110 protein-coding genes, 1 tRNA gene, 1 pseudogene and 1 riboswitch (2 of these 113 only partly in view) are annotated in these 112,892 nt (G+C 65.7%); of the genes and pseudogenes, 68 read left to right on the forward strand and 44 right to left on the reverse strand.

Annotated features, from left to right (window positions below; genetic code table 11):
* On the forward strand, positions 1-265 hold the 3' end of the coding sequence (locus J2X09_RS01885; protein ID WP_204731653.1) for an SDR family oxidoreductase. 509 nt of this gene lie to the left of the window's left edge; the window shows 265 of its 774 coding nt (coding positions 510-774); its start codon lies beyond the left edge, outside the window; the stop codon is at positions 263-265.
* 153 nt (positions 266-418) lie between these two features.
* The gene (locus tag J2X09_RS01890; protein WP_204731654.1) at positions 419-1,324 is read left to right on the forward strand and encodes a LysR family transcriptional regulator; all 906 of its coding nucleotides are present in this window, start codon (positions 419-421) and stop codon (positions 1,322-1,324) included.
* A 132-nt stretch (positions 1,325-1,456) separates the two neighbouring features.
* On the opposite strand, the gene tam is transcribed toward J2X09_RS01890, so the two are convergent.
* Both tam and J2X09_RS01900 read right to left on the reverse strand, forming a co-directional pair.
* On the reverse strand, positions 1,457-2,221 hold the full coding sequence (gene tam, locus J2X09_RS01895) for a trans-aconitate 2-methyltransferase (RefSeq protein ID WP_204731655.1): 765 nt from the start codon (positions 2,219-2,221) through the stop codon (positions 1,457-1,459).
* Positions 2,222-2,304: 83 nt separating this feature from the next.
* Complete coding sequence (locus J2X09_RS01900) at positions 2,305-2,874, reverse strand: cupin domain-containing protein (RefSeq protein WP_204731656.1); 570 nt, start codon at positions 2,872-2,874, stop codon at positions 2,305-2,307.
* A gap of 190 nt (positions 2,875-3,064) precedes the next feature.
* On the opposite strand from J2X09_RS01900, the gene J2X09_RS01905 reads away from it, so the two are divergent.
* Positions 3,065-3,706: a peroxiredoxin gene (locus J2X09_RS01905; protein WP_204731657.1), complete on the forward strand. Its 642-nt coding sequence runs from the start codon at positions 3,065-3,067 to the stop codon at positions 3,704-3,706.
* Between the two features lie 11 nt (positions 3,707-3,717).
* Positions 3,718-4,284, forward strand: coding sequence for an RBBP9/YdeN family alpha/beta hydrolase (locus J2X09_RS01910; RefSeq protein ID WP_204731658.1), 567 nt, complete (start codon positions 3,718-3,720; stop codon positions 4,282-4,284).
* A gap of 44 nt (positions 4,285-4,328) precedes the next feature.
* Here J2X09_RS01910 and J2X09_RS01915 read toward each other — a convergent pair whose 3' ends face one another.
* The 3 genes from J2X09_RS01915 to J2X09_RS01925 are packed head-to-tail and all read right to left on the reverse strand — an operon-like array spanning position 4,329 to position 5,594.
* Positions 4,329-4,865 carry a hypothetical protein gene (locus J2X09_RS01915; protein WP_204731659.1) on the reverse strand — a complete coding sequence of 179 codons (537 nt, stop codon included), beginning with the start codon at positions 4,863-4,865 and terminating at the stop codon, positions 4,329-4,331.
* Positions 4,862-5,320, reverse strand: a complete 459-nt coding sequence (locus J2X09_RS01920; RefSeq protein WP_204731660.1) for a hypothetical protein — start codon at positions 5,318-5,320, stop codon at positions 4,862-4,864. The genes J2X09_RS01915 and J2X09_RS01920 overlap by 4 nt, the downstream gene beginning before the upstream one ends.
* A 46-nt stretch (positions 5,321-5,366) precedes the next feature.
* On the reverse strand, positions 5,367-5,594 hold the full coding sequence (locus tag J2X09_RS01925) for a hypothetical protein (RefSeq protein ID WP_204731661.1): 228 nt from the start codon (positions 5,592-5,594) through the stop codon (positions 5,367-5,369).
* Positions 5,595-5,722: 128 nt separating this feature from the next.
* On the opposite strand from J2X09_RS01925, the gene J2X09_RS01930 reads away from it, so the two are divergent.
* The 5 genes from J2X09_RS01930 to J2X09_RS01950 all read left to right on the forward strand — a co-directional run bounded on the left by J2X09_RS01930 (position 5,723) and on the right by J2X09_RS01950 (position 11,920).
* Positions 5,723-7,792 carry an ATP-binding response regulator gene (locus tag J2X09_RS01930; protein WP_204731662.1) on the forward strand — a complete coding sequence of 690 codons (2,070 nt, stop codon included), beginning with the start codon at positions 5,723-5,725 and terminating at the stop codon, positions 7,790-7,792.
* Positions 7,793-7,914: 122 nt separating this feature from the next.
* Entirely contained in the window at positions 7,915-8,910 is a 996-nt protein-coding gene (locus J2X09_RS01935; RefSeq protein WP_204731663.1) for a sulfate ABC transporter substrate-binding protein, read from the forward strand.
* A 129-nt stretch (positions 8,911-9,039) separates the two neighbouring features.
* The gene (gene cysT, locus J2X09_RS01940) at positions 9,040-9,921 is read left to right on the forward strand and encodes a sulfate ABC transporter permease subunit CysT (RefSeq protein WP_204731664.1); all 882 of its coding nucleotides are present in this window, start codon (positions 9,040-9,042) and stop codon (positions 9,919-9,921) included.
* Positions 9,918-10,835 (forward strand): sulfate ABC transporter permease subunit CysW, encoded by a 918-nt coding sequence (gene cysW, locus J2X09_RS01945; protein WP_204731665.1) that lies wholly within the window; start codon positions 9,918-9,920, stop codon positions 10,833-10,835. Before cysT ends, cysW begins: the two co-directional genes overlap by 4 nt.
* A complete protein-coding gene (locus J2X09_RS01950; protein ID WP_204731666.1) occupies positions 10,832-11,920 on the forward strand; it encodes a sulfate/molybdate ABC transporter ATP-binding protein in 1,089 nt (362 codons plus the stop codon). The genes cysW and J2X09_RS01950 overlap by 4 nt, the downstream gene beginning before the upstream one ends.
* A gap of 66 nt (positions 11,921-11,986) precedes the next feature.
* Here the strand turns inward: J2X09_RS01950 and J2X09_RS01955 are convergent, their stop codons facing one another.
* Entirely contained in the window at positions 11,987-12,199 is a 213-nt protein-coding gene (locus tag J2X09_RS01955; RefSeq protein WP_204731667.1) for a hypothetical protein, read from the reverse strand.
* A gap of 143 nt (positions 12,200-12,342) precedes the next feature.
* Between J2X09_RS01955 and J2X09_RS01960 the strand changes: the two genes are divergently transcribed.
* A complete protein-coding gene (locus J2X09_RS01960) occupies positions 12,343-12,570 on the forward strand; it encodes a hypothetical protein (protein WP_204731668.1) in 228 nt (75 codons plus the stop codon).
* A 59-nt stretch (positions 12,571-12,629) separates the two neighbouring features.
* Positions 12,630-13,340, forward strand: a complete 711-nt coding sequence (locus J2X09_RS01965) for a hypothetical protein (protein ID WP_310307203.1) — start codon at positions 12,630-12,632, stop codon at positions 13,338-13,340.
* Positions 13,341-13,352: 12 nt separating this feature from the next.
* Here J2X09_RS01965 and J2X09_RS01970 read toward each other — a convergent pair whose 3' ends face one another.
* Both J2X09_RS01970 and J2X09_RS01975 read right to left on the reverse strand, forming a co-directional pair.
* The gene (locus J2X09_RS01970; protein WP_204731669.1) at positions 13,353-14,132 is read right to left on the reverse strand and encodes a Crp/Fnr family transcriptional regulator; all 780 of its coding nucleotides are present in this window, start codon (positions 14,130-14,132) and stop codon (positions 13,353-13,355) included.
* A gap of 124 nt (positions 14,133-14,256) precedes the next feature.
* Positions 14,257-14,688 carry a Cd(II)/Pb(II)-responsive transcriptional regulator gene (locus J2X09_RS01975; protein WP_204731670.1) on the reverse strand — a complete coding sequence of 144 codons (432 nt, stop codon included), beginning with the start codon at positions 14,686-14,688 and terminating at the stop codon, positions 14,257-14,259.
* An 87-nt stretch (positions 14,689-14,775) separates the two neighbouring features.
* Here J2X09_RS01975 and J2X09_RS01980 point away from each other — a divergent pair, with 87 nt between their 5' ends.
* The 3 genes from J2X09_RS01980 (at position 14,776) to J2X09_RS01990 (ending at position 16,326) form a co-directional block, all read left to right on the forward strand.
* Entirely contained in the window at positions 14,776-15,108 is a 333-nt protein-coding gene (locus tag J2X09_RS01980) for a hypothetical protein (RefSeq protein WP_204731671.1), read from the forward strand.
* Positions 15,109-15,253: 145 nt separating this feature from the next.
* Positions 15,254-15,673 carry a disulfide bond formation protein B gene (locus J2X09_RS01985; protein ID WP_204731672.1) on the forward strand — a complete coding sequence of 140 codons (420 nt, stop codon included), beginning with the start codon at positions 15,254-15,256 and terminating at the stop codon, positions 15,671-15,673.
* A complete protein-coding gene (locus J2X09_RS01990; protein ID WP_204731673.1) occupies positions 15,670-16,326 on the forward strand; it encodes a DsbA family protein in 657 nt (218 codons plus the stop codon). Before J2X09_RS01985 ends, J2X09_RS01990 begins: the two co-directional genes overlap by 4 nt.
* 15 nt (positions 16,327-16,341) lie before the next feature.
* Here J2X09_RS01990 and J2X09_RS01995 read toward each other — a convergent pair whose 3' ends face one another.
* Positions 16,342-16,653: a high-potential iron-sulfur protein gene (locus tag J2X09_RS01995; RefSeq protein ID WP_204731674.1), complete on the reverse strand. Its 312-nt coding sequence runs from the start codon at positions 16,651-16,653 to the stop codon at positions 16,342-16,344.
* Between the two features lie 92 nt (positions 16,654-16,745).
* On the opposite strand from J2X09_RS01995, the gene hpnD reads away from it, so the two are divergent.
* From hpnD to J2X09_RS02010, 3 genes are all read left to right on the forward strand, one after another.
* On the forward strand, positions 16,746-17,612 hold the full coding sequence (gene hpnD, locus J2X09_RS02000) for a presqualene diphosphate synthase HpnD (RefSeq protein WP_204731675.1): 867 nt from the start codon (positions 16,746-16,748) through the stop codon (positions 17,610-17,612).
* Positions 17,609-18,976 (forward strand): hydroxysqualene dehydroxylase HpnE, encoded by a 1,368-nt coding sequence (gene hpnE / locus J2X09_RS02005; RefSeq protein WP_204731676.1) that lies wholly within the window; start codon positions 17,609-17,611, stop codon positions 18,974-18,976. The genes hpnD and hpnE overlap by 4 nt, the downstream gene beginning before the upstream one ends.
* A gap of 85 nt (positions 18,977-19,061) precedes the next feature.
* Positions 19,062-19,523 carry an SH3 domain-containing protein gene (locus tag J2X09_RS02010; protein ID WP_204731677.1) on the forward strand — a complete coding sequence of 154 codons (462 nt, stop codon included), beginning with the start codon at positions 19,062-19,064 and terminating at the stop codon, positions 19,521-19,523.
* A 111-nt stretch (positions 19,524-19,634) separates the two neighbouring features.
* Here J2X09_RS02010 and J2X09_RS02015 read toward each other — a convergent pair whose 3' ends face one another.
* A complete protein-coding gene (locus tag J2X09_RS02015) occupies positions 19,635-20,315 on the reverse strand; it encodes a Fe2+-dependent dioxygenase (protein ID WP_204731678.1) in 681 nt (226 codons plus the stop codon).
* Between the two features lie 197 nt (positions 20,316-20,512).
* Here J2X09_RS02015 and J2X09_RS02020 point away from each other — a divergent pair, with 197 nt between their 5' ends.
* The gene (locus J2X09_RS02020; protein ID WP_204731679.1) at positions 20,513-22,798 is read left to right on the forward strand and encodes a TonB-dependent receptor; all 2,286 of its coding nucleotides are present in this window, start codon (positions 20,513-20,515) and stop codon (positions 22,796-22,798) included.
* Positions 22,799-22,846: 48 nt separating this feature from the next.
* Here J2X09_RS02020 and J2X09_RS02025 read toward each other — a convergent pair whose 3' ends face one another.
* Both J2X09_RS02025 and J2X09_RS02030 read right to left on the reverse strand, forming a co-directional pair.
* Positions 22,847-23,488 (reverse strand): glutathione S-transferase family protein, encoded by a 642-nt coding sequence (locus J2X09_RS02025; protein ID WP_204731680.1) that lies wholly within the window; start codon positions 23,486-23,488, stop codon positions 22,847-22,849.
* Between the two features lie 4 nt (positions 23,489-23,492).
* On the reverse strand, positions 23,493-24,209 hold the full coding sequence (locus J2X09_RS02030; RefSeq protein ID WP_310307209.1) for an HAD family hydrolase: 717 nt from the start codon (positions 24,207-24,209) through the stop codon (positions 23,493-23,495).
* Positions 24,210-24,228: 19 nt separating this feature from the next.
* On the opposite strand from J2X09_RS02030, the gene hemH reads away from it, so the two are divergent.
* On the forward strand, positions 24,229-25,320 hold the full coding sequence (hemH, locus tag J2X09_RS02035; RefSeq protein ID WP_204731682.1) for a ferrochelatase: 1,092 nt from the start codon (positions 24,229-24,231) through the stop codon (positions 25,318-25,320).
* Between the two features lie 4 nt (positions 25,321-25,324).
* On the opposite strand, the gene J2X09_RS02040 is transcribed toward hemH, so the two are convergent.
* Positions 25,325-26,560, reverse strand: a complete 1,236-nt coding sequence (locus tag J2X09_RS02040; protein WP_204731683.1) for an MFS transporter — start codon at positions 26,558-26,560, stop codon at positions 25,325-25,327.
* A 96-nt stretch (positions 26,561-26,656) separates the two neighbouring features.
* Positions 26,657-27,535, reverse strand: coding sequence for a YihY/virulence factor BrkB family protein (locus J2X09_RS02045; protein WP_204731684.1), 879 nt, complete (start codon positions 27,533-27,535; stop codon positions 26,657-26,659).
* A 123-nt stretch (positions 27,536-27,658) separates the two neighbouring features.
* On the opposite strand from J2X09_RS02045, the gene J2X09_RS02050 reads away from it, so the two are divergent.
* The 8 genes from J2X09_RS02050 to J2X09_RS02085 all read left to right on the forward strand — a co-directional run bounded on the left by J2X09_RS02050 (position 27,659) and on the right by J2X09_RS02085 (position 33,846).
* The gene (locus J2X09_RS02050; RefSeq protein WP_204731685.1) at positions 27,659-28,048 is read left to right on the forward strand and encodes a GFA family protein; all 390 of its coding nucleotides are present in this window, start codon (positions 27,659-27,661) and stop codon (positions 28,046-28,048) included.
* 21 nt (positions 28,049-28,069) lie between these two features.
* Positions 28,070-28,867: an exodeoxyribonuclease III gene (gene xth / locus J2X09_RS02055; RefSeq protein ID WP_204731686.1), complete on the forward strand. Its 798-nt coding sequence runs from the start codon at positions 28,070-28,072 to the stop codon at positions 28,865-28,867.
* A 91-nt stretch (positions 28,868-28,958) separates the two neighbouring features.
* On the forward strand, positions 28,959-29,405 hold the full coding sequence (locus tag J2X09_RS02060; RefSeq protein ID WP_204731687.1) for a tripartite tricarboxylate transporter TctB family protein: 447 nt from the start codon (positions 28,959-28,961) through the stop codon (positions 29,403-29,405).
* 31 nt (positions 29,406-29,436) lie between these two features.
* Positions 29,437-30,972 carry a tripartite tricarboxylate transporter permease gene (locus J2X09_RS02065; protein WP_204731688.1) on the forward strand — a complete coding sequence of 512 codons (1,536 nt, stop codon included), beginning with the start codon at positions 29,437-29,439 and terminating at the stop codon, positions 30,970-30,972.
* A gap of 32 nt (positions 30,973-31,004) precedes the next feature.
* Entirely contained in the window at positions 31,005-31,694 is a 690-nt protein-coding gene (locus J2X09_RS02070; RefSeq protein WP_204731689.1) for a response regulator transcription factor, read from the forward strand.
* Positions 31,691-33,097: a sensor histidine kinase gene (locus tag J2X09_RS02075; protein WP_204731690.1), complete on the forward strand. Its 1,407-nt coding sequence runs from the start codon at positions 31,691-31,693 to the stop codon at positions 33,095-33,097. Before J2X09_RS02070 ends, J2X09_RS02075 begins: the two co-directional genes overlap by 4 nt.
* A 21-nt stretch (positions 33,098-33,118) precedes the next feature.
* Entirely contained in the window at positions 33,119-33,469 is a 351-nt protein-coding gene (locus J2X09_RS02080; protein ID WP_204731691.1) for a DUF2200 domain-containing protein, read from the forward strand.
* Positions 33,470-33,564: 95 nt separating this feature from the next.
* Positions 33,565-33,846: a hypothetical protein gene (locus tag J2X09_RS02085; RefSeq protein ID WP_310307220.1), complete on the forward strand. Its 282-nt coding sequence runs from the start codon at positions 33,565-33,567 to the stop codon at positions 33,844-33,846.
* A gap of 6 nt (positions 33,847-33,852) precedes the next feature.
* On the opposite strand, the gene J2X09_RS02090 is transcribed toward J2X09_RS02085, so the two are convergent.
* The 13 genes and pseudogenes from J2X09_RS02090 to J2X09_RS02150 form a co-directional block, all read right to left on the reverse strand.
* Positions 33,853-34,026 carry a LuxR C-terminal-related transcriptional regulator gene (locus J2X09_RS02090; protein WP_310307221.1) on the reverse strand — a complete coding sequence of 58 codons (174 nt, stop codon included), beginning with the start codon at positions 34,024-34,026 and terminating at the stop codon, positions 33,853-33,855.
* Between the two features lie 187 nt (positions 34,027-34,213).
* A pseudogene (locus J2X09_RS27030) lies at positions 34,214-34,816 on the reverse strand (response regulator); the annotation flags it as partial.
* A complete protein-coding gene (locus J2X09_RS02100) occupies positions 34,752-35,639 on the reverse strand; it encodes an alpha/beta fold hydrolase (protein ID WP_204731693.1) in 888 nt (295 codons plus the stop codon). The pseudogene J2X09_RS27030 and the gene J2X09_RS02100, both read right to left, overlap by 65 nt.
* Positions 35,636-36,736, reverse strand: a complete 1,101-nt coding sequence (locus J2X09_RS02105) for a branched-chain amino acid ABC transporter permease (protein ID WP_204731694.1) — start codon at positions 36,734-36,736, stop codon at positions 35,636-35,638. The genes J2X09_RS02100 and J2X09_RS02105 overlap by 4 nt, the downstream gene beginning before the upstream one ends.
* A 13-nt stretch (positions 36,737-36,749) precedes the next feature.
* Positions 36,750-37,739, reverse strand: coding sequence for a branched-chain amino acid ABC transporter permease (locus J2X09_RS02110; RefSeq protein WP_204731695.1), 990 nt, complete (start codon positions 37,737-37,739; stop codon positions 36,750-36,752).
* Positions 37,736-38,470 (reverse strand): ABC transporter ATP-binding protein, encoded by a 735-nt coding sequence (locus J2X09_RS02115; protein ID WP_204731696.1) that lies wholly within the window; start codon positions 38,468-38,470, stop codon positions 37,736-37,738. Before J2X09_RS02115 ends, J2X09_RS02110 begins: the two co-directional genes overlap by 4 nt.
* On the reverse strand, positions 38,467-39,234 hold the full coding sequence (locus tag J2X09_RS02120; RefSeq protein WP_204731697.1) for an ABC transporter ATP-binding protein: 768 nt from the start codon (positions 39,232-39,234) through the stop codon (positions 38,467-38,469). The genes J2X09_RS02115 and J2X09_RS02120 overlap by 4 nt, the downstream gene beginning before the upstream one ends.
* A gap of 141 nt (positions 39,235-39,375) precedes the next feature.
* Entirely contained in the window at positions 39,376-40,584 is a 1,209-nt protein-coding gene (locus J2X09_RS02125) for a substrate-binding domain-containing protein (RefSeq protein WP_204731698.1), read from the reverse strand.
* A gap of 169 nt (positions 40,585-40,753) precedes the next feature.
* Complete coding sequence (locus J2X09_RS02130; RefSeq protein ID WP_204731699.1) at positions 40,754-42,235, reverse strand: sigma-54 interaction domain-containing protein; 1,482 nt, start codon at positions 42,233-42,235, stop codon at positions 40,754-40,756.
* 338 nt (positions 42,236-42,573) lie between these two features.
* A complete protein-coding gene (locus tag J2X09_RS02135; RefSeq protein ID WP_374726476.1) occupies positions 42,574-44,067 on the reverse strand; it encodes a tripartite tricarboxylate transporter permease in 1,494 nt (497 codons plus the stop codon).
* A 16-nt stretch (positions 44,068-44,083) separates the two neighbouring features.
* A complete protein-coding gene (locus J2X09_RS02140) occupies positions 44,084-44,596 on the reverse strand; it encodes a tripartite tricarboxylate transporter TctB family protein (protein ID WP_204731700.1) in 513 nt (170 codons plus the stop codon).
* 176 nt (positions 44,597-44,772) lie between these two features.
* Positions 44,773-45,732, reverse strand: coding sequence for a Bug family tripartite tricarboxylate transporter substrate binding protein (locus J2X09_RS02145; protein ID WP_204731701.1), 960 nt, complete (start codon positions 45,730-45,732; stop codon positions 44,773-44,775).
* Positions 45,733-45,847: 115 nt separating this feature from the next.
* Positions 45,848-46,864: a porin gene (locus J2X09_RS02150; protein ID WP_204731702.1), complete on the reverse strand. Its 1,017-nt coding sequence runs from the start codon at positions 46,862-46,864 to the stop codon at positions 45,848-45,850.
* 138 nt (positions 46,865-47,002) lie between these two features.
* Between J2X09_RS02150 and J2X09_RS02155 the strand changes: the two genes are divergently transcribed.
* Genes J2X09_RS02155 through J2X09_RS02165 form a run of 3 tightly spaced genes read left to right on the forward strand, consistent with a single transcriptional unit; the run spans position 47,003 to position 49,595 of the window.
* Complete coding sequence (locus tag J2X09_RS02155) at positions 47,003-47,686, forward strand: response regulator transcription factor (RefSeq protein ID WP_204731703.1); 684 nt, start codon at positions 47,003-47,005, stop codon at positions 47,684-47,686.
* A 56-nt stretch (positions 47,687-47,742) separates the two neighbouring features.
* The gene (locus J2X09_RS02160; protein ID WP_204731942.1) at positions 47,743-49,137 is read left to right on the forward strand and encodes a sensor histidine kinase; all 1,395 of its coding nucleotides are present in this window, start codon (positions 47,743-47,745) and stop codon (positions 49,135-49,137) included.
* A complete protein-coding gene (locus J2X09_RS02165) occupies positions 49,134-49,595 on the forward strand; it encodes an Hsp15 family ribosome-associated heat shock protein (protein WP_204731704.1) in 462 nt (153 codons plus the stop codon). Before J2X09_RS02160 ends, J2X09_RS02165 begins: the two co-directional genes overlap by 4 nt.
* A 10-nt stretch (positions 49,596-49,605) precedes the next feature.
* On the opposite strand, the gene J2X09_RS02170 is transcribed toward J2X09_RS02165, so the two are convergent.
* From J2X09_RS02170 to cysS, 8 genes are all read right to left on the reverse strand, one after another.
* A complete protein-coding gene (locus J2X09_RS02170; protein WP_204731705.1) occupies positions 49,606-50,517 on the reverse strand; it encodes an EamA family transporter in 912 nt (303 codons plus the stop codon).
* Positions 50,518-50,553: 36 nt separating this feature from the next.
* Positions 50,554-52,317: a tetratricopeptide repeat protein gene (locus tag J2X09_RS02175; protein ID WP_204731706.1), complete on the reverse strand. Its 1,764-nt coding sequence runs from the start codon at positions 52,315-52,317 to the stop codon at positions 50,554-50,556.
* Between the two features lie 125 nt (positions 52,318-52,442).
* A tRNA-Ser gene (locus tag J2X09_RS02180) sits at positions 52,443-52,535 on the reverse strand.
* A 53-nt stretch (positions 52,536-52,588) separates the two neighbouring features.
* The gene (locus J2X09_RS02185) at positions 52,589-53,869 is read right to left on the reverse strand and encodes an aspartate kinase (RefSeq protein WP_204731707.1); all 1,281 of its coding nucleotides are present in this window, start codon (positions 53,867-53,869) and stop codon (positions 52,589-52,591) included.
* Positions 53,870-53,958: 89 nt separating this feature from the next.
* The gene (gene tilS, locus J2X09_RS02190; RefSeq protein WP_310307530.1) at positions 53,959-54,897 is read right to left on the reverse strand and encodes a tRNA lysidine(34) synthetase TilS; all 939 of its coding nucleotides are present in this window, start codon (positions 54,895-54,897) and stop codon (positions 53,959-53,961) included.
* 43 nt (positions 54,898-54,940) lie between these two features.
* A complete protein-coding gene (locus J2X09_RS02195) occupies positions 54,941-55,927 on the reverse strand; it encodes an acetyl-CoA carboxylase carboxyltransferase subunit alpha (protein ID WP_204731709.1) in 987 nt (328 codons plus the stop codon).
* 42 nt (positions 55,928-55,969) lie between these two features.
* Entirely contained in the window at positions 55,970-56,617 is a 648-nt protein-coding gene (locus J2X09_RS02200) for a DNA-3-methyladenine glycosylase family protein (RefSeq protein ID WP_204731710.1), read from the reverse strand.
* A complete protein-coding gene (cysS, locus tag J2X09_RS02205; protein WP_204731711.1) occupies positions 56,617-58,002 on the reverse strand; it encodes a cysteine--tRNA ligase in 1,386 nt (461 codons plus the stop codon). Before cysS ends, J2X09_RS02200 begins: the two co-directional genes overlap by 1 nt.
* Positions 58,003-58,274: 272 nt before the next feature.
* Between cysS and J2X09_RS02210 the strand changes: the two genes are divergently transcribed.
* From J2X09_RS02210 to J2X09_RS02235, 6 genes are all read left to right on the forward strand, one after another.
* A complete protein-coding gene (locus tag J2X09_RS02210) occupies positions 58,275-59,345 on the forward strand; it encodes a nuclear transport factor 2 family protein (protein ID WP_374726477.1) in 1,071 nt (356 codons plus the stop codon).
* Positions 59,346-59,455: 110 nt separating this feature from the next.
* A complete protein-coding gene (locus J2X09_RS02215; protein WP_310307235.1) occupies positions 59,456-60,829 on the forward strand; it encodes a L,D-transpeptidase family protein in 1,374 nt (457 codons plus the stop codon).
* Entirely contained in the window at positions 60,829-61,431 is a 603-nt protein-coding gene (locus tag J2X09_RS02220) for a peptidylprolyl isomerase (protein ID WP_204731713.1), read from the forward strand. The genes J2X09_RS02215 and J2X09_RS02220 overlap by 1 nt, the downstream gene beginning before the upstream one ends.
* A 2-nt stretch (positions 61,432-61,433) precedes the next feature.
* Positions 61,434-61,940: a peptidylprolyl isomerase gene (locus J2X09_RS02225; RefSeq protein ID WP_204731714.1), complete on the forward strand. Its 507-nt coding sequence runs from the start codon at positions 61,434-61,436 to the stop codon at positions 61,938-61,940.
* Positions 61,941-61,969: 29 nt separating this feature from the next.
* Complete coding sequence (locus J2X09_RS02230; RefSeq protein WP_204731715.1) at positions 61,970-62,788, forward strand: UDP-2,3-diacylglucosamine diphosphatase; 819 nt, start codon at positions 61,970-61,972, stop codon at positions 62,786-62,788.
* Positions 62,789-62,808: 20 nt separating this feature from the next.
* Positions 62,809-63,657: a M90 family metallopeptidase gene (locus J2X09_RS02235; protein ID WP_204731716.1), complete on the forward strand. Its 849-nt coding sequence runs from the start codon at positions 62,809-62,811 to the stop codon at positions 63,655-63,657.
* Between the two features lie 3 nt (positions 63,658-63,660).
* Here J2X09_RS02235 and J2X09_RS02240 read toward each other — a convergent pair whose 3' ends face one another.
* Together J2X09_RS02240 and J2X09_RS02245 are read right to left on the reverse strand one after the other, a co-directional pair.
* Positions 63,661-66,369, reverse strand: a complete 2,709-nt coding sequence (locus J2X09_RS02240) for a DUF349 domain-containing protein (protein ID WP_204731717.1) — start codon at positions 66,367-66,369, stop codon at positions 63,661-63,663.
* A gap of 112 nt (positions 66,370-66,481) precedes the next feature.
* Positions 66,482-70,264 carry a DUF748 domain-containing protein gene (locus tag J2X09_RS02245; RefSeq protein ID WP_445352000.1) on the reverse strand — a complete coding sequence of 1,261 codons (3,783 nt, stop codon included), beginning with the start codon at positions 70,262-70,264 and terminating at the stop codon, positions 66,482-66,484.
* Between the two features lie 600 nt (positions 70,265-70,864).
* Here J2X09_RS02245 and J2X09_RS02250 point away from each other — a divergent pair.
* The 25 genes from J2X09_RS02250 (at position 70,865) to tolA (ending at position 94,804) form a co-directional block, all read left to right on the forward strand.
* A complete protein-coding gene (locus tag J2X09_RS02250) occupies positions 70,865-71,758 on the forward strand; it encodes a lytic transglycosylase domain-containing protein (RefSeq protein WP_204731719.1) in 894 nt (297 codons plus the stop codon).
* A 65-nt stretch (positions 71,759-71,823) separates the two neighbouring features.
* Positions 71,824-71,993: riboswitch (ZMP/ZTP riboswitch) on the forward strand.
* Positions 71,994-72,029: 36 nt separating this feature from the next.
* Positions 72,030-73,274, forward strand: a complete 1,245-nt coding sequence (gene glyA / locus J2X09_RS02255; RefSeq protein ID WP_204731720.1) for a serine hydroxymethyltransferase — start codon at positions 72,030-72,032, stop codon at positions 73,272-73,274.
* Positions 73,275-73,308: 34 nt separating this feature from the next.
* A complete protein-coding gene (gene nrdR, locus J2X09_RS02260; protein WP_204731721.1) occupies positions 73,309-73,758 on the forward strand; it encodes a transcriptional regulator NrdR in 450 nt (149 codons plus the stop codon).
* A 109-nt stretch (positions 73,759-73,867) separates the two neighbouring features.
* Positions 73,868-74,482: a GspH/FimT family pseudopilin gene (locus J2X09_RS02265; RefSeq protein ID WP_204731722.1), complete on the forward strand. Its 615-nt coding sequence runs from the start codon at positions 73,868-73,870 to the stop codon at positions 74,480-74,482.
* A gap of 6 nt (positions 74,483-74,488) precedes the next feature.
* Complete coding sequence (gene pilV, locus J2X09_RS02270) at positions 74,489-74,971, forward strand: type IV pilus modification protein PilV (RefSeq protein WP_204731723.1); 483 nt, start codon at positions 74,489-74,491, stop codon at positions 74,969-74,971.
* Between the two features lie 8 nt (positions 74,972-74,979).
* Positions 74,980-76,065 carry a prepilin-type N-terminal cleavage/methylation domain-containing protein gene (locus tag J2X09_RS02275; protein WP_204731724.1) on the forward strand — a complete coding sequence of 362 codons (1,086 nt, stop codon included), beginning with the start codon at positions 74,980-74,982 and terminating at the stop codon, positions 76,063-76,065.
* Position 76,066: 1 nt separating this feature from the next.
* Positions 76,067-76,606 carry a pilus assembly PilX family protein gene (locus tag J2X09_RS02280; protein ID WP_310307243.1) on the forward strand — a complete coding sequence of 180 codons (540 nt, stop codon included), beginning with the start codon at positions 76,067-76,069 and terminating at the stop codon, positions 76,604-76,606.
* 39 nt (positions 76,607-76,645) lie between these two features.
* Positions 76,646-81,004, forward strand: a complete 4,359-nt coding sequence (locus J2X09_RS02285; RefSeq protein ID WP_310307245.1) for a pilus assembly protein — start codon at positions 76,646-76,648, stop codon at positions 81,002-81,004.
* Between the two features lie 4 nt (positions 81,005-81,008).
* Positions 81,009-81,437 (forward strand): type IV pilin protein, encoded by a 429-nt coding sequence (locus J2X09_RS02290; protein ID WP_204731727.1) that lies wholly within the window; start codon positions 81,009-81,011, stop codon positions 81,435-81,437.
* Between the two features lie 18 nt (positions 81,438-81,455).
* Positions 81,456-82,595 (forward strand): bifunctional diaminohydroxyphosphoribosylaminopyrimidine deaminase/5-amino-6-(5-phosphoribosylamino)uracil reductase RibD, encoded by a 1,140-nt coding sequence (gene ribD, locus J2X09_RS02295; protein WP_204731728.1) that lies wholly within the window; start codon positions 81,456-81,458, stop codon positions 82,593-82,595.
* Between the two features lie 115 nt (positions 82,596-82,710).
* Complete coding sequence (locus tag J2X09_RS02300; RefSeq protein WP_204731729.1) at positions 82,711-83,292, forward strand: GspH/FimT family pseudopilin; 582 nt, start codon at positions 82,711-82,713, stop codon at positions 83,290-83,292.
* Complete coding sequence (gene pilV, locus J2X09_RS02305) at positions 83,289-83,873, forward strand: type IV pilus modification protein PilV (RefSeq protein WP_204731730.1); 585 nt, start codon at positions 83,289-83,291, stop codon at positions 83,871-83,873. Before J2X09_RS02300 ends, pilV (J2X09_RS02305) begins: the two co-directional genes overlap by 4 nt.
* A 24-nt stretch (positions 83,874-83,897) precedes the next feature.
* A complete protein-coding gene (locus J2X09_RS02310) occupies positions 83,898-84,701 on the forward strand; it encodes a PilW family protein (RefSeq protein ID WP_204731731.1) in 804 nt (267 codons plus the stop codon).
* A complete protein-coding gene (locus J2X09_RS02315) occupies positions 84,698-85,465 on the forward strand; it encodes a pilus assembly PilX family protein (RefSeq protein WP_204731732.1) in 768 nt (255 codons plus the stop codon). The genes J2X09_RS02310 and J2X09_RS02315 overlap by 4 nt, the downstream gene beginning before the upstream one ends.
* An 18-nt stretch (positions 85,466-85,483) precedes the next feature.
* Positions 85,484-87,682 (forward strand): pilus assembly protein, encoded by a 2,199-nt coding sequence (locus J2X09_RS02320; RefSeq protein WP_204731733.1) that lies wholly within the window; start codon positions 85,484-85,486, stop codon positions 87,680-87,682.
* Positions 87,683-87,726: 44 nt separating this feature from the next.
* Entirely contained in the window at positions 87,727-88,149 is a 423-nt protein-coding gene (locus J2X09_RS02325; protein ID WP_204731734.1) for a type IV pilin protein, read from the forward strand.
* A 79-nt stretch (positions 88,150-88,228) separates the two neighbouring features.
* Positions 88,229-88,873, forward strand: a complete 645-nt coding sequence (locus J2X09_RS02330) for a riboflavin synthase (protein ID WP_204731735.1) — start codon at positions 88,229-88,231, stop codon at positions 88,871-88,873.
* Positions 88,870-90,000, forward strand: coding sequence for a bifunctional 3,4-dihydroxy-2-butanone-4-phosphate synthase/GTP cyclohydrolase II (gene ribBA, locus J2X09_RS02335; RefSeq protein ID WP_204731736.1), 1,131 nt, complete (start codon positions 88,870-88,872; stop codon positions 89,998-90,000). The genes J2X09_RS02330 and ribBA overlap by 4 nt, the downstream gene beginning before the upstream one ends.
* Before the next feature lie 40 nt (positions 90,001-90,040).
* Positions 90,041-90,505, forward strand: a complete 465-nt coding sequence (ribH, locus tag J2X09_RS02340) for a 6,7-dimethyl-8-ribityllumazine synthase (protein ID WP_204731737.1) — start codon at positions 90,041-90,043, stop codon at positions 90,503-90,505.
* A 2-nt stretch (positions 90,506-90,507) separates the two neighbouring features.
* Positions 90,508-91,038 carry a transcription antitermination factor NusB gene (nusB, locus tag J2X09_RS02345; protein ID WP_204731738.1) on the forward strand — a complete coding sequence of 177 codons (531 nt, stop codon included), beginning with the start codon at positions 90,508-90,510 and terminating at the stop codon, positions 91,036-91,038.
* Positions 91,035-92,255: a pyridoxal phosphate-dependent aminotransferase gene (locus J2X09_RS02350; RefSeq protein ID WP_204731739.1), complete on the forward strand. Its 1,221-nt coding sequence runs from the start codon at positions 91,035-91,037 to the stop codon at positions 92,253-92,255. The genes nusB and J2X09_RS02350 overlap by 4 nt, the downstream gene beginning before the upstream one ends.
* A complete protein-coding gene (ybgC, locus tag J2X09_RS02355; protein ID WP_204731740.1) occupies positions 92,252-92,689 on the forward strand; it encodes a tol-pal system-associated acyl-CoA thioesterase in 438 nt (145 codons plus the stop codon). The genes J2X09_RS02350 and ybgC overlap by 4 nt, the downstream gene beginning before the upstream one ends.
* 48 nt (positions 92,690-92,737) lie before the next feature.
* The gene (tolQ, locus tag J2X09_RS02360; RefSeq protein WP_204731741.1) at positions 92,738-93,439 is read left to right on the forward strand and encodes a protein TolQ; all 702 of its coding nucleotides are present in this window, start codon (positions 92,738-92,740) and stop codon (positions 93,437-93,439) included.
* 1 nt (position 93,440) lies between these two features.
* Positions 93,441-93,884, forward strand: coding sequence for an ExbD/TolR family protein (locus tag J2X09_RS02365; RefSeq protein ID WP_204731742.1), 444 nt, complete (start codon positions 93,441-93,443; stop codon positions 93,882-93,884).
* Between the two features lie 17 nt (positions 93,885-93,901).
* Entirely contained in the window at positions 93,902-94,804 is a 903-nt protein-coding gene (gene tolA / locus J2X09_RS02370; protein WP_204731743.1) for a cell envelope integrity protein TolA, read from the forward strand.
* Between the two features lie 89 nt (positions 94,805-94,893).
* Here the strand turns inward: tolA and dnaE are convergent, their stop codons facing one another.
* The 5 genes from dnaE to J2X09_RS02395 all read right to left on the reverse strand — a co-directional run bounded on the left by dnaE (position 94,894) and on the right by J2X09_RS02395 (position 101,095).
* On the reverse strand, positions 94,894-98,463 hold the full coding sequence (gene dnaE / locus J2X09_RS02375; RefSeq protein WP_204731744.1) for a DNA polymerase III subunit alpha: 3,570 nt from the start codon (positions 98,461-98,463) through the stop codon (positions 94,894-94,896).
* 34 nt (positions 98,464-98,497) lie between these two features.
* Entirely contained in the window at positions 98,498-99,211 is a 714-nt protein-coding gene (locus tag J2X09_RS02380) for a DUF599 domain-containing protein (protein WP_204731745.1), read from the reverse strand.
* Between the two features lie 108 nt (positions 99,212-99,319).
* A complete protein-coding gene (locus J2X09_RS02385; protein WP_204731746.1) occupies positions 99,320-99,874 on the reverse strand; it encodes a flavodoxin family protein in 555 nt (184 codons plus the stop codon).
* A 70-nt stretch (positions 99,875-99,944) separates the two neighbouring features.
* Positions 99,945-100,352, reverse strand: coding sequence for a DoxX family protein (locus J2X09_RS02390; protein ID WP_204731747.1), 408 nt, complete (start codon positions 100,350-100,352; stop codon positions 99,945-99,947).
* Positions 100,353-100,393: 41 nt separating this feature from the next.
* Positions 100,394-101,095 (reverse strand): pirin family protein, encoded by a 702-nt coding sequence (locus J2X09_RS02395; RefSeq protein ID WP_204731748.1) that lies wholly within the window; start codon positions 101,093-101,095, stop codon positions 100,394-100,396.
* 140 nt (positions 101,096-101,235) lie between these two features.
* On the opposite strand from J2X09_RS02395, the gene J2X09_RS02400 reads away from it, so the two are divergent.
* The 5 genes from J2X09_RS02400 (at position 101,236) to J2X09_RS02420 (ending at position 106,020) form a co-directional block, all read left to right on the forward strand.
* Complete coding sequence (locus tag J2X09_RS02400; protein WP_204731749.1) at positions 101,236-102,183, forward strand: LysR family transcriptional regulator; 948 nt, start codon at positions 101,236-101,238, stop codon at positions 102,181-102,183.
* Positions 102,184-102,322: 139 nt separating this feature from the next.
* Positions 102,323-103,393 (forward strand): NAD(P)/FAD-dependent oxidoreductase, encoded by a 1,071-nt coding sequence (locus tag J2X09_RS02405; RefSeq protein ID WP_310307256.1) that lies wholly within the window; start codon positions 102,323-102,325, stop codon positions 103,391-103,393.
* A 19-nt stretch (positions 103,394-103,412) separates the two neighbouring features.
* Positions 103,413-104,303: a tRNA glutamyl-Q(34) synthetase GluQRS gene (gluQRS, locus tag J2X09_RS02410; RefSeq protein ID WP_204731751.1), complete on the forward strand. Its 891-nt coding sequence runs from the start codon at positions 103,413-103,415 to the stop codon at positions 104,301-104,303.
* 44 nt (positions 104,304-104,347) lie between these two features.
* Positions 104,348-105,076 carry a tRNA (guanosine(46)-N7)-methyltransferase TrmB gene (gene trmB / locus J2X09_RS02415; protein WP_204731752.1) on the forward strand — a complete coding sequence of 243 codons (729 nt, stop codon included), beginning with the start codon at positions 104,348-104,350 and terminating at the stop codon, positions 105,074-105,076.
* Between the two features lie 14 nt (positions 105,077-105,090).
* Complete coding sequence (locus J2X09_RS02420; protein ID WP_204731753.1) at positions 105,091-106,020, forward strand: pseudouridine synthase; 930 nt, start codon at positions 105,091-105,093, stop codon at positions 106,018-106,020.
* Positions 106,021-106,031: 11 nt separating this feature from the next.
* On the opposite strand, the gene alaS is transcribed toward J2X09_RS02420, so the two are convergent.
* Entirely contained in the window at positions 106,032-108,653 is a 2,622-nt protein-coding gene (gene alaS, locus J2X09_RS02425) for an alanine--tRNA ligase (protein ID WP_204731754.1), read from the reverse strand.
* Positions 108,654-108,916: 263 nt separating this feature from the next.
* On the opposite strand from alaS, the gene J2X09_RS02430 reads away from it, so the two are divergent.
* Positions 108,917-110,407: an NAD-dependent succinate-semialdehyde dehydrogenase gene (locus tag J2X09_RS02430; protein ID WP_310307260.1), complete on the forward strand. Its 1,491-nt coding sequence runs from the start codon at positions 108,917-108,919 to the stop codon at positions 110,405-110,407.
* A 25-nt stretch (positions 110,408-110,432) separates the two neighbouring features.
* Positions 110,433-112,040 (forward strand): gamma-glutamyltransferase family protein, encoded by a 1,608-nt coding sequence (locus J2X09_RS02435; protein ID WP_204731756.1) that lies wholly within the window; start codon positions 110,433-110,435, stop codon positions 112,038-112,040.
* Here the strand turns inward: J2X09_RS02435 and J2X09_RS02440 are convergent.
* Positions 112,037-112,892, reverse strand: partial view of an AMP-binding protein gene (locus J2X09_RS02440; protein WP_204731757.1) — the 3' end only. Its footprint extends 1,571 nt past the window's final position; 856 of the gene's 2,427 nt are visible here — the last part of the coding sequence; the start codon falls outside the window, past its right edge; the stop codon is at positions 112,037-112,039. The genes J2X09_RS02435 and J2X09_RS02440 overlap by 4 nt on opposite strands.

Raw genomic sequence — 112,892 nt, forward strand, 5'->3', positions numbered from 1 at the left:
CCGCGCGGCGGCCAAGGAGTTCGGCGCGCGTGGCATCTCGGTGACCGCCGTGGGCCCGGGCCCGATGGACACCCCCTTCTTCTACGGCCAGGAAGGCGCCGACGCGGTGGCGTACCACAAGACCGCCGCGGCCCTGTCGCCCAGGTCGAAGACCGGCCTGACCGACATCGAGGACGTGGTGCCCTTCATCCGCCATCTGGTGAGCGACGGCTGGTGGATCACCGGCCAGACCATCCTCATCAACGGCGGGTACACCACGAAGTAGGGAGCTCCCCCCTGCGCCGCTTTGCGGCTTCCCCCCTCTGTGGCGCGCCTTCGGCGCTTCGAGGGAGGACGGCATCTCGGACCGGCGTAGCCGGACCCTGGATGCCTCTGGCCGGGGCACTTCATGCGGCTTACCTTCGGCTAAATTCCACCCATGGACAAGCTTGACCGGTTCCGGGTGTTCGTTCAGGTGGCCGAGATGAGCAGCTTCATCAAGGCGGCGCATGCGCTGGAGCTGCCGCGGGCTTCGGTGTCGGCGGCCATCCATCAGCTCGAAGCCGAACTCGGCACGCGGCTGTTGCACCGCACGACGCGGCAGGTGCGGCCCACGGCCGACGGCCAGCAGCTGCTGGAGCGTGTGCGCGCGTTCCTGGCCGAGGCCGAGGACATCGACCAGCTGTTCCAGGCCAGCCAGCGCAAGGTGTCGGGCGCCCTGAGGGTGGACGTGCCCAGCCGCATCGCACGCCGGCTGATCGCGCCGGCGTTGCCGGGCTTCCTGCGCCGCTACCCCCGGCTGCAGGTGGCCCTGGGCTCGACGGACCGTGCCATCGACCTCGTGCAGGAGGGCGTGGATTGCGCGGTGCGCTTCGGTGGCCTCACCGAAAGCAGCCTGGTGGTGCGCCCGCTGGGCACGGCCGCGCTCATCAACTGCGCCAGCCCTGGCTACCTGGAGGAGCACGGCACGCCCTCGCATCCTGACGAACTTGCGCAAGGACACTGGGCGGTGGGCTACGCCTCGGCGTCGAGCGGCCGCGAGCTGGCGTGGGACTACCTGGCGGCCGGGCAGCCACAGGCGGTGCGCGTGCCCAGCCGCGTGCTGGTGAACAACGCCGAGAGCTACATCGCGTGCTGCGAAGCGGGGCTGGGCCTGATCCAGGTTCCGCGCTTCGACGTGCAACACCTGCTGGAGCGAGGCCAGCTGGTCGAGGTGATGCCGGGCTTTCGTGCGGCGGGCATGCCGGTGTCGCTGGTCTACCCGCACCGGCGGCAACGCTCGCGCCGGCTCAACGCCTTCATCGAATGGTTCGAAGGGCTGATGCAGCCACACGTGGAATCCTGAGCGGCTCGAGGTGCGATATGCAGCCCTGGCGGCATAAGGCTTCATCGTTACCCACATGTCCGACGCATGAGTCGAGTGGACCCTGGAATCGATCTGCGAACCCCGGTGCCGCCAAGGCATGGGGACCCAGCTTCAGCGAGTGGCAACGATGAAGAGCCGTGGGAAAGGCAGCAGCACCGTGCCGTCTGGCAGCGGGGGATAGGCCTCGGTGACGGCTGCGAGATAACGGGCCAGAAAGGCCGCCTTGTCGCCTTCATCCAGTGGCCCCATGTAGGGACGCAGTGCCGATCCCTTGAACCATTCCACCACCGCTTGCGGCCCCCCTGCCAGCGGGTGGAAGTAGGTGGTGCGCCAGACGTCGACCACCTGGCAGTGCGGCTGGAGCAGCTGGTAGTAGAACGCCGCGTCGTGGCGGTCGGGATGGCGGACCTGCCCGATCCTCGAAGCCCAAGGTCCCTCGCTCGCGACCTGGCGCGCGAGACGGTGGGCCGGCTCCTCCAGGTTGTCGGGCGTCTGCACCGCCAGGCAACCACCGGGATTCAACTGCCTCACCAGGTGCGGATACAGCGTCGCGTGGTCAGGCAACCATTGCAGCGAGGCATTCGCGAGAATCACGTCGAACGTGCCCGTCGGCTTCCACTGGCCGATGTCGGCCAGCTCGAAGGGAATGCCGGGCAAACGTTCGCGGGCCGCGACCAGCATGTCGTCGGAGCTGTCCAGCCCGCTCACACGCGCTTGCGGAAAACGTGCGGCGAGCACCTCCGTGGAGTTGCCGGGGCCGCACCCGAGATCGATCGCGGTGCTCGCGTCCTGCGCGGGAATCGCCGCCACAAGATCCCTCACGGGACGGGTGCGCTCCTGCTCGAAGGTGGAATAGGTGCGGGCGGACCATGTCATCGTGTGCTCTCCATGAAGATCGGGTTGCGCCGGAGCGGCAGTCCGATTGTGATCATGGAGCGATGGTCAGGCGCCACGCCGGGTCAAGCGCCACTGCCTTCGATGTCTTCACCCAGTTCGTGCAGCAGATGTTCGACGAAGGCATCCTTGGCCGGCAGGCTGTGCGGCAGCGACAGCCCGGTGTGCCAGGGAAACCAGCCGCGCGTGCCAGCGGTCAGGCGGAGAAAACTCACATCGGGCGATTCGCCCGCGTCGAACACGTGCGGTACGCCGGCAGGCAGCAAAAGCCAGTCGCCGGCATCGCACAGCAGGCTGGAGAAGCCCGCCCGCGTGCGAACGCTGAGCAACGCTGTGCCCTGCAGGAACACACACGCCACGGCATCCTCGCCCACCAGTTCCTGTGGCCTGGGGTTCGCGCCGTCATAGCCCCGGCCTGCAAGGCTGAATCTTTCGGTCACGTGCGCGCCGAGTTCACGCCGCAAATGGGCCAGCGCCCTGGCGCTTTCCGCCGCGCGCGCATCGAGCGCCTCCTGCCCATCGGGCCATCGGCCCCAGCGCACCCCCAGCGCAGCAGCCAGCGGGCATGCCGCGCCTTCGCACACGGAAGTGGACAGCCAGAGACCATCGGGGTCGAACGTCGCGACAGCAGCCATGCGGTGCAGTGTGGCCCACCTGCGCACGAGGTACAACGACGCATTCGGACTTTGCTCATGCGCTTAGCGTCTAAGCGGATGGCACAGGGCTTATGCCGCAAGCCCATAAACAAACTACTTCATAGTCGTTTGGCTATTGGGAATGGCTCAACACAATGCATGCCTGACGCAACGATTCAAGGACCTTCTGATGAGCACACTTCGACTGGGCGACACCGCACCCGACTTCACACAGGATTCCACCGCAGGCCCGATCCAGTTCCACCAGTGGGCTGGCGACAGCTGGGTGGTGCTCTTCTCCCACCCCGCCGACTTCACCCCGGTCTGCACCACCGAGCTGGGCAAGACCGCCGCGCTTTCGGGCGAGTTCGCCAAGCGCAACGTCAAGCCCATTGCGGTCAGTGTCGACCCGCTCGACTCGCACGGCAAGTGGGTGCTCGACATCAACGAGACGCAGAACACCACGGTGAACTTCCCCATCCTTGCCGATGCGGACAAGAAGGTCGCCACGCTGTACGACATGATCCACCCCAACGCATCGGCCACGGCCACGGTGCGCAGCGTGTTCATCATCGACCCGAAGAAGGTGATCCGCACCACGCTGACCTACCCCGCCAGCACCGGCCGCAACTTCGACGAGATCCTGCGCGTCATCGACTCGCTGCAGCTCACCGACAGCCACAAGGTGGCCACGCCCGCCAACTGGAAGGACGGCGACGATGTGGTGATCGTGCCCGCATTGCAAGACCCGGCGGAGATCGCGCAGCGCTTCCCCAAAGGCTACAAGGCCGTGCGCCCCTACCTGCGCCTCACACCACAACCCAACCGCTGAGCACCCCAGGCATGGCAGCGGCAGCACCCACCGTCATCATCATCCCCGGCTGGCGCAACTCCGGCCCCGGGCACTGGCAGACCCTGTGGTCGGACAGCCTGCCTTCGGTGCTGCGCGTGGAGCAGGACGACTGGGTGGCCCCCGTGCGCAAGGCCTGGGTGGCCCGCCTGAGCGAAACCATCGAGCGGGCGCCCGGCCAGGTGGTCGTCGTGGCGCACAGCCTCGGTTGCATCACCACCACCCACCTGCCACCCGAAGTGACCGGGCGCATTCAGGGTGCACTGCTGGTCGCCCCGGCGGACCCGGAGCGTCGCGGCGTGCTCGCCGATTTCGCCCCGGTTCCCTATCAACGACTGCCCTACCGCAGCATCCTGGTGGCCAGCGCGAACGACCCGTACTGCCCGGTTCGAACCGCCGGCGCCTACGCCCGGGCCTGGGGCAGCGAGTTCGTCCGCCTGAACGATGCGGGCCACATCAACGTGGACTCCGGACACGGCCACTGGCCGCTGGGACTGGCGTTGCTGCAGTCGCTGGGGGCCGAGGTAACGCCGGGAACGCGGCAGAAAGAAGAGGCCTGACGGCCCGCATCCCGAGCGCAGCCGCCCAGGCTGCGCGGACATTCTCAATCCTTCGTGCCCACGCTGCGGAGCAATTGCTGGTACTCCGCCTCGACCATCCCCCTGTAGCGCCCCATGTCGCTCTCTTCCACACCCCAAAGGCCTCCTGCCTGGGATGTGAAGGAAAAGAAGGTGAGTTGCCCCGCCTCGATGCGGACGGTCTTCACCACATTCGACTTGCACCACCTCGTGTAGTTCGAGTTGCTTTCATGGAAGCAGAACTCCAGCTCATACGTGCCAGGCACCACATGCAGCTGATTGGGCCCCGTGCCGTACAGAAGACCTTTGTCGATCAGGTGCCTCACGCCAAATGTCTTCTCGCCATTGACCGACACCAGGTACAGGATGGCGTCATGGGAAATCACCCCCACGTCAGAAAGTGGCCTGGGCTCGCCGGCGTAGCCCAGGGTCACCCGCTTCGAATAGAGCGATGCGAAGCGCGGCATGTTGGCGTAGTTCTGCGGAAAGGCACAGCCCGCGAGCCAGACGGCAAGAAGAACCATCAACGAACGGCGCAAGATGGGCGTAACGACGGCCTTCATGGATGCAGTCTCTCGATCGTAAAGGTGTTCAACAAGTGTTGAAGCACGGCTTCGATGGCCTCATGAGCCTTCGGGTAGTCCAGGGACTCCTTGCTGGCGCCCATTTCGAAAGACATGACGTAGCCGGTGTCACCCAGTTCAGTAAGCCAAGCTTGATAAGCCTCACCGCCACCGTTGGGTTTTCGGGGCTCCATCTGGCTCGATGGAACTTGCGCCACGCGCCACTTCAGGCCGTTGAGTTCACGGGTTGACCACTGCGCCTTCGCGTACGCTTTTGCAAGTGAGGCTTCGTAGGCCTCCAGGGAGGAGCGCCGCATATAGGCGATCAGGTAGTGGCTGGACGTCCACCAGGACTCGAGGCAGACGGGTTTGAGCCCAACCTCCACCAGCGTGCCCTCTTTGCCCTTTTCTTTTGACACGTGTTTGACGCTGCGGACCCAGGGGTCGAAATCCATGGGACCACGGCCATGGTTGCTCGCCTGCCACGTCTTCCCTCCACTTTCATAGATGTCGGGCACCACATACGTGTTGGATCACGGCGCTTGCATCGGCGCTGACTTCGTTCACACCGGTCACCACCTCGAGGTGGTTGGCCCACAGACCGGCGTTGACCTCCACCGCCCGCGCCAGGATGGTGGTGGTGTCGGCCGTGCGCGTGTCCAGCCCCAGGCCTTCGATGTGCACCGTGCCGCCGCGCACGAGAAAGGAGTCGAGGTGGCCGCTGTTCATCACCGGGGTGCCGGTGGTGAGGGTGGAAGCCGCTGCTCCCCTGGTACTGGTTTGCCGTCGTCCTGTACTCGCTGCCGTTCTTCGCCACCTTCCAGTTGCTGGGCAGCAACTACTCGACATTGCGCTCGATGCTGGAGGTCACGATGGTGTTCTTCGTCATCATCGTGTTTTCACAGCCATGGATCGCGATCACCAACATGGCCCTTGGCGTGATCCTGGCCATGGTTTCCTCTCATCTGCTGATCCCAGACTTCTCTTCGTTCAATCACTCGGTCCTGGTTTCCGACCATCTGCACGTCATGATCTACACGTTGCTGGTGGGTCTGATCTTCAGCAGAAGCAACCTCAAAGGGCAGCTCGCCCAGGAAAAACTCGACACCGTCAAGGAGCTGACCACCTGCATCGCGCTGGAAATGAAGAACCCGATCAACCAGATCCGGTACCGCATCGACCTGATCCAGCAGCGCCTGCCCCATCCCGGCTACAGCGGCCAGAGTCATTCGGTCTCCGCGACCGACATGGACGCCATTTACCGCGAGATCTCCAAATGCAGACAGTCGGTCAACTGGGGCGCTCAGGTCATCGAAATGACGATGGATGAAATGGGGTTCACACCCATCGACAAGACCGGGTTCAGGCACCTCTCCGCCGCTGCAGTCACGCGAAAGGCGGTGGACGAATTCAGCTATCAGAACGCCAGCGACAGGAGCCGCGTCCTCCTCATGGTGCGCGAAGACTTCGTTTTCAATGGCGACGAAACAAGATATGTCTATGTCCTGTTCAACCTGCTGAAGAACGCCACGTACTACTTCAACGAGCACCTCGATGCTCGCATCATGGTCATCGTCGACGAGCAGCGCGTGACCGTGGAAGATACCGGCCCTGGCATGAAGCCGGACGTGCTCGCGCGGGCGTTCGAACCATTCCACAGTGTCGGCAAGCCCGGGGGGACCGGCCTGGGCCTGTCTTTCTGCAAACGGACCATGCAGGCCTTTGGAGGCCGGATCACCTGTGAATCGTCGATGGGGAGCTTCACCCGTTTCGTGATGCGCTTTCCCAGAATCAGCAACCGGGATCTGATGGCCTACGAGGACAGCCTCCTGACGCGAGCGAAGGAGGTCTTCCAGGGCAAGCAGATCCTGATCGTCGACGATGCACCACGGTTGCGTGCCAGCGCCAGGGCTGTGCTCGGGCCGCTGGGCGTGCGGGTGGACGAGGCAGAAGATGGCAGGACAGCCCTGGAGATGCTGGCCCGAAAACGCTATGACGCCATGCTGCTGGACCTGAGCATGCCGGTGCTGGACGGCTACGACACGGCGGAAACCATCCGCCGTGGCGGCGTTCCCGGGCTGGAACACATGCCCATCGTCGTGCATTCCGCCGAGGGGCAGCAACCCGCCAGGTCCCGCCTGGATCGCATTGGCGTGGACGCATTCATTCCGAAAGGCAGCAAACCGCTCGAAATCATCGACGCGCTGTGTCGCGCGCACGCATCCGCGGCCCACCGGCAGGAGACCCTGGCCTCCTCATCGACACTGGCGGGCAAGACCCTTCTGCTTGCGGATGGCGAGGCCTTCAGCCGCAAGTCGCTCCGCGCGGCGCTGCAGGAGCGCGGCATGAGGGTGATCGACGTGGGTGACGGGCGAACGGCGATGAACATGCTGACCGGTGCCATCCGGATCGATGTGGTGCTCACCGACATGCAGATGCCGATGCTCGATGGGCTGGGCATTGCACGGGCCATCCGCCTTCTCCCCCCTCCCCTTTGCAGCACACCGGTGATCGCCATGGGCACACAGTGTGGAGAGGCGTTGTTCACTGCGGCGCAGGAGGCCGGCATCGACGAATTCCTCGAGAAGCCGGTCGATCTCATGGAGCTGTTCCAGAAACTGAACCAGCAACTGGCGGTCGTCGTCGACGCGGGTGCGCTTTCCGACGTGCTGAGCGATGTCCGTACGAAACTGGGCATCCTGGCCCATCATGTGGCACTGAACAACCACGACATGGGACAGGAACTGATGCACGCCATCCTGGAGTTGGCGGGCCAGATCAATGCCCGGGCGTTCCACGCAGAACTGCGCGCGCTATACGACATCACCCGAGAGAAGGGGCAGTGGCCCACCGGAGACTGGTTGACGAGGCTGCAGGACTTGTTCGCCGAAGTGGAAAAGCGGTTTTCACCCGCGGTGCCCGCATGAAATCCGGCTTTTTTACAGCTCTTTATTCTTGAGCGGCATAACGAAACAAAAACAAAGTCGTTTGGTTTCTCAGAGGTGGCGCCCAGAATTCGTGACATCCTGTTTCAGCCTGGAGCTTTGTCATGAAAAATGCCCTTCGCGCGGCCCTCGCCGCCGTCGCCTTGTCCACGTCTGCGCTCGCGGGCGCGCAGACCACGTTGCTCAACGTTTCCTATGACGTGGCGCGCGAGTTCTACAAGGACATCAACGTGGCTTTCGCAGCGAGCTACAAGAAGTCCACCGGCAAGGACATCAAGGTGGACCAGTCTCACGCCGGCTCCAGCGCACAGGCACGTGCCGTGGCCGATGGCCTCGACGCGGATGTCGTGACCTTCAACACCACCACCGACGTGCAGTTCCTCGCCGACAAAGGCGTGGTTGCCGCCGACTGGGCCAAGCGTTTTCCGTACGGCGCCGCTCCCACCACCTCGACCATGCTGTTCCTGGTGCGCAACGGCAACCCGAAGAACATCAAGGACTGGGACGACCTGATCAAACCGGGCGTGCAGGTGGTGGTCGTCAACCCCAAGACGGGCGGCAATGGCCGTCTGGCCTACCTGGCCGCCTGGGGCTACGTGCGCAGCAAGGGTGGCAGCGATGCCGACGCCGCCGAATTCGTCGGCAAGCTCTACAAGAATGTGCCGGTGCTGGCGCGCGGCGGCCGTGATGCCACGGGCGTCTTCCTGCAACGCAACATCGGTGACGTGCTGATCACCTTCGAATCCGAGGTGGTTTCGGTGAACAACGAATTCGGTGCCGGCAAGGTGGATGCGGTGCACCCCAGCGCCTCCATCGTTGCCGAGAATCCGGTGGCCATCGTCGAGCGCACCGTGAACAAGAAGGGCACCGCCGTTGAAGCCAAGGCCTACCTGGACTTCCTCTACAGCGCCGAAGGCCAGGAAATTGCTGCCAAGCACAACATCCGTCCGCGCGATCCGGCCATCCTGAAGAAGTACGCAGAGGCCTTCAAGCCCATCAAGTTCTTCACGGTGGCCGACTATTTCGGTTCGCTGTCGGAAGCGCAGAAGGTGCACTTCAACGACGGCGGCCAGTTCGACAAGCTGTACACCGTCAAGTAAAGAGGTACCCCCGCCGCGCTTCGCGCGCACCCCCTCAAGGGGGGCGGTGCCAGAGGCCCGGCGAAGCCGGTTTCCCGGCACCACCGGATTCAATCACTTCACGCGTTGCAGCGCCCCTGGACCCACGACATGACATCCGCCACGCTGCCCACCGCAGCCGCTCCCTCAGAAGCCCGTCGCCGCACACGCCGCCGTGTGCTGCCGGGCTTCAACATCACGCTGGGGTTCACGATCCTGTACCTCAGCCTGATCGTGCTGATCCCGCTGTCGGCCCTCTTTTTCAAGACCTTCACGCTGACCTGGCCGCAGTTCTGGGAAGCTGTGAGCGCGCCCCGCGTGGTGGCTTCCTACAAGCTGACCTTTGGTGCCTCGCTGATCGCCGCGACGGTCAACGCCTTGTTCGGGCTGCTGGTGGCATGGGTGCTGGTGCGCTACAGCTTCCCCGGCAAGAAGATCGTGGACGCGCTGGTGGACCTGCCTTTCGCACTGCCCACCGCTGTGGCCGGCATTTCGCTCACCGCCATCCTGGCCGGCAACGGCTGGATCGGACAGTACACCGAGCCACTGGGCATCCAGCTGGCGTTCAACCCGAATGGCGTGGTCATCGCGCTGATCTTCATCGGCCTGCCGTTCGTGGTGCGCACGGTACAACCGGTGCTAGAAGACGCCGAAAAGGAGCTTGAGGAAGCGGCTACCTGTCTGGGCGCGACGCGCTGGCAGACCTTCAGCCGCGTCATCTTCCCCAGCATCGCACCCGCCCTGCTCACCGGCTTTGCCATGGCCTTCGCACGTGCCGTGGGCGAGTACGGCTCGGTCATCTTCATCGCTGGCAACATGCCCATGGTGTCGGAAATCACGCCGCTGATCATCATCAGCAAGCTGGAGCAGTACGACTACGCGGGCGCCACCGCCGTGGCTCTGGTGATGCTGCTGTTCTCATTCGTGCTGCTGCTGCTCATCAACGGCCTGCAGGCCTGGCAGCGCAAGCGCTCTGGAGGAAACATGCAATGAGTGCCGCCAATTCTCCACGCACTGCGCGCAAGGGCACCACCGAAGCAGCCTGGGTTCGCCGCACACTCATCGGCATCGCACTGACCTTCATGGCGCTGTTCCTGGTGTTGCCGCTGGCCGCCGTGTTCACCGAAGCGCTGCGCAAGGGCTTCGAAGCCTACTGGGAAGCCCTGAAAGACCCGGACGCCTGGTCCGCGATCCGTCTCACCCTGCTCACCGCCGCCATTGCCGTGCCGCTGAACCTGGTGTTCGGCGTTGCCGCCGCCTGGGCCGTCGCCAAGTACGAGTTCCGGGGCAAGTCGTTCCTCACGACGCTGATCGATCTGCCCTTTTCGGTCTCGCCCGTGGTGGCCGGCCTGATCTACGTGCTGGTGTTCGGCGCGCAAGGCTGGCTCGGCCCCTGGCTGGCCGAGCACGACATCAAGATCGTGTTCGCCGTGCCCGGCATCATCCTGGCCACGATCTTCGTCACCTTCCCCTTCATCGCTCGCGAACTCATCCCGCTGATGCAGGCGCAGGGCAACGACGAGGAGCAGGCTGCGATCGTGCTCGGCGCCTCCGGCTGGCAGACCTTCTGGCATGTCACGCTGCCCAACATCAAGTGGGGCCTGATCTACGGCGTCATTCTCTGCAACGCGCGCGCGATGGGCGAATTCGGCGCCGTGTCGGTCGTCTCGGGCCACATCCGGGGTCAGACCAACACCATGCCGCTGCACGTGGAGATTCTCTACAACGAGTACCAGTCGGTCGCCGCGTTCGCCGTGGCCTCCCTGCTGGCACTGCTGGCGCTGGTCACGCTGGTGATCAAGTCCGTCGCCGAATGGCAGATGGAACGCGAGCTGAAGGCACTCGCCGAACTGCCTCCCGAGCGGCCCACGTCCGCCAACCCGACCTTGCTGGGACAGACATCATGAGCATTCAAATCCGCGACATCAACAAGCAGTTCGGCACCTTTCAGGCGCTGAAAAATGTCAACCTCGATATCGAGTCGGGCGAGCTGCTCGCCCTGCTGGGCCCCTCGGGCTGCGGCAAGACCACATTGCTGCGCATCATCGCCGGCCTGGAGACGCCCGACACCGGCAACATCCTGTTCAGCGGTGAGGACACGACCGACGTGCATGTGCGCGAGCGCAATGTGGGCTTCGTGTTCCAGCACTACGCCCTCTTCCGCCACATGACCGTGTTCGAGAACGTGGCCTTCGGCCTGCGAGTGAAGCCGCGCGGCCAGCGCCCGAGCGATGCTCAGATCAAGACGAAGGTGCTGGACCTGCTCAAGCTGGTGCAACTGGACTGGCTGGCCGACCGCTACCCCTCACAACTCTCGGGCGGCCAGCGCCAGCGCATCGCCCTGGCCCGCGCGCTTGCGGTCGAACCCAAAGTGCTGCTGCTCGACGAGCCCTTCGGTGCGCTCGACGCCAAGGTGCGCAAGGAACTGCGCCGCTGGCTGCGCCGCCTGCACGACGAGTTGCACGTGACCAGTGTGTTCGTCACCCACGATCAGGAAGAAGCACTGGAAGTGGCCGACCGCGTGGTGCTGATGAACCAGGGCCAGATCGAGCAGATCGGTGCACCACAGGACGTCTGGGAGCACCCGGCCAGCCCGTTCGTTTACGGTTTCCTGGGCGACGTGAACCTGTTCCATGGTCGCGCCAACGAAGGCCAACTGCACCTGCAAGGTGTGTCCATCGACACGCCGGAACACGCCAGCGCACAGGACGCCAAGGCTTTCGCCTACGTGCGCCCGCACGACCTCGACGTGCAACGTTACGCCGCCGGCCTGCCGGGCATCGTGGCCAGGCTCGAACGCGCCGTGGTCGTGGGCCCGATCGCCCGGCTCGAACTGTTGCCGGTGGATCCACAGGCGCCCGGTGGCCACGACCCGCTGATCGAAGCCCGGATGTCGGCCGAACGTTATCGCGAACTCGGGTTCAATGAGGGCGACACGCTGGTTGTCTCGCCGAAGAAGGCCCGCGTCTTCCTGCAGCCGCAACCCGCCTGAAGCCCCGCCCGACACAACAATTACGCCGCTTACATCGGGTATCGCGCCCGGTGTCAGCGGCGTTTTTCATGCGGCGAGCTTGATTTTTCCTTCTGTCACGTAGCGCTTGAAGTCGGCCAGTGGCATGGCTGCGGAGCCACGCACCTCTTCGTCCACCCAGCTCAGGGTGGCGTCGTTCAAGCCTGTCTCCACCTTCACGGGACCGGGACGGATGACGATGTTGGGGCCATCGCCTTCACGGTACTCAACCTTGCCAACAATCTGTGCTGTGTGTGCCATGGCGTACTCCTCGAAGTGGAGTCCTCAGGATCGCTGTCATGACTGCGGAGGTCTGTGCGTTGACGAACAGAACCGCGTCGCCATGAGGCTTAGTCTGCAATCCAGCCGGCTCCTCGGCTGTTCTCATGCAAAGGACCACCACCATGAAAACCTCCCGCTTGCTCACCTCTTCCGTGGCGGCACTGACGGTTGTCGGCGCCGGTTTCGTGTTCGCCCAGGCCACGCCTGGCACCACGACCGAACCCGCACCCGGCCAGCAACCCGCACAGGCGCAGCCCATGCCGCCGGCAACCACCACCACGCCGACGCAGGACACCGCGCAGCGCAGCACGGTGCCCATGGCACCCGACGCACAGGCCGATCGCAACTGAGTCCACAGACACCCCCTGCGCCCTCGGGCCAGGGGTTTCCTGCCGCCGTCCGCAACGCCATGCCCCTCTCGACCTCCACCCTGAAAGACATCCGCAACGGCGTGATCGGCGGGGTGGTGATGCTGGCCATTCTTCTGCCACTGGCGTCGCACTTCAAAGCGCCGAAAGCAGCCGCTGACCACGGTCCGGCGGCCACGAGCGCACCCCTTCCCCGACCGGACTTCGGTCAGGTCCTGCCCACGGACGACGCGCACGATCTCGTGGAGTGGATAGCCCGCACGCGCGACAACGCCGGCATGCCCTTCGTCGTGGTGGACAAGCGCGTCGCGCGCCTGCACGTGTTCGGCACCGACGCCCGCTTGCGCGACAGCACGCCGGTGCTGCTGGGTTCCGCCCCCGGTGACGACTCGGTGCCGGGCATCGGTGACCGGCCGGTGGAACAGGTGCGACCGCATGAGCGCACCACACCGGCAGGGCGTTTCGTCGGGCAGTTCGGCCACACGCTGACAGGCGAAGACGTGGTGTGGGTCGACTACGACGCCGCGGTGTCGATGCACCGCGTGCGGCCCACGCTGCAACCCAGGGAGCGGCGCGCCGAACGCCTGGCCTCCGAGACGATTGACGACAACCGCATTTCCTATGGATGCATCAACGTGCCGGCGGCGTTCTATGACGCGCACATCCAGCCCGTGTTCTCACGCATGCCCGCCATTGTCTATGTGCTGCCCGAGCACAAGACGGTGGAGGAAGTCTTCGGACTGAAGGCCTGAACTCCCGCGCACTCAGGCGGTCTGCAAGACGCGCTTGATCTGCGGGGGCGCGGCCTCGCGGGGCAGCAGATGCGGGGTGCCATGCACACAGGCCAGCCGCTCGTATGCACGGCGCACCACGCCATAGCACTCGCAGCTGCGGGCTTCCAGCCCATCACGATCCAGGATGGAAATGTGGCCTCTGTGGTACTCGATCAGTCCGGCCTTCTGCAGTTTGAGGGCTCCGCTGGTCACGCCCTCACGGCGCACCCCCAGCAGGCTCGCGATGCGCTCCTGTGTGGCCAGCATGTCGTTGTCGTCCTGCCGATCCAGGTGCTGCAGAAGCCAGCGGCACAGTTGCTGATCCAGCGCGTGATGCCGGTTGCAGGCAGACGATTGCGCCATGTGCACCAACAACGCCTGCGTATAGGCCAGCATCCGCTGCATCAGCTCCGGCGAGCGGCGCACGTGGTGCTGCAAGGCCTGTGTGCCGATGCGGTAGGCCAACCCCTTGCGCTGCACGACGGCGTCGCACAGGGCCGTGCTGTCACCCATGAAGGCGCACACGCCCACGACGCCCTCATTGCCGACCACCGCCACCTCGGACGAGGCACCGTCTTCCAGCGAAGACACCAGCGACACCGTGGCCGTGGCAGGGAAATAGACGTGCCGCAACTCGGCGCCCGCCTGGTGCAGCACCGCGCCGGCCCGCAGCTCTTCCCATTCGAGATCGGGCGCCAGCAGCAGCCCCTCTTCGCTGGACAGCCTGGCCAGGAGGTGGTTCTTTTCCAGCAGTGACATGGTGGATGTCATGGCAGTTCCTCATGCGTGTCATTCGATCAAGGACCCGCCCCGGCAATGGGGGGAGGGGTCCAGCCTGACATGACAGGGCAAACGGCGCTCCCGCTGGCGCACGCCATGAGGAAACGGCCGACGTTCAGGTGTGCGGATGACAGGCGCAGGCTTCGCCGTGAGCGGCGGACACCAGTTCGGTCAGGATGCCGCAGGAGGCCCCGTCCGGGTGCACGCCGTCGCAACGCGAACGAAGTTGCAGCAATTGTTTCTCCAGCGCCCGCATGCTCTTGAGGCGGGCACGCACGCGGCTGAGCTGCTCGTCGACCAGCTGGTCCACATTCAGGGAATGGCCATCGGGGTCGTCCACGAAACCCAGCAGGCGCTTCACATCGGCCAGCGGCATGTCCAGCGCGCGGCAATGCCGGATGAAAGACAGGCGCTCCAGGTGCGGCTGGTCGTAGTTGCGATAACCGTTGTCCAGCCGCGCTGGCTCGGGCAACAGGCCTTCCTTTTCATAGAAGCGGATGGTTTCCACATCCACCCCCGTGGCACGGGCAAGTTCCTTGATCTGCATGGCGTTCTCCTGAATGGGCACCAGACGGCGAAACAACAGGTCTGACACCGTAGTGGCTACAAGGTTAACCACTTCTACAATCCCCGGATGCGTCCGTGGATTGCCATCCTCCTCTGGGCCCTGCTGCTCCTGCCGCCGGGGTGGGCATCCACGCCACCGACCGGGGCCTACAACGGCGGGCCGACCACCCTGCACCACTGCCCGCATGCGCCTTGCGACCAGCCGGCAGCCTCCGCAGATGCCAGCCACGTGGACTGCAGCACGTGTCACGGCACCTGCAACCTCGCCTTGTTCGGCACACGTGCCCCGGGCGTGACGGTGCAGGGCGCCTTCCCTCTGCCCAGGCCAACACCGCCACCGGCCTCACAACCGGCAGACCTCCCTGAACGGCCCCAGTGGGCCGCCCTCGCCACGGCCTGATCCGCCGTCCGCGCCGCTACCGGCGCGTCCAGATCACGCCGGTCCATACCGCAGCGGGCGAGCCTCAGGCCGCGCCGCGCCCCACCACGTTTCCACTGGAGGTTTTTTCCATGCCTGTCCTCAGCCTCGTCCACGGGGTCCTTCCATGAAGGGCTCATGGACGCTTCTTCTCGCCGCCTGGCTGGTCTCGGTCATCGCGACTGCGGGCGCGCTGTTCATCGGCGAGGTCATGCTGATGGTGCCGTGCCAGCTGTGCTGGTACCAGCGCATCGCCATGTTCCCCCTGGCCCTCCTCCTGGGCATGGCTTGCTTCAGCGAAGACCGCCGGGGTGCCGTCTACGCGCTGCCACTCGCGCTGACCGGCACCGCCATCGCCGTCTATCACACGCTGCTGGTGGCAGGCGCCATACCCAAGGGCTGGATTCCCTGCGGTGCCAGCGTTTCGTGCGCCGACCAGAAGCTCGAGATCCTCAATGGCGTGCAGATCCCCTGGCTCTCGCTGATGGCCTTCGCGGCCATCAGCCTCCTTCTCATTCAATTCCTACGAAAGACGACAACCCGATGAACGCCAGAAAATTCACCGTGTTCGCGCTCGTGGCCTTCGTGCTCGCCGCGTTCGGCCTCGGCGCCTACCTGTACCAGGAGCGCGTGCAGAGCTCGCAAATGGACAAGGTCACCCAACACCCGTTGCGCCTGGTGCGCATGCATTCGCCGGTGATGGGGCCGCAGGCTGCGCCCGTGACCATCGTCGAATTCTTCGATCCTGCCTGTGAGACATGCCGCGCCTTCTACCCCGTGGTGAAGGATCTGATGGCCCGCTACCCGACCGAGGTGCGACTGGTGATCCGCTACGCGCCGTTCCACCAGGGCTCGGACCAGGTCGTGCTGCTGCTGGAAGCCGCGAGGCGCCAGAACCTGTATGTGCCGGTGCTCGAAGCCATGCTGGCGGCTCAGCCGCAATGGGCCGACCATGGCCGCCCCGATATCCGCATCGCCTTCCAGGCCGCCGAACAGGCCGGGCTCAACATGGCCAAAGCCATCGAGGATGCCCGGAAGCCCGAAGTGGCGGCCGTGCTGCGCCAGGACATCGAAGACCTCACCGCGCTGGAGGTGACCCGCACCCCCACCTTCTTCGTGAATGGCCGGAGCCTGCCCAGCTTCGGGCGCGAACAGCTCACCGCGCTGGTTGCCGAGGAAGTGGCCAAGGCGCGCAAGTGAGGAGCGGTGCTCGCCTCAGGACTTGAGGATGTGCGCGCTGCACCAGCCGTTGGCCACCACCATCTTGCCCGTGAAGATGGTGCAGTTGCCAATCGAATCCGCGGGCTTGCCGGCGTAGAGCTGGCAGTTTCGGCAGGACTGTGTCGGCCGGTGGTTGGGGAATTTGCGGGCGTCCACCTTCTGGGTATCGGGCGTGTAACCCAATGCGATGGCGGTCGGTTCCGTGGCGCTCACCATGGCCGGCTGGGCCAGGGCCGACGCGGCCCACAGGGCCGGGCCGCCAGCGGCCACGTGCAGCAGGAAGACGCGACGACTGGAATCGTTCATGAGGCACCTCGTGGGGAGTCGCGGGATCCACGCCATCCTACTCCGGGCCGCCACGCCGGGTGCGTACACTTGGCACCCGGATCGCACCACGCATGAGCCCACAAGACTACGTCCAGCAAAAAGCCGCGGCCTCGGGCAGCAGCTTCTATTACGCCTTTCTGTTCCTGCCGGCCGAGCGCCGCGCCGCCATCACCGCGTTCTACGCCTTCTGCCGCGAGGTGGACGATGTGGTCGACGAAGTCAGCGACCCCACCGTTGCGCAGACCAAGCTCAACTGGTGGCGGCGCGAAGTGGCGCAGTCGTATGCCGGCGAGCCCAGTCACCCGGTGATGCAGGCGCTCATGCCGCTGGCCCGCACCTACGAGATCGAGATGCGCCACCTGAATGCCGTGATCGACGGCTGCCAGATGGACCTGGAACAGAACCGCTACCTGGACTTTGCCAACCTGCAGCGTTATTGCCAGCTGGTGGCCGGCGTGGTCGGCGAAGTCGCCGCACGCATCTTCGGCCAGACGCAGATCGCCACCACCGAGTACGCCCACCGCCTGGGGCTGGCCTTCCAGCTCACCAACGTCATCCGCGATGTGGGCGAAGACGCCACGCGGGGGCGCATCTACCTGCCGGTGAACGAGCTGCAGAGCTTCAACGTGAAGGCGCACGAACTGCTGCAGCGCGGTGCCGCGCCCGGCACCGACGTGGCCGATTTCCAGCGCCGCTTTCTCGCCCTCATGCAGTTCCAGTGCGCCAGAGCCCTGCGAACCTACGACGAGGCCCTGGCCCTGCTGCCGGCAGCCGACCGCCGCGCGCAGAAGCCCGGGCTCATGATGGCGAGCATCTACCGCACGCTGCTCAAGGAAATCGCAGCCGACCCGCTGCTGGTGCTGACGCAACGCGTGAGCCTCACGCCGCTGCGCAAGTTCTGGCTGGCCTGGAAAGTCCAGGCGCTCGGCAGGCTATGACCGCGAAGCTCGCCGTCGTGGGCGCCGGCTGGGCTGGCATGGCGGCGGCCGTGGAAGCGGTCTCGCAGGGCGCGGATGTCACGGTCTTCGAGTCGACACGCGTCCTCGGCGGCCGCGCACGCGCACTCCCCCTGCCCCTGCCGGAAGGCGGCGAACTCACGCTGGACAACGGGCAGCACATCCTGATCGGTGCGTACACCGAGACCCTGGGCCTCATGCAGCGCGTGGGGGTCGACCTGCCGACGGCCTTGCTGAACCTGCCTCTGTCACTTCCACAGGCCGATGGCTCCGGCCTGCGCACACCCGATTGGGCCACGCGCTGGCCCGCCCCACTGGACGCGCTCGCCGCCATCGCCACCACGCACGGCTGGGGCTGGCGGGAACGACTCGCGCTCATCGGCGCCTCGCTGCGCTGGCAGCGCCGGGGCTTCACCTGCGACCCGCAATCCACGGTGGCCGATCTCTGCGCCCGCCTGCCCGCGCGCGTGATGCAGGAGCTGATCGAACCGCTGTGCGTGTCGGCACTGAACACCCCCGTGGCGGACGCCAGCGCCGCCGTGTTTCTGCGGGTGCTGCGCGACGCGCTGTTCGGCCCGGGTTTCGCGGGGTTCAGCGGTTCCAGCCTGCTGCTGCCGCGCGCGGATCTGTCACAACTCTTTCCTGATGCCGCCGCCCGCTGGCTGCAGCAGCACGGCGGCAAGGCCCGCCTTCGCATCGGCACCCGGGTGAGCACGCTGCGGCCTCAGGGGCCGCAATGGATGCTGGGCCATGAGGGCGGAGAAGAGGCTTTCGACCGCGTGGTCTGGGCCACCGCCGCGAGCCCGGCCGAAAAGGCCATCCGCCAGGCAGCCGATGCGTGTGACGAGACCGCGGAGTCGGAGCTCAAGGCCTGGGCGCGCTGCACACGGGCCCTGCCATTCACCGCCATCACCACCGTGTACGCGCACGCGCCGGGCGCCCGCCTGCCATCGCCCATGCTGGCACTGCGCGCCGAGCCGGACGCCCTGACCGCACCCGCCCAGTTCGTGTTCGACCGGGGCCGGCTCCAGCCGGACAACCCCGCCGCACAGGGCATGCTCGCCTTTGTCGTGAGTGCGAGCCGCCTCGACCGCGACGACCTGCAGTCGAGCGTGCTCGAGCAGGGTCGGCGCCAGCTCGGCATGCCCGCGCTGCAGACGGTGCAGGCCGTGGTGGAAAAGCGCGCCACCTTCGCCTGCACCCCCGGGCTGGCGCGACCGGCGCAGGCCATCGCCCCGGGGCTCTGGGCCGCTGGCGACTACGTGGAAGGTCCCTACCCGGCCACCCTCGAAGGCGCGGTGCGCAGCGGCCTGGCCGCGGCACGGCTCGCGGCCCTCGGCAACTGATCCGCACAACTGCGGAACCTCTCGGGCACGCGGTGTTCACACCGTGTGACATTTCTTTCCATCCCCGAAAAAGGAGCCTCCCCGGATGAACGCCACCCACCCTGCCCGACACCTCTTCGCCGCCGCCAGCCTGTGCCTGCTTGCGCTCAGCACGAGCGTGGCGCACGCGCAAAACATGGTCAGCGTACAGGGGAGCACCCTCAACATGCGTGAGGGCCCGAGCACCAGCTCGGCGGTGCTGTGGGAACTCAAACGGGGCTACCCGCTGCAGATCACCGAACGCAAGGGCAACTGGGTGAAGGTGCGCGACTTCGAGGGCGACACCGGTTGGGTGGCCCGCTCGCTCACCGGCAACACACCCCACCACGTCGTGAAGTCAAAGGTAGCCAACATCCGCAGCGGCCCGGGCACACAACACCGCATCGTCGGCAAGGCCGAGTACGGCGAACTGCTGCGCACGCGCGAGAAGCGTGCGGACTGGGTGCGCGTCGAACGCGAGGAAGGCGTGGGTGGCTGGATCGCGAAGAACCTGCTCTGGGGCTGGTGAGCAAGGCCCACCCATCGGAAGAGGCATCCTCCAGAAACACCGCAGATCCGGCTTCGCCGGGCTGCTGGTGTTGCCCCCTGAGGGGGTGGCGCGAAGCGCGGCGGGTGCGAGTCAAGTCTCCGACCACTGCCTCAGCAGGTTGTGGTACACGCCGGTCAATCGGCCCAGCGAAGGGTGGCCAGGCGCGTCGACCGCCAGTTGCTGGATCGCGCCATCGAGCTCCAGCATGAGCGCGCGCTGCGCATCGTCGCGCACCAGGCTCTGCACCCAGAAGAACGATGCCAGGCGCGCGCCGCGCGTCACTGGCGTCACATGGTGCAGGCTGCTGCCGGGGTACAGCACCATGTCGCCTGCAGGCAGCTTCACGCTGTGCTCGCCGTAGGTGTCCGACACGGTCAGCTCGCCCCCCTCGTACTCGTCCGGCTCGCTCAGGAACAGCGTGGCCGACAGGTCGCTGCGCACACGGTGCGGCGTGCCCGGCACGCTGAACACGGCCGCATCCACATGCGGGCCGTAGGTGCCACCGCCCTCATAGCGGTTGAAGCGCGGCGGCAACACCTTCAAGGGCAAGGCCCCCGAAAGAAACAGCGGGTGCCGCCCCAGCGCCTGCAGCACGAGATCCCCCAGTTCGCGTGAGGCGGGCGAGTCTTCCGGCAACTGCAGGTTGTTCTTGACCTGCGAAGCCAGATGGCCGGCCGTGGCGCGGCCGTCCGTCCATTCGGCCTGCGCCAGCCGATCGCGGAAATGCCGCACCTCCGCGGCACTCAGAAGCTGGGGGATCGTGATCATCATGTGGGCGTTCTTCCTCTGGCTGGTGGCAAGCGCGAGTCTATTCCCGCAGAAACGCAAAGGTTTACGCGGTTTACAAGGCAAATGAGATTGATTACGATCTTCTTTAAGATTTTCTTAATTTTCAAGCATCCGCACTTTCCGACCACCGGTGGCCCTCAGGCCGCCGTTTTTTTGTCCTCAACCTCCAGGAAGCCTTCATGTCCGTTCCAGATCGCCGCCGCCCGCGCCTCACCCCTCTCTCCACCGCCCTGTGTGGCGCGCTGGTGAGCCTGGCCGTCGCTCCTGTTCATGCGCAAGGCACGTCTTCCGCCACCCTGTCCACGGTCACGGTGACCGCGTCGCCCGAAGGTGAGGTGTCCTCGCCCAAGGCCACCTCTGCCACGATCGACACACCACAGACGATCAACGTCATCCCGCAGGCGATCATCACCGAGCAAGGCGCGCGCAACCTCACTGACGTGCTGCGCAACACCCCCGGCATCAGCTTCAACGCGGGTGAGAACGGCTTCGGTACCAACAACAACAACTTCAGCCTGCGCGGCTTCGACACCAGCGGCAGCGTGTTCGTCGACGGCGTGCGCGACTCCGGCAACTTCGCACGCGATGCCTTCAACCTTGAACAGGTGGAGGTGATCAAGGGCCCGTCGGCCGACAACGGCCGTGGCGGCGCGGGCGGTTACGTCAACCTGGAAACCAAGACGCCCAAGGCCGAGAACTTCACCACCGGCAGCGTCGGTCTCGGCTGGGACCAGTACGAGTCGAAGAACCGCCTGCGCGGCACCCTGGACTTCAACCGCCAGTTCTCCGAAGGCGGCGCGTTCCGCCTCAACCTGCTGGCCGAAGACAGCGGCATCGCCGGGCGCGAGCATGCCAAGCAACGCAGCATCGGCCTGGCCCCCTCGGTGGCCTTCGGCCTGAACACGCCGACGCAGGTCTCGCTTTCGTGGCAGCACATCGAACAGGACGACCGACCCGACTGGGGCGTGCCCGCCGCCACGGTCAAAGGCCTGGTGAACTACAACCCGGCCACGGCGGGCGTCGAACGCGACCGCTTCTACGGCCTGCTGGGCGACACGGACAAGGTCAAGTCCGACATGCTCACCGCGAAGGTGGACCACCGCTTCTCGCCCACCCTCAAACTGACCAACCAGACGCGCTGGTCCAAGACAAGCCGCGACGCCTTCGTCACCGCGCCCACGGGCTACGTGGCCGGCACCCAGTCGGTCCCCACGCAGCGTTGGGGTTACGCGCGCGAGAACACGGTGCTGAGCAACCTGACGAACCTGAGCAACCAGTTCTCCACCGGTAGCCTGCGGCACAACCTCTCCGTCGGCCTCGAGCTGAACCGGGAAGAGTCGGACAGCGGCCGCTTCCCGACCCCGAGCGGCGGCAACACCAACCTGTTCAACCCCGATCCGGCGCGCGCACCTGGCGGCGCACTGGTTCAATCGCAAAGCGGTCTGGTCAAGATCGACACGGTGGCCGTGTACGCGTACGACACGATCGAGCTGAACCCCAAGTGGCAGATCACCGGCGGCGCGCGCCTGGAGCGCTACAAGGTGCAGCTCAGCAGCACGACCGCGGCCGGTGCGCCGCTGGGCGCCATGAACGGCTACGAACGCACCGAAACCACCCTCGGCGGCAAGATCGGCGTGGTCTACAAGCCGGTGCAGAACGCCAGCGTGTATGCGTCCTATGGTCAATCGGACGTGCCCCCGGGCTCGTGGCTCTCCAACCCCGACAGCGGCCGTGAGGGCAACAACGCCTTCCCCGGCTGGGACGGGCAGAACTCCGCCACCTCGAAAGAACAGAAGCTGACCAACCTCGAACTCGGCGCCAAATGGGAGTTCTTCGACAGCAAGCTCAGCACCACCGCCGCCATCTTCCGCACCGAGCGCAAGAACGTGGCCATGATCGCCAGCGGTGGCGCGCCCAGCGGCTACGGTGAACAGACCGTGCAGGGTGTGGAATTCGGTATCTCGGGCCACGTGACCAGCGCGTGGGCGGTGTACGGCGGCCTGGTGCTGCTCGACAGCGAACGCCGCCACAGCGCGGCGGTGGATGCGGCCCTGAGCGGCGACTACAGCACCACCAACGCGGCCAACCCGAACTACACAGCCGTGACCACCACCAACGGCGACGAACTTGCATTCACACCCAAGGCCACACTCAACCTCTGGACCACCTACCGCCTGAACAACGGCCTGACCCTCGGTGGCGGCCTGCAGCACGTGGGCAGTTCCTGGGTCGGCCGTCCGGACACGGCCGACCGCGTGATTCCCAACGGCAAGGGCGGCAAGCTGCCGAGCTACACCATCTTCAACCTGATGGCGTCGTACGAGCTCACGCAGAACGTGCGTCTGCGCCTGAACATCGACAACGTCACCGACAAGACCTACGCCTCCTCGCTGAACTGGGGTGCCAGCCGCGCCTTCCTCGGTGCACCGCGCACCTTCCTCGTGAGCGCGGACTTCCGGTTCTGAACAGGGCCCCCCCTGCGCCGCTGACGTGGCGCAGGGGGGTGCTTCCATTCACCGCAGCGCGAGATAGGCAGGGCGCGCCATGCAGCGCCGGATCCAGTCGTGCGTGAGCGGGTGGGCGGCCATCAGCGACCTGGACGGACGTGCCCAGTTCAGCACACTGGCCACGCACAGGTCGGCCACGGTGAATCGCGCGGCGGCCAGGTGCGCAAGGCCAGCGCCCTGCTGGCGCCGCAGATGCTGCTCGATCACCTCGAAGGGTTTCGCCAGCCGACTTTCAGCGGCGTCGGCGAGCTCGGGTTTGCGCCGCTCTTGCGGCATCACCATGCGGTGCATCAGCACCGTGAGCGCATCGTTTTCCGTTTCGGTCATGGCCCAGAAGCTCCAGCGCAGCGCTTCGGCATCCTCGAGCAGGGTGGCTGGGGTGATGCTCTGTCCATCTGCTCGGCCATGGTGGCGGGCGATGTAGAGCGTGCAAGCCATGCTTTCCCACACCACCACCGGCCCCTCCGGACGCGCATCCACCAATGCCGGCACATGTCCGTTCGGGTTGATTGCCAGGAACTCGGGGGTGCGCGTGGCGCGGTCCTGGTAAGGCAGCTCGACGTGTTTGAAATGCAGGCCCAGTTCGCGCGCGGCCCACAGGGGTCGCACCGCGCGCGAGGCGAGAATGCCGTAGATCGTCAGGCCCATGCGCTCACCCCAGCTCGCGGCAAAGGGCCATCAGGTCGACCACGGTGACATGGGGCCGCAGCGTGGCGTGCGACCACGCCAGCCCACCGCGATTGACCCACGCGCCTTGCATGCCCGCGCCCAGGGCACCCACCATGTCCAGATCGATGTCATCGCCCACGTGCAGCACCTCGTCGGCGCGCACACCGGCGGCGTCGGCCGCCGCGTGGAAGATGCGCGCATCCGGCTTGCCCACGCCGAACTCGCGCGCGCTGAACGCGGCGTGGAAGTGCCGACCCAGGCCCACGCGGTGCACATCGGCATTGCCGTTGGAGAGTGCCACCACCGGGTAGCGTTTCGCCATCCATTCGAGCGCGGGCAAGGCGTCCTCGAACAGCTCCACGCGCTGGCGTTCGGCAAAGAACACGTCGAATGCGGTCTCGGCCAGTGCCGGGTCGTCGCCAGACTGCGTGAGCACCAGCCGGATCGACTCGCGGCGCAGCGCGCTGAGGTCGTGCGCCAGATCAGGCCGTGTGAGGTGCATCTGGTTGCGGACCTCGCGCAGGGCCACCGGGTCCGCCCACTTCGCGGCGGTGGCCGGTGCATGCGCCGTCAGCCAGGCCGCCAGCACGCCCTCGGCACGTTCGATGGTGGGCCAGATCGGCCACAACGTGTCGTCCAGATCGATGGTGATGGCACGGACGCGGCGGGCGTCCAGCGCCAGGGAGAGGGGGGTATTCATGTCTGCGGGAGAATAGCGCATGCCCTTCCGCCCCGAACCGACGATTCCCCATGGCCAGCCCGCCCGCACGGCCATCGTCTACTGCAACCTCGGCACGCCCGACGAACCCACGGCCCCCGCCCTGCGGCGGTACCTCGCGGAGTTTCTGGGCGACCCGCGCGTGGTCGAGATTCCTCGCCTGGCGTGGCTGCCAATCCTGCACGGCATCATCCTGCGCACACGGCCGGCCAAATCGGCCGCCAAGTACGCCAGCATCTGGACGCCGGAGGGCTCCCCCCTCAAGGTGTGGACGGAGAAGCAGGCCACGCTGTTGCGCGGCTACCTGGGCGAGCGCGGCCACCAGGTGACGGTGCGCCACGCCATGCGCTACGGCAACCCGTCCATTCCGGCGGTGCTCGACGAGCTCAAGGCCCAGGGCGTGGCGCGTGTGCTTGTGCTGCCCGCCTACCCGCAGTACAGCGGCACCACCACCGCAAGCGTGATCGACGCCGTGACCGCGTGGAGCAGCCCGGTGCGCAGCCTGCCCGAACTGCGCTTCGTCAACCGCTACCACGACGACCCGGGTTACATCCAGGCGTTGGCGCGCACCATCCGCGCGCACTGGATGTCGCACGGCCGGGGCGACCACCTGGTGATGAGTTTTCACGGCGTGCCCGAGCGCACGCTGAAGCTGGGCGACCCCTACCACTGCGAATGCCGCAAGACCGCACGGCTACTGGGCGAGGCGCTTGGCCTCTCGCAAGACCGCTACACACTGACCTTCCAGTCCCGCTTCGGCAAGGCGAAGTGGCTGGAGCCCTACACCGAACCCACGCTCGTGGCCATGGCACAGAAGGGACTGAAGAACGTTGATGTGGTGTGCCCCGGCTTCACGAGCGACTGCCTGGAGACGCTGGAAGAAATCAACATGGAGGCACGCCATGCCTTCCTGGAGGCGGGCGGCCAGCAGTTCCAGTACATCCCCTGCGTGAACGACTCACCCGAGTGGATCCGCGCGCTGGCCGATCTGGCCGAGCGGCACCTGCAAGGCTGGCCCACCCAGGTGGCCGACCACCCGATGGAGTTGCAGGCGACCAGGGAACGGGCGCAGGCCATGGGCGCCCGGCACTGAGGCGCTAGCTCCTCGCCTCGCTGCCCACCCGCACCGGCGGCGCACGCCGCGGCGCGGGCGTGGTGGGCAACTGGCTCACGATCAGCAGCGTCACGACCGCCGTCACGGTCATCACCCCCAGCAGCGCCGCAAAGCCGGCCTGCTTCACCAGCGGGCCAATGAGCCAGACCGCCAGCGAACTCGCCCCGAGCGACACGGCCAAGCGCATGCCCGACACGCGCGAGCGCATGCTGTCGTCCACGAAGCGCACGATCATCGCATCGGTGAACGGGATGGCGCCGAAGATGGCGGCCATGAACAGGAACTGCAGCACGTAGAACATCCACCCATCCACCACAGCGGCACAACCGAGCAGCACGGCCTGCGCCACCACGATGGACAGGTAGAGCGACTTGAGCGGCATGCGATCGATGAGATAGCCCACCAGCAGCTGGGTGAACGAGGCGGCGGTGTAGGTCAAGGCCAGCAGCACACCAATGCGGGCCGGGTCCTGCAGGATGTCGCGCAGCCGCTCGGTGAGCATCTCGTAGTTGCTGTTGGTCGAGAAATTGAACAGCAGGCTGCCGCTCGTGGCCGCGACGGTCATCACCAGGAACAGCCTGGCCAGCGACACACCCGGCGGCGCACCGGCCGAAGAGCCCTTCTTCTTCGCGGGCGCTGCGTGTTCCCGGCTCGCCAGAAGCGCGAACGCGATACCGAAGAGCAGGCACAGAACGCCCGGCACGGCGAAGGCCATGCGCCAGTCGAGGTACTTCACCAAGCAACCGGTGGTCACCGCCGCCATGGCGACGCCAAGGTTGCCGACGAGGCCGTTGATGCCGATGGTCAGGCCCGGGCGGCTTGCGCCCTGCACCAGCATCGGAATGCCCACCGGGTGGTAGATGGACGCGAAGCATCCCATCAGCGCCAGGGCCAGCGCCATCTGCAGCGGCGTCTGCGTCACGCTCACCAGCAGGGCCGAGGCGCCCATGCCGAAGAAAAACACCAGCATCATCTTGCGGCGCCCCCAGTGGTCACCCAGCCGGCCAGCGGGCAGCGAGCCGACGCCGAAGAAGAAGAACGCGGCCACGCTGAAGGGCATGAGGTCTTCCCAGCGTGCCACACCGAAGTCGGCCGCGATGCTGGTGACGGCCGTGGCAAAGATCAGCAGGAACATGTGGTCGATGGCATGACCGATGTTCAGCAGCCACTGCGTGGCCATCGAATTGCCGGCCGGGTCGGGGAGTTGCGGAGCGTTCATGCCGGGCATTGTCGGCATCGCCCCCCCGGATGGCTTGTGGCGGCCGGCCGTTGACGCGTGAAAACCCGCCAAGTTGAGCCAGTGTGACGGAGCGGATCAGGCCTTGCCTTCGTCGGGCTGGCGCAGCACGCCGTTGATCTCCGCGCCGAAGATCAGCGTGGTGGCGGTGATGTACAGGAAGACCAGCGTGGCCACCACGCCCGCGAAGCTGCCATACAGCAGAGCCAGCTTGCCCGCCGTGCGCAGGGTGTAGGCCAGGCTGGCGGCGGCGGCCACCCAGAGCGCGGCCCCGATCACCGCGCCGGGGACCACCGTGTAGAGCCGCTGCCGGATGTCGGGCAGCCAGCCGTACATCAGCGCATACAGCACCACCAGCGTGAGGAACGCCGAGCCGTAGCGCACGCTGTTGCGCAACCAGACGGTCTCCTGCCCCACCCCGACCTGGGCCACAAGAAATTGCCACAGGTACGGCATGACCACGACCGAACTGAACGCCGTCAGCACGCCCGCGCCCACGATCACGGTGAACAGCGTCACCTTGATGCGCGCCTTCCAGAACGGCAGGCCCCGCTCGATGCCGTAGGCGCGGTTCAAGGCCGAGCGGATCGCCTGCATGCCCGAGGACGCCGTCCACAACGTGACCAGCACGCCGATGACCACCAGCGCCTGGTTGCGCTGCGCCAGCACCTGCTCGATGACGGGCTGCATCACATCGCGCACGAGCTGCGGTGCATAGCCCACGACGCGATGCACCAGCGCCGCTGCGTCCCCGGGTTGCCCGATGTAGCCCGCGGACGCGGACAGCAGGATCAGCAGCGGGAACATGGCCAGCAGCGACGAGAACGCCAGGCTGCCGGCCTGGTTGGCGCTCTGATGGAGCACGTAGTTGCGGATGGCCAGCAGCAGGATGCGCAGGCCGGGCGTGTTCAGCGCGATGTCGCGAAGGCGGCGTCCAGTCAGGTGAATCCGGTTCATGGGTGCGGGCCAACCGTGTTGTCGTGGCGATTCGGAAAAGCGACAGTGTCCTACAACCGGTTCGCCGCCCACGCGGTAGTTTCGAATTCTGTCCGCGGCATCCGGGCGTCTGGAGGCAAGAGCATGAACCGGGTCACAGGGGGTTGTCTGTGCGGCAACATCCGCATCGAAGCATCGGGGCCGCCGTACCGGGTCGGCCTGTGCCATTGCCTGGACTGCCGCAAGCACCACGGCACCCTCTTCCACGCCTCTGCCGTGTTCCCGGAGAGCGCGGTGGTCGTCACCGGCGAAGCCAGCAGCTACGCGGGCCGCTTCTTCTGCCCCCGCTGCGGGTCGTCCTTGTTCGGGCGCTCGGGCGACGAAGTGGAGGTGAACCTGGGCACGCTGGACGCGCCGGACTTGTTCACCCCCACCTACGAACTGTGGACGGTTCGGCGCGAATCCTGGCTGCCGCCGTTCCTGCTGTCCCGGCGGTACCGGCATGACCGCGAGAGCACAGGCCGCGCCGAGTAGCCCCGCCCAGCCGCCGCCACGATGAAGATCGCCACCTTCAACATCAACGGCGTGAACGGGCGCGTGCGCAACCTGCTCGCCTGGCTCGACGCCGCGCGCCCGGATGTGGTCTGCCTCCAGGAGCTCAAGACTTCCTCGGCCACCTTTCCGCTGGCGGCCATCGAACGTGCCGGGTACGGCGCCATCTGGAGCGGTGAGAAGTCGTACAACGGCGTGGCCATCCTGGCGCGCGACCAGCTGCCGCTGGAGGTGCGACGGGGCCTGCCAGGCGACAAGAAGGACACGCAGAGCCGCTACATCGAAGCGGCGGCCCACGGGGTGCTGGTGGCTTGCCTCTACCTGCCCAACGGCAACCCCCGGCCGGGTCCGAAGTTCGACTACAAGCTGGCCTGGTTCGAACGCTTGATCGCGCACGCGGCCAGTTTCGCGACGCGCGCCGAGCCCGTGGTGATGGCAGGCGACTACAACGTCGTGCCCACCGACGGCGTGGCCGACATCTACAACCCGCGCTCCTGGCTGAAGGACGCGCTGCTGCAACCTGAAAGCCGCGAGGCCTTCCGGCGCCTGCTCGCGCAAGGCTGGATAGACGCCATCGCCGAGCAGCACCCCGGCGAGCCCATGTACACCTTCTGGGACTACTTCCGCCAGCACTGGCAGCGCAACGCCGGCCTGCGGATCGACCACCTGTTGCTCAACCCCGCAGCGGCGAAGCGGCTGAAGGCCTCGGGCGTGGACCGCGACGTGCGCGGCGCCGCGAAACCCAGCGACCACGCCCCGGCCTGGATCACGCTGAAAGCGGCCAGAAGAACCTCGCGCTGACACCCTCGATCTCGCGCGAGGCATCCCCGCGATCAGGTTCTGGTCAGGTACCCGCCCCTACGCTGGCGGCCCGTCCTGCCCTCCCATTCCCATGAAAACGACCCGAGACATCCACGATCTGGTCGGCGGTCTGCTGATGACCGCCACCGGCCTCTTCTTCGCCCTGTACGGCCAGCAATACGAGTTCGGCACCCCCGCCCGCATGGGGCCCGGCTACTTCCCCGTGGTGCTCGGCTGGGTGCTGGCGGTGCTGGGCCTGCTGGTGGCCGTGCCGGCCTGGTGGCGGCGCGGCACCACCGTCACTGTGCAATGGAGCAACCTGTTCTGGTGCGTGCTCAGCCTGCTGGTGTTTGCCTTCACGCTGCGCCTGCTGGGCGTGGTGGTGTCGTCCTTTCTGGCCGCGCTCCTGTCGCTGGTGCCTTCTGCCATGCGCCTGCGCACGCGCCTGACGGTGTGTGCCGTGGTCGCGCTGCTCACCACGCTGATCTTCCCGTTCGCGCTCCAGATGATCCTGCCGATCTGGCCCTGGAGCCTGTGAGCCGGCACGAACACACGAAAGACACCCCACCATGGATCTGCTCGGAAACCTCTGGCTCGGCCTGCAAGTCGCGGTCGAACCCATCAACCTCGTCTACTGCTTCTTCGGTGTCTTCCTGGGCACCGTGGTCGGCGTGCTGCCCGGCATCGGCGCGCTCGCGGCCATCTCGCTGCTGCTGCCGCTCACGTACCACATTCCACCCACGACGGCCATCATCATGCTCGCCGGCGTGTACTACGGTGCGCAGTACGGCGGCTCCACCGCGGCCATCCTGCTGAACCTGCCGGGCACGCCCTCGTCGGCCGTGACCTGCCTGGACGGTTACCCGATGGCCCGCAAGGGCAAGGCCGGCGTGGCGCTGTTCGTCACGACCATCGCCTCGCTGGCGGGTGCCATGTCGGGCCTGATCCTGCTCACGCTGTTCTCACCCGCCATCGCGGAGATCGGCCTGAAGTTCGGCCCCGCGGAGTTCTGCGCCATGATGCTGCTCGGCCTGGTCGCCGCCTCATCCATGAGCGCGGGTTCGGCCATGAAGGGCCTGTGCATGATGGTCTTCGGCCTGCTGCTCGGCATGGTCGGCACCGATGTGAACAGCGGCGCCACGCGCTACGCCTTCAACGTGCCCGAACTCATGGACGGCATCAACCTCGTGGCACTGGCCATGGGCCTCTTCGGCGTGGCCGAGGTGATCCGCTGCATCAACTCGGCCGACACGAGCCGCAAGCCGGAGAAGATCAGCCTGCGCTCCATGGCGCCCACCGCAGAGGAGTTCAAGACGACCATCAAGCCCATGGCGCGCGGCTCCGCGCTGGGCTCCGCACTCGGTGCGCTGCCCGGCGTCGGCCCTTCCATCGCCGCCTTCATGTCCTATGCCATCGAGCGCAGGGTCGCCAAGGACCCTGGCCGCTTCGGCAAGGGTGCGATCGAGGGCATCACCGCACCCGAATCGGCCAACAACGCCGCCGCACAGACAGCCTTCGTTCCTTCGCTCTCGCTCGGCATTCCGGGCGACGCGGTGATGGCCGTGATGCTGGGCGCGCTGATCATCCACGGCATCCAGCCCGGCCCCATGCTCATCACCGAACAGCCCAACCTGTTCTGGGGCCTCGTGGTCAGCTTCGCCATCGGCAACATCATGCTGGTCATCCTGAACCTGCCCACCATCGGCCTGTGGGTCGCGCTGTTGCGCATTCCCTTTGCGTGGATGTACCCGGCCATCCTGGTGTTCGTGGCGCTGGGCGTCTACAGCGTGAACAACAACACCTTCGACATCTACTCGGTGGCCGCGCTCGGCATCATGGGCTACCTGCTGATGGTGCTCAAGTTCGAGCCCGCGCCGCTGCTGCTGGGCTACATCCTCGGCCCCATGCTGGAGGAATACCTGCGCCGCGCGCTGCTCATCTCGCGGGGAGATCCGGGCATCTTCATCGATCGCCCGATCAGCGCCACGCTGCTGGCCATGACAGCGGCCCTGCTGCTGTGGGCGTTCTGGTCCACGCTGCGCAACAACCTGCGCGCCAAACGCGAACTCGATCATCACCAGCAGCTGCAGCCCCAGGGCGATTGAGCAGGCAGCGCGCCTCTGCTAGCCTCCGGGTCATGCGGATCCTGCTGGTTGAAGACGATGCCGTGCTGCGCGATGTGATCGCGCGAAGCCTGGAACACGCGGGTCATCGCGTCGACCCCGCCGCCAGTGTGCGCGAGGCCGACCACCTCTGGCGCGTGCAACCGTTCGACGCGGTGCTGCTGGACCTGAACCTGCCGCAGCACGAGCGACCCGGCAGCCCCATGGGCAACGGCCTGCACGTGCTGCGCGAAGCCCGCGCGCGCGGCGACAGAACCCCGGTGCTGGTGCTCACCGCCCGCAACCGCACCGAAGAGCGCATCGCGGGGCTCGACACCGGCGCCGACGACTACCTCGGCAAACCCTTCGACCTGGCCGAGGTGGAAGCCCGCCTGCGCGCGCTGGTGCGCCGCGCCATCGGCACCGACGATTCGGCACAGCTCGGTGAGCTTCGGCTGGACCGCCGCGCCCGCCGCTTCACCGTGGCCGGCCAGGCCCTGGATCTGCCAGCGCGCGAGTTCGAGGTGCTGTGGGAACTGATGAGCCCACCCGGCCACGCCGTGAGCAAGCGGCAGTTGTCGGACAAACTCTCCGGCTTCGACGATGCGCTGGGCGACAACGCGCTCGAGGCCTTCATCTCACGCCTGCGCAAGAAACTTGCCGGCAGCGGTGCTTCCATCCGCACGCTGCGCGGTATCGGTTATCTGCTGGAGCCCGAGACATGAGCGATGGCACACCTGTGGCCACACGGCCCGCCCCCTCGTTGCGCATCCGCATGCTGCGGCACGTCATGGTGCCACTGGTACTCACCTGGCTTGCGGGCACCGTCGCCACCCTGGGCGTGGCCAGCCACTTCACGGAACAGGCGTTCGACCGCGCCCTGCTCGACGACGCCTACTCCATCGCCTCGCACGTGCAGATGCAGCCCGACCGCGAGGTGGAACTGCAACTCACCCCCAGTGAGCTCATGGCCGCGCTGTTCGACCAGGCCGAGGCCGTGCACTTCGCCGTGCTGCGCCCGGACGGCTCGCTGCTCGCCGGCAAGCCGCTGCCACCCACGCCGCTGCCCGCTGTCGATCCCGGCTTTCGCTACAGCAACATCGTCTACCAGGGCCTTCCGGTTCGCGCCGTGACACTGCGCCACATGGTGGACGGTCAGCCGTACCACGTGGTCATGGCGCACACCACCTATGTCCGCGCCGCGCTGGTGCAGCGCATGCTGGTCTTCGGCGCCCTCCCCCTCCTGCTGTTGCTCGCCTTGCTGGCCTTCTGGCTGTGGCGCGGCATCGAACGCGACCTCGCCCCGCTGGCACGCCTGCAGGACGCTCTGGCCGACCGCGATGCCAACGACCTCACCCCCGTCACCATCACCCCCTCGACGCGCGAGATCGAACAGGTGGGTCAGGCCGTGAACGCGCTTTTCCAGCGACTGGGCCACAGCGTGCGTGCACAGCGCGAATTCGCGGGCAACGTGGCGCACGAACTGCGCACGCCACTGGCGCGCATCCGCGCGCTGGCCGACTACGGCCAGACCAACCCCGATGCCACCGTGTCACAGCAGCAGTTGCAGCAGATCGCCACCAGCGCGGAGCGCGCCGGTCGACTGGTGAGCCAGTTGCTCGATCTCGCCGTGGCCGACGAGGCGGAGGTCGTGTTGCAGAAGGAACGCATCTCGCTCACGCATCTGGTCGGCCAGGCGGTGCTGCGCCACCTGGACAAGGCGGACGCGCGCGGTGTCGACCTCGGCGCACGCGGGCTGGACGGCCGGCTGGACGACGTCGTGGTGTGGGCCGACACGGCCTTGATCGAAGGCATCCTCGACAACCTGATCGACAACGCCATGCGCTACGGCGGGCGGACGATCACGGTCGAACTGTCCGCCGACCTCGGGGCCCGCACCTGCGTGCTGGCGGTGGTAGACGACGGGCCGGGCATTGCCGAGCCCCTGCGCCGGGACCTGATGCAGCGCTGGAGTCAGGGGCGCGAGGGCGAACTGCTGGGTCAGGGCAGCGGCCTGGGCCTGTACATCGTGACGCGCTACGCGGGTCTGCTCGGTTCGGAACTGCTGCTCGAAAGCGCGGACGACGGACGCGGCCTGCGCGCCAGCCTGGTGCTTCAACAAGCCTGACTGCTCAAGGAGGATGTCGCCATGCCCACCCACCCCATCTTCCAGACCGCTTTTGCCAAGGTGTACCCGCTCTACGTGCAGAAGGCCGAACGCAAGGGGCGCACGCGCGCCGAGGTGGACGAGATCATCCGCTGGCTCACCGGCTACGACCCGGCTGGCCTGCAGCGGCAGATCGACCTGGGCCACGACTTCGACACGTTCTTTGCCATGGCCCCGGCCCTGCACCCGAACACCGCGCTCATCAAGGGCGTGGTCTGCGGCGTGCGCGTGGAAGAGGTGCAAGACCCGCTGATGCAGCGCATCCGCTATCTGGACAAGCTCGTGGACGAACTCGCCAAAGGCAAGGCGATGGACAAGATCCTGCGACGGTAGCCCACCACGCCACGAACTCGCCAAGTCCTACACCGCCGCGCGCCCCAGCGCGCTACTGTCAGGCTTCGCCTCAACCACCGCAGCAGGAGAAGACCATGGTGAACAGAAGCCGCGCTGCCGCAGACGCCCCCCAGGGCCGTGCCCTCGCCGCACGCGTGAAGCCGGCCGACGACAGCCGGGACAGCTTTCCCGGCGAACACTGGCTGGTGCTCGGGGCCGGGCTGGCGGTATGGACGCTCACGCGCAAGAGCCCCTCCTTCCTGGTGCGCACCGCCGGCATGCTGGCGGGTTCTGCGTTGGTGGGGCGGGCGGCCAGCGGACGCGATGGCTTGAGCCGCCTGGTGCGCTGGCTACCCGTGGGCGGCCGCGTGCGCTAAGGCCACTCAGGCGTCATCCAGGTCGATCCAGCCTTCACGGATGGCCAGGCGCACCAGCGCCGGCAGGTCGTCCACACCGAGCTTGGCCATGACGCGGCTGCGGTAGGAGTCCACCGTCTTGGGCGAGAGGAACAGCGAGGCCGCGATCGCGGCGCTGCTCTTGCCGCGCAGGACCTGCATGACAATCTGTTTTTCGCGCATCGACAACGGCTCCCCCCCCCGGCTGCCGGCTTTCTCGCATGAGACCTTCCACCGCGAGTTGCTGTGCACGCTGACCCAGGTGACGGCCACCGCTGGCCACCTTGTCCACGGCATTCAACAGCTCGTCGGCATGCGAGTCCTTCAACAGGTAACCGAACGCGCCCATCCGCATGGCCTCGGCCACATCGCGCGGGTGCTCGGTGAGGCTGAGCAGGATGACACGGGTTCGCAGTTGGCGCCGCTGCACCTGTTCGAGCACCTCGATGCCGGAGTGGTGGTCCAGCCGCAGATCCACGACCGCAACGGGTGGCTCCAGGCGGGCCAGATCGGCCACGGCGGGGGCGGGATGGTCGGCTTCCCCGATCACCCGGTGCCCGGCACCTTCCAGAATCGTGCGCAAACCATCGCGCAGGATGGGAAAGTCTTCGACCAGATACACATCGGTCGTGTTGCTTGCGGTCCTGGACAGCGGTTGTGCGGACAACGCACTGCCCATCGGGTCGCGCACGAAGCGGTACCCCGGGTCGACATCTACCCCTTGCGCTTGCGGCATAGGCATGTCCCTGCTACGTCTTCGAACAACGCTTTTCAGCAGCTGGCTCCGCCCGTCTGCGGAGCTTCTCCACTGGCTGGAACATCGCACGAAATGCCAGCGGATGGCATGAGAAGATCCCTGTATTTGTTGTAGGACTTCTCCTACAGGCTCAATGCCCCGCGAGGAAGCGCTGTACCAGCTCGAATTGATCGGGCACATTGAGCGCCGGCGCATGCCCGCAACCGGCGATGGTCACCACCAGCGCTCGCGGCCCGCGGTCGCGCATGGCTTCGGCCGTGTCGGCGAGCAGCAGGTCCGACTCCGCCCCGCGCAGGCAGAGCACGGGAATGTCGATGCGGTCGTAGGTGGGCCACAGGTCGTAGTCCGCCGGGTGGTGGGAGAACTGCTGCACCATGGCCGGGTCGTAGTGCGGCGTCACCCGGCCGTCGGGCAGGCGGCGGGTGGAGCTCTCCGTCAGCAGGCGCCACTGGGCATCGCTGAGGTAACCGTATGGTTTGTAGACCGTGCGGAAGTACTGTTCGAGCTCGCTCACCGTGTCGAACGCGGAGGGGCTGCCCGCATAGGCGCGAATGCGTTGCACCGCCTCATCGGCGAGTTGGGGGCCGATGTCGTTGAGCACCAGTCGCTCGATGCGGCCGTGCAGCGGCCCGGCGGCGCACACCATGCCGATCGCCCCTCCCATGGAGGTGCCCACCCAGTGGAATCGCCTGATGACGAGCTGGTCCACCAGCGCCGTGGCAATGCGCGAATAGAAGTCCAGGCAGTACTCGGCTTCGGGCCGGGGGCTCCACTGCGAGAGGCCGCGCCCGATGGTGTCGGGACAGATCACGCGCCAGCCCAGGGCGCTCAGGTGCGCGGCCAGCGGGTCCATGTCGCGCCCGGTGCGCGCCAGCCCATGCCAGGCGATGACAACCTGACCGTTGGGTGTCTCCGGCTCCCAGTCCATGAAGTGGATTTCGCGGCCCTCGCAGGTGAGGTAGCGCGAGCGCGGTGCCACGGCCGTGGTGACGGGTGCTTCCAGGGTGGTGGTGTTCATGGCTGGCCTTTCATGCGCGCCAGCGAGGCGCGCTCACGCAGCTTGCCCACGATGCCGGTGGGGAAGTAATAGACCGAGAGAACGAAGAGCAACCCGAGCCACAGCAGCCAGCGGTCGGGGGTGAGCAGCGCGGGCAGCAAGGGCAGGCCCGATGTGGCCTCCCCCGCCATGCGCAGCAGGTCCTGCAGGTAACTCTGCGCGATGACGAAGAGCACGCTGCCGATGAACGCACCGTACAGCGTGCCCATGCCGCCGATGACGACGATGAGCAGGATGTCCAGCATGATCTCGAACGACAGCGAGGTGTCCGGCCCGTTGTAGCGCAACCAGAGCGCGAGCAGACAACCCGCCAGCGTGGCGAACGAGGCCGACAGCACGTTGGACAGCGTGCGGTACACCACGGTGCGGTAGCCCAGCGCCTCGGCACGGAAGTCGTTCTCACGGATCGCCTGCAGCACGCGGCCGAACGGTGAGTTCACGATGCGCAGGATGATGAGGAAGATCGCCGTCACCGACAGGAAGATCAGGTAATAGGTGATCAAACGGCCGTTCAGGTCCACCTCGCCCAGCGGTGTCTGCAGCGGCTCTTCGGTCAGCGTGAAGCCAGGCGACAGCAGTTCGGGCACCCGGAAGGTGAGTCCGTCCTCGCCACCGGTGATGTCGGAAAGCTGTGACGCCAGCGTGAGAAACGCCGAGGCGACCGCGAGCGTGATCATGGCGAAGAAGATCGCCTTCACGCGCAGCGAGAACAGGCCGATCAGCAACGAGAGCACGAGCGAGATGACAAGTGCGCCGAACACGCCCACCAGGATCGCGGCCCACGACGGTGTTTCCGCCGCGTTGAGCGCGATGGCAATGCCGTAGGCACCAATGCCGAAGAACATGGTGTGCGCGAAGCTGACGATGCCGGTATAACCCAGCAGCAGATCGAAGCTGGCCACCAGCGCCACGAAAATCAGCACCTTGGCTGCCACGTTGAGCGCCTTCACGCCAGGGAACAGGAACGGCGCGAACGCCAGGCCCAGGAACAGCACGATGAGCAACGCGACGAGCCAGCGGCTGCGCGGGAGGTCGTTGGAGAGGAGTCGGGACAACATGTGGCGCTCCTGTTCAGCGGTTCGTCACCGGGTACACACCCTGCGGCCGCCACAGCAGGATGGCGACCATCAACGCGATGTTGGAGAACAGCGCGACCTTGGGGGCGAGGAAACCGGTGTAGTTCGCCATCAGCCCCACCAGCAGCGCACCGATGAGCGCCCCCAGCGTGGAGCCGAGCCCGCCGATGATGATGACGATGAAAATCAGCACATTCACCTGCGCGCCCATCTGCGGCAGCACGGTCTGCTGGTACAGGCCCCACATCACGCCGCCCAGGCCAGCGAGCGCGCTGCCCACCACGAACACGCCAATGAACAGCTGGCGGATGCGGTAGCCGAGGGACTCGACCATCTCGCGGTCCTGCACGCCGGCGCGCACCAGCAGGCCGACCTTGGTGCGGTTGAGCGTCCACACCATGGCGGCGAACACGGCGGCACCCACGAGCACGGCGAGCAGGCGGTACTTCTCCACCGCCGCATCGCCAAAGATGAAGGAGCCGCGCAGGCTTTCGGGCAGCGGCAATGCAATCTGCCCGGGTCCCCAGATCACCTTGATCAGCTCCTCGCCAATGATCATGCCGCCCATGGTGATGAGGATCTGCTTGAGGTGCATGCCGTACACCGGGCGGATGATCAGGCGTTCGAACACCCAGCCCAGCGCACCCGCCACCGCCATGGCCACCAGCATGGCCGGCAGAAGCGCAACGAGGTTGAGCCAGAGGCTGTCGGCGCTGGTGTAGGCGCCCATGCTCGCGAGCACGGTGGAGGCGACGAAGGCACCCAGCGCGATGAACACGCCGTGACCGAAGTTCAGCACGTCCATGAGGCCGAACACCAGCGTGAGGCCCGAGGCGATGATGAAGACGATCATGCCCATGGCCAGGCCCGCCACCGTGAGCGTGATCCACGTGGACGGACTGCCCACGGCAGGCAGCGCCAGCAGGGCCAGCGCAGGCACGAGCCCGAGCGGCTTCCAGTCGAAGTCGGCGTTGAAGAGTTTCATTGGTGCGCTCCGAGAGAAAGGCCCAGCAGCTTCGATTGCAGCTGTTCGTCCGACGCGAGCTCCGCCATCGACCCGCTGTGCACCACGCGACCGTCGTCCATCACGGCCACGCTGTCGCCAAGCTGACGTGCGAAGTTGAAGTTCTGCTCCACGAGCAGGATGGTGGTCCTGGCGGCCTTGAGTTCGCGGAAGGCCGCGATCATGTTCTGGATGATCGCGGGTGCCAGTCCCTTGCTGGGCTCGTCGATGAGCAGCAGCTTGCGCGGCTCGACGATGGCGCGTGAGACAGCGAGCATCTGCTTCTGCCCGCCGCTGAGCTTGCCGGCCGGGTGCAGCCAGAACTTCTTCATGGCCGGGAACAGGCCGAAGATCCACTCCAGCCGGTTCGTGTCGATGTCGTCCAGGCTGCGTGCGCCGCGCGCGGCCAGCAGCATGTTCTCCTTCACGCTGAGGTCCGAGAAGATGCCCATGCTTTCGGGCACATAGGCCACACCGCTGCGCGCGATGTCGGGTGTGGCTCGCTGCGTGATGTCCTGGCCGTCGAGCGTCACGCTGCCCTGGCTGGCCTGCCACAGGCCCATGATGGTGCGCAGCGTGGTGGTCTTGCCCGCGCCGTTGCGACCCAGCAGCATGGTGAGCTGGTTGGCGGGTACGGTGAGATCCACGCCATGGAGGATGTGGTACGCGCCAATGTGCGTGTGTACGCCTTTGAGTGTGAGCAGATCGCTCATGCGGCCACCTCTTCCTTTTCTTCCGGGTTGATGCCCAGGTAGGCCTGCTGCACGACCGGGGATGCAATGACACTGGCGGGCTCGCCGTCGGCCACGAGTTCGCCGTTGTGCAGGACGATGATGCGGTCGGAGAGTTCGCGCACCACGTCCATCTTGTGTTCGACCAGCAGGATGGTCTTGCTCTTGTCTTCCTTGAGCTTGCGGATGAGGTTCAGGATCACGGGCACCTCGTCCACGCTCATGCCGGCGGTGGGTTCGTCGAACATGAACACCTGCGGCTCCAGCGCCATGAGGATGCCCACTTCGAGCTTGCGCTGGTCGCCGTGCGGCAGGCTCGAAGCCAGGGCATCGCGCTTGTCGGCCAGGGCCACGGTTTCGAGCACCTCGTCGGCACGCTGCAGCAGGTCGCGCCGGTCGCTCCAGATGCGCCACAGGTTCAAGCCCGCGCGCGCCCTCGCCTGCACCGCCAGCCGCACGTTCTCCTGCACGGTGAGGTTGGGAAACAGGTTGGTGAGCTGGAACGCACGGCCCAGCCCCGCCTGCGCACGCGCCGGGGCGCCCAGCGACGAGATGTCGCTGCCGCCCAGCAGCACACGGCCCGCACTGGCCTTGATCTGCCCCGAGATGAGGTTGAAGTACGTCGTCTTGCCCGCGCCGTTGGGGCCGACGATGGCGGTGAGCGTGCCCGGCGCAAACGCGCAGGAGACGGCACTCACCGCCACGTGCCCGCCGAAGCGGACCGTGAGGTCTTGGGTTTCAAGCATGAAGGGACTCTCCGCAGAAGGCAGCGGTATGCCGTGAGCCGCAAGTGCGGCGAACTTCCAGAAACACCGCGGAACCGGCTTTGCCGGGCCGCAGGTGTTGTCCCCTTTTCAAGGGGGAAGCCGCGTCAGCGGCGCAGGGGGTTAGCGCTTATTCCGGATCGGAATGTCCAGATCCGAGGGCTTGATCTCGCGCACGAGTTCAGGCACACCCCAGGCAAACGCCGGGTCGGCCTTGATCTTGAAGTGGTACATGCTCTGCATGGCCTGGTGGTCTTCCTTGCGGAAGGTCATCGTGCCCTTGGGCGTCTCGAAGCTCATGCCTTCCATGGTCTGGATGAGCTTGTTGGTGTTGGTGTCGCCGTTGGTCTTCTTGAGCGCCGTCACCACCGCCATCGCGGCCGAGAAGCCACCGGCGGTGAAGAAGTCGGGCGGTGCCTTGAACTGCTTGTAATGCTCGGCCACCATGGCATCGTTCACCGGGTTCTTGGGGATGCCGAAGTAGTAGTACAGCGCGCCTTCCATGCCCGGGAAGTTCTTGTAGGCCACCATGGCCGGCAGGATGTTGCCGCCCGTGGCGAGCTTGATGCCGTAGCGCTTTTCCAGCTCCATCTCGGCGATCTTGCCGAACGGCGTGGGCGCACCCGACCAGCCCACCGAGATGTACTTGGTGCCCGGCTGGTCCTTGAGCTTGTCGACGATGCGCAGCAGGCCGGCAGTGAAGTCCGTCGTGCCCACGGGCAGGTATTCCTCGTGAACGATCTTGGCCTTCTTGGTGAAGTCCTTGGCGGCCTTCACGCCATCGCGGCCAAAGGCGTTGTCGTTGGCGAGCATGGCGATCACATTGCCCGGCTGGTCCAGCGCCACGGCATTGGCGGCGGCGTCCTGGCTGCTGTTGCGGCCGGTGCGGAAGATGTACTTGTTCCACTTGTCACCGGTGATCGAGTCGGCCACGGCGGGTTCGACCAGCAGGATCTTCCTGTATTCCTCGGCAACCGGCAGCATGGCCAGCGCGACGGGCGACGCGGTGGGGCCGATGGCGAGGTCGACCTTGTCGTCGGCGTAGGCGGCGGCGAGCAGGCTCTTGCCCACGTCGGGCTTGCCCTGGTCGTCCTTCTCGATCACCACGATCTTCTTGCCAGCCACGGTCATCGTGCCGCCGGTGGCATAGGCCAGGCCCATCATCAGCCCCGCCTGCGTCTGCTTCGCATAGGCCTCGAGCGGGCCGGTCTTGCTGTGGATGTGGGCGATGCGGATCTCGTTCTTGTTGGCCTGCGCCTGGCCGAGCGTGGTGCCCAGGGCGGCGGAACAGGCGAGCGCAATGACCGCCAGGCGGCGGGTGGTGTGAGTCATGTCTTGTCTCCTGGTTGGAAGGATTCTTGCCACAGCGCGATGCGCCGTACCGATCCATTGCAGGCTTCGTGCCAAGCAGGAAGACCCTTGATTTCCAAAGACTTTATTGCAAGCCCGACATTCATCGTCTGAAATTCAGACAGTCTGGAAAACACCAATCGTCTGAAATTCAGACGATTGTCTGGATTTCAGACGCATCACCCTGCGCGGCGAGGCGGTCGTACAGGCTGGCGCGCGAGATGCCGAGCAGTCTCGCTGCGGCGGTGCGATTGCCGCCCGTGTGAGCCAGGGCTTGTGCGATGGCGCGTTGCTCCAGCTCCGCGATCTGCTCGGGCAGCGGCCTGAGCGCCTCGCCCTCGCGCACCCGGGGTGTCGTGCCGACCGGCACGGTGGCGGGCAATGCGGGCAGACCGGCCTCCTGCAGCACCGCCCCCACCTGAGCGGCGGCGATGTGGTGCGAGTCGCTGCGCAGCGCGAGCTGCTCCAGCACATTGCGCAGTTCGCGGATGTTGCCGCGCCAGGGCTGCGCGGCCAGCAGGCTCTGCGCATCGGCGGTGAGCTCCAGCTGCGCCCCGCCGCCGCGCGCAGCGATGTCCTCGCACAGCGCCTCGATCAGCAGCGCAATGTCGTCGCTGCGTTCGCGCAGGGGCGGCACGCGGATGGGCAACACGTTGAGGCGGTAGTACAGGTCTTCGCGAAACGTGCCGTCGCGCACCATCTGCAGCAGGTCGCGCGAGGTGGCCGCGACCACGCGCACATCGAAGCGCACCAGCTTGTTCGAACCCAGTGGCTCGATCTCCCCCTCCTGCAGGGCGCGCAGCAACTTGACTTGCACCGACATCGGCATGTCGCCCAGTTCATCGAGAAAAAGCGTTCCGCCATCGGCGAGCTTGAACTTGCCGTCGCGTCCTTTCTTGTCGGCGCCTGTGAAGGCACCCGGGGCCACGCCGAAGAACTCGGCTTCCAGCAACGTATCGGGCACCGCCGCCATGTTCACGCTCACGAAGGGCCGGCCCGCGCGCGGCGAGGCCGCGTGGATGGCGTGCGCGAGCAGTTCCTTGCCTGTGCCGGTTTCGCCGAGCAGCAGCACCGGGCTGGCCGACTGGGCGGCGCGGCGCGCCTGGCGCTTCACTTCCAGCGCGGCGTCGCTGCTGCCCACGAAGCTGGCGAAGGTGTACTTGCTGCGGCGCTGGCTCGCGAGCTCGCGGCGAGCCTCGCTCAAGTCCTGCTCGAGCCGTGCGAACTTGCTGATGAGTGGCTGCAGCGTGGTCTCGGGATGGTCGAACAGCACGATGCCGAGCACGCCGATGATCTCGCCGGCGTCGTCGCGCAGCGGGATGCGGCTCACCACGAAGGTGCCGGCGCGGTTGGTGAGCAGGTCGATGAGGATGGGCTTGCCGGTGGCCAGCACCTGGTGCATCTGCGTGTTCTGCACCACGCGCGAGACCGGGTGACCGACGAAGTCTTCTTCGCGCTCGAAGCCGAGCGCAGGCAGGAAGCGCCGGTACTGATCGTTGATCCAGACCACGCGCGCGTCGCGGTCCACCAGCATCATGCCTTCGCTGGCATTGGCAAACAGCTCGAACATCGACCTCGCGGCGAGTTCGAGAATGCTTTGCGCATCGCGCGGCAGGCGGTTGTCCGGGGTCATGGCGGGATGGTACCCCCGGTGGGTATCCGTTCCTCGTGCACCTATGCGTCTGCTCGGGTTTTCTCCGGCTTCACCGCACATCGAGGTAAGGGCGCACGGCTCCGCGGCTGTCCCCCGGGCCGGGCTTTGCCCGACCCTCCTCCTTTTATGCCGCTGCGCCGTACCCCCTTACCCCGATGCGCTCACCTGCACTCTGTGCGCCACATCACTTCTGCTCGCGGGCGCGGTGCGCTCTGCGCAGCGGCATAAAAGGAGGAGACCCGGCAAAGCCGGGTCGGGGGACAGCCGCAGAGCAGAGCGCACCGCGTCCGCGTGCCGCGAGGTGCACGCCTGAAAACCTAGCGAGGCACCCGCCGCGCGAGCAACCGGGGCAGCACCAGCACCGCCACCACCACAGCCAGCAGCGTGGCCGACATCGGCCGCTGCAGGAACACCATGAAGCTGCCCTCACCGATGGACAGCGCATTGCGCATCTGCGCCTCGGCCATGGGGCCAAGGATCAGACCCACGATCACCGGGGCGGTGGGGAAGTCGTAGCGGCGCATCACCACGCCCAACAGACCCAGGCCATACATGAGGAACAGGTCAAACGCGCTCTGGCGCATGCCGTACACACCCACCGTGGCGAAGATCAGGATGCCGGCATAAAGTTGCGCGCGTGGAATCTTCAGCAGCTTCACCCAAAGCCCCACCATGGGCAGGTTGAGCACCAGCAGCATCACGTTGCCGATGTACAGCGAGGCGATGAGTGCCCACACCAGCGCGGACGACGTCTGAAACAGCTGCGGGCCGGCGTTGATGCCGTAGTTCTGCAGCGCGCTCAAGAGAATGGCCGCCGTCACCGATGTCGGAATGCCCAGCGTGAGCAGCGGCACCAGCGTGCCGGTGACGGCAGCGTTGTTGGCGGCCTCGGGGCCCGCCACGCCTTCGATGGCGCCGGTGGTGCCGAACTCCGCCTTTTCCTCGGGCCCGGCCAGCTTGCGCTCGGTGGCGTAGCTCAGGAAGGTGGGAATCTCGGTGCCACCGGCGGGAATGGTGCCGAAGGGGAAACCGATGGCCGTGCCGCGTAGCCAGGCCGGCCACGAGCGGCGCCACTCGCGACGCGTCATGTGGGCCTTGGTCAGCTTGTTCATGCTGGCTTCGCTGCGGCCTTCGTAAAGCGCGTTGTAGAGCGCCTCGGCCACCGCGAACAGGCCCACGGCCACCAGCACCACCTCGATGCCGTCCATGAACTCGAGAATGCCTCCGGTGTAGCGCACCTGGGCGGTGATCTGGTCGATACCGACCAGGCCCAGGGCGAGGCCGAAGAACAGCGCAGTGAGACCGCGCAGCGTGCTCTGGCCCAGCACCGCGCTCACGGTGGTAAAGGCCAGCAGCATCAGGCAGAAATACTCGGGCGGCCCAAGCTTGACGGCGAATTCGGCCAGCATGGGCGCAAACAGCGTGACGAGGATGGTGGCGATGCTGCCGGCCACGAAAGAACCGATGGCGGCGGTGGCCAGTGCCGCGCCCGCGCGCCCGCTCTTGGCCATCTTGAAGCCTTCGAGTGCGGTGACCATGGTGCCCGTCTCGCCCGGGGTGTTGAGCAGGATCGAGGTGGTGGAGCCACCGTACATGGCGCCGTAGTAGATGCCGGCGAAGAAGATCATCGAAGCCGTGGGCTCGACCTGCCCCGTGATGGGCAGCAGCATGGCCACGGTGACGGCCGGGCCGAGACCCGGAAGCACGCCGATGGCGGTGCCCAGCGCACAGCCTGCAAAGGCCCACAGCAGGTTGATGGGCGTGCCTGCGGTGGCGAAACCCGCGAGCAGGTTGTTGAGCGTTTCCAGCATGTTGTCGACCTCGCGTTCAGATCCAGCCGCTGGCGGTGATGCCCGGCAGGTTCACCGCGAGCAGCTTGGTGAACAGCCAGTACACGGGCGCGGCGATGAGGATGCCCGTGACCGCGTCCTTCAGCGTCTGACGCAGATCACCGGCAGGCTTTCCCTCACTGGCACGCAGGCCGCGAACCGCGAGCACGAAGCACAGACCGCAACTCAGGATGAAGCCGATGGTGGTGATCAGCGCGGCATTGAGCAGCACGCCGGCCGAGACCCAGGCCAGCGCCCGCCAGTCGCCACGCGGCGCCCCCGAGGGCTCTTCCATGTTCCGGTAGCCACCGGTGAGCGCTTCACGGATCAGCATCACGCCGCAGAGTGCGAGCGCGGCACTCACCACCCAGGGCAGGAAATCAGGGCCGACGCCGGCGTAGCCCGCATCAGAAGGAATGGCCAGGGCGCCGAACGCGAGCACGCCAGCCACCGCAAGTGCGCCAATGCCCATGGCCAACTGGCCCGAATGGTGAATATTGGGTTTGGGCATGGGTTTCAACTCCATGGAGTACTTTCAAAAGGGTGAGTCAACAACCGGAGCGAGGCCCCATCCAGAGGCATCAAGGGTCCGGCTCCGCCGGCCCGAAATGCCGTCCCCCCTCCCAGCGCCGCAGGCGCGCCAGAGAGGGGGGAAGCCGCAACGCGGCGCAGGGGGGTGCTCCGATCTCACACCATGCCGGCCCGGACCATGGTCGCGCGCAACGAGGAGAAGTCCTTGTCCACGAATTCGTCGAAGGCCTTGCCGGTGAGCAACGCGGGTGTCCAGTTGTTTTTCTCGACCGCGGCCGCCCACGACTTGCTCTGCGTGGCCTTGACGACCATCGCGGTCAGCGCATCGCGCTGGGCCTGGGTGATGCCGGCCGCGCCGTACACGCCACGCCAGTTGCCGATCTCCACGTCAATGCCCTGCTCTTTCAGCGTGGGCACATCGATGCCCTTGACGCGCTGGCCCGACGTGATGGCGATCGGGCGCATCTTGCCGCTCTCGATGTACTGCTGGAACTCGCTGTAGCCGCTGCCTCCCACGGTGACATTGCCGCCGAGGATCGCCGCCGTGGCTTCACCGCCCCCTCGGAAGGGCACGTAGTTGATCTTCGAGGCTGGCACGCCGACGATCTGCGCGATCTGCGCGGCCGCGATGTGCTCGGTGGCACCACGCGAACCGCCGCCCCACTTGATGCTGCCCGGGTCCTTCTTCAACTGCTCGACCACGTCCTTCATGGTCTTGTAGGGCGAGTTCGCTGGCAGCACGAAGACGTTGTATTCCGTGGTCAGACGCGCAATGGGCGTGAGCTGCGTGACGGAGACCGGTGGCTTGCCGGTGATGATGCCGCCGAGCATCACGGCACCCATCACCATGAGCGCGTTCGGGTCACCCTTGCTCGCGTTGTAGAACTGGGCCAGGCCGATCGCGCCGGCCGCGCCGCCCTTGTTCTCGTACGTGACGGTGGCCGCCACGCCCGCGTCCCGCATGGCGTCACCGAGTGCACGACCAGTGCCATCCCAGCCGCCCCCGGGGTTGGCCGGAATCATCATCTTGATGTTCGCATTGGCCCACGCGGCATTGGGCAATGCACCGGCGGCAGCGAGTGCCGCCAGGGATTTGAGGAAGGTGTCGCGACGCATGGCTTGTCTCCTTGGATGTGGCTGAACCGATGGGCGTATCTTCTGCCTGCACGCTGTCAGTTCGCTGTCCATCTCATCAGTGAAAACCCTAGGGCACACCCTGCGCCGCGCGTGCTTAGAAGCGGTGGCGGATACCGACCTGGATACCGCTGGAGCTCTGCCCGGCCACCGGGTTGTTGAAACCCAGCGCGGACGCCGTGTCGTTGGACACCGCCGTGATGTGGCCGTACAGCGCGGTGCGCTTGGACAGGTTGTGCGTGGCCTGCAGCGTGTAGATCCTGGCGTCGTCGCCGGCAGCGGCCGAGCCATTGACGTTCTTTGCCTGCGCCGCACCCACGGCCAGCACCGTGTTCTCGCCGACCTTGAAAGCCGCCGCCAGGCCGAACAGCTTGAGCTTCTCGACTGCCTTGTCCTCGATGTCGTAATAGCCGGTCAGCTTCACGGGACCGAAGTCGTAGGCACCCACGAAGAGCAGCGCGTCCTTGCCCTGCTTGCCGGCCAGCACGCCATCGGCATCAGCCACCTGCATCAGCGACAGGCCCAGCGTCCATGGGCCTTGCGCGTACAGGGCGTGCGCGCTGACCTGCTTGCCGAAGTCCGCGCTGGTGTTGGTGCTGGCGCGCTCCTCACCCAGGCTGTACTGGAGCTGGAACACCGTATTGGCCACAGTGGGCGAGACATAGGTGATGGCGTTGTCCACGCGGTTGTAGTCGCCGTTGCCGATGATGGGGACCACGCTCACCACGTCGTACACCTTGGTGCCGATGATGCTGGCGATATCGTCCATGGGGGTGTACTGGCGCCCGAGGCGCACCGTGCCCCAGTGGCCGCCCAGACCCACATAACCCTGGCGGCCGAACAGGCGGCCGCCCTGGCCCAGCGTGCCCGTGTCGGCGTTGAAGCCGGACTCGAGCAGGAACGTGGCCTTCATGCCGCCGCCCACGTCTTCAACGCCGCGCACGCCCCAGCGCGATCCGAACATCTGGCCCGAGGTGACGCGCGTGAGCGAGGTCGCGCCCTTGACGCGCTCGAGCGCGACGTCGACCACGCCATACAGCGTCACCGAGGATTGCGCACTCGCCAGACCACTGACCAACCCCAGGGCCGCGAGGGCCGCTGCCTGCTTTTTCATGATGTCTCCTGAAGTGAATGGAAGTGGCCATGCTCTTGTCGGGGGCTGTCAGTTCGCTGTCCAACGGATCGGGACAAACCCTAGGCGCGGTGCCGGGGCGCACCGGTGGCGTCGCGCGCCGTGCCCATAATCGGCGCCATGAAGTTGCTCCTGATCGAAGACAACGCCACGATGCAGACCACCTTGCGGCGCAGCTTCGAGCGGCGCGGCATGCAGGTGCTGGGCTGCGACGACGGCGCCCGCGCGCTCACTCTGTGGCAGGCCAGCCTGCCCGATGCCGTGCTGCTCGATCTCAGCCTGCCGGGCATGGACGGGCTGGAGGTGCTCAGCCAGGCGCGCGCGGCGGGCCTGAAGACGCCCGTGATCGTGCTCACCGCGCGTGGCACGGTGGGCGACCGCATCCTCGGACTGAACACGGGCGCCGACGACTACATGCCCAAGCCCTTCGACCTCGACGAACTGGAGGCGCGTGTGCGCGCTCTGGTGCGCCGCTCGGGCAATGCCGACAGCGCCGCATCGCCCCCTCGCGGACCGGTGTGGTGTGGCATGCACGTGGACAAAGACAGTGGCGCCGTGTACTTCGGTGGTGAGCCGATGGAACTGGCGCCGCGGGAGCTCGCGATGCTGCATGCGCTGCTTGGCAAACCCGGCCATGCCATCGCCAAGGAACGCCTGTTCGAACTCGTGTTCCCGGGCGAGAGCCAGGTGCAACCCGAGGCGATCGAAGTGGTGGCCTACCGGTTGCGCAAGAAGATCGCACACACGGGCGCGCAGCTCGTCACGCTGCGCGGCCTGGGTTATCTGCTGAAAGCCAGCCCGTGAAGCCCAGGGTCGATGCCACCCGGCCACGCGCGGCCTCGCTGCGCCGCACGCTGCTCATGGGCATCCTGCTGCCGGTCTTCGCCTTCGTGCTCATCAACACCGTCGTGCTGTACCGGCAGGCCCTCGACGCCGCCGACACCGCCTACGACCGCACCCTGCTCGCCACCGCGAAATCGCTCGGTGAGCAGTTGCGCGTGACCGGCTCGGGCAACGATGTGATCGTCGAATCCACCCTGCTCTATTCCGCACTCGAGGCCTTCGAGGCCGACAACCGCAGCCGCATCTACTACCGGGTGAGCGGGCTCAAGGGCGAGATGGTCTCGGGCTTCGACGACATGCCCGCGTGGCGGCGCGACATTCCCCAGAAGAACCTCTATGCCGCGCTCGTGAATTTCTACGACGACGAATACCGGGGCGTTCCGGTGCGCATGGCAGTGCTGCTGCAACCCGTCTCCGGTGTGTACGAACAGGGCATGGCCACCATCCAGGTTGCCGAGACGCTGGAACTGCGCCAGACCCTGGCACGGCAGATCCTGATCGACACGCTGTGGCGCCAGGCCGCGCTGGTGATCGTCATCGCGCTGGTGGTGGTGTTTGTCGTGCAGCGCGCCACACGGCCCGTGCGTGCGCTCAGCCAGGCCCTGGGCATGCGCAGCGAAAACGACCTCTCGCCACTGGGCACCGAAGGCGCGCCGCGCGAACTGCTGCCGCTGCTGGACGCCACCAACCAGCACATGCAACGGCTGTCGCACCTGCTGGAACACCAGAAGCGGTTCGTGCGAGACACCTCGCACCAGCTGCGCACACCGCTGGCCGTGCTCAAGACGCAGGTGCAGTCGGCACGGCGCGGCGATGTGCAGCCCCAGCAGGCGCTGGAGGAAATCGGTCACACGGTGGAACGTGCCACCGAACTGGCCAACCAGATGCTGGCATTGGCCAAGGTGGAGCAGTTGCGCCAGGACGGCAAGCCACCCGTAACGGAATGGTCGGCCGTGCTGCGTGCGGTGGCGCTCGATCTCTCCGCTCTCATTGCCGAGCGCTCGCTCGACTTTTCCATCGACACGCAGCCCGCGCCGGTTCAGGCGCACGAATGGGCGCTGCGCGAACTCAGCCGCAACCTGCTGCACAACGCTATCAAGAACACGCCGCCGGATTCGAGTCTGTCGGTCGTGCTCGTCGCGGACCGGCAGACCGCGGCACTCACCATCCGCGACCAGGGCCCGGGCATCTCATCCACGTTGCGACAGCGGCTGTTCCAGCCCTTCGCCACCGGTGGCCCGCATCAGACCCCCGGCCTCTCCGGTTCGGGTCTGGGCCTGGCCATCTGCCGTGAGATCGTGCTGTCGCTCGGTGGCGACATCGAGTTGGACAATCGCATGCTTCACGGTCAGGTTGTCGGACTGGATGCCACCGTCCGGCTGCCACGGGTCCATTCGACATCACCTGCATGAAAACCACCAACGACGACGGCAACAGCCAGAAGATCCGACTCGACAAATGGCTCTGGGCCGCGCGCTTCTACAAGACCCGCAGCCTGAGCAGCGAGGCCATTGACAAAGGCCATGTGCGCCTCAACGGGCTGCCCGTGAAGCCCTCTCGCGACGTGAAACCCGGCGACACCCTGGAACTGCGCATCGGGCCCGACACACGCACCGTGGCTGTCCGGGCCGTGAGCGGTGTGCGGGGACCGGCGTCCGTGGCCGCCCTGCTCTACGAGGAGACGGCCGCCTCGCTCCAGCAACGCGCCGAAGCGGCCGAGCGCCGCCGGCTGGCCCCCGAACCCGCCCACAGCCAGCCCATGGGACGCCCCACCAAGCGCGACCGGCGCCAGATCGAAGACCTGCGCGGCACCGCGCCGCGGGGCGAATGGAACGACCGCTGGAGCGCGTCGCTCGACGACCCGGACTAGGCTCGAGCCTTCAGCCCTTGCGCAGCCCCAGCCACATCACCGTGGCCACCACCACCAGGCCACCCGCCACCTGCACCGATGCAATGGACTGCCCGAGGATTGCCCAGGCCAGCACCAGCGCGAAGATCGGCTCGATGTTCATGATCGCGGAGTTGCCCACCACGCCGAGCCTGGGCAGCACGGTGAACATGATGGTGAACGCTGTGCCGTAGAGAAATGTGAGGCCCAGCAAGCCCCACCACCCGGTGGGCGCGGTGGGCAGGGCCAGGCCGCCTTGCGCGGTGGTCGCGATCAAGGCCATCACGGCCACGATCCCCATCGTCGTGGCGGTGCGCAGCCGGCCATCGAGATCGCCCGTCTCGTGTTGCGTGAGCACCAGCGCCATGCCGAACGTGGCCGCCGCCGCCAGTGCGAAACCCACGCCCACGCCGATGCGCGCCCAGTGACCGGACGCGCCCAGGCCCGAGGCCGCCCCGAAGACATCCAGCGCGAGCGCGAGACCGGCGAGCATCACCGGCATGGCGCGCAGCACGCGCGGCTGCGGCCGCTGGCCGTAGAACACGCGCGCCCACAGCGCCGTCCACAGCGGATACGTGTTGAAGGCCAGCAGCGCGAGCGCCACCGGCAGGCGAGCCACGGCGGCGTAGAGGCACAGGCTCTGCACGCCCACCAGCAGGCCGATGGCGGGCAAGGCCTTGCGGTGCCTGGGCTGCAGGCTCACCGGCACTCGGTAGACCAGCAGGATTCCTGCCACCACCAATGCCGTCACGCTGCTGCGAAAAGCCACCGCCGTCGCCACACTCACACCGTTGTCGAATGCCAGGCGTGCGGCGACGTGGTTGGCGCCCATCATGAAAGCGATGAGCAACAGCGTGGCGAAAGCTGCGCGGCTCAGCGAACTGGCGGTGGTCGGGTTGGTCATGTCGTCGAAAGATGCAGCCAGGTCGGTTGACGGGCCTCAGCGCAATTGCTGGCCGAACAGGTAAGTCATGTTCACGCGTCGCGACTCGTATCCCTCGCGGAAGCGGATGGTGTCGGTCTCGTGAAACAGCGCCGAGTTGAACAGCACAGCCCGGTTGCAGCGGTGCGGCACCGTCACGCAACCAGCGTTGTGCCGCTTCAGGTAGTCGTGGATCAACGCGCTGTCGGCGTTGTACTGCATGAAGGTCCAGTCCGCCGGTGCAGGCACGTCATACACCTTGAGGCCACCGCTCTCGGGATCCAGATTGTTTTCGCCCGGTGCGATCCAGAAATTCAGATTCACCTTGGCAAAGTCTGCATGCACGTTGATGCCGCGTGTCACCGCAGGTTCGTACTTGAACCCCCAGAGCTGCGTGAGCAGGTAGTCCTTGAACACGCGCGGCATGCGCTGCCTGAGCTCACGCGCGAGCTGCAGATGCACGGGGCTGCTGAATCCCCGGTTGGCGAATGCCCCCAGGTAGTTGTTGGCGTACTCGCCGTGCCACACACGCGAGGCATGGGCGAACTCCTGAAGGGCCTTGAGCGCGGGCAAGGACAGGAAGTTGTCGATGGTGAGGATCTCGGGCGTGCCCGCCAGGTAGGCCGCCTCGAGCGCGGGCCAGTCGTTGTCGGGGTTGAGCACGTGCGGCATGTCGGCTGGCATCTCGAGCACCCACGGTGCGCACAGGAACGCCTGCATGCGCCCGAGTTCCGTCGCCGACAACCGCACACCTGCAGCGCCCACCAGACGCTCGTCGTCGCTGGCCCGCTGCAGGGCGTCGGCTCCTGTCTTCAGGAAATCGGCCACCCCGGGCACCGCGTGGCCATGCTCCCGCAGCCAGGTGGCCTGCTGCACATCGTGCCGCAACCGGAACACGCTCATCGTCAGGCCGGACTTGCGCAGTGCCGGCGCGCCGAAGTTCGACTGCAGGTAGACGGCCAGACTTTTGCGGCCGGTGTCGATCACGCGCGGAATGTTCACGCTGTCGCTGAGCACGGTGGCCGCCAGGTTCGTGTGTGCTGACACGAGGCCAGGCTCCAGCGCCAGCGCCTGTTCAAAGCTGGCAATGGCGTCGGGGGTTCGGTCCAGCAGCTTGAACGCGTTGCCCTTCTCGGTCCAGGCCTGGGCGTGCTTCGGGTGTGCGTCGATGGCGCGCTGCGCCTGCACGAGCGCCTCCTCGTACCGGGCGAGGTCGATCAAGGCGTTGCTGAGGTTGCTCAGCACCACGGGGTTGGTCGGTTCGTTGGCCAGGGCCTGGTTGTAGTTCTCCAGCGCGTCTTCAGTCCGGCCCATCATCTGCAGCACGTTGCCCCGGTTGCACAGGAGTGCCGTGTGCTGCGGGTGGGCCGCGAGGGCCTCGTCGAAACAGGCCAGCGCCTCGGGCAACTGCCGCAACTTCTTGTACAGCAGCCCCAGGTTGATCGCAATGTCGGCATCGTTGGGTTGCAAGTCGAGGGCCTGACGGTATGCGGCCAGCGCATCGGCATGGCGGCCAATCTGCTGCAGCGTGTAGGCCAGGTTGTTCTGCGCATCGGCATTGCCGGGGTTGACCTGTGCGGCACGCCCGAAATGCAGGGCGGCCTTCTCGGTGTCACCGGCCTGCGATTCGAGCAACCCCAGGTGATAGAGCACGGCGAACTCGTTGGGGAACTGCCGCAGCACGCCCTCGTACAGCGCGCGTGCCTGCTCCAGCAGGCCTTGTGAGTGGTAATGCACCGCCAGCCGCATCTGTTCGGCGGGCGCCAGGGTGGCAGCGTTCATCGCAACGATCCTTGACGGAGAAAGCAGCGCACACCACAAGCCGAACAGGCGGCGCATGAAAAAGCCCCACGGGGTGGGGCTTTGGTTCCAGAAGCCCGCGCAGGGCGCCTGGCAATCAATCAAACTGGCGGAGTGAGAGGGATTCGAACCCTCGATGAGGCTCTACACCCCATACTCCCTTAGCAGGGGAGCACCTTCGGCCACTCGGTCATCACTCCGGAAGCTGCGTATTATGCCTCAACTCTTCGAGGCATTCGCGCAGGCGGAGGACTCAACCAGTGATGGTGTCCGCGGTGCGGTCCAGATCGAACTCACGGTGCAGCGAGCGCACAGCCAGCTCCATGTACTTCTCGTCGATGACGACGGAAGTCTTGATCTCGGAGGTCGAGATCATCTGGATGTTGATGCCTTCCACGCTCAGGCACTTGAACATGCGGCTGGCCACACCGACGTGGCTGCGCATGCCGATACCGACGATGCTGACCTTGCAGATGCGCGCATCGCCCACCACCTCGGACGCACCCAGCGCAGGCACGACCCTGGTCTTGAGCAGGTCCAGCGTCTTCTGGAAGTCGTTGCGGTGCACCGTGAAGCTGAAATCGGTCTTGCCGTCCTTGCTCAGGTTCTGGATGATCACATCAACCTCGATATTGGCCTCGGCCACCGCACCGAGGATCTGATAGGCGATGCCAGGGGTGTCGGGCACGCCGAGCACCGAAATCTTGGCTTCGTCGCGGTTGAACGCAATGCCGGAAACGACGGCTTGTTCCATGTCTTCGTCTTCCTCAAAAGTGATCAGGGTGCCGGAGGCGGCTTCTTCATTCAGGTCGATGTCCCAGGGCGTGAAGCTGGAGAGCACGCGCAGGGGCACCTTGTACTTGCCAGCGAATTCCACCGAACGGATCTGCAGCACCTTGCTGCCCATGCTGGCCATCTCCAGCATCTCCTCGAAGCTCACACGCTCCAGGCGGCGTGCCTCGGGCACCACGCGCGGGTCGGTCGTGTACACGCCGTCCACGTCGGTGTAGATCAGGCATTCGGCGGCCTTGAGCGCAGCCGCCACGGCCACCGCCGAGGTGTCGCTGCCACCCCGGCCCAGCGTGGTGATATGGCCATCAGGGTCCACGCCCTGGAAGCCGGTGACGATGACCACCTTGCCGGCAGCCAGATCCGCACGGATGCGCTGGTCGTCGATCGATTCGATGCGCGCCTTGGTGTACGCGCTGTTCGTCTTGATGGGCACCTGCCAGCCGGCATAACTCACCGAGCCCAGGCCTTCGGCCTGCAGTGCAATCGCCAGCAGGGCGGAGGAAGCCTGCTCGCCCGTGGCGGCAAGCATGTCGAGTTCGCGGTTGTAGGCGCTGTCGGTCTTGCCCGGTGCCAGTTCCTTGGCCAGGCCGAGCAGGCGGTTGGTTTCCCCGCTCATGGCGCTGGGCACCACCACGAGCTGGTGGCCAGCACGGTGCCATTTGGCGACACGCCTGGCGACGTTGCGGATGCGCTCGGTCGACCCCATGGAGGTGCCGCCGTACTTGTGAACTATCAAGGCCATCGGGAAAGATCGGATTGGGTTGATTGCGCCGCGCAAGCGGTCGTGCGCGCGGTGTGCCGGGCACTGGGGCCGCTCAAGGCAACCGCAAATTATACCGAGGACGCATAACGCAAGCACCCGCCCTCGCGCGTCACGAATCCGTTGGCCACCTTGAGATGGATGCGGTGACCACGGGTGGTGCAGGCAGCGATCTGGTCGAGCAACTCGTCCAGTTGCGCGGCGCTGGCCGCCACATCCGCATCGGTGCGCAGCCAATGCCTCAACGCATTGACCTGCCGGTCGCGCGAGAGCTGCTGCAACGCGGCGATGGCTGGCGGCGTGCCCGTCTGGGCGAGGTCGATCGCGGCCAGTTCATCGAGCAGCCGCTGTGCCTGAGCCGCGTGGGCCGCGCTGCGCGCGAGCATCGCGCGAAACCCTGGAAAACACGCATCCCAGGCGGGCATCAGCCGGGCCCGGATGCGGTTGCGGGTGAAGCGCTCGTCGGCGTTGCTCGGGTCGTCCACAAAACCATGGCCTGCATCACCCAGCCACGCTCGCAACGCAGCGGATGGCACCGCGAGCAACGGGCGGCCGAACACCTGGCCATGCCGCTCGAAACGTTCGGCCATGGCGGCCAACCCAGGCATGCCCGCGCCACGGCTGAGCGCCAGCAGAACGGTTTCGGCCTGGTCATCGGCATGCTGCCCCAGCAGCACACAGCCCGCGCCCACGTTCTGGGCCATGTGCGCCAGTGCGATGTAACGCGCCCGGCGCGCCGCGTCTTCCGGGCTTTCGCCTGTGGCATGTGCAGCCTGCACGTGTTCGACGCGGCAGGCAATGCCGTGCCTGGCACAGAAGTCCTGGGCATGTGAGACGAACCGGTCCGCCGCCGCCTGCAACCCGTGGTGGACATGGAGCGCAATCACCTGGCCAGGCCAACGGTGGTGGGCGGCCAGCAGCAAGGCGGTGGAATCGGCACCCGCGCTGTAGGCGACTGCAATGGGCGCGGCAGGCTTCACAAAGCCCTGGCGCCCGCACCACGCGGCCAACGCCTGATCGCAGGGGTTGGCCGGGGCTGGCGAGGTGCTCACCTCAGCGCTTGTCCTTGCTGTCGGCCTTGGTGTCGGTGAATCGGCCGTAGCTGTTGAGGCGCGCGTAGCGGCGATCCAGCAGCTCCCTGGTCTTGAGGTCCGTCACCTGGCGCCAGGCATCGCCCAGCGCGCGCTTGAGGAAAGCGGCCATCTGACGGTGATCGCGGTGCGCGCCACCCACGGGTTCGTTCACGATCTTGTCGACCAGGCCCAGCGCCTTGAGGCGGTGGGCGGTGATACCCAGTGCATCGGCGGCATCGCTGGCGCGGTCGCTGGTCTTCCACAGGATGGAGGCACAGCCCTCGGGGCTGATGACGGAGTACACGGAGTACTGCAGCATGAGCACCTGATCGGCAACCGAAATAGCCAGCGCGCCACCCGAACCGCCTTCGCCGATGATGGTGGAGATGATGGGCACCTCGAGCTGGGCCATCTCGAAGATGTTGCGGCCAATCGCTTCGGACTGTCCGCGCTCTTCGGCGTCGATGCCGGGATAGGCGCCGGGCGTGTCCACGAACGTGAAGACGGGCAGCTTGAACTTCTCCGCGAGCTTCATCAGGCGCAACGCCTTGCGATAGCCTTCGGGCTTGGTCATGCCGAAGTTGCGCAGGCCGCGTTCCTTCGTGTCACGGCCCTTCTGATGGCCGATCACCATGCAGGGTTGGCCATTGAAACGCGCCAGACCGCCGACGATGCTCAGGTCGTCCGCGAAATGGCGGTCACCGTGCAGCTCCTGAAAGTGCGTGAAGATCTCGCGCACATAGTCCAGCGTGTAGGGCCGGTCGGCGTGGCGGGCAATCTTGGTGATCTGCCACGGCGTGAGGTTGCTGTAGATGTCCTTGGTGAGCTGCAGGCTCTTGCCTGCAAGCTGTTCGATCTCCTCGGAGATGTCGACCGCGGATTCCGTCTGCACGTAGCGCAGTTCTTCGATCTTGGTTTCGAGTTCGGCAATGGGTTGCTCGAAATCGAGAAAATTCTTTTTGGCCAAGGTGGGCTCCTTTGGTCTTGTGGCAACGACGTCCCGGTGCGCTCAGTAACTCACCGGCAGCGGATCGAGCGACCGCCAAATATACCAAGTTGCCACGCTGCAGAAAGGGGCCCAGGAGTTCGCGACCTCGCGTATCTCGCTGCGGCTGACCGGCTCGCCGGAAAAATAGGCATGGCTGATGCCATTCTGCAAACCAATGTCGTCCAGCGGTAGTACGTTGGGCCGCATCAAATGGAAGATCAGGAACATTTCCGCCGTCCATCGGCCAATGCCACGAATGGCCACGAGCTCGGCAATGATGGCCTCGTCGTCCATTTCGGCCCACTGGCTGACGTGCACCTGATCGTTCGCGAAATGCAGGGCCAGATCCACCAAATACTCGATCTTGCGTGCCGACAGCCCTGCCGCGCGCATGTCGTCCACCTTGAGCTTGAGCACCTGGGCGGGCGCCATCTTGCGGGGCAGCTTCTCGAAACGGTCCCAGACCGACTGCGCGGCCTTCACAGAGATCTGCTGGCCCACGATGCTGCGCGCCAGCGTGACGAAGGCATCGCCCCGGGACTGCAGGCAAGCGCCGCCATACTGAGGGATGAGCTTCTTCATCACCCGATCGCGTTTCATCAGATGGCGACAAGCGTCCACCCAGTAACCGGGCGCATCAGGGCTGGGATCGGGCAGAACGGTGGCCATCAACTGCGCTCCCAGGTGGTACCGGCAGGTCCATCCTTGAGCGCGATGCCCTGCTCCAGCAACTGCTGGCGGATCCGGTCGGCCTCGGCGAACTCGCGCGCCTGCTTGGCGGCGGCACGCTTCGCGATCAGGTCCAGGATGGCCGCTTCCTCCAGCCCGCCTTGCGCACCGCCCCCTTGCAGGTACGTGGCGGGGTCGGACTGCAGCAGACCCAGCGTGCCTCCCAGTGCGCGCAACAGTCCGGCCAGCGCGGCGTCCTTGCTGCGGTTGATTTCACCCGCCAGGTCGAACAGCACGGCCATGGCTTCGGGGGTGCCGAAGTCCTCGTCCATGGCCGCACGGAAACGCTGCGCGTGAGGCTGACTCCAGTCGATCTGGTCCAGCGCGCTGGGGGGCACCTGCAACAAGGCGGTGTACAAGCGCTTGAGAGCCCCGCGCGCATCGTCCAGATGCGCGTCGCTGTAATTCAGTGCGCTGCGGTAGTGCGCACGCAGGATGAAGAAGCGAACCGTCTCGGGGTCGTACTTCGCCAGCACTTCGCGGATGGTGAAGAAGTTGCCCAGGCTCTTGGACATCTTTTCGTTGTCCACCCGCACGAAGCCGTTGTGCACCCAGAAGCGCGCCAGGGGTTTGCCCGTGGCACCCTCGCTTTGCGCGATCTCGTTCTCGTGGTGCGGAAACTGCAGATCGGCACCGCCTCCATGGATGTCGAAGGTCTCGCCCAGTGTGCTGCAGCTCATCGCCGAGCACTCGATGTGCCAGCCCGGTCGGCCGGCGCCGTAAGGGCTGCTCCACTTGGCCTCTTCGGGCTCTTCGGGTTTGGCGGACTTCCAGAGCACGAAATCCAGCGGGTCGTTCTTGTCGCTGCCCACCGCAACACGCTCACCAGCACGCAGGTCATCGAGCGACTTGCCCGACAACTTGCCGTAGCCGGAAAACTTGCGCACCGCGTAGTTCACGTCACCGTTCTCAGCCTGGTAGGCAAGTCCCTTGCGCTGCAGGGTATCAATGAGCGACAGCATCTGTGGCACGTATTCGGTGGCACGAGGCTCCAGACTGGGAGGCTCGATGCCCAGTGCCCCGATGTCCTGGTGCATCGCGGCGGTCATCTCGTCGGTGAGTGCGCGCAACGTGATACCGCGCTCGAGCGCCCGCTTGATGATCTTGTCGTCGATGTCGGTGATGTTGCGCACGTAGGTGACGCGGTAGCCGCTCACCCTGAGCCAGCGCTGCACCACATCGAATGCCATCATCATGCGGGCGTGGCCGATGTGGCAGAGGTCATAGATCGTCATGCCGCAGACGTACATGCGCACATGACCGGGTTCAAGGGGCTGGAAGTCCTCCAGCCGGCGCGACAGGGTGTTATGGATTTTCAGGGTCATGGAGCGATGGCAGGCACGGGGTCAGATCGGCACTCGGGGGCAGAAAACCGGCGTCGGCAGGCATGTGTGGCACCCTCCACACAGCGAGCCCCGTGGGTGTTCCATACAGTCTGGCGTGGCCTCTGGAACCGGACCCCTCAGATACAATCCTCCAGTATATCCAGCCCCCCATCAAGAGCTGCAATGCCCCATGGGGGTATCCGATCAACGACACACTGGCTCCATCCCGATGGACGCCCAGCCTTGCTTCCCGAGGTCCCATGTCCCGCCACGTGAATACACAGCTCCCTCGAAGCGGTCGCATCTCTACAGCCTCCCAGGGGTTCGCGCCACGGCTGCGCCAGTTGGCGCTGGCCACCCTGGCAGCGGTGAGCCTGAGTGGTTCACCGGTCTGGGCACAGGGCGACGACTACGCAGAGGTCAATCGCCTGGTGCGGTCCGGCCAGCTCAATGAGGCCATGCTCAAGGCCGACCAGTACCTCGCCAGCAAGCCGCGCGACCCGCAGATGCGGTTCCTCAAGGGCGTGATCCAGACCGAGAGCGGAAAGTCGTCCGACGCCATCGCCACTTTCGCCAAGCTCACGGAAGACTTCCCCGAGCTGCCTGAACCCTATAACAACCTTGCGGTGCTCTACGCAGGGCAAAGCCAGTTCGACAAGGCGCGTGCCGCGCTGGAAATGGCCATCCGCACCAACCCGAGCTACGCCACCGCCCACGAGAATCTCGGCGACGTGTACGCCAAGCTGGCCAGCCAGGCCTACAGCAAGGCCCTGCAACTCGATGCGAACAGCCCGGGCGTGGCACCCAAGCTCAGCCTCATCCGCAATCTCTTCGCCGGCGACCCCCGCGCAGCCCGGACGGCCACGAACACCGTGGCAACTGCTCCTGCGGCGGCTGCACCCGCCGCACCGGCGCCCAAGCCAGCCGCTCCGGTTGCCGCCGCCCCTGCGCCCACCCCCGCAGCCGCACCGGCGCCCGCCCCGGCACCGGCTGCCAGCGTTGACGCCCAGCGCGAGGTCGAAGCCTCCGTCACGGCCTGGGCCAATGCCTGGTCTTCCAAGAACGTGCCCTCCTATCTGGGCGCGTATGGTCCTGGCTTCACGCCGCCTGGCGGGCAATCGCGCTCGGCCTGGGAAGCCGAACGCCGCTCGCGCATCGAGCCGCGCTCGCGCATCGGCGTCAACATCAGCGACATGAACATCACGGTCAACGGCGACCGCGCCACCGCGCGCTTCCGCCAGGACTACACCTCCGACAACCTGAACATCACCAGCCGCAAGACCCTCGATCTGGTGAAGAGCGGTGCACGCTGGCTGATCGTTCGGGAATCCACGGGTTCTTGATGGGCGGTCGGCGATTCGCGCAACGGGGCCATGCCAGCCTCACGACCGAGTTGCTCAGGCCGGTAGACGGCCTCGCTCAGGGTATGGTGCCCCGCAGGCGAGCGCTCGCCGTGGCGACCTTGGTCGCTGTGGCCGCGTTCGTGGCCGCGACATGGCTGTACGGCCCGACGCCCCGGCACGACGCCCTCCCTTCGTCCACGGAAGCCGCCCCGGCACCGAGCATGCTCGACAACGCCGTGAGCCGCGTGCAGGAAGCAGTTCGCTCGGTGGCGCCACCCGCCTCCGGTCTGACGCCGGTGGCCTTGACGGCAGCCCGCCTTCAGGAAGCCGGTCCGCTCATGGGCGCGGCCGAAGCCAGACTGATCGAGATCTACCAGCTCATCGGCGCCGCCCGCCACCGCGAGGCCCTGAAGCAGGCGGAAGCCCTGGTGCGCGCGCATCCCAACTTCCAGCTCGCTCATCTGGTGCACGGCGATCTGCTGAGCCTGCAAACCCGCCCCGTGCGCCAACTGGGCGACGTACCCGACACCAAGGCGATGGCGGCATCCGCACAACTCAGCGCCTTGCGCGAGGAATCCCACCGCCGGTTGCTCGCGCTGACCGAGCGCCCACCCGAAGGCAGCGTGCCGACGCAGTTCCTCACGCTTTCGCCGCAAAGCCGCCACGCAATCGCCATCGACGCCTCACGCTCGCGGCTGTACCTGTTCGAGAACCTGAACTCCGCGCGCAATGCCATCGCTGGCGACGCAGACCGGCTGCCTCGGCTCAAGCTGCTGGGCGATTTCTACATCTCGGTCGGCCTGTCGGGTATCGAGAAGACACATGAGGGTGACAAGCGCACCCCGCTGGGCGTGTACTACATCACCAGCACCCTCAACCCGGCCGATCTGCCCGATCTGTATGGCGTGGGCGCCCTGCCGATCAACTACCCCAACCCGCTGGACGTGCAGCGCGGCAAGACCGGCAGCGGCATCTGGCTGCACGGCACCCCGAGCGACCAGTTCGTGCGTGCACCACAGGCCTCCGATGGTTGTGTGGTGTTGTCCAATCCCGACCTGCAACGGCTGCTGAACACGGTGCAGATCCGCACCACGCCGGTGGTGATTGCGTCATCGCTCCAGTGGGTGCGGCCCGAAACGCTGGCGGAAGACCGGGAGCAGTTCCAGTCCGTCCTGGAAGCCTGGCGGCAGGCGCGCGGAGCCGGCAAGGCCGATGAACTCAAAGCGTTCTACTCCACCCGGTTCATGCACCAGGGCCGCGACCTCTCCCAATGGTGGCCCCGCGTCGAAGGCGAGTTGCGTGCGAACGGCGGACGCGAGCTGCAGATGAAGGATTTGTCGGTGCTGCACTGGCGCGATCAGGACGACACCATGGTGGTCACCTTCGGTGAGGTGGCCGTCGGCCAGAGCCGGGGCGTGACCAAACGCCAGTACTGGGTCCGCGAACAAAATCGCTGGACCATCTTTTTTGAAGGAACGATCTGATGACACTCACCTCTCTCCAACCGCGCCGTCGCGTGGCGATCTTCCTGGCCACCAGCGTCGCGGTCGCGGCCCTGCTTCCGATGGCCGCCAGCGCCCAGGGAGCGCTCGCTCCGAGGGTCAAGCTGGGCACCTCCCAGGGTGATATCGTGGTCGAGCTGTACCCGGACAAGGCGCCCAAGACGGTCGAGAATTTCCTGCAGTACGTGCGTGACCAGCACTACGATGGCACCGTGTTCCACCGCGTGATGAGCAACTTCATGATCCAGGGCGGGGGGTTCACCGCAGACCTTCAGCAGAAGCCCACGCGGCCGCCCGTTGCACTCGAAGCCACCAATGGCCTGAAGAACGATCGCGGCGCCATCGCAATGGCACGCACCTCGAATCCGAATTCGGCTACCTCGCAGTTCTTCATCAACGTCGTGAACAATCCGAACCTCAACGCCCCCATGCCCGACGGCTACGGCTACACGGTCTTCGGCAAAGTCGTCGGGGGCATGGATGTCGTGGACAAGATCCGCGCCGTACCTGTCGGCAACCAGGGCATGCACCAGAACGTGCCTCTCGCTCCCATCACCATCCTCAAAGCCACTCTGGAGAAATGAACATGGCCAACCCAAAAGTCGAACTGCACATCGCCGGACAAGGCGTCATCACGCTGGAACTCGACGCAGAAAAAGCCCCGGCTTCCACCAGCAACTTCCTGGCCTATGTGAACAAGGGTCACTACAACAACACGGTGTTCCATCGCGTGATTCCCGGCTTCATGATCCAGGGCGGCGGCTTTGAACCGGGCATGAACCAGAAGCCCACCGACGCACCGATCACCAACGAAGCCAACAACGGCCTGAAGAACGACACCTACACCGTGGCCATGGCGCGCACCAGCGATCCGCATTCCGCCACGGCGCAGTTCTTCATCAACGTGACCAACAACGGCTTCCTCAACCACACCGCGCCCAGCGCACAGGGCTGGGGCTATGCGGTCTTCGGCAAGGTCATCTCGGGCAGCGAGATCGTCAAGAAAATCGAAGGCGTGCCCACAGGCCGCAAGGGTTTCCACGATGACGTGCCCAAGGAAGACGTCGTGATCGAGAAAGCCGTCGCGATCTGATTGGCAGGGCGCACGCGCCCTTGCCCCGCATGAACCACAACCACTTCGACCGCTTCGCCGAATGCCTCGCACCTGCAGGCTGGCAAGCGGTCGATGTCATTTCGGACCTGCATCTGCAGGCCGGCGAGCCCGAGACCTTCGAAAACTGGGCGGCCTATCTGCGTTGCCCCGCTCATGACCGGGCCGATGCGCTCTTCATCCTGGGCGACCTCTTCGAGGTGTGGGTCGGCGACGACGTGCTCTCAGCCAGCGCAGCGGAATCTCCTGACCATACCTTCTGGCGCACCTGTGCTGCCGCCCTACGGGCCTTCAGCGCCCACGTCCCGGTGTACTTCATGCCCGGCAACCGGGATTTCCTGCTCGGACCCGCCGCCCTGGACGCCTGCGGCATGGAGCGCCTCGATGACCCCACCGTGCTGGTCTTCCAGAACCGGCGCTGGCTGCTCAGCCACGGTGATGGGCTGTGCCTGGATGACACCGACTACCAGCGCTTTCGCGCGCAGGTGCGCGACCCGGCCTGGCAACACACTTTTCTTGCACAACCGCTGCCTCAGCGCGAAGCCATCGCGCGCGATCTGCGCGCACAGAGTGAGGCGCGCAAGCGCGCGACGGGCAACGATCCGGCCCTCTGGGCCGATGTGGACACGCAGGCGGCGCGGGCCTGGTTGACGCACGCGGACGCTCACACGCTGATCCACGGCCACACCCACCGCCCAGCCACCCATTCGCTCGGCGAAGGCCTTCAGCGTGTCGTGCTGAGTGACTGGGAGATGAGCGCACCCACTCCCCGCGCCGAGGTGCTGCGGCTGGATGCACAGGGCCTGCATCGCCGGTCCCTGATTCCCTGATCCGTTTCCAGTGCGACTGCATGCTTGATCTGCTCCAACGCTGGCTCCCCCGTGCGCTGCGCCGACCTGCTCCGATACCCGATGCCCTGTGGAACGCCGCCGTCGCGCAACACCCCTTTCTGAAAGCGCTGGATGTCTCGGAACAGAAGCGGTTACGGCTGCTCTGCACCCACTTCCTGATCGAAAAGGAATTCCACGGCGCCCATGGCCTGTCCGTCACCGACGCCATGGCGCTGGCGATCGCGGCCCAGGCCTGTCTCCCGTTGCTGCACATGCACGCCCTTTCGGGTGAGCCGGTGCGTGACCCCCTGCGCCTGCTCGACTGGTACAACGATTTCGTGGGCATTGTGGTGCAACCCGGTGCCGTAGTCGCCCGGCGCAAGACCACCGACGTCGCAGGCGTGGTCCACCACTACGACGAGGTGATCGCTGGCGAGGCCATGGACCGGGGACCGTTGATGCTCAGCTGGGAAGACGTCGCCCAGGCCGGCGAGCGTGCGGCGCAAGGCCACAACGTCGTGATCCACGAGTTCGTCCACAAGCTCGACATGCATGGCATGCCAATGGGCGACTCGCCTCACGGCGCGCCGCCGCTGCCCTCGGGCTTCATGGGCACGCGCGACCGCAGCCAGGCTCACGCGATCTGGCAACGGACCATGCAGCAAAGCTACGAGCGCTTCCACGAAGCGGTGGTGATGGCCGAACGCTTCGGCGGCGAAACACCGTGGCTGGATGAGTACGCCGCGAAAGACGCCGCCGAGTTCTTCGCCGTGACCTGCGAGGCGTACTTCGTCAACCGGGAACGCTTCGCGATCGAGTTTCCCGAATTGATACCGCTCTACGACGGCTTCTTCCGGGCAGCGCGCTGACGTTCAGCGGCGCAGCAGCACCTTCAGCACATTCTGCAGACGGCGTTCTGCAGCCGCGTCGAATGAAGAGCCCAGCACCGATGCCACATCTTCCACCCAGGTATCGGCCGGCGCAGCGGCATGTCGGCGCGTGAGCAGCTGGAGCTGCAACAGGCGGCGATCGCTCAGATGCTCGGCCGGTGTCGGCACCTCGGCGGCCATTTCCAGGCGCAGAAGCGTTTCACCCGACAAGGGGGCCGCAGCCTTGCCCAGGGCGGACGCCCAGGCCGCGCGGCTGGAGGCGCTGACGCGTGAGCCCAGGGCCTGCGCGGTGGGCAGCTGCTCCGCGTCGCGTTGCTGCCATGCGGTCATGAGCTGTGTGAGCACCTCGCCATGTGCCTGTGCAGCGAGCTTGCGCAGGCTGGCTTGAGCGCCCTCGATCGCCTGCCGCTGCGCGCGGAATGCCGCGTCACCCAAGCGGGGGCCGCGAGGCTCGCGCTCTTCACGCCAGGGGGCCGCACCTCGCGCATCACGTCCACCGCGAGCATCCGGCCGACCCGGCGCTCCATCGCGCCGGCCATCCACGCGGTCGCCGCGACGGGTATCGCGGCCATCGCGCGAGGCGGGCTCGGACTTCTTCATGCCTGGTCGGTCGTCGCCACGCACCGCCACCAGCTTCCTGGGTGGCGCAGCCGGCTTTGCGGAAACGGGGGATTCTGCCGGCGCCACATCGGCATCGGCTTCAGGGATGGTTGCAGCGGCTTCAACAGCCGACCGCGCAGCCGCGGCCTCGGGCGCAGCTGCTGCGGCCGGCGCGGCCGCCTGTCCTGCGAGAGCGGCTTCCAGCTCGCTCATCGCGGCCCGGATGCGTTGCGCATCGCCACTGGCACTTGCTGCATCCAGGGCACGGGAGGCGTCCAGCACGCGCTGGTCGTGTGCGCTGAGCGCACTGGCGGCTTTCTCACGCTCGCTGCTCTTGCGCGCAAAGGCCTCGTCGATCGGCTGGCGGAAGGCTTCCCAGAGCTTCTGTTCGTGCTTGCGTTCCAGCGGCACGGCATGGGCTTCGGTCTGCCAGCGTTGCTGCAGCGCCTTGACGGCCTCGATGCGCAAGACAGGCGCAGCTCCCAGCGCAACCGCCTCGTCGATCAGCGCCTTACGCCGCGCGGTGCTCTCGCTCTGCGCCGCCTCGAGGCGTTCATGCGCCTTGTGCATCGCATCCTTCCAGACCGGCTGGATATCGGCAAAGGCCTTTTCGCTCAGGTGGCCCGCTTCGCGCCAGCGTTCGGAGAACGCATGCAGTTCACGCACCTGAACCTTCCAGTCCGTGCTGTCCGCGTGTGCCAGTGTCCATGCCCTGAGCTCTTCGATGATGGACAGGCGTTGGGCCTTGTGCGCCTCACTCTGCTGGCGCACCTGCACCAGCCAGGCTTCCACCACCTTGTGCGCTTCCGTGCAGGCTTCGTCAAAGCGCCTCCAGAGGGCATGGTTGGGCTGCCCCCCCTGGTCGGTGGTCTTCCACTGGTCACGGAGGCTGCGCAGGGTCTCCTGCATCTTGCGGCCACCCAGGCGCTGGCCTTCGGGCGCCTGCAGCAAGGCTTCCGCCTTGGCCACGAGCTCTTCGCGCAACTGATCAGCGCGCCAGCGCTGCCAGCCTTCGAGTTCACCGGCCTGCCCCAGCGCGGCCTGAGCACGCGCGTCCAGCGCTGCGGGCACCAGCCGGCCGACGCTCTTGAGCAGTCCACGCACGTCGGCCGCCGCCTTGGGCGTGGCCTTGCCATGGCCTTCGGCAAGTTCACGCTCCAGCACCGTCAGCGCCTGTTCAAGCTCGGCCGTCGCACGGACGCGTTTTTCCTTTTGAGCCTCGGTGTCTTGTGCCGCCTTTTCGGTGGACGCTGCCACGTCCTGCCCGCGCGCGGCGCGCAGTTCATCGGCCCACACCGGCACGGCAGGCAAGGGAGCCTGCGGGTTGGCGTCGGCGGCCACGGTCTGCGCGAGTGCAGCCTCGAAGGCGTCCCATACCAATTGCAATTGCTGGCGCGAAGCTTCGAGCATGGGCGGGAACTTCACATCCACGCTGGGCCACTGCGGGTCCTGCGAGAGACCACTCGCCTGCTGCTGCCATTGGCCTACATCGGTGCGCAGCGTCTCGGCGATCTGCTGCGCATCGCGCCAGGGTTTGGTGGACAGCACTTCGATGCGCTGGGCAATGAGCACAGCGGCTTCCCGCTCCACCTGCACGCGGTGCTGCAGGTCTTCGATGGCCTTCACCCGCTCACCGAGCGAGTGGCGGAGCGCAGCCAGCGGCTCGCGTGAGAGGGGTGCGCCCGCACGGGCGGCATCGCGTTGCCAGGCCAGGGCATCGGCCAGGTTGAGACGTGGCTGCGCGATCAGGCTCTCGGCCTTCTGCGCCCATTCCACCGACATCTGCTCCTGGGACTTCTGACGCTTGAGCTCGTCGAGCTTTTCCTTCAGCGGCTTGGCCGCTCCCCGGTCGCGGTGCGAGAGTTCCTTGAACACCTCGTTCATCTGCTCCAGTGCAGGCCCGGTGGCCAGCCATTCACGCACACGCGCGGCGCGCTCGCCCGAGGTGGGCGCAGAAAATGCGCCACCCGTCAGGGCGTCCAGGGGGTGGGCAGCATTGGCGCTGGCCGGCTTGGGAGGCGGGGGCGTGTTCACGGCAGATTCGGAGGCGTTGGACGAAGACGGGTTTTTTCGCAGGGAAAACAGCGACATGGAAAGGGCGATTCGGTCGATTCGGATGCCTGCGCCACGGCGGCGCGGCCAACGCGTATTGTCGCCGCAGTTGGCGCGCTCCTGGCCCAAGGGGTATCGGGCAACCCGCAGGTTATCTCGGGGCCAGTCTGAGCTCGGCCTGCGGCTGCCACTTCTCACCCTGGTTGCCCAGCTGGGGCGCCCCCAGGAACATGCGTTCTTCAGCGAGCTGGCGGCTGGCCAGATAGTCCTTGACAACCACACCTCTTGCGACAGCGAGTTCTCGGATGGCATCGGACGACACGGGAATCGACGCCAGCAGCAAGGCTTCCATTTCCGTCTGCGGAATGTCCTTGGCCATGCCCACCAGATTGCGTGGTTTGGGAATGTCGGCTCGTCGATACACCTCTTTGAGCAGCGCGGGATACTCGGCGGCGCCCACCGTCAATGAATCGCTGATGGCAGTCCCCTCGCGCGCGAGGAGTCGGCGCTTTTCCGCCAGCACACGCTCATCCAGCCGCGCCCGCTGGTAGCCGCTGCGCTCGGCCTCCAGATCGCCATGTCCCACGACAGTGAGTTGCAGCGCAGGCCGATCGGCCAGGGCCTTGGCCACGGCGTCCAGCCGTTGCCGGGCTGCGCCGTCGAGGGACTTGCTGCCTGGCGCAAAGGCAACCTGGTTCATTTCTTCGCCGCCACCACCGAACGCCCCTGCGATGAGAGCGAAGGGCGAGGTGATGGCCTTCCCGATCAGGTTGAAGATGAGCCGGAAGATGAGCGGTGCGAGCTTGAACTGCGGATCGTTGAGCGATCCGCTGACGGGCAGGTTGATGTCGATCACGCCATTGCGGTCGGCCAGCAGTGCCACTGCGAGCTTCACCGGCAGGTTCGGCGCTTCACTGCCGGCCACGCGGTCACCGAAACTGAGCTGATTCAGGATGATCTGGTTGGTGGCGGTGAGCTGGCCATTCGGTTCGATCTTGTACGCCACATCCACACTGAGCTTGCCGCGCTCGATGCCATAGCCCGCGTACTTCACGCTGTAGGGCGACAGGGGTGGCAATTCCAGGTTGCGCACGCGACCCAGGATGTCCAGTGCCAGGGGCTGTGCCAACGGGTTCAGCTTGCCGTCGATCTCCAGCGCGGCCGTGCCTTCGGCGCGACCACGCAACGTGAGATCGGCCATCTGGGGAGCGCCGCCCGGCGGCACACTCGCGAATGCGCTCAGGCTGCCCGTGAGCTCGCTGAGGTTGGCCGAGTAGTTCGGCTTGATGAACCGGTCGGAGAACAGCACGCGGCCGTTCATCAGGCTGATCGGCCCGAAGCGGATGTCCGGGTCGGGAACAGCGCTGGCCGTGGTGGCTGGCGGCGTTGCCGCGGGGGCAGCCGGAGCCGCAGGAGTCACTGGCACGGCGCCTGCGGCCGGCGGGTCCTCGTGTTTCACCAGACCCTGCAGATTGATGCGGCCCGTCTCATCAATGATGAGGCGCGCGTAGTAGTCGCTCAACACGGTCTCGTCCACCGAGACGCGGGTGACTTGTCCCGGCGCCACGGCAAGCTGCAGACCCCGCAACTGCAGCGACTTCCAGGCCAGCAAGTCCTCAGCAGGTGACTGTGTGCTGGCGCTGAAATCGTCCAGCGACACGTTGCCGGCCACCGCCAGTCTCAAACCGGCGGATGGCAGCGACGCCTCCACCGTGCCCCGGTAGCTGGTGTCGGCCCGCAGCAGGTCCAGGTTCAGCCGGTCTCCAAAATAAGGCTCCAGCGCATGCACCGGCAAACGGTCGGCCTGCACCTTCAGCCGGGCGCGCAAGCTGTCGGCGTCGCGCGTACCCGCCCCGGGCAGGCGCAAGGTGCCATCGAGCACCAGCCGCCCCGGCTCAGCCCGGTTGCCCCGCGTTTCGCCCATGCGCAGTTGCAGCGAGACAGGCATGTCCGGCTGGCTGCGCTCCAGCGGCTGCAGGTTTTTCGCGCGCAGCTGGATCTGGCTGAGCTCGAGCCGCACGGGTTGCGACGTGGCCAAGTCTTCGTAGGCAACGGAACCCGCGTCCATCTGCACATCGGCCAGCGTCACACGCCATGGCGGGGCCTCGGCCTTTTTCGGTGCTGGCGCCGGAGAAGCCACGCCGGAGGCCGGCGCCTTCATCCACCGATCCACCATCCATCGCCCATCCTTGTCCCGCAAGGCGCGCACCTGCGGCCGATTGAGCACCACCGACCCGACCTCGACCGTGCTGGCAGCCAGGTCCACGCGAACATCCTGCACCTTCAGCGAGCGAACGCTGGCCTGGGGTTGCCGGCTGGCGCCCAGCCGCGCATCGTTGAGCTCGAAGCGACTGGCATTCAGCTTCAACCCCATGGGTTGATCGGCCGACGCGGCACGCCACTCCAGTTGCATCTCGGTCACCAGTCGGCCATCCAGCTCAGGCAACAGCACATCGGCGGCGTAAGGTGCAAAGGTGGACAACTGCAACTCACCCAGTGCCAGTTGCGCGTTGGCTTCGGCATCGGTTGCCGAACCCTTGAGCGTCAGTGGCGTCTCCCCCAGACGGGCAGACAGTTCGAAAGGCACAGGCGCCTGCACCGGCCAGGTCAACGCCTGGGCACTCACGCGCAGCGCCTCGAGGGCCAGGTCCGCGGCGGGCCTGACTGCGGCATCCGCCCAGCGCACGGTTCCACCATCGATGTCGAGGCGGGCCACGCTGACCTTCCAGGGTGGCGAGGGGGGCGAGGCCGATGAAGCGGCCGTGGGCGGCGTCTGGGCGGTAGCGCCTCCCGTCCATCCTTGAGCCACGCGTTGCAGGTTGAGAAGCCCCGCCGCGTCGCGGGAGATCGCCACCGCGGGTGTCTTCAGTTCGATGGACGCGAGATCTGCCAGTCCCGCCAAGGGCTCAAGACGGTTCAGGCTGACGCCCAGCCGCTCCCAGGCCAGCAGGTCCGCCTGTCCCGATGACCCGACCCGCTCGACCACGCGCAACCCCGACAGCGCGGCCGTTCCTGACAGGGAGAGGCGGGGCGTGTCCTGTTGCTCGAAGGCCAGTTTGAGCGCCAGCTCCAGCACACCGGCTTCGGGCCTCACGGGCCAGGCCGCTGGCCAGTAGGGCAGATAAGGCGCCAGATCCAGCGACGGGATGTCCAGGCTGGCATCGGTGTCGCGCGTGCGTGCGAAGGGTGTCGTGTCTGCCCTCGAATCAAAGGTGCTGCCATTGAGCGTGAACGCGAGGTGCGGCTGCGTCACCACGTCGCGACGCGATGCCAGATTGCTGAGAAAAGGCACGCCCAGAGACAGCCCTCTCAATTGATGGGTAACACCCGCACCGTCGTCCACGAACACAAGCTCGCCGTCCGACACCCGGACGTTGAACAGGGCAAACTGCAGAGGATCGGAAGCGGGTTTGTCATCCGCCGGGCGTAGCCGCGCCAGCACGTCATCGACGTCATAGCGGCCTTCGCCCAAGTGGCGCACCTCCAGCCTGGGCCGATCCAGTTCCACCGCATCGATCACGGGCGCCAGCCGGATCAGCGACTGAAGCTCGGCGTCCACATGGAAACGTGAGAGCGAGAACTGCTCGCCGCCATTCGCCCCAGCAACCCGCAGGCCATCCACCGTCAGCTCGAGCGACCAGGGACGGAAGTCCACCCTCTCCACCGTCACCACACGTCCCAAGACGGCACTGCCCTGCTTCTCGATCTGCCACTTCAACAGAGGTGGCATGGCAAGCCAGGCCACGGCCCAGAGAATGAGGAGCCCGAGAAGCGCCCGCAAGAGCCGCCTTGCCCATCGGCCCCCGGGCAATCGGGAGAGGATCGTGTTCATCATGCGCATGGTTGCCAACTCATCCCGCGAGTGTCGTCGAACTCCAGGGACACCACCCGGACGCACATACATGGAACACAAAAAAGAAACCCCGGCAAGCATGGCCTGCCGGGGTTGACGGCGGGCTAGATGCTCTTGCCGTCGGCTTTGGCGGAGGGAGTTGGATGTCTCTCCAGCCTGGAAGCAACAGATTGCTCCCGTTGGGGGCTGACTTGCGGTTCTCCGCGTCGTCAGCTTGTGCCTGTCTTCAGACAGACGACTGCAGATTACTCCGGTTGTTCGCCACGATCAAGAGCCGGCATCCCCCGTCACCATGCAGATTTTCAATCAAGGCACGAAGCATCATTCGGACACCCCGAAACCACGTTTTGGCACATGAAAGGTGCTAATCAGCCGATAAACGGTAGGTTGGTGCCCGCCTTCCCGGGAGGCCCGCAAACACGCGCATTGCCGCTAGCAAAGCAGTTCGACCCGCCGGTATGCCCAATTTTTTATATCGAAAAGTAGGCTTGAACCAATTCTTAAACATTGACTCGATATTAATAAGTCCATAGGATGCGCCAGTTTTGCCCGTTTGGAGGGTAAACCCGACCGCTGCCTCACCGGCTAACTCGACCGCTCCTTCATGGATCGGGCCGTCGATGGCGACCAATCCAGTCGGCCCAGCTCCCACGGGCAGGCCGACGCAGAAAGGAGCGATGAATGACCGCGCATGACGCAACGCCACCCGAGAGCACCTCACGTGCCGTGGCATCCATCAAGACCGCTGTTGCAGACGCCTACCAAGGCTTCTTCGACATCACCCACAACAGCCTTGCCCTGCTGGGCACGCTGGCCGCCGTGGCGCTCATCACCCTGAGCGCGCGTGCCGATCTGCGCGCCAGTGCAGAGGAGCAGTTGCTGGGCTGGCTGCTGGAACGGCAGGAAGCCGCCACCGCCGACGCGGTCTACACCGCCGAGCCGAGCGCCATCGACCGCGTGACCGCCGCACAGCCAGACGAGCTGCCCAAGCAGCAGGCCAACGTGACCTACTGGCTGAGCCGGAAGTACCGCGTCGCCCCCGAACCGCTGAGTGTCCTCGTCGCCGAGGCGTTTGAGGTGGGCGAGAAGGCCAAGCTCGACCCCACGCTCATCCTCGCGGTGATGGCGGTCGAATCGCGTTTCAACCCCTTTGCCCAGAGTCCTGTCGGTGCACAGGGGCTGATGCAGGTGCTGACTCGCGTGCACACCGACAAGTACAACGACTTCGGCGGCCAGCTGGCCGCCTTCGATCCGGTGTCCAACCTGCGTGTCGGTGCTCGCGTGCTGCAGGAAGCCATCAAACGGGCCGGATCCGTGGAAGGTGGGCTGCGCCTGTATGTCGGTGCTGTCACCACCGATGGCAGCTGGTACATCAACAAGGTGATGGCCGAGCACATGCGAATCCAGAGCGTCGCGCTGGGCAAGCCTATGCAGCGCCTGCCTCAGCCCCGCCCCACCACCGTGGTGGCACCCGCAACGCCTGCTCCGGTCGCACCGCCGGGAGGCGAAATCGAAGCCGAGGGACCGGCGACGCCGGGCGCACTGCCTTCGAGCCCCGCCCTGTCGCGCTCCTGATCGCGGGAACACGCACAGTGTCGGCAGGCCGTCGCGGCAACCTCACTTCCAGCCTCGGCTAAACTAGCCGGGTACGCAACTGGCGATAGGTGCGCACCCCGGCTCATGTCAGCCGGAGGATGCCGCTGACGTGGCCCCCCTGGCCGATTCGTGATCGGCACCAGGGACAACCACTGGGAAGCGTACCGCCCGGTCTTCAGGACCGGGTGTTCAGCCGTTCGCCTGGGCAGCCCTTGTCACCGCGCAAGGTTCCACGTCTTGAAGGACTGCCATGTACGACCGCAATATCCTCATCCAGCAAACCGACCCCGAACTGTTTGCTGCCATCCAGGCCGAGAACGCGCGCCAGGAACACCACATCGAGCTCATCGCCAGCGAGAACTACGCCTCGCCTGCCGTCATGGCCGCCCAAGGCACGCAGCTCACCAACAAGTACGCTGAAGGCTACCCTGGCAAACGCTATTACGGTGGCTGCGAATACGTCGACGTCGCTGAACAGCTCGCCATCGACCGGGCCAAGCAGCTCTTCGGTGCCGAGGCCGCCAACGTGCAGGCGCACTGTGGCGCTTCCGCGAACGAGGCTGTCTTCCTGGCCTTCCTCAAGCCCGGTGACACCATCATGGGCATGAGCCTGGCCGAAGGTGGCCACCTCACCCACGGCATGGCCCTCAACATGAGCGGCAAGTGGTTCAACGTTGTGTCCTACGGCCTCAACGACAAGGAAGAGATCGACTACGACGCCATGGAGCGCAAGGCCCACGAAACCAGGCCCAAGCTGATCATCGCGGGTGCCTCGGCCTACAGCCTGCGCATCGACTTCGCCCGTTTCGCCAAGGTCGCCAAGGACGTGGGCGCCATCTTCATGGTGGACATGGCGCACTACGCAGGCCTGATTGCGGCAGGGGTCTACCCCAACCCGGTGCCACACGCCGACGTGGTCACCTCCACCACCCACAAAAGCCTGCGCGGCCCGCGCGGCGGCATCATCCTGATGAAGGCGCAGCATGAGAAGGCGATCAACAGTGCCATCTTCCCTGGCCTGCAAGGTGGCCCGCTGATGCATGTGATCGCCGCCAAGGCAGTGGCATTCAAGGAAGCCCTCTCGCCAGAATTCACAGCATACCAGCAGCAAGTGCTGACAAATGCGGCCATCGTCGCCGAAACCCTGACCTCACGAGGCCTGCGCATCGTCAGTGACCGCACCGAGAGCCATGTGATGCTGGTCGACCTGCGCGCCAAGGGCATCACCGGCAAGGAAGCCGAGGCTGTGCTGGGAAGTGCGCACATGACGATCAACAAGAACGCCATCCCGAACGACCCGGAAAAGCCGATGGTCACCAGCGGCGTGCGCATCGGGACCCCGGCCATGACCACGCGCGGGTTCAAGGACGACGAGGCGCGCCTGACGGCCAACCTGATTGCCGACGTGCTGGACAACCCGCGCGACCCGGCCAACATCGAAGCCGTTCGCGCCAAGGTCAATGCCCTGACGGCGCGTTTCCCCGTCTACAAATGACGCCTTTCGGCCGCCCAGCGGGCGTGCACACCGCATGAAATGCCCGTTTTGCGGCCATCTTGAAACCCAGGTGGTTGAAACCCGCGTGTCTGAAGACGCGGATTTCATCCGCCGCCGCCGCCAGTGCGGCCACTGCGAGAAGCGGTTCACGACCTACGAGCGCCCCGAAGTGAGCTTTCCCGCGGTCGTCAAGAAGGACGGGCGACGGGTGGACTACGTGCCCGCCAAGCTGCGGGCGTCGTTTTCGCTGGCACTGCGCAAACGCCCGGTCAGTACGGAGCAGGTCGATGCGGCGATCGAACGCATCGAGGAAAAGCTGCTTAACCTCGGTGCGCGGGAGGTGCCCGCCGCCCGCCTGGGCGAGATGGTGATGCGCGAGCTGAAAAAACTCGACAAGGTGGCGTATATCCGGTTTGCCAGCGTCTACCGGAGCTTCGAAGACATCGACGAATTCAGGGCTCTGGTCGACGAAGTTCGACGCTGAATGCGGCCAATCGCACGCGCACTTGAAACGCTTTCCCGCTCGTCGCGAGGCTCCTGTCTTTCATCGGGTCTCTCGGAGCGTTAGCAGCTGTAACAGGCAGACTGGCGGAATGGGAAATGTCCGCCAATCCGCTTCATGGCCGCGTCAGTCTGGCCATCGCGGCGTCACGCTGATCGAATTGATGGTGGCCGTCAGTGTGCTCGCCATCCTGCTGGCCATTGCTGCCCCGAACTTTCAGGGAATGACCGCCTCCAGCCGACTGACCTCTGTCAGCAACGAGTTGCTCGGGAGCATTCAGCAAGCTCGAGCGCAGGCCATTCGCACGGGAGCGCGGGTTACGGTATGCAGAAGCACCAACGGAACCCAATGCGATACCACCACAGGCGTCGGCTGGGACAGAGGCTGGATTGTGTTTGGAGATACCACCCGAAGCGGGGCCGACGCGGCTGTGGACACCGGGGAAACCATTCTCACGCGGATCACAACCCCGGGAACTGGTGCATCCGTGGCGGGCTCCGCGCAGGTCGCAAACTACGTTTCATTCGCTGCAGACGGTAGGCCACGCCTCATGGGCGGAGGTATTCAAGCCGGCACCTTGCGGGTATGCAGCTCCAGCGACGCCCTGAGAAATGACACGAGGGCACGTGACATCGTGCTGACCACCGCCGGGCAAATCAACGTTGTACGTCCCGCCAACGTAGCCAACAACTGTCCCAATCCCTGATCCGAGATGAAAAAAACTCACCGATCCAACCATTGCACCCGACGTCAGGATTCACGTGGGGCCTCACTGATCGAAGTGCTGGTGGCCGTGCTGATTCTCAGCCTCGGGCTACTCGGCATGGCGGCCCTTCAATCCCGGGCGGTGAAAGGCAATGTGAGCAGCGGGCAACGTGCGCAAGCCGTCATGCTCAGCCACTACGTGATCGATGTGATGCGGGTGGACAGGGAAAGCGCCAAAGGCGGGAGCTACAACACCGGAAGCGACTTCATCTGCAACCCGAATGCCTTCAATGGAACCAGCCTGGCGGAAACATCTCGCAGAGCATGGCTGACGTCTGTGAAGCAGAACATCGGGCGTGCCGACGACAACACCACCTGCGCGCATATCGCGTGCGATGCAGACTATGCGTGCACCGTCCAGATTCGCTGGGACGACAGTCTCAGCGGTGGACTGGCCAATCAGACACTCGTCATCAGCTCGCGGGTTTGAAGCACGCCATGCCACATTCCACAACTCACCGTCTGAGCCGCCGCAGTCATCGTTCAAAGCCGTTGCGGCAACGCGGGCTCACCTTGGTCGAGCTTCTGGTGGCCATGACCTTGGGGCTGATCCTCATTGGCGGCGTGCTGAGCGTTGTCGTGACCACACGTCAGACACTCCGAGTCAATGAAAATCTCGCCAGACTTCAGGAGGGCGCACGCTTCTCATTCGAGATCATGGCTCGAGAAATCAGAGAGGCCGGATTGGTTCCGTGCGGCACCCGGCTGACGGCCAATGTGCTGCGCACCACAGGATCACCCAACGTGACGTGGTGGGCCAACACCGACGCAGGCATGCTGCGAGGCTACGACGATACCCAGGACAGCGCCGACATCGTAGCCATCGGCACAAGCCCGACAGACCGCGTGACCGGCACGGACGCCATCGTGATGCTCCGTCCCGCAGGCGACGAGCTGTCTTTCCGGCAGATTACCTCTCATGACGCTGGCACGACCAGCTTTGCCTTCTCTTCGCCGACCACCTTTACCAATTCCGATGTGGCGTTGGTGTGCGACGGCAGAAGCAGCGCTCTGTTCCAGATCCGGACCGTCACCAGCACGCCTTCCACGGTTCAATATGGAGGTGCTCCGCTCAACTGTTCCACGGCACTGGGCAGCGTGCAAGCGCAATGCGCCACGCCGGTCGCCAAGACATTTGATCCCGATGCAACCATCGCTCGTTGGGATCCAGCGTTCTGGTACGTGGGTATCAATGGCCAGGGAGGCCGGTCCCTGTTCCGCGCAAGAATGGGCCTGGACGCCGGAGGGCAGCTGGTGACCTTGCGGGAAGAAATGTCACCCGGGGTCGACAACCTGCAGATTGACTACCTCACGCGAAACCGTGACACAGGCAACGTTCTGGGCACGGCCTGGGTTCCAGCCTCCCACGCCAACTTCAATGCCGGCTGGACCAGCACCACCGCAGAAGTGGTGGCTGCTCGCCTGACCTTGAGCTTGAATACCGCTGAGGCCGTCGGATCGGATGGACAGCGCATCCAGCGACAACTTATCGTGGTTGCCTCGTTGCGCAACAGGGACCTTTGACATGCAGCGAAAGTCCTACCCGTCTTACCGTCGCACCGAAAAGGGCGTGGCATTGATCGTCGCATTGATCATGGTGGTGATCATGTCATTGCTGGGCCTGGCAGGCGTCCGGATGATTCTCCAAGAAGAGAAGATGGCCGGATATGCCTACGACCGCACGCTGACATTCCAGGCGGCAGAAGCTGCGCTGAGGGAAGCGGAGAACGGCATAGATCAGGTCAAGCCGGAACCTTTGAGTGGCGCATGCAGCACCTTCTCGTCAGGTATCTACAGCGTCCGGGCCTGCCCTCCCGCATTGGCCGGCGCGGCCACACCCCGTTGGCTGGACACGGCGTTCACGGGCTGGGCGAATGCTGCCACCGTGGGCACAGGCTCGCTTGCCGTGACGCCCCAGTACTTTGTCGAATACCTCGGATCAGGTTTCCCCTGTGGGCTTGACCCCTCAGCGCCCCCTGTTTGCAAACGCTACCGCGTAACTGCCCGGGCCGGGGGCAATGGTCGGGCCGCCGTCATGGTCCAGTCGCTTTATGCCTCCGACTGACGCAGGACATCCAATACAGGAACGAAAGGAAGTATCCCCATGGGCTCCATCACACGCACCATGACCGCTCTCCGATGGGGATCGGTCGGCCTCAGCAGCTTCTTGGCCATGGCTTCGCATGCGCTGGTCATTCCCAATGTGCCGCTGTCGGTGCAACAGAGTGTCAGCCCACTGGTCATGCTGGTGGCGGGCAAGGATCACCGCTTTTTCTACGAGGCTTACAACGACGCCAGCGACATCGATGGCGACGGTGTGCTCGATGTGCGCTACAAGCCGAGCATCACCTACTTCGGGTTGTTCAATTCCGAGCTGTGCTACACGCACAACAACGATGCCACCAATTCAGGCCGCTTCAGACCTGTTGCCACGACGACCGCGGCTGACGCCTACAGATGCACCCAGCCATCCACGCCCGATCGTTGGTCTGGCAACTGGCTGAACTACGTCACGACGAGCCGCATCGACGCGATGCGGGTGGTGCTCTATGGCGGCGCGCGCGAAGTGGACAGCACGAGCAGCACCATTCTGCGTCGAGCCTATATTCCCCAGGACGCGCATTCGTGGGCCAAGGAGTACACCAGCGCGACAGTGGATGGGTACCGCATCAGCGACTACACGCCACTCGCCCAACCTGCGACCAACCGCCGTCACTTCTTTGGCAACCTCACGGCCAATGCTGGTACCAACTGCGCCACGCTGGACAACTGCAGCAACCTACCACCACTGCTATCCGTCGTCACCGATTCGAACCGGCGAGTCTGGGAATGGGCATCCAAGGAGCGCCCCGTGCTGGACGGCTCGCATGGCGGTACACGCACCGACCGGACCGTGCGAGTGGAAGCCTGCAGAACCGGCTTCACGGGTGGCTGCAAGCTGTATCCGAACGGCCAGTACAAGCCAGTCGGGCTACTTCATGAATATGGCGAAAACAACTCGATGCTGTTCGGCATGCTCAGTGGTAGCTACGACAACAGCATGGCGGGAGGACGCCTGCGCAAGGTGATTTCCTCCTTCGCAGATGAGGTCAACGCCAGCACAGGCCAGTTCACCGCCAACGCGACCATCGTCAGGACGTTCGATCGCCTGCGCATTCGGGACTACAACAACGGCAACACCAGCCAGCAGTACCGGGGCGGCTGGGTCACCACACGTGCCCCCAACGTGGGCGAGTTCCCGGACTGGGGCAATCCGATCGGGGAAATGATGTACGAGTCCCTGCGCTACTTTGCAGGGCGAGGAAGCGCGACCACCGCCTTCATGGGGTCGACGACCGTAGACGCGGAAGTGGGGTTGTCCAACGCCACATGGGACGATCCCTATTCCGCCAACAGCGGTGCGGCCCGGGCGCCCATGTGTGCGCGCGGCAACATGCTCGTCATCTCGGACATCAATGTTTCCTACGACTCCGATCAGGTCCCGGGCGCCCTTACGCCCACTTTCGCTCCATCGACGGTCACCGGCGACTTGAGTGGGTTCAATGCACTGACCGAGGCCGACAACATCACGTCGCGTGAGCCTGGCGTGCCCGGGAACCGATTCATCGGTCAATCGGGCGGGGTGTTCGATTCCGCTCCATCTCCCAAGCAGGTCAACAGCCTGGGCAACATCCGAGGCCTTGCACCGGAAGAGCCCACCAAACAGGGCAGTTACTACTCTGCGTCCGTAGCGGCCTTCGGCAAACGCTCCGATCTTCGGACCGACCTTGCAGGCAGACAGAGCGTGGACTCATTCGTGGTGGCCCTCGCATCGCCCCTGCCCCGCATCGAGGTGCCCATGGCTAATGACCGTCGCATCACCCTGGTGCCCTTTGCCAAGTCCGTCAGTGGCAGCGGGATTTCCAATGCGAAAGGGGCTTATCAGCCAACCAACCAGATCGTTGATCTGTACGTTGAAGAAATCGTCAACTCCGGGGCGGCGGACGCGAACCCTGCGGTGAACGGTGGCAGGTACTACGCCAAGTTCCGGATCAACTACGAGGACGTGGAACAGGGTGCCGATCACGACATGGACGCCATCGTCGAGTACACAATCAGTGCGAATGCGAACAACACAGTGACCGTCACCCTTCGCCCGATCTATCAGGCTGGTGGCATTCAGCACCGCATGGGCTACATCATCTCCGGCACTTCGGCTGACGGTGTGTACCTCGAGGTCCAGGATGAAAGCGACACGACCCCCTACTTCCTGAACACCCCACCTGGCCAACTGCCGGGCTATTGCGACAGAACTACCGTACCCTCCGCCTGTAACCGCTTGCCCTATCTCGGTGCCAGCAGTGGCGGAGACACGGCCACCCGTACCTTCAGCCCAGGCACGGCTACAGGCGCCACGCTGCTCAAGGACCCTCTGTGGTATGCCGCCAAATGGGGGGGCATGGTCGACAGCAACAGCAACCATCTGCCCGATCTGAACAGCGAGTGGGATGCCGACGGCGATGGCGTGCCCGACACCTACTTCCTGGTTCAAAACCCGCTCAAGCTCAAGGAATCGCTCAAGAAGACGTTGGACAACATCGCCGCGCGCTCAAGCAGCGCGAGTAACGTGTCTGCCAACAGCACCAGCATTTCCTCGTCATCCCGGCTCTACCAGGCCGTGTTCAACACACAACGCTGGTCTGGCGACCTGGTCGCCTATCCCGCCACGGTCAACGGGGTGGGAACCACTCCATCATGGCAGGCCGGCTTGGCCATGCCGGCATGGAACGAGCGCAACATCTTCATGCGCACCTCCGATTCCAGCACCGTCAGGCTCAGCAACTTCGGCAGCCTCTCCGTTTCGGATCAGGCTGCGCTGGGCAGCAGCACCGTGCTTGAGTACCTGATGGGCAGGCGCACTGCAGAAGTCCAGAACGGTGGTGCGCTGCGCGACCGAGGCAGCGCCTTGGGCGACATCGTGCACTCATCACCCTACTACGACCGGAACACCGACGTCGTGTACGTGGGTGCCAACGATGGCATGCTGCACGCCTTCCGCGGCAACGACGGCCGGGAACTGTTCGCGTTTGCGCCACGCCAATCGGTGTCACGTCTGCGCAGTCTATCTGCCACGGGCTATGTCCATGACTACTACGTGGACGGCGATGTGGTGGTGTCGGACCGGAGCGCGGCGTCCAACAACAACAGCTACCTCTACAGCCTTCTCGGACGTGGTGGAAAAGGCCTGTTCTCGCTCAACGTCACTGCGCCGTCTACCTTTGGCACCAGCTCGTTCCTGTGGGAATACACCCCGGCGGGCAGCACCGCCGCCGCCGCCGATGCCAACCTGGGCAAGATGCTGGGCCGCCCCACCATTGCCAGATTGAACAACGGAAGGCTGGGAGTCATTGTCGGCAACGGGTACGACAGCACCAGCCAAAGAGCGGTTCTCTACATCTTCATTATCAACGCCGATGGCACGCTCAACCGGGTGAGGCAGATCGACACCCTGGTCGCCGGAGACAACGGGCTGGCCGGCCCAGGCATCTATGACGCCAACAACGATGGCACGGCCGACTATGTGTTTGCCGGGGACCTGCATGGCAATGTCTGGAAATTCGACCTGACCTCGAACGATCCGGACAGCTGGCATGTGGCTTACAGCGGCGCGCCACTTTTCCAGGCGCGCGACCATACCGGTGCGGCGCAGCCCATCACCGCCCCGATGAATGCGATCGTGAACACCCAGAATGGCGATCCCAATCGCAACCGGGTGTTTGTCTTCTTTGGAACCGGCTCCTATTTCAAGAACGGCGACACAAGCGACAGGCAGCGGCAGACCTGGTACGGCGTGATGGGGGATGTACTTACTCCCATCAACAGTAGCCGTGCTGCCGGCGCATTGCGCGCCCGCACGATCACTGCCACGGGAGTGGTTGGTGGCCTTGCCAGTCGAACCTTCTCCACCGCCGCACCCAACGACATGGTCGGTATGAGCGGCTGGTACATGGACTTCACCACTCCGGTGGATGGAGAGCGCATCACCACAGGCGCCAAAGTCGTCAACTTCGCCGTCCCCGGCCTGACAGTCAGTTCGATGTATCCCGTGCCGGACGACCCGTGCGTGCCTGGGGGCAGGGGCTACCTCAATGTGGTCAGTCCTTTCAGCGGAGCCGCCTTCACATTGGGCCTGCTCGATATCAATCGCGACAACAATTTCTCGAACGACACCCTGACCGCTGCCAATGGCACGGTGGGCTACATTGGCTCTGTGGACCTGGGTGTCGGCATTCCCACGGAAGCGTTGCCCATGGGTGCCCCTGGACGCGTCATCATCTTCATTGGAGGCTCGGGAGACACCGGCAGTGGAACAGGTGGCGCCACCGACCCCGCCACCACTGGAGGCCTCATCAAGCACCTGACCGGCCTGGGTGCGACAGCATTGAAAGGCCGCATCTCCTGGCGCGAAATCGTGAGAGACTGACGCCATGAACGAATTGAAACAACGCCAGTCATCCGAAGGGGGCTTCACCCTGATCGAGCTGATGATCGTGGTCGCGATCATCGGAATACTGTCCGCCATCGCCTACCCCGGCTATCAGAGCTACGTCATGCGCACCAACCGTGCCGTCGCAGCAGGCTGCCTTCAGGAGATGGCACAGCAGATGGAAAGGCGTTACACCACCACCATGGCGTACAACTCGACCGCCACGCTGCCTGTGCTGGCGTGCACCGGCGAAGTGGCTGGCCGCTACACCTTCGCGTTCGCGTCCGGGCAACCGACCGCAACCACCTATCGCATCGAGGCAACGCCTGCCACCCAAATCGGCGATACGCGTTGTGGCACCCTCGGACTGTCCCAGCAAGGCACCAAGACCATCTCCGGTACAGGCGCGGTCAATGATTGCTGGCGCTAAAGGCCGGATTGCCTCCGCATGAGTTGCATCTCGGAGCAGTTGAAGCAACTGGCTCTGCAATCCCTGCGCCTCTCCAACCCCAATCCCCGCGTCGGCTGCGTCATCACCACCCCCGATGGCCGCGAGATTGGCACAGGGCACACGCAGCGCGCAGGCGGTCCGCACGCGGAAGTGATGGCGTTGCGCGACGCGCAGGCACGGGGCGAATCGGTGGTGGGCGCCACCGTGTACGTCACGCTCGAACCCTGCTCCCATCACGGGCGCACGCCGCCATGTTGTGACGCATTGATCGCCGCTGGCGTGGGCAAGGTCGTGATCGCCGCAGGCGATCCGAACCCCCTTGTGGCGGGCCAGGGGGCCGAGCGCCTGCGCGCGGCGGGCGTCGCAGTGGAATGGCTCCCTGCCGACCACGAGGCTGCCAGGGCGTCGCGCGAACTCAACATCGGGTTCTTCAGCCGCATGGTCCGCCGCACACCCTGGGTGCGTATGAAGATGGCTTCGTCGATGGACGGCGTCACCGCACTGGACAACGGTACGAGCCAGTGGATCACCGGTGAGGCCGCACGCGCCGACGGGCACGCCTGGCGTGCACGGGCCTGCGCCGTGCTCACGGGCATCGGCACGGTCCTGGAGGACGACCCGATGCTGGACGTGCGGCTGGCCGACACACCGCGGCAACCCCATCTGGTGGTGATCGACAGCCGCCTGCAGACCCCCACGACAGCGCGTCTTTTCAACACCCCCGCCAACGGACTCCCGCGACAGCTGTGGATCTACCATGCCGTGCGCGACGCCGAACGGGAAGCCGCCCTGCAGACTCTGGGCGCGACGCTCATTCCCATGCCAAGCGGCCACGGCAAGGTCGATCTGCCCGCGATGCTGGGCGATCTGGCGCGCCGCGAGGTGAACGAGCTGCATGTGGAGGCAGGCCACAAGCTCAACGGATCGCTCCTGCGGGAAGGCCTGGTCGATGAGATCCTGCTGTACCTCGCACCACAGCTCCTTGGCAAGGGCGCAGGCCTGACCGATTTCGGCCCTCTGCAGAATCTGCAGGACGGCGTGCAGCTGGCCTACGAATCGGTGGACAAGGTGGGCAATGACCTGCGCATCCTGGCCCGACGGCAAGGCCGCGATGGGTTCCTCGGCGACATGACCTGACTCACCGCCCTGCCGCGCGACCTGCATGGAGCCGCACGGCATAAGCGTCACTGCGACTTCGGCATATTTGACTTATTTAATTCTTTTGAATTAATTTTCCAATTAGAGTGCCGGCATGCCCCATGCCAGAACACTCTGCCGGAACCGCCGCCGCCGGCCCCGCGGCGTCACGCTGATTGAAATGCTGGCCGCCATCGCGCTGCTGGTCATCCTGACATCGGTCGCCATTCCGTCGTACACAAGCATTGCGAACCAGTACCGCCTCGACACGGTTTCCGACGAGTTCATGGCGTCCGTGCAGCTGGCCCGTGTGGAGGCCGTTCGCCTCGGGCAGGATGTCATGCTCCAACGCACCACCACCTGTGAGGGGACTCTGTCCTCCACCGCGGACTGGAGTTGTGGGTGGCAGGTGTTTGCCGACACCAACGGCAATCGGGCAATGGACGACACGGAAGCGGTGCTGCAGTCGGTGGTGGTTCCGGCTGGTGTCACTTTCCAGAAGGGCCCCGCAGGCAGTCCGAGATACCTGCTGATCGACCGCTTCGGACGGACCACCTCATTCGGCCAGCGCTTCGAGGCCTTTCCCAGAAACCAGAACGTGGTGGATGGACAGTTAATCTGTTTCTCGACCGGTACGCGCTTGCGCACGGTCAAGCGCGTGGAGAAATGTCCTGCGCTGCCGGGAGAGAACGCATGAGCCCGGCGCGCCATGCAGAACAGGGCAGCATGCTCCTGGAAGCGCTGATCGCGGTGCTGGTGCTTGCCCTGGGTGTCCTGGGTCTGGCCGCGACACAAACGCGCACACTTGTCACGGCACGCACCACCGAATTCCGCAACATCGCCATGCGCGCGGTGGACGACCTCCAGGAGCGCATGCGGGCCAACCACCACATCCTGCTTCAACCACCGGCCTTCAACCCTTATCTGACCTCCTGGGGTGAGCCTCCCCAGGCCAGCACGAACTGCGACGCCTCGCCCTGCGAAGGCTTCACCATGGCCGCCCACGACATCGCCGAGTGGAAAACCATGTTGGCCCGAAGCCTGCCGGACGGCGACGCATGGGTGTTCCCCTCCACCCAGGACCCCACTCAATTCGGCGTTCTGGTGGCGTGGACAGATCCCCGGTTGCGCAACGACAGCCACGCCAGCGAGGCCGACATCGCGTTGTTCGCCCAGGCGGTGTCCGTGCGCGATGCGCAGGGGCAGGCCGGCACCGGGGTGGCCGGCCTGGAGTGCCTGGCGCGGCACACCTGCCACCTTGTCTACTTCCGCCCCTGATCGCCAACGGTGAGCAGCGCGTCCATGCAACGCCCTCCCCGGCAACGCGGCATGACCTTGGTCGAGCTGCTGATCGGCCTCGTCATTGGTCTCCTGGTGGTGGTCGCGGCCATGGGCAGTCTCGTGCACATGCGAACCGCCTCCTTCCTCATCGGGGACAGCACGCGCCTCCAGCAAGAGGCCGCCACGGCCTTCCGGATCATCGGCAGCGTCGCGCGGCAGGCCGGCGCCCGCCATCTGGAAAACACCCTCGGTGCAGCCCGCGTGGTATTCAACCCGCAATACGCCGGCTATGGCATCCGGCCGGACACCGGACATGCCATTTCGATACGGGGCACGGACGGCGCCTCCGGTCTGTCCGACACGCTCGAGATCCGGCGCGACGCCGGCGTCTGGGAAGCCGAAGGCATCGATTGTCTGGGCGAAGCGACCAACAAGGGCATGTCGAAATCGGGCGAAATCGACAGCGCCAGCCAGAAGGAAATCACCAACGCATTCAGCGTGATCGCGGATCGGCTGCGTTGCGATGGCTCGGGTCCGACACCCGGGTCGTACGGCGTGGTCAGCGGTGTTGAGGATTTCCAGGTCTGGTACGGCGTTCGGGAAGGCAATGCCCTTCGCTACACGACTGCCACCGCATTGGCGCGCGTTTCACCGGCGCCATGGGACCGCGTGGAGACCTTGCGCATCTGCCTGCGTCTCGTCGGCGAATCCAGGGGCCACCCTGCGGCCAGTGCGCCGGGCTGCCAGGGCGAGACAGTCGAGAGCGACGGTCGTCTGCGCCGCGTCTTCTTCCGTGTCTTCCAGTTGCGCAACGCCGGCCCATGAGCGATCGACCCACAACCACGCCGCTCCAACGCGAGCGGGGCTTCGCGCTCATCTTTGTCATGGTGATGCTGCTCCTGTGCGGTCTCGTCGTTCTTGGCAGTGCGCGCCTGGGTTGGCTCCAAGAGAGAATGCTCGGCGCGGAGAGCGATCACCAGCGGGCGTTCGCTGCCGCCGAAGCCCTCATCCGCGACGCCGAACTTGACATCCGGGGACAGCAGGCCAACGCCGACCAGCCCTGCCGACCTGAACCTGCCTTCGTGGGCTGCCGCAACTTCGGCGCCGGGCACCCATTCTTCCCCCAGGACGAAAACGACCTCGACCTTCTACAAGCCAGGCTGGCATCCACAGCAACAGGTTGCCTGCGGGGTATCTGTCTGCCCAGCACCGTCAGGGCCCTCGGCCTGGACAACTGGACCACCCAGCTCCCGGCAATGACGGCCGGCACGGGGGACACATCGGTTGCGGCAAGGTACGGCGAGTTCACCGGCATCCATCCAGCCTCGGCCGGCAACGCCCTGCTGCACTGGTCCCGGCCGGGCGACGCATCCGCCGTCGCGCCTCGCGCCTGGTACTGGGTGGAGGTGTTCTGGTACGACAGCGGCATTCCCGCCGGGGCAGCTTCATTGCACGAACTCACGCCCGACCAGAAGCACCCCTTCGTCTACCGGATCACCGCCTACGTGCAAGGGCTGAAGCCGGGAACCCGTGTGTGGCTGCGCTCGGTCTACGTCCCCCGGCCACAAGCCGGCCGCGGTCTTCAATGAATGCCGGGAAGCTTTCGCATGCATCGCGCTCTCCTGAACCCCCACCTTGCCGCTATCGCATCGACACTGCTGTCCTGCACGTCGCTGGCCGCGCCACTGAACCTGGCGCAGCCCCTCATCTCACCTGAACCGGCGATGCCGAACGCTGCGCCCCTCGCAACAAGCATTGCCGTGAGTTCCGGCCGACTGCGGTCGGACGAGATGACCTATGTCGCAGGCTTCAGCGTCCGGTCATGGAGCGGCCATCTGAGCGCATACCGCATCGACGCCGTCAGCGGTGAAGTCCACAGTGCGCCGACATGGAGTGCCAACGCACTGCTCGACGCCCCGACGCTGGACCCAGACACCCGAAACATCCTTTCCCACAACAGCGAAGGCGGCATCGCGTTTCGCTGGAACGAACTGGGTCTGGCACAACGCCAGCACCTCCAGGGATCAGGGGGTACGGCAGAGGGGCAACGCCGCCTCGACTACCTGCGCGGCCACGACGGCAATGAGATCGGCCAGACCGGCGGCACCTTGCGGCGCCGGTATTCCCGGCTGGGCTCCATCGTCGGCGCGAACATCTGGCTGGTGCGGCCGCCCGATCGATTGGCCTATGAACACCCTGGCCACGCGGCCTTCCGCAAAGCGTACGCACAAAGGCCCACCATGCTGTATGTCGGCGCCAACGATGGGATGTTGCACGCCTTCGATGCCCTCAACGGGCGTGAAATGATGGCCTATGTTCCTCGCGGCATCTACGAGAACCTGTGGGGCTACACGCAGCCGGAACACCCCCACCACTACCTGGTGAATGGCCAGGTGTTCAGCGGCGATGCCGATGTGAGCGGCAACCACGCCGAAGACAGCACAGGCCTGGCAAGCCAATGGCGCACGCTGCTGGTCGGTGGCCTGGGCGGAGGGGGCCGCGGCTATTTCGTCCTCGACATCACGCAGCCGCTGTCCGCCTCGAACGCGACGTCCAGTTTCCGGCCTTCCGGCGTGGTGCTGGACCGCACCTTTCCGAGCGCGGCAACGCCTCCCGACGACGAGAGCCGGGATGTGGGTCATTTCTATGCGCCTCCCGTTACAGCTCTCGCCCACACCGCGCGAAGCGAGCAGATCGTCAAGCTCAACAACGACCGCTGGGCAGTGGTCATGGGCAACGGCGTCAACAGCGTCAACGAACGACCGGTTCTTTTGATCCAGTACCTCGACGGCCCGAAGGAACTCCAGCGCCTGGTGGCACGACCGGCCAAAGGTCAGTCCAACGGGCTTTCGGCTCCGCGCCTGCTGGACGTGAACGGCGACGGCCGTGCCGACATCGCCTACGCCGGCGACCTTCAAGGCCATCTGTGGAAATTCGACCTGTCCCATACCGACCCCAGGAGATGGGGCGTCAGCGCGTGGGCGATGGGAGCCGAGCCTTGCCAGGAGAGCGACGCCTGCATGCCCTTCCACACAGCACGAACCGACCCACCACAGTCCGACCCTCAACCCATCACGGCCGCCCCGATCTGCATGCCCCATCCACTGGGCGGCATGCAGGTCCTGTTCGGCACCGGGCGCAACCTGACGGCGACCGACCCGGGTGACATCCGTGTACAGACCATCTATGCGTTGTGGGACAGAAGCACCTACCTGCCTGGCAAGGACAGCGCAGGCCGCCGCACACTGCTCACATCGAACCAGCAACGCGTTCCCCCAGGACGTGAAGCCCTGATCCGGCAATCCATAACCGGCACCGTGAGAAGCCAGGCATCGGCTACCGATACAGCCACACCCTACTTTCACAGTTCGCGCCGGCCGGTGCCATACGACCGATCCGACCCCAACACGCCACGCGGCTGGTTCCTCGACCTGCCGCAAGCGCGGGAACGCGTACTGACCAACCCGCAGCTCTTCGAAGGCCAGAAGGTGATCGTCTTCTCCACCGCCCCTGCCCTTGCGCCGAGCCCCGAAACCGGGTGGGCAACGGTGCTCAACATCTTCACGGGACAACCTGCCCAGGCCCCGGTCTTTTCCACCGCAGATGCCACCATGGCGATGTCCGACGCTTCACGGGTCCGCTTTGGCACCGGCGAGTTCACAGCCATTCACACACGTCGGGGCGATCTCGACCTGCTCTCGTTCCAGCCAGACTGCACGCCCCTGCATGCGGCGTGCACGGGCAAACTGCGACTCACCGCGGGCAAGGATCCCGGCAAGCGAGCGGACTGGCGAGAAATCCCATGAGAAGGCCCCTGCAAGAACCCCGGAAAGTGGCCAAGCCCGAGACCATGAGGCAGAAGCAAGGGGGGTTCACACTGTTCGAATTGCTGGTCGTGACGACCCTGGTGGCGGTGCTGGCCAGCATTGCCATGCCGCGATACACAGAATACCTGCAGCGCAGCCATCGCGTTCACGCCCAGGCCGCCCTTTTGCGCGCCGCCCAATGGCTGGAACGGGCCGCCACGGCACAGGGCTCCTATCCAGAGCGAAAAGCCATCCCGGCCAGTGTGCTGTCCGTCGAAGGCGACCGCTACACGCTCGGGTTCCGATCCCTGGACGCCAGCAGCTACCGTCTGCAGGCCACGCCCATCGGCGCGCAAGGCTCGGATCCATGCGGCGTTTTCGAGCTCAACGAGACGGGAGCCCGGGCACAGATCGCCACCTCGCTCGTCCCGGCACCCCTGCCCACCCAGGCGTGCTGGAACCGGTAATGCCTCTCGACATCACCAGCTGCAGCGGGCTTGAACAGCCCGCAGCCGCCGATTTCTCAAACCCTGCGAAAATAGCGGGATGTTTACCGGCATCATCACCGGCGTGGGGCGCATCACCGACCTCCACGACCTGGGCAGCTCTTTGGACCACGGCAAGCGACTCACCCTCGAGGCGCCGCCGGGATACCTCGACGACGTGGGCCTGGGCGACAGCATCGCCCTCAACGGTGCCTGCATGACCGTCACTTCGCTGGACCTGCCCCAGCGCCATTTCACCATCGACATCTCGGCGGAATCCCTGGCCCGAACCACCGGTCTGGCCCGCACGGGCCACCGCATCAACCTGGAAAAAGCCTTGCGTGCCCACGATCGCCTGGGGGGGCACATCGTCTCCGGGCATGTGGACGGCGTGGGCACCGTGACCCGATTCGCCCAGGTGGGTGAAAGCTGGGAGCTGCGGGTGCTCGCGCCTGGCGAACTGGGCAAGTACCTCGCCTACAAGGGCTCGATCACGGTCAACGGCGTGAGCCTGACCGTCAACCGCGTGGACGACAGCTCCGCAGGCTGCGAGTTCAGCATCAACCTCATTCCCCACACGGTGCACAACACCGCGCTGGGGGAACTGGCGGAAGGCAGCTCCGTCAACCTCGAGATCGACACCGTGGCGCGCTACGTCGAGCGCATGCTCAGCGCTGGTGTGCAACCCAACAAGGAATCCGCATGAACGCCCCAGAAAAACTGGCTACCGTGGCCATCTCGCCGGTCGAGGACATCGTCGCCGACATGCGCGCGGGGCGGATCGTGATCCTGGTCGACGAAGAGGACCGCGAGAACGAGGGCGACCTGGTGCTGGCAGCCGACCACGTCACACCCGAAGCCATCAATTTCATGGCCCGTTTTGGCCGTGGCCTGATCTGCCTCACCCTCTCCCGCGAGCGCTGCGAACGCCTGCGCCTGCCACCCATGGTGCCTCGCAACGGCACCAAGATGGGCACAGCCTTCACCATTTCCATCGAGGCCGCCGAAGGCGTCACGACCGGCATCTCGGCCGCTGACCGCGCACGTACGGTGCAAGTGGCGGTCGCGGCGAACGCCCAGGCCTCCGATCTGGTGCAGCCCGGCCACATCTTCCCGCTTCAGGCGGTCGACGGCGGTGTGCTCATGCGGGCCGGCCACACGGAAGCCGGCTGCGACCTCGCGGCCATGGCCGGCTGCAGCCCCGCTGCGGTGATCTGCGAGATCATGAAAGACGACGGCACCATGGCGCGGCTGCCCGACCTTCAGGTGTTCGCGGCCGAGCACGGCTTGAAGATCGGCACCATTGCCGACCTGATCGAACACCGCAGCCGCACCGAGTGCCTGGTGAAAAAGCTCGGCACCCGCAGCCTGAACACCGCCTTCGGCGAATTCCAGGCCACCGCGTTCAGCGACCAACCCAGCGGTGCCCTGCACCTGGCTTTGGTGAAGGGCCAGTGGGGCCCGGAAGACAGTGTGGCCGTGCGTGTTCACGAACCTCTTTCCGTGCTGGACGCGCTGGAAGTTGGCCGCTCGATGCACTCGTGGAGCCTGGAAGCCAGCCTGCGCTACATCGCGGAAGCCGGTGCCGGCGTGGCGGTGTTGCTCAACTGCGGCGAAAGCGCCAGCCAGTTGCTGGCGCAATTCGAAGGCACGGCGCGCTCTGCCCAGGCGCCCGAGCGCGGGCGCATGGACCTGCGCACCTACGGCGTTGGCGCCCAGATCCTGCGCGACAGCGGTGTGCACCGCATGCAGCTCATGGGCAACCCGCGGCGCATGCCCAGCATGGCGGGCTACGGGCTCGAGATCACCGGCTACCTGAGCCGCGACAACTGACCCTCTCTCTTTTCTTTCATTCACGGAAACGGACTCTCACATGTTCGGCGCAGACAAAGGCACTCCCAGCGTGCTCGACGGCAGAAAGCTCAGCATTGGCATCGTCCAGGCCCGCTTCAACGAGGCCATCACGGATGCCTTGTTCGACGCCTGTCTGGCTGAATTGCTGGCCCTGGGCGTACAGGACAAGAACATCGCCCACGTCAAGGTGCCCGGTGCACTGGAGGTGCCGGTGGCCCTGCAGGCCATGGCCGAACGCGACGACTTCGATGCACTGATCGCCCTGGGCTGCATCATCCGTGGCGAGACGTACCACTTCGAACTGGTGGCCAACGAGTCCGGCGCAGGCGTGACGCGCCTCTCGCTGGACTACCAGATCCCCATCGCCAACGCCATCCTGACCACCGAAAACCTCGAACAGGCGATCGCCCGCCAGACCGAGAAGGGTCGCGACGCGGCCCGCGTCGCGGTGGAAATGGCGCACCTGCTGCAGGAGATCGGCTGACCATGCCCACGGACACCCCAGCACCAGCGGCCGGCAAGGCCACCACGGCACCCCGCAAGGCGTCGGACAAGTCGGCACGCACCCGCGCCCGTGAGTTTGCCCTGCAAGCGATCTACCAACACCTGGTGGGCCGCAACGCCGCGGTCGACATCGACGCCTTCACCCGCGACCTCGCAGGCTTTCACAAGGCCGACAGCGTGCACTTCGATGCCTTGTTGCACGGCTGCGTGGCCGAGGCTGTCGCTCTGGACGCACTGATCACGCCCCGCCTGGACCGCCCCATGGCAGAGCTCTCCCCCATCGAACACGGGGTGCTCTGGATCGGCGCGTACGAGTTCCAGCATTGCCTGGACGTGCCCTGGCGCGTGGTGCTCAACGAATGCATCGAGCTGGCCAAATCCTTTGGCGGCACCGATGGTCACAAGTACGTCAACGGTGTGCTGCACCAGCTGGCCTCGCAATTGCGCCCGGCTGAAGTGGCCGCATCGCCCGCACCGGCTTCCCGCCCATCGACGCGCAAACCGGCTCCATGAGGATCGCACAGCGCGCACAGCGCGTCGAACCGTTCTATGTGATGGAGCTCGCCAAGGCGGCGGCAACCATGGCCTCCGAGGCCGGCACCAAAGGCCGGCCGATGATCTACCTGAACATCGGCGAACCCGACTTCACTGCCCCACCCCTGGTCACTGCAGCGGCCGAACGCGCCATCCATGCGGGCCGCAGCCAGTACACGCAAGCCACGGGATTGCCAGCGTTGCGCGAAGCCATCAGCGGTTGGTATGCATCGCGCTTCAGCCTGGACATCGACCCCGCCCGCATCGTCGTCACGGCCGGTGCGTCCGCAGCGCTCCAGCTGGCCAGCCTGGCGCTCATCGAGGCGGGCGACGAGGTGCTCATGCCCGATCCGAGTTACCCCTGCAACCGGCAGTTCGTTCAAGCCGCCGAAGGCCGCCCGGTGCTGATTCCTTCCGGCCCGGAACAACGCTTCCAGCTGAGCGCAGCGCAGGTGGAAGATGCATGGGGCCCCGCCACCCGCGGCGTCCTGCTTGCGTCGCCCTCCAATCCCACGGGCACCAGCATCGCGCGTGACGAACTGGAACGCATCGCACGCTTCGTGCGCAGCCGGGGTGGCATCACGATCGTCGATGAGATCTACCTCGGCCTGAGCTTCGAAGAAGCGTACGGCCACAGCGCGCTGGGCCTGCCCGATGGCCTGGGCGACGAGATCATCAGCATCAACAGCTTCTCCAAGTACTTCAACATGACCGGCTGGCGCCTGGGCTGGCTGGTATTGCCGCCCGAACTGGTGCCCGCGGTGGAGCGCCTCGCCCAGAACCTCTTCATCTGCGCCAGCACCATCGCCCAGCACGCGGCACTGGCCTGTTTCGAGCCCGACAGCCTGGCCGAGTACGAGCGCCGCCGCACCGCGTTCAAGGAGCGCCGCGATTTCTTCATCCCGGAGCTCAACCGGCTGGGCATCTCCGTGCCGGTGATGCCCGATGGCGCGTTCTACGCCTGGGCCGACGTCAGCGCACTTTGCGAGCGCTGGCATCTGGCACCTCCGGGCGGACGTGCCGACGAAGGTGGCAGTTGGGCCCTGGCTTTCGAGCTGATGCAGCGCTGCCAGCTGGCGGCCACACCTGGCCGCGACTTCGGTCAGGCTGAGCCGGGCCGCTACCTGCGCTTCTCCACCGCCAATTCAATGGCGCAATTGAAAGAAGCCGTCTCCCGCCTGGAGCAGGCGCTGTGACGGCGTCCCAGACCCCCTTCCACTGGCCGGTGCGCGTGTATTGGGAAGACACCGATGCCGGCGGCATCGTTTTCTACGCCAACTACCTCAAGTTCTTCGAGCGGGCCCGCACCGAATGGCTGCGGCACCTCGGTATCGGCCAGCAGGCCCTGCGAGACGAGGTGGGCGGCATGTTCGTGGTGAGCGAAACCCAGGTGCAATACCACCGGCCGGCCCGTCTGGATGATTTGCTTCTGGTTACAGCCCGCGTGCGGGAAGCGGGCCGGGCCTCCCTGACAATCGAGCAGCGCGCGCTCCTCCAGCCTGCCCGGGCAGACGGGCAGGCCCTTCTGCTCTGTGAAGGCACTATCCGCATCGGCTGGGTCGATGCCCAGAGCCTGCGCCCCCAGCGCATACCGCTCCGGGTGCTGGACGCCTTGCAGACACCGGACTGACCGGCGTTCTCCCGAAACTTTTCTCTCACCTACTGCCTCCGAACAGCCATGACACATGATCTTTCCATCGTTCAACTGATGCTCAACGCCAGCTGGGTGGTCCAGGCTGTCGTGGCGCTGCTGGTGGTCGTGTCCGTCGTGAGCTGGGCTGCCATCTTCCGCAAGGTGTTCGCTCTCAAGCGCGTGCGCGCCCACAACGAGGAATTCGAACGCGAATTCTGGTCGGGCACCAATCTCAACGACCTGTATGCCGGTGCAGCCCAGAACGCCAAACGGGGTGGCCCGATGGAGCGAATCTTCGCCAGTGGCATGCGCGAGTACCAGAAGCTGCGCGAGCGCCGCATCACCGACAGCGGCGCCTTGCTGGATGGCGCGCGCCGCGCGATGCGCGCCAGCTTCCAGCGCGAACTCGACGCGCTGGAGACCAACCTGTCCTTTCTCGGCTCTGTCGGCTCCGTCTCCCCATACGTTGGCCTGTTCGGCACGGTCTGGGGCATCATGCACGCCTTCACGGGGTTGGCCGCGCTCGCCCAGGTGACGCTGGCCACGGTGGCCCCCGGCATTGCCGAAGCGCTGGTGGCCACCGCCATCGGCCTCTTCGCTGCGATTCCTGCGGTCGTGTTCTACAACCGCTTCTCGCACGACATCGACCGGGTGGCCAACGCCATGGAGACCTTCATGGAAGAGTTCTCCAACATCCTGCAGCGCAACCTGGGTGCCCAGGCCCACCAGACACCCTCGGGGCACTGAGATGCCAGCTGTCTCCTCACGCGGCCGGGGCCGCCGCACCATCAACGAGATCAACATGGTGCCCTTCATCGATGTGATGCTGGTGCTGCTGATCATCTTCATGGTCACCGCACCGCTGATCACGCCAAGCCAGATCGCCCTGCCCAGCGTGGGTCAGGCCGGCCGCCAGCCCGATCGCTTCGTGGCGGTCGTGATCGACAAGGATGAACAGGTGTCGCTGCGCGAAGGCTCATCCAGCGCCGAGCCACAGCCCGTGGCCATGGGCCAGCTGGTCGCGCGCGTCCAGCAACTCCAGGCGAGCCGGGGCAGCCAGCCCGAAGGTGGTGTGCCCGTGGTGATCAGTGCCGACAAGAATGTCAAATACGAAGCCGTTGTTCGCGTGATGGATACCTTGCAGCGCGCGGGCATTGCCCGTGTAGGCCTGTCCGTGCAAACCTCACGCTGAACCCGACCACCCGCTCCATGCAATCGACCGCCGACCACCTCGACCTCGCCCCGCCTCGCACCGGGCGCTGGCTTGGGCCCATGGGCCTGGCCCTGGTCGCGCACGGTCTGCTCATCATCGCGCTGACCATGGGCGTGAACTGGAAGAATGACGGGGAACCGGTGACCGTCGAGGCCGAGCTCTGGTCCCGCACACCACAGCAGGCCGCGCCCCGCGCCGTGGAGCCCCCGCCGCCGCCACCCCAACCAACACCGGCGCCCACGCCGCCTCCGCCCGCACCAAAGCCTGCACCTGTCCCCACGCCGGCCCCTCCGCCGCCCGGTCCGACACAGGCCGAGATCGCGACCGCCCAGGCCAAGAAGAAAGCCGAAGCGGAAAAGAAGGAACGCGAGGAAGAGGCCAAGAAGGTCGCCGCGGCCAAGGCAGCCGAAAAGGCTGCTGCCGAGAAAAAGGCCGCTGCAGAGAAAGCGGCTGCCGAGAAGGAGCGCCAGCAGAAACTGGCGGCCGAAAAGCGCGAGCAGCAGCGCCGGGAAGCCGAGGAAGTGAAGCGGCTGGCCCAGATCCGCGAAGACCAGATGAAGCGCATGATGGGCCAGGCCGGCGCCAGTGGCGGCCCGCAAAGCACCGGCACGGCGCAGCAATCCAGCGGCCCGACGCCGGGCTACGCCGGGCGTGTGGCCGCACGCATCAAGCCCAATGTGGTGTTCACCGATGTGGCGCCGGGCAACCCGCGCGCAGAGGTCGAAGTGCGCACTTCACCCGACGGCAGCATCACCTCGCGCCGGCTGGTCAAGAGCAGCGGCAATCCGGAATGGGACGAAGCCGTGCTGCGCGCCATCGACCGCACGGGCACCCTGCCCAAGGACACCAATGGCACGGTGCCATCGCCCCTGGTGATCGGCCTTCGCCCTCTCGACTGATCCGCATGCGCTCCGCTCCCGGGCGCCGACTCGAAGAGCCTGGGAGCTGCCCCCTCTTCAGGAGGCGTCACCAGGCGGCACTGGGCCCATCAGTCAAACACGATTTCTGCACGCTGCTCGTGGGCCTGCGCCATCCAGCTGGCCAATGCCGCATCGGTAGGGAAGAACAGTGCGCGGTCGTCGAGCTGCAGTTCGCACTGCGCGCCTTCGCGCAACAAGGCCAGGCGCACTGGCAAGCCCCGCACCAGCTCACCCTGCTCGGTGAGCTCCCGCTTGGGCGGAAACTCGCGCACCAGATCGGCAATGGACGGCGCCTTGCCATTCACGGCCACCCGCAAGTACTTGCCGAAACGGCAACGCGCAGCAGCCAGGTCCCAGATTTGCTGGATCTTCAACCGCACACCGCCTGAGAAGCGGTCCGGCTGTGCCACGGCCTGCACGATGATGAGTTCGTCGTCCTTGAGCAGGTTGCGGTGGGTGTTGATGAGGTTCTCGTCCGCGCTGGTTTCAAACACCCCGGTCTTGTCGTCGAGCTTGAACAAGGCGAGCTTGCCACGCTGCCCGTTGATGACGCGGAAGTCCGTCACGATGCCGGCCAGGATCACCGGGTCGCGGCTCTCGACCACGTCCCCCAGCGGCGTGCGGGCAAAACGGCGCACCTCGCGCTCCACTTCGTCGAACAGGTGCCCTGAGAAGTAGAAGCCGATCGCGGTCTTCTCCATCGTCAGCCGTTCCTTCACACCCCAGGGCATGGTCGCCACGAAATCGGGCTCCTGCGTGCTGGAACCATGGTCATCGTCACCCATCATGTCGAACAGGCCACCCTGGTTGGCATTGGCCAGGCTGGCCGCGGCGAACTCGAATGCGCGGTCCACCGTGGCGAGCACCTCGGCACGGTTGAGGTGCAATGAGTCGAAGGCACCGGCCTTGATGAGCGCTTCCACCGTGCGCTTGTTCAAGCGTGTGCGGTCCACGCGCACACAGAAATCAAACAGGCTCTTGAACGGTCCCTTTTCGTCGCCCCTTGGCCCCTCGCCGCGGCCCTCGCGGGCGGCCACGATGGCTTCAATGGCCTGCTGGCCCGTGCCCTTGATCGCACCGAGGCCGTAGCGGATGGACTTGTTGCTGATCGGCTCGAAGCGGTGGAATCCCCGGTTGACGTCGGGTGCCTCGAAGGTGATGCCCATCTTCTGGGCGTCCTCGAACAGCACCTTCAGCTTGTCCGTGTCGTCCATTTCCACCGTCATGTTGGCGCAGAAGAACTCGGCGGTGTAGTGCACCTTGAGCCAACCCGTGTGATAGGCGAGCAGCGAGTACGCGGCGGCGTGCGACTTGTTGAAGCCGTAACCTGCGAACTTTTCCATCAGGTCGAAGACTTCATCGGCCTTGTCCTGAGGAATGTTGTGCGTTGCCAGCGCACCGGCGCGGAACTTCTCGCGGTGCTCGGCCATTTCCTCGGCCTTCTTCTTGCCCATCGCACGGCGCAGCAAGTCGGCGCCACCCAGCGAGTAACCGCCCAGTATCTGCGCGGTCTGCATGACCTGTTCCTGGTAGACCATGATGCCGTAGGTCTCGGACAGCATCTCCGCCACCGCCGGGTGCGGATACTCCACCTCCTCGCGGCCGTGCTTGCGGTTCACGAAGCTTGGAATCAGGTCCATGGGACCTGGTCGGTAGAGCGCGTTGAGGGCGATCAGGTCTTCCAGCCGCGAAGGCTTCGCGTCGCGCAGCATGCCCTGCATGCCGCGGCTTTCAAACTGGAACACGGCTTCGGTCTGTCCGCGCGAGAACAGCGCATACACGCGCTGGTCATCCAGTGGGATATCCTCGAAACGGAAGTTTTCCTGCCCCGGGTGCCGCTTGATGATGAGTTCGCGCGCGATCTCCAGGATGGTCAGCGTCGCCAGACCCAGAAAGTCGAACTTCACCAGGCCAATGGCCTCCACATCGTCCTTGTCGTACTGGCTCACGGCCGATTCGCTGCCGGGCTGCGCATACAGCGGGCAGAAATCGGTGAGCTTGCCGGGCGCAATGAGCACGCCACCGGCGTGCATGCCGATGTTGCGCGTCATGCCTTCGAGCTTCTGCGCCAGCTCGATCAGGGTCTTGACATCGTCTTCCTTCTGGATGCGCTCGGCCAGCACCGGCTCCATCTCGATGGCGTAGTTGTTCTTGTCGCCCTCCTTCTTGGGTACCGGTGGGTACTGCAGGGTGACCGACATGCCGGGCTTGTTCGGGATCAGCTTGGAAATGCCATCGCAGAAACCATAGGAGAAATCGAGCACGCGGCCCACGTCGCGGATGGCCGCGCGCGCGGCCAGCGTGCCGAAGGTGGCGATCTGGCTCACCGCGTCCTTGCCGTATTTGTCCTTGACGTAGTCGATCACACGGTCGCGGTTGGTCTGGCAGAAGTCGATGTCGAAGTCGGGCATGGACACCCGCTCCGGGTTCAGGAAGCGTTCGAACAGCAGGTTGTATTGCAGCGGGTCGAGATCGGTGATCTTCAGCGCGTAGGCCACCAGCGAACCGGCCCCGGAGCCCCGGCCCGGCCCCACCGGGCAGCCATTGTTCTTGGCCCAGTTGATGAAGTCGCCCACGATCAGGAAGTACCCTGGGAACCCCATCTTCAGGATGGTGTTGATCTCGAACTCCAGGCGCTCCACGTAACGCGGACGTTCGGCGTCGCGCCTGGCCTGATCCGGATACAGGTGCGCCAGACGCTCCTCCAGCCCTTCGAAGGAGGACTGGCGGAAGAAGTCGGCCATGGGCATCGGCACGCCATCGATCAGCGGCGTGGGGAAATCGGGCAACTGTGGCTTGCCCAGCACCAGCGTGAGGTTGCAGCGCCTGGCGATTTCCACCGAATTGGCCAGCGCCGACGGCACATCGGCAAACAGGGCCTGCATCTGTGCCGTGCTCTTGAAGTACTGTTCGCGCGTGAACCTGCGCACACGCCGGTTGTTGCCGAGGATCTCGCCTTCGGCAATGCACACACGAGCTTCATGCGCTTCGTAGTCGTCCGCCTCCAGGAACTGCACCGGGTGGGTGGCCACCACCGGCAGATGCAGGCGCGCCGCGAGCTGCACCGCCTGCGTCACGTGGCGCTCGTCGTCGGCACGTCCGGCGCGTTGCAGCTCGATATAGAAGCGGTGCGTGAAGATGCTCGAGAGCTGCAGCGCGACGTCGGCGGCGCGCTGGGCATCGCCCTGCACCAGCGCCTGCCCCACGGGGCCGGCCTGCGCACCCGAAAGCATGATCAATCCCGCGTTGCATTCCTGCAGCCAGTCGCGCTGCACCAGTGCCTGGCCCCGGCCGTCGTTGCGCGTCCACGCGCGGGCCAGCAACTCGCTCAGATTGAGGTAACCCTGCTTGTCCTGCACGAGCAGCAGGACACGGGGTGCGGCAGGCTGGTGAGCGCCCGGCATCGCGTTGGGGGTCTCTTCGGTGAAGCCCTGCAGCATCACTTCGGCGCCGAGGATGGGCTTGATGCCCGCCGCGCGCGCTTCCTTGTAGAACTTCACCCCCCCAAACAGGTTGCTCAGGTCGGTGATGGCCAGAGCGGGCTGGCCATCGGCGGCGGCGGCGGCCACCACGTCATCGATGCGGTTGGTGCCGTCGACGACGGAGAATTCGGTGTGCAGGCGCAGATGGGTGAACATCCGGCCATTTTAGAAGGCGTGACGCGCGCTCACCCTATTGAGGCGGCGGCATTTCGTCTTTCAGAATGCTCAACACTTCGGAGCGGAACTCGCGGCTGTAGAGGATGACCACCACGAACAGCGTGGCCACCACCATGGCCAGCGGCGACACGAACCAGCCCAGTGCAGCAAACGAAAAGTAATAAGCGCGCAGCCCGTCATTGAAGGTATCGGCCGCGGCACCCACCATGGCCGCAGCACGTTCGGCAAAGGCGCGGCGGTCGTGCTTGCCGGCATCAAAGTCCTCGGCCGGCGGCATGGCACCAATGACCAACGCGACAAAGGTGTATTGCCGCATGCACCAAGAGAACCGGAAGAACGCGTACACGAAGATCGCAATCAGCACGAGGATCTTGAACTCGAACACGATCAGCGTGGTGGCCTGAGCGAACGGAATCTCGCTCATCAGCTCGGTGGCCTTGTCGGTCGTGCCGAGCAACGCGAACAGGCCACCAATGACCAGGATGGATGTGGACGAGAAAAAGGCGGGGGTGTTCGACAGCGTCTGGGTGATCAGGCCGTCGAGCATGCGGGGATCGCGGGAGGTGGTCTGCATCATCCAGTAGCCGCGGTAGCGGTTGGTGGTGTGGATGAGCGAGCCCATCTTGCGTCCCCACACCCGGGCAAACCAGGCGTAACCGGCCCACAAGGCCAGAAAGCAGACCAGCGCCAGCCAGTCTGCCCAGGGAATGATGCTGAGAAACTTCATGCGCCGATGTTAAGGCCCCACGCTCCGCCGTTGCGCGGGTCGCCGCCCCCGAGGGGGCAGAGCCGGCCTTGGGGCGGTCCGGCGGCCGACTCGCCTTCGCGCCGCCGATCAGCCCTTGAATTTCGTGGTGACCGTGGCCACGCGCTCACCGAAGAGACGCGCCGTTTCCAGGTCACCCGGCAGCATGTCGTTGGCACCCGCGTCCGACGGCGACTGCGCGATGGCGCCGCTGTAGCTCACAAGGTAGTTCACGTCGTTGCGCTGGGCGCCCTTGGTGTTGCTGGGCATCAGACCCTGGCTGACCCAGATCATGCCGTGCTGCATGGACAGGGTGAACAGCGTGTTCAGTGTGGCGAGCTTGTCGCCGTTCATGCCCGCGCTGTTCGTGAAACCGGCGGCGATCTTGTCCTTCCACTTCTGGGAGAACCAGGCCTTGCTGGAAGCATCGGCAAATTTCTTGAACTGCCAGCTCACGCTGCCCATGTAAGTGGGGGAGCCGAAGATGATCGCGTCGGCGGCGTCCAGCGTTTCCCACCCTCCCTCCGGCAGGTTGCCATCGGCGTCGATGGCGATGAGTTCGCCCCCTGCGCCCTGGGCCACCGATTGCGCCATGCGCTGGGTGTGACCGTAACCCGAGTGATAGACCACGACGATTCTGGACATGTCTTGCATCCTGCAAAAAATGCGGCGCCAGGGCGCCGCAATGGAGAAAAGAAAAAGAAGCGAAAGAAACTCAGGCCTTGCTGCGGGCATCCAGGCTGAAGGCACCGGCACCAAAGGCAGCGAAGGCCAGCAGACCGCCGGTGATGGCGATGTTCTTGAAGAACATGAGCTGCTGCATCATCTGCTGCTCGGCCGGCACGGCCCAGTAAGCGTGGAAGAAGAAGCTGGCAACCAGCGTGAACACGGCCAGGGCGATCGCGGCGATACGTGTGCGGTAACCGATCAGCAAGGCCAGGCCGCCGAACAGTTCAATCACCAGGGCGATGGCGACGCCCACCTGGGGCATGGGCAGGCCCATGGCGGTCGCGTAGCCGACCGTGCCGGCAAAGCCGGCAATCTTGCCAAAGCCGGCCGGCACAAAAAGGATGGCCAGCAGGATGCGGCCGATCAGGGCCAGGGGGTTTTGCAGAGCGTTCATGTGGATTCCTTGAAGAGAAGGGATGGAGAGTTGCGAAAAGGTCAGGGAGCGAGATCGAACACGAGCACCTCGGCATCTTCGCCGTTCGAGAGCTGGACGCGGCTTTCGCCCGCCAGCACGGCGGCATCACCGCCCTTGAGGTGTTGGCCGTTCACATCGAGCGAGCCACGCACCAGGTGCACATACGCCTTGCGCGCGGGGTTCAGCGCGAGCTCGGCAGTTTCTTCGCCATCCAGCAGGCCGGCGTACAGCGCAGCATCGGCGTTGATGGTCACGGAACCTTCGGCCCCGTCGGGCGAAGCCACCAGCCGCAGTTGGCCACGCTTTTCAGCATCAGCAAAGCTCTTTTGCTCATAGCGGGGTTCGATGCCCGTCACGCTGGGCTCGATCCAGATCTGGAGGAAATGCGTGGTGCTGTTGGGCGCGTGGTTGAACTCGCTGTGGCGCACACCGCTGCCGGCGCTCATGCGCTGCACATCGCCGGGCGGAATGCCCTTGACGTTGCCCATGCTGTCCTTGTGTGCCAGGTTGCCCTGCAGCACGTAGCTGATGATTTCCATGTCGCGGTGGCCATGGGTGCCAAAACCGGTACCCGGAGCGATGCGGTCTTCGTTGATCACACGCAGGTTGCCCCAGCCCATCCAGGCGGGATCGAAATACTCGGCGAAAGAAAACGAATGGTAGCTCTTGAGCCAGCCGTGATCGGCGTAGCCACGAGCATCGGAGCGTCGAATCTGAAGCATGGTGATTTCCTTTCCATCTTCCGTGGGGCCGGCCGTGGTCCCGGCTGGCATGGGTTGAATTCTGGACCTTTGATCTTGCTACGTGACTGCACGGGTTTGATGGCATCATTCAAACCAATTGAACAATCAGAACGACTCACATGGCTACCTCCACACCGCGGGCCGCCCTTTCCCCTGAAAACCTGGGCTTGCTCGACGCCGTCGCGCGGCTGGGCAGCATGGCCGCCGCTGCGCGCGAACTGGGCATGGTCCCCAGTGCCCTGACCTACCGGATCCGGCAGATCGAGGATGCGCTCGATGTGCTGCTGTTCGACCGCAGCGCGCGCCGTGCCGTGATCACACCCGCCGGCGCGGAGCTGCTGCGCTCGGGGCAGTACCTGCTGAACGAGCTTGACGCTGTGGCCCAGCGTGTGAAGCGGGTGGCCACCGGCTGGGAACCCCAGCTCACCATCGCGGCCGACGCCATCATCGCGCGCGCCACCCTGTTCGAACTTTGTGAATCCTTCTACGCCGAGGGGGCGCCCACCCGCTTGAAACTGCGCGCCGAAACCCTCTCCGGCACGGTAGAGGCGCTGCAAAGCGGTCAGGCGGACATTGCCCTGGGCGTGCCCAGCGAGATGGCGCTCAGCGAGTTCCAGTCCGCCCCCATGGGCACGCTGTCCTTCGTCTATGCGGTCGCGCCGCACCACCCCCTGGCCTCCGCCACCCACAGCCTGTGTGACGAGGAACTGCGCGAACACCGGGCCGTGGCGGTGGCCGACAGCACGCAACGTGGCCGTGGCGTCACACACAACCTGCTGCCCGGGCAGGACGTGCTCACGGTACCGACCATGCAGCACAAGCTGGAGGCACAGTTGCGTGGTCTGGGTGCTGGCTATCTGCCGCTGTCGCTCGCGCAACCCTTCATCAACGCGGGCCGCCTGGTGGTGAAAGCCGTACAACGCCCCAACCGCAACTTGCGCATTTCCTACGCCTGGCGCCAGCCCCGCAGCACGGCCGATGCAGGAAGGGCGCTGCGCTGGTGGCTGGACCGCCTGCAACATCCAAAGACGCGCAGCGCGCTGCTCAACAACCACCATCAGGTCTGACCGTCACCAAAAGCATCTCCTGCGCTGAAGCAACTGATACAGTCGCCACACTCCCATCTCCAAGGCGCACCGAGACATGACGAACACCCAACGAACTCGCGCAGCTGCAACCCCGTCTCCCCGACCCAGAGCACCCCGAATGGCTTCGGTGCCGCTGCATGTGGCGGTGGTGGGTGGTGGTATGGCAGGCGTGGTGTGCGCGCGCACGCTGGTGCAGGCAGGCCATCGGGTCACGCTGTTTGAAAAGAGCCACGAGTTTGGTGGCCGCATGGCGACCCGGCGCACCGAATTCGGCGGCTTCGATCATGGTGCGCAGTACTTCACCGTGCGCGATGCGCGGTTCGAGACCGCGTTGCGCAGCAACGCCACCGCCGTTGTACGGCCCTGGGCCGTGAGCACCGTGCGCGTGCTCGACGAGCTCGGCCGGGTGCTGGCCAGTGCGCCACCGCCCACCGAGCCCCACTTCGTGGCCTCGCCCGGCATGAGCGCGCTCGTGAACCTCTGGGCGCAACCGCTGGCACACCCCGAACTGCATGGCGGCCTGCTGGCACGCACCCTGCTCGATACCTTCGTCACGCGCGTCGAACGCGACGCCCTGCACCCCGAACAATGGCAGCTGCGTGCCGAGGATGCCCAGGGTGGCCAGCAGGTGCTGGGCGGCTTCGACCGCGTCGTCCTCGCCCTGCCGCATCCGCAGATCCACGATCTGCTGCTGGGTTCGGGCCTCGCGCCCGATCTCCGCCAGGCCCTCACCTCCGTGCATGTGGCCCCGTGCTGGACGCTGATGGTGGCCTACCCGCAAGCCATGCAACCCGGCCTTCCGCACCTCGGTCCCCAATGGAACGCGGCGCGCAGCACACACCACCGCATCAGCTGGCTGGCCCGCGAGTCGAGCAAGCCCGGGCGAGACCCCATAGAACGCTGGACCATCCAGGCGAGCCCCGCATGGTCGGCCAAGCACCTGGAGGACGACGCTGAACGGGTCAAGGCCAAGCTGCTCAAGGGATTCGCCGAAATCACCGGCATACGGGCCACCCCGACACACGCCGTCGCGCACCGCTGGCGTTTCGCCCAGACGCAGACGCCGCTGGGCGCGAGCCATCTGTACGACAAGGCCCTGGGCATGGGCGCCTGCGGCGACTGGTGCCTCGGTCATCGCGTGGAAGACGCCTTCATCTCAGGTCTGGAGATGGCACTGGCGATCGCCTGACACGCTCTGCCTCAGGGCCATGACGCCCACCTACCGCGGCCGGTTTGCCCCCTCCCCCACCGGCCCGCTGCACGCGGGCTCGCTGGTGGCCGCGCTCGCCAGTTGGCTGGATGCCCGCGCACATGACGGCCGCTGGATCGTGCGCATCGAAGACGTCGACACACCGCGTTGTGTACCTGGGGCCGACACGCTCATCCTCCAGCAACTGGCCACCTGCGGCCTGGTCAGCGACGAACCTGTGGTCTGGCAGTCGCGCCGCAGCGACCTGTACAAGCAGGCGCTCGATCGTCTGCTGCTACAGGGACGCGTCTACCCATGCGGGTGTTCGCGCCGGGACATCGAGGCAGCGCTGCGTGCGCTCGGCGCGGCACGCGAACGCCACCACAGCGCGGTGTACCCCGGCACCTGCCGACCGGATCGGGGCGGCTTGCAGGGCAAGCCCGCGCGAGCGTGGCGTTTCGATGTCGGCGGCCCGGCATCACTAACATGGAACGATCGCCGGCTCGGCCCGCTACACCAGGATGTGGCTGCCGAGGTCGGCGACTTCGTACTGCGGCGCGCCGATGGCCAGTGGGCCTACCAGCTGGCCGTGGTCGTCGACGACGCCGACCAGGGCATCACCCATGTCGTGCGAGGTGAAGACCTGGCGGACAACACCGCCCGGCAGATCCTCCTGCAGCGCGCGCTGGAACGGCCAACACCGGTCTACCTGCACACGCCGCTGGTGCTGGGCGGCAATGGTGAAAAATTGAGCAAGCAGAACGGCGCCCAGGCGCTGGACCTGAGCGATCCGCTCGACGCGTTGTCCAGGGCCGCGGCCATGCTCGGCCTGCCTGCGCCCACGAAAGAAGCCCTGCCTGACGCCCTGTCGGGCTGGGTGGCGGCCTGGCCCCACAGGCATCCGGCCTAAAATCCAGCGCTCGCGCGGCCCCCCCGCGCCCGCCAATCCAGCCCATGACCGACCCCCGCCACGCCCAACCGCGCCCAGCGCCTGCCGATACCGTTCACCTGCGCGAAATCAAAAGCTACGTGCTGCGCACCGGTCGAGTCGGTCCGGGTCAGGCGCGCGCCTTCGAACAATACGGCCCTCGCTTCCTGCTGAACTACGCGCCGGGCGCGTTCGACGCCGAAGCCGCCTTCGGCCGCGCCGCCCCCCTGGTGCTGGAGATCGGGTTCGGCATGGGCGGCGCCACCGCCCACATTGCCGGCGTGCGCCCGCAGGACAACTTCCTCTGCTGCGAGGTGCACGAACCCGGGGTGGGCGCGCTGCTCAAGCTGGTGGGTGAACAACGGCTGGAGAACATCCGCATCCTGCGCCACGACGCGGTGGAGGTGCTGGACCACATGCTCGGCGAAGCCAGCCTGGATGGCGTGCACATCTTCTTTCCGGACCCCTGGCACAAGAGCCGCCACCACAAGCGCCGGCTCATCCAGGGGCCCTTCGTGAACCGCCTCGCGCGCCATCTCAAACCCGGCGGTTATCTGCATCTGGCCACCGACTGGGAGCCCTACGCGCAGCAGATGCTCGAGGTACTGAGCGCCGAACCGTTGCTGCAGAACACGGCCGACGCAAGCGGCGCAGGCTTCGTGCCCAAGCCCGACTACCGACCGCTCACCAAGTTCGAAAACCGCGGCCTCAAGCTGGGCCACGGCGTGTGGGACCTGGTGTTCCGTCGGGCCTGACCCCATCGGCCACCATGGCCCGACCTCCGAAGAACCCGGACATCCCATCCCGACGGGGCGTCTCGGCCAGTTGCATCGCCCTGCCCTATGGCAAGGCCTCGCCCTGGCCCCGTTTGATCGATTTTCTGGCCGAACGCCTGGCCGCCGTTGACCGCGAGGGCTGGATGCGCCGCATGGCGCAAGGTGAGGTGCTGAGCGACGCGGGCCAGCCGCTGCCACCCCACGCCCCCTTCGTCCCCGGCACACGGGTCTACTACTACCGTGAGCTCGACGACGAACCCCCCGTGCCCTTCCTGGAAACCGTGCTGTTCCAGGACGAGCACCTGCTGGTCGTGGACAAGCCGCACTTTCTGCCCGTCACACCGGGAGGGCGCTACGTGCAGCAAAGCCTGCTGGTGCGGCTGAAGAACCGCCTGGGCATCGATGCACTGAGCCCCATCCACCGCATCGACCGGGAAACGGCCGGCGTGGTGGTGTTCAGTGTGGTGCCGAAGGAACGCGGCAGTTACCAGTCGATGTTCCGCGAGCGCAGCGTCCACAAGACCTATGAAGCCATTGCGCCACACAGCCCCTCGCTGCAGTCACCCGTCGTGCGCCGCAGCCGCATCGAGGAAGCGCACGACGCCTTCTTCCGCATGAACGAGACCGACGGCGAACCCAACAGCGAGACGCGCATCGCCCTGCTGGAAACGCAGGGCGTCTGGGGGCGCTACCGGCTGGAACCTGTCACGGGCAAGCGCCACCAGTTGCGCGTGCACATGAACGCAATGGGGCTGCCCATCGCAGGAGATCAGTTCTACCCCCGGGTGCTGCGCGGCCCCCAGGAGAGCGAAGACTTCACGAATCCGCTGCGCCTGCTGGCCAGGGCCATCCGGTTCACCGACCCGGTCACGAATGAACCGCGCCACTTCGAAAGCCAGCTCAAGCTCGGCTGGCCCACCTAGCGGCGCGCGGATTACAGCTTCTCGGCGACCCAGCCCTGCACCGATTGCAGGGCCTTCGGCAGGCCGCTGGCATCGGTGCCCCCGGCCATGGCCATGTCGGGCTTGCCGCCCCCCTTGCCGCCCACCTGCTGGGCAACGAAGTTCACCAGCTCGCCGGCCTTGACCTTGCCCATGCTGTCGGCGGTGACGCCGGCAGCCAGCTGCACCTTCGCACCATCGACCGCGGCCAGCACGATGGCGGCCGTCTTGAGCTTGTCCTTGAGCTTGTCCAGCGTGTCGCGCAGCGTCCTGGCATCGGCGCCGTTGAGCACGGCTGCCAGCACCTTGATGCCTTTCACGTCCACCGCCTGCGCCACCAGTTCGTCGCCCTGGCTGGACGCCAGCTTGCCCTTGAGTGCCGCGACTTCCTTCTCCAGCGCCTTCACCTGGTCCAGCGTCTGGGAGATGCGCGTCTGCAGTTCGGCCACGGGCGCCTTCAGACTGCCAGCGGCCTGGTGCAGCGCGCTTTCCACCTGCTGCAGGTAGGCCAGCGCATTGGCGCCGGTGATGCCTTCGACACGGCGCACGCCGGCGGCCACGCCGCTCTCGGAAACGATCTTGAACAGGCCGATATCGCCGGTGCGGCCCACGTGCGTGCCGCCGCAGAGTTCGCGGCTGCTGCCGATGTCGAGCACGCGCACGGTGTCACCGTACTTCTCGCCGAACAGCATCACCGCCCCGGTGGCCTGAGCGGCCTCGATGTCCATCACGCGCGCCAGCGTCTCGGCATTGGCGAGGATTTCCGCGTTCACGCGTTTCTCGATCTCGGCGATCTGTGCCAAGCTCACGGGCGCGTTGTGCGTGAAGTCGAAGCGCGTCTTGTCGGCGTCGACCAGCGAGCCCTTCTGCTGCACGTGCGTGCCCAGCACCTCGCGCAGGGCCTTGTGCATCAGGTGGGTCACGCTGTGGTTGCGCATGGTGGCCTGGCGGCGCGCCACGTCGACCTGCGCGTTCACCGCGTCACCGACCTTGAGCGTGCCCTGCGTCTGCACACCGTGATGGCCGAACACGTCGGCCTTGATCTTCTGCGTGTCTTCCACGCCGAACTGCACGCCCTCTGCGCTCAGCACGCCCGCGTCGCCCACCTGGCCGCCGCTCTCCGAATAGAACGGCGTGCTGTCGAGCACGACCACACCGCTCTGGCCTTCGGTGAGTTGCTGCACCGGCGTGCCCTCGTGGTAAAGCGCCAGCACACGGGCCGGGGTGGTCAGCTGTTCGTAGCCGGTGAAGAGGTTGCCCGCGCCGCCATACTCCAGCGCACGGTCCATCTTGAACTTGCCGGCGGCGCGGCCGGCGGCCTTCTGCTTCTCCATGGCCGCCCTGAAGCCGGCCTCGTCCACCGACAGGCCCCGCTCGCGGCACACGTCGGCCGACAGGTCGAGCGGGAAGCCGTAGGTGTCGTGCAGCTTGAAGGCCACCTCGCCAGGCAGTTCCTTCGCGCCACCCGCCAGGGCTGCATCGAGGATTTCCATGCCGTTGGCCAGCGTTTCGTAGAAACGCTCCTCCTCGGCCTTGAGCACCTCGGTGATGCGATCGGCCTGGCTGGCCATGTTCGGGTAAGCGTCACCCATCAATTTCACAAGATCGGCCACGAGCTTGTGGAAGAACGGGGTTTTCTGGCCCAGCTTGTAGCCATGGCGGATGGCGCGGCGCACGATGCGGCGCTGCACATAGCCGCGGCCCTCATTGCTCGGGATCACGCCATCGCTCACCAGGAAGGCGGTGGCGCGGATGTGGTCGGCAATCACCTTGAGCGAGGGGTTGTCCAGGTCGGCCGTGTTCGTCTCGCGCGCGGCGGCCTTGATGAGCGCATCGAAGATGTCGATCTCGTAGTTGCTGTGCACGTGCTGCAGGATCGCGGCCAGACGTTCCAGGCCCATGCCGGTGTCCACGCAAGGCGCGGGCAGCGGCGTGACGCTGCCGTCTTCCTTCATGTCGAACTGCATGAACACGTTGTTCCAGATCTCGATGAAGCGATCACCGTCTTCGTCAGGGCTGCCTGGAGGGCCACCCGGAATCCCGGGGCCGTGGTCGTAGAAGATCTCGCTGCAAGGGCCGCAAGGTCCCGTATCGGCCATCATCCAGAAGTTGTCGGACTTGTAGCGACCGCCCTTGTTGTCCCCGATGCGGATCACGCGTTCGGGTGGCAGGCCGATCTCTTTCGTCCAGATGTCGTAGGCCTCGTCGTCCTCGGCGTATACCGTGGCCAGCAGGCGTTCCCTGGGCAGCTTGTAGACCTCGGTGAGCAGCTCCCAGGCCCACTTGAGCGACTCGCGCTTGAAGTAGTCACCAAAGGACCAGTTGCCCAGCATCTCGAAGAAGGTGTGGTGGCGCGCGGTGTAACCCACGTTCTCCAGATCGTTGTGTTTGCCACCGGCCCGCAGGCAAGCCTGCACCGAGGCCGCGCGCACATAGGGGCGCTTGTCGGTGCCGAGGAACACGTCCTTGAACTGCACCATGCCCGAGTTGGTGAACATGAGCGTGGGGTCGTTGCCGGGCACCAGGGGGCTGGACGCGACCACGGTGTGGCCTTTGGAAGCGAAAAAGTCCAGGAAGCTTTTGCGGATGTCGGCAACGGAGGCGGGGCGGGTCATGTTGGCCTTGTGGGTGGTCGGTCGTTGAATGCGCGCTCTGCGCTCGCGAAACCGGCTATTTTCCAACATGCGGGCCACCCCTGGCGCGAGGGCAGCGAAATCGGGTGGATCGGCCCGTCCCGTCACCAGCGGCACCGCCCCGCCCATGGCCCCGGGCTATGCTCCAGCGGGATTCGGCGGCACAATCGGGAGGCAATTATTTAACAAGTTAAATGATTGGCCTATCCCTGCCCCAGCGCACCGCCCCGACGGAGACGACACCCATGGACATGAAGACTTCACCCCTGGCCCAGCTCAAGGACCCGACCCTTCTCAAGACCGACGGCCTGGTCAACGGCCAGTGGCTCGCCGGCACAAGCCGCTTCGACGTGCTCGACCCGGCCACCGGCCACAAGCTCGCGGACGTGGCCAACCTCGGCCCAAAAGATGCGGAAGCCGCCATTGCCGCGGCCAACGCGGCCTGGCCCGCCTGGAAGGGCAAGACCGCCAAGGAGCGCAGCAACATCCTGCGCAAGTGGTACGACCTGCTGATGGCCGCCCAGGACGACCTGGGCACGCTCATGACGGCGGAACAGGGAAAGCCACTGGCCGAGGCCAAGGGCGAAGTGGCCTATGGCGCCAGCTTCGTGGAATGGTTCGCCGAAGAAGCCAAACGCGTCAATGGCGAGACCCTGCCCCAGTTCGACAACAACCGCCGCCTGCTGGTGCTCAAGCAGGCCATCGGCGTGTGCGCGGCCATCACGCCCTGGAATTTCCCGCTGGCCATGATCACGCGCAAGGTGGCGCCGGCGCTGGCCGCCGGGTGCCCGGTGGTGATCAAACCGGCCGAGCTCACGCCGCTGACGGCGCTGGCCGCGGCCGAACTCGCCATCCGCGCGGGCATCCCCGCGGGCGTGTTCAACGTCATCACCGCCGACAGCGAGCAATCCATCGCCGTCGGCAAGGTGCTGTGCGAGAGCGACGTGGTGCGCCACATCAGCTTCACGGGCTCCACCGAGGTGGGCCGCATTCTCATGGCGCAGAGCGCGCCTACGGTCAAGAAGATGTCGCTCGAACTGGGGGGCAATGCGCCCTTCATCGTGTTCGACGACGCCGACATTGACAGCGCAGTGGAAGGCGCCTTCGCCAGCAAGTACCGCAATGCCGGCCAGACCTGCGTGTGCACCAACCGCTTCTACGTGCAGGACGGCGTGTACGACGCCTTCGTGCAGAAGTTCGCGGCCAAGGTGAAGACCGCCAAGGTCGGCAATGGCTTCGGTGAAGGCGTGAACCAGGGCCCTCTGATCGAGGAAGCCGCGCTGGTGAAGGTGCAGCGCCATGTGGACGACGCCGTGGCCAAGGGCGGCCGTGTGGTCGCTGGCGGCAAGCGCTTGAGTGCCATGGGCAGCGGCCAGTTCTTCGAACCCACCGTCGTGGCCGATGCCACCGCCGACATGCTGTGCGCGAAGGAAGAGACCTTCGGGCCGTTCGCACCGGTGTTCAGGTTCCATACCGAGCAGGAAGCCATCGACGCCGCCAACAACACCGAGTTCGGCCTGGCAAGCTACTTCTACAGCCGCGACGTCGGCCGCATCTTCCGCGTGAGCGAAGCGCTGGAGTACGGCATGGTCGGCATCAACGTCGGCATCCTGGCGACGGAGCATGTGCCGTTCGGGGGCGTGAAGCAGTCCGGCCTGGGCCGCGAAGGCTCGCGCCACGGCATGGACGACTACGTCGAAATCAAGTATCTGTGCGTGGGCGATATCCTCAAGTGATTTCCATCGCTTGAAATACCGGCCCATGCAATTCGACTGGCACAACCCCTATCCCGTCTCCCGTGCGCCCCTGATGGCGCGCAATGTGGTCGCCACCTCGCAGCCCCTGGCCGCGCAGGCCGGCCTGCGCATGCTCCTCAAAGGCGGCAACGCCGTGGACGCGGCGATCGCAGCAGCAGCAGCGCTCACGGTCGTGGAGCCGTGCTCCAACGGGCTGGGCAGCGACAACTTTGCCATCGTCTGGGACGGACAACAGCTGCATGGCTTGAACTCCTCCGGTGTCGCCCCCGCCGGCTGGAGCAAGGCCTACTTCGACCACAAGCACAACGGTCAGATCCCGCTGCGCGGTTTCGACGCCGTGACCGTACCGGGTGCGGTGGCGGGCTGGGCCGCGCTGTCGAAGCGCTTCGGCGCCCTGCCCTTTGCCGATCTTCTGGCGCCGGCGATCGAGCTCGCCGAGGGCGGCCATGCCGTGGCGCCGGTGATCGCCCACAAATGGGCGCAGGCGGTGCCGCTTCTGCACGACAAGCCGGGGTTCGCGCAAGCCTTCCTGCCGCACGGCCGGGCACCCAAGGCCGGTGAGCGCTTCACCTTCGCCGATGCCGGCCGCGCGCTGCGCCGCATCGCCGACACGCACGGCGAGGATTTCTACAAGGGTGAAATCGCCTCGGCCATTGAAGCCTTTGCACGCGAGCATGGCGCGCAGCTTCGCGCCAGCGACCTTGCCGCACACGAGGCCCAGTGGGTCACGCCCATCGAAATGGCTTTCGCCGGGCACACGGTGCACGAGCTGCCACCCAATGGCCAGGGCATTGCAGCGCTCATGGCACTTGGCATGCTCGAACAACTGGACATCGGCCGCCATGGCCCGGACAGCATCGAGAGCCAGCATCTGCAGATTGAAGCGATCAAGCTCGCCTTCGCCGACACCTACCGCTGGGTGGCCGATGAGCGCTTCATGACAGACGTGCGCGCGGCCGACCTGCTTGACCCTGCGTACCTTCGTGATCGAGCGAAGCTCATTGACCCGAAACGCGCCATCGACCCTGGCGCCGGCCACCCACCCCGCGGCGGCACCATCTACCTCACCGCGGCCGATGCGCAGGGCCGCATGGTGAGCCTGATCCAGTCCAACTACCTCGGCTTCGGCAGCGGCGTGGTGGTGCCGGGCTGGGGCGTGAGCCTGCAGAACCGGGGCCACGGCTTCACGATGCAGGACGGACACCCGAATCAGGTGGCCCCCGGCAAGCGCCCGTTTCACACCATCATTCCGGGCTTTCTCACGCGCGACGGCCAGGGCGTCATGGGTTTCGGCGTGATGGGCGCCAACATGCAACCGCAAGGCCATGTGCAGACGCTGGTGCGCATGCTCGTGCACAAGCAGCAACCCCAGGCCGCGTGTGACGCACCACGATGGAAATGGGGCAAGGGGCTGGACGTGGACTTCGAAGCCACCATGGCACCCGAACTGCGCGAAGGCCTCAAGGCGCTGGGCCACCGCTTCGAACCCACGGCAGACACCTATCTCGACTTCGGCAGTGGCCAGTTCATCGCCCGCATCAGCGACGACATCGCCGACGGCTATGTGGCCGCGAGCGACTCGCGCCGCGATGGCCAGGCCGTGGGATTCTAGGAACCCACAGCCACAGGCTCACGCATCGACTCGCGCAATTGTGCGAAGCGTCGCTCGCACCAGGCGTAACCGTGCGCCAGCGCAATGCCAACGATCGTTGCGGAGATCAATTCCAGCCAAGGCCGGGGATGACCGAACACCTTCTCCACGATAGAGATCATCTGGGAGTGGCTGAGGTAGATGAACATGGACGCACTGGCAATCTCCGCCACCGCCAGCTTGACCGGGGCGGGAACGATCAGGTTCCGCACGAACAACACGAGCACGCACCCGCCTGCAAAGTAGAACGCCGCAGAAGTGAAACCCCACATGATCCACACCGCCATGAGTGACACGCCCATCGCGAGACAGCGCGTTCGAAGATCGTTGGCACTGGCCAGAATCATCCCCAGAGCGAAAGGCCATGCGTAGTGCCAGGGCACGCGGTGGTAGTTGTAATCCGTGTTCCAGAACGCTTCGATGGTGCGATCAATGAGGACCACCACCACAAGCAGCGCCAGAGCGCTGAACATCGGACGCTGCTGGAACCACCGTCGGACCCGCGCAAAGGAAAACAGCAAGGCGACGAGCAGCAGCAGCTGGATGTAGAACTCCATGAAATAGAAGAGGAAGCCCTTGAGCCTGACAGGATCCAGATAGTTGGAAATCAGCAGCAGGGGCGTGATCTCGAATCTTCGTGTGGCCACCTGCAAAAGAGCGACCATGATCACGGTGGGTATCGCTACGTACCGGATGGTCCGCAGCAAGGTGGTCACCTTGCCGGCCCGGATGATTTCGGGCAGTTGCCAGCGCGCCACCGAATAGCCCGCCAGCAGCACCAGGAAGTAGGCCGCGCCCCAGTTCGAGCTGTAG

Source organism: Hydrogenophaga laconesensis (assembly GCF_031457235.1).
Lineage (GTDB): Bacteria > Pseudomonadota > Gammaproteobacteria > Burkholderiales > Burkholderiaceae_C > Hydrogenophaga > Hydrogenophaga laconesensis.

Coding starts and splice junctions, on each gene's coding strand:
- J2X09_RS02300 (WP_204731729.1), top strand. CDS start 82,711: ATGCCCCATGCCAGAACACTCTGCCGGAACCGCCGCCGCCGGCCCCGC.
- J2X09_RS01920 (WP_204731660.1), bottom strand. CDS start 5,320: ATGGATTTCGACCCCTGGGTCCGCAGCGTCAAACACGTGTCAAAAGAA.
- J2X09_RS02225 (WP_204731714.1), top strand. CDS start 61,434: ATGGCCAACCCAAAAGTCGAACTGCACATCGCCGGACAAGGCGTCATC.
- ribH (WP_204731737.1), top strand. CDS start 90,041: ATGTTCGGCGCAGACAAAGGCACTCCCAGCGTGCTCGACGGCAGAAAG.
- J2X09_RS02135 (WP_374726476.1), bottom strand. CDS start 44,067: ATGCTGGAAACGCTCAACAACCTGCTCGCGGGTTTCGCCACCGCAGGC.
- J2X09_RS02150 (WP_204731702.1), bottom strand. CDS start 46,864: ATGAAAAAGCAGGCAGCGGCCCTCGCGGCCCTGGGGTTGGTCAGTGGT.
- J2X09_RS02140 (WP_204731700.1), bottom strand. CDS start 44,596: ATGCCCAAACCCAATATTCACCATTCGGGCCAGTTGGCCATGGGCATT.
- hpnE (WP_204731676.1), top strand. CDS start 17,609: ATGACCGCGAAGCTCGCCGTCGTGGGCGCCGGCTGGGCTGGCATGGCG.
- J2X09_RS02025 (WP_204731680.1), bottom strand. CDS start 23,488: ATGGGCCTGACGATCTACGGCATTCTCGCCTCGCGCGCGGTGCGACCC.
- J2X09_RS02050 (WP_204731685.1), top strand. CDS start 27,659: ATGAACCGGGTCACAGGGGGTTGTCTGTGCGGCAACATCCGCATCGAA.
- tam (WP_204731655.1), bottom strand. CDS start 2,221: ATGACATGGTCCGCCCGCACCTATTCCACCTTCGAGCAGGAGCGCACC.
- J2X09_RS02155 (WP_204731703.1), top strand. CDS start 47,003: ATGAAGTTGCTCCTGATCGAAGACAACGCCACGATGCAGACCACCTTG.
- cysT (WP_204731664.1), top strand. CDS start 9,040: ATGACATCCGCCACGCTGCCCACCGCAGCCGCTCCCTCAGAAGCCCGT.
- J2X09_RS01955 (WP_204731667.1), bottom strand. CDS start 12,199: ATGGCACACACAGCACAGATTGTTGGCAAGGTTGAGTACCGTGAAGGC.
- J2X09_RS02265 (WP_204731722.1), top strand. CDS start 73,868: ATGGGAAATGTCCGCCAATCCGCTTCATGGCCGCGTCAGTCTGGCCAT.
- J2X09_RS02385 (WP_204731746.1), bottom strand. CDS start 99,874: ATGTCCAGAATCGTCGTGGTCTATCACTCGGGTTACGGTCACACCCAG.
- tolQ (WP_204731741.1), top strand. CDS start 92,738: ATGACACATGATCTTTCCATCGTTCAACTGATGCTCAACGCCAGCTGG.
- J2X09_RS02290 (WP_204731727.1), top strand. CDS start 81,009: ATGAACGAATTGAAACAACGCCAGTCATCCGAAGGGGGCTTCACCCTG.
- J2X09_RS02115 (WP_204731696.1), bottom strand. CDS start 38,470: ATGAGCGATCTGCTCACACTCAAAGGCGTACACACGCACATTGGCGCG.
- J2X09_RS02200 (WP_204731710.1), bottom strand. CDS start 56,617: ATGGCCACCGTTCTGCCCGATCCCAGCCCTGATGCGCCCGGTTACTGG.
- hemH (WP_204731682.1), top strand. CDS start 24,229: ATGCCCTTCCGCCCCGAACCGACGATTCCCCATGGCCAGCCCGCCCGC.
- J2X09_RS02220 (WP_204731713.1), top strand. CDS start 60,829: ATGACACTCACCTCTCTCCAACCGCGCCGTCGCGTGGCGATCTTCCTG.
- J2X09_RS01950 (WP_204731666.1), top strand. CDS start 10,832: ATGAGCATTCAAATCCGCGACATCAACAAGCAGTTCGGCACCTTTCAG.
- J2X09_RS02045 (WP_204731684.1), bottom strand. CDS start 27,535: ATGAACCGGATTCACCTGACTGGACGCCGCCTTCGCGACATCGCGCTG.
- cysW (WP_204731665.1), top strand. CDS start 9,918: ATGAGTGCCGCCAATTCTCCACGCACTGCGCGCAAGGGCACCACCGAA.
- J2X09_RS02100 (WP_204731693.1), bottom strand. CDS start 35,639: ATGAACACCACCACCCTGGAAGCACCCGTCACCACGGCCGTGGCACCG.
- J2X09_RS01910 (WP_204731658.1), top strand. CDS start 3,718: ATGGCAGCGGCAGCACCCACCGTCATCATCATCCCCGGCTGGCGCAAC.
- J2X09_RS01960 (WP_204731668.1), top strand. CDS start 12,343: ATGAAAACCTCCCGCTTGCTCACCTCTTCCGTGGCGGCACTGACGGTT.
- J2X09_RS02110 (WP_204731695.1), bottom strand. CDS start 37,739: ATGAAACTCTTCAACGCCGACTTCGACTGGAAGCCGCTCGGGCTCGTG.
- J2X09_RS02325 (WP_204731734.1), top strand. CDS start 87,727: ATGAGGCAGAAGCAAGGGGGGTTCACACTGTTCGAATTGCTGGTCGTG.
- J2X09_RS02235 (WP_204731716.1), top strand. CDS start 62,809: ATGCTTGATCTGCTCCAACGCTGGCTCCCCCGTGCGCTGCGCCGACCT.
- J2X09_RS02040 (WP_204731683.1), bottom strand. CDS start 26,560: ATGAACGCTCCGCAACTCCCCGACCCGGCCGGCAATTCGATGGCCACG.
- nusB (WP_204731738.1), top strand. CDS start 90,508: ATGCCCACGGACACCCCAGCACCAGCGGCCGGCAAGGCCACCACGGCA.
- J2X09_RS01980 (WP_204731671.1), top strand. CDS start 14,776: ATGCGTCCGTGGATTGCCATCCTCCTCTGGGCCCTGCTGCTCCTGCCG.
- J2X09_RS02125 (WP_204731698.1), bottom strand. CDS start 40,584: ATGACTCACACCACCCGCCGCCTGGCGGTCATTGCGCTCGCCTGTTCC.
- J2X09_RS02085 (WP_310307220.1), top strand. CDS start 33,565: ATGGTGAACAGAAGCCGCGCTGCCGCAGACGCCCCCCAGGGCCGTGCC.
- J2X09_RS02405 (WP_310307256.1), top strand. CDS start 102,323: ATGGCTTCGGTGCCGCTGCATGTGGCGGTGGTGGGTGGTGGTATGGCA.
- J2X09_RS02130 (WP_204731699.1), bottom strand. CDS start 42,235: ATGACCCCGGACAACCGCCTGCCGCGCGATGCGCAAAGCATTCTCGAA.
- J2X09_RS02400 (WP_204731749.1), top strand. CDS start 101,236: ATGGCTACCTCCACACCGCGGGCCGCCCTTTCCCCTGAAAACCTGGGC.
- J2X09_RS02175 (WP_204731706.1), bottom strand. CDS start 52,317: ATGAACGCTGCCACCCTGGCGCCCGCCGAACAGATGCGGCTGGCGGTG.
- J2X09_RS01925 (WP_204731661.1), bottom strand. CDS start 5,594: ATGAACAGCGGCCACCTCGACTCCTTTCTCGTGCGCGGCGGCACGGTG.
- J2X09_RS01890 (WP_204731654.1), top strand. CDS start 419: ATGGACAAGCTTGACCGGTTCCGGGTGTTCGTTCAGGTGGCCGAGATG.
- J2X09_RS02240 (WP_204731717.1), bottom strand. CDS start 66,369: ATGTCGCTGTTTTCCCTGCGAAAAAACCCGTCTTCGTCCAACGCCTCC.
- J2X09_RS02365 (WP_204731742.1), top strand. CDS start 93,441: ATGCCAGCTGTCTCCTCACGCGGCCGGGGCCGCCGCACCATCAACGAG.
- J2X09_RS02315 (WP_204731732.1), top strand. CDS start 84,698: ATGAGCGATCGACCCACAACCACGCCGCTCCAACGCGAGCGGGGCTTC.
- J2X09_RS01900 (WP_204731656.1), bottom strand. CDS start 2,874: ATGGCTGCTGTCGCGACGTTCGACCCCGATGGTCTCTGGCTGTCCACT.
- J2X09_RS02275 (WP_204731724.1), top strand. CDS start 74,980: ATGCCACATTCCACAACTCACCGTCTGAGCCGCCGCAGTCATCGTTCA.
- J2X09_RS02350 (WP_204731739.1), top strand. CDS start 91,035: ATGAGGATCGCACAGCGCGCACAGCGCGTCGAACCGTTCTATGTGATG.
- J2X09_RS02030 (WP_310307209.1), bottom strand. CDS start 24,209: ATGAATACCCCCCTCTCCCTGGCGCTGGACGCCCGCCGCGTCCGTGCC.
- J2X09_RS01995 (WP_204731674.1), bottom strand. CDS start 16,653: ATGAACGATTCCAGTCGTCGCGTCTTCCTGCTGCACGTGGCCGCTGGC.
- J2X09_RS02170 (WP_204731705.1), bottom strand. CDS start 50,517: ATGACCAACCCGACCACCGCCAGTTCGCTGAGCCGCGCAGCTTTCGCC.
- glyA (WP_204731720.1), top strand. CDS start 72,030: ATGTACGACCGCAATATCCTCATCCAGCAAACCGACCCCGAACTGTTT.
- J2X09_RS02435 (WP_204731756.1), top strand. CDS start 110,433: ATGCAATTCGACTGGCACAACCCCTATCCCGTCTCCCGTGCGCCCCTG.
- gluQRS (WP_204731751.1), top strand. CDS start 103,413: ATGACGCCCACCTACCGCGGCCGGTTTGCCCCCTCCCCCACCGGCCCG.
- J2X09_RS02060 (WP_204731687.1), top strand. CDS start 28,959: ATGAAAACGACCCGAGACATCCACGATCTGGTCGGCGGTCTGCTGATG.
- J2X09_RS01965 (WP_310307203.1), top strand. CDS start 12,630: ATGCCCCTCTCGACCTCCACCCTGAAAGACATCCGCAACGGCGTGATC.
- J2X09_RS01915 (WP_204731659.1), bottom strand. CDS start 4,865: ATGAAGGCCGTCGTTACGCCCATCTTGCGCCGTTCGTTGATGGTTCTT.
- cysS (WP_204731711.1), bottom strand. CDS start 58,002: ATGACCCTGAAAATCCATAACACCCTGTCGCGCCGGCTGGAGGACTTC.
- pilV (WP_204731723.1), top strand. CDS start 74,489: ATGAAAAAAACTCACCGATCCAACCATTGCACCCGACGTCAGGATTCA.
- J2X09_RS02420 (WP_204731753.1), top strand. CDS start 105,091: ATGGCCCGACCTCCGAAGAACCCGGACATCCCATCCCGACGGGGCGTC.
- hpnD (WP_204731675.1), top strand. CDS start 16,746: ATGAGCCCACAAGACTACGTCCAGCAAAAAGCCGCGGCCTCGGGCAGC.
- J2X09_RS02285 (WP_310307245.1), top strand. CDS start 76,646: ATGGGCTCCATCACACGCACCATGACCGCTCTCCGATGGGGATCGGTC.
- J2X09_RS02015 (WP_204731678.1), bottom strand. CDS start 20,315: ATGATGATCACGATCCCCCAGCTTCTGAGTGCCGCGGAGGTGCGGCAT.
- J2X09_RS01990 (WP_204731673.1), top strand. CDS start 15,670: ATGAACGCCAGAAAATTCACCGTGTTCGCGCTCGTGGCCTTCGTGCTC.
- J2X09_RS01985 (WP_204731672.1), top strand. CDS start 15,254: ATGAAGGGCTCATGGACGCTTCTTCTCGCCGCCTGGCTGGTCTCGGTC.
- J2X09_RS01935 (WP_204731663.1), top strand. CDS start 7,915: ATGAAAAATGCCCTTCGCGCGGCCCTCGCCGCCGTCGCCTTGTCCACG.
- J2X09_RS02080 (WP_204731691.1), top strand. CDS start 33,119: ATGCCCACCCACCCCATCTTCCAGACCGCTTTTGCCAAGGTGTACCCG.
- J2X09_RS02120 (WP_204731697.1), bottom strand. CDS start 39,234: ATGCTTGAAACCCAAGACCTCACGGTCCGCTTCGGCGGGCACGTGGCG.
- ribBA (WP_204731736.1), top strand. CDS start 88,870: ATGAACGCCCCAGAAAAACTGGCTACCGTGGCCATCTCGCCGGTCGAG.
- J2X09_RS01970 (WP_204731669.1), bottom strand. CDS start 14,132: ATGACATCCACCATGTCACTGCTGGAAAAGAACCACCTCCTGGCCAGG.
- J2X09_RS02280 (WP_310307243.1), top strand. CDS start 76,067: ATGCAGCGAAAGTCCTACCCGTCTTACCGTCGCACCGAAAAGGGCGTG.
- J2X09_RS02310 (WP_204731731.1), top strand. CDS start 83,898: ATGCAACGCCCTCCCCGGCAACGCGGCATGACCTTGGTCGAGCTGCTG.
- J2X09_RS02250 (WP_204731719.1), top strand. CDS start 70,865: ATGACCGCGCATGACGCAACGCCACCCGAGAGCACCTCACGTGCCGTG.
- J2X09_RS02160 (WP_204731942.1), top strand. CDS start 47,743: ATGGGCATCCTGCTGCCGGTCTTCGCCTTCGTGCTCATCAACACCGTC.
- ribD (WP_204731728.1), top strand. CDS start 81,456: ATGAGTTGCATCTCGGAGCAGTTGAAGCAACTGGCTCTGCAATCCCTG.
- J2X09_RS02430 (WP_310307260.1), top strand. CDS start 108,917: ATGGACATGAAGACTTCACCCCTGGCCCAGCTCAAGGACCCGACCCTT.
- tolA (WP_204731743.1), top strand. CDS start 93,902: ATGCAATCGACCGCCGACCACCTCGACCTCGCCCCGCCTCGCACCGGG.
- J2X09_RS02390 (WP_204731747.1), bottom strand. CDS start 100,352: ATGAACGCTCTGCAAAACCCCCTGGCCCTGATCGGCCGCATCCTGCTG.
- J2X09_RS02395 (WP_204731748.1), bottom strand. CDS start 101,095: ATGCTTCAGATTCGACGCTCCGATGCTCGTGGCTACGCCGATCACGGC.
- alaS (WP_204731754.1), bottom strand. CDS start 108,653: ATGACCCGCCCCGCCTCCGTTGCCGACATCCGCAAAAGCTTCCTGGAC.
- dnaE (WP_204731744.1), bottom strand. CDS start 98,463: ATGTTCACCCATCTGCGCCTGCACACCGAATTCTCCGTCGTCGACGGC.
- J2X09_RS01930 (WP_204731662.1), top strand. CDS start 5,723: ATGCTGGAGGTCACGATGGTGTTCTTCGTCATCATCGTGTTTTCACAG.
- trmB (WP_204731752.1), top strand. CDS start 104,348: ATGACCGACCCCCGCCACGCCCAACCGCGCCCAGCGCCTGCCGATACC.
- nrdR (WP_204731721.1), top strand. CDS start 73,309: ATGAAATGCCCGTTTTGCGGCCATCTTGAAACCCAGGTGGTTGAAACC.
- J2X09_RS02230 (WP_204731715.1), top strand. CDS start 61,970: ATGAACCACAACCACTTCGACCGCTTCGCCGAATGCCTCGCACCTGCA.
- J2X09_RS02070 (WP_204731689.1), top strand. CDS start 31,005: ATGCGGATCCTGCTGGTTGAAGACGATGCCGTGCTGCGCGATGTGATC.
- J2X09_RS02105 (WP_204731694.1), bottom strand. CDS start 36,736: ATGTTGTCCCGACTCCTCTCCAACGACCTCCCGCGCAGCCGCTGGCTC.
- J2X09_RS01975 (WP_204731670.1), bottom strand. CDS start 14,688: ATGCAGATCAAGGAACTTGCCCGTGCCACGGGGGTGGATGTGGAAACC.
- J2X09_RS02065 (WP_204731688.1), top strand. CDS start 29,437: ATGGATCTGCTCGGAAACCTCTGGCTCGGCCTGCAAGTCGCGGTCGAA.
- pilV (WP_204731730.1), top strand. CDS start 83,289: ATGAGCCCGGCGCGCCATGCAGAACAGGGCAGCATGCTCCTGGAAGCG.
- J2X09_RS02145 (WP_204731701.1), bottom strand. CDS start 45,732: ATGCGTCGCGACACCTTCCTCAAATCCCTGGCGGCACTCGCTGCCGCC.
- J2X09_RS01905 (WP_204731657.1), top strand. CDS start 3,065: ATGAGCACACTTCGACTGGGCGACACCGCACCCGACTTCACACAGGAT.
- J2X09_RS02010 (WP_204731677.1), top strand. CDS start 19,062: ATGAACGCCACCCACCCTGCCCGACACCTCTTCGCCGCCGCCAGCCTG.
- J2X09_RS02380 (WP_204731745.1), bottom strand. CDS start 99,211: ATGAAGTTTCTCAGCATCATTCCCTGGGCAGACTGGCTGGCGCTGGTC.
- J2X09_RS02320 (WP_204731733.1), top strand. CDS start 85,484: ATGCATCGCGCTCTCCTGAACCCCCACCTTGCCGCTATCGCATCGACA.
- J2X09_RS02020 (WP_204731679.1), top strand. CDS start 20,513: ATGTCCGTTCCAGATCGCCGCCGCCCGCGCCTCACCCCTCTCTCCACC.
- J2X09_RS02185 (WP_204731707.1), bottom strand. CDS start 53,869: ATGGCCTTGATAGTTCACAAGTACGGCGGCACCTCCATGGGGTCGACC.
- J2X09_RS02330 (WP_204731735.1), top strand. CDS start 88,229: ATGTTTACCGGCATCATCACCGGCGTGGGGCGCATCACCGACCTCCAC.
- J2X09_RS02090 (WP_310307221.1), bottom strand. CDS start 34,026: ATGCAGGTCCTGCGCGGCAAGAGCAGCGCCGCGATCGCGGCCTCGCTG.
- J2X09_RS02075 (WP_204731690.1), top strand. CDS start 31,691: ATGAGCGATGGCACACCTGTGGCCACACGGCCCGCCCCCTCGTTGCGC.
- J2X09_RS02165 (WP_204731704.1), top strand. CDS start 49,134: ATGAAAACCACCAACGACGACGGCAACAGCCAGAAGATCCGACTCGAC.
- J2X09_RS02245 (WP_445352000.1), bottom strand. CDS start 70,264: ATGCTTGCCGGGGTTTCTTTTTTGTGTTCCATGTATGTGCGTCCGGGT.
- xth (WP_204731686.1), top strand. CDS start 28,070: ATGAAGATCGCCACCTTCAACATCAACGGCGTGAACGGGCGCGTGCGC.